Origin of the sequence: Dactylosporangium sp. CA-152071 (assembly GCF_050936335.1) — a bacterium.
GTDB classification, from domain to species: Bacteria; Actinomycetota; Actinomycetes; order Mycobacteriales; family Micromonosporaceae; genus Dactylosporangium; species Dactylosporangium maewongense.
In genome coordinates this window covers 3,804,617-3,917,167 of the sequence record NZ_JBNJMZ010000001.1, presented here as the reverse complement: position 1 = coordinate 3,917,167, position 112,551 = coordinate 3,804,617, and the positions used below count along the sequence as shown (strand labels likewise).

The window sequence follows — 112,551 nt, the reverse complement described above, 5'->3', positions numbered from 1 at the left end:
GACCCGCGCCGCGGTGCTGGTGGTCACGTCGACGACCGCGACGGCGGAGAAGTTCTCCTCCTCGCCGAAGTCGATCGGCAGCGGGCTGCCGCAGTAGCGGATCGGGCAGGGCCCGTTGACGGTCTGCGCCCGGTGCAGGTGGCCGAGCGCGACGTAGTGCGCCGAGGACGGGAAGACCGACGCGGGCACGGCGTAGCCCATGATGGTGTGCGCCTCGCGCTCGCCGCCGCCCATCGTCGCGCCGATGACCGTGAGGTGCCCGGTGATCAGGTTGACGGTGTCGCGCCCGAACCCCTTGGCGAGGGTGGCGAGCAGGCCGCCGATGTGGTGCGCGTAGCTCTGCGCGCTCTCCGCCGCGCTGAGGTCGAACATCTCCGCCGCCCGCAGCGCGTACCGCTGGGACACGAACGGCAGCGCGGCGAGCCGCCACTCCTCGCCGTCCCGCGTCCGCCCCTCCAGCAGCAGCTCCTCGGGCTTCGTGAGGGCGCCGCGGATGGTGATGCCGGCCGCGTCCGCCCACGGCCGGAGCGCGTCGAGGGCCTGGCCGTTGTCGTGGTTGCCGCCGATGACGACGACGTCCGCGCCCGTCTTGCGCAGCGCCGACAGCCCCCGCGTGACGATCTTCGTGGCGTCGGCGGGCGGGCTCGCCGAGTCGTACAGGTCCCCGGCGACGATCACCAGGTCGGGCTGCTCGGCCTCGGCCACGTCGACGAGTGCCTTGAGGGCCGCGATGTGGTCGTTGGCCCGCGACTGTCCTTTGAGGACCTTGCCGACGTGCCAGTCCGAGGTGTGCAGGATCCGCACCGGTGCAGTCCTTTCGCAGTGGCTAGAAGGGGATCTCGTCGTCGGTGATGCCGCCGCCGACCCGCGCGACGACCGCGAACGAGTCGTTGGCCTGGGCGATCGAGCGCAGCGTCGCGCTCGGCGCGGCGCCCGCCTCCGCGGGCCGGGTCGCCCACGACGGGAACGGGAACTCGATGCACAGCGGCACCGGGATCTCCGGCTGCGACACGAACATGGTGCCGGGCTTGGCGAGCAGGGCCCGCTGGCGCTGGGCCGGGGGCAGGAACCCGTACTCCGGCCGGGACGCCTCCGCGGGGTCGAGCCGGCCCACGACCCGGATCGCGGAGTTGGCCACGATGCGCCGCTCGACCTCGCTCGCCGTCTGCTGCGCGCCGATCAGCACGACGCCCAGGGACCGCCCGCGCTCGGCGATGTCGAGCAGCACCTCCTTGATCGGGCTGGTGCCCTCCCGCGGCGCGTACTTGTTGAGCTCGTCGAGCACCACGAACAGCAGCGGCTTCGCCGTGCCCGCCTTCTCCTTGCGCTCGAACTCGCTGCGCAGCGTCACGCCGACCACGAAGCGCTGCGCCCGGTCCGGCAGGTTGTGCAGGTCGACCACGGTCACCTGGGCGCTCTCGGCGGTGTTGACCGCGTGCGGCCGGCGGGTGGCGAGGTCGCCGCGGATCAGCCGGGACAGGTCCTTCTTGCTGCCGATCAACCGGCGGGCGAACGCGTTGACCGTGCCGAGCCCGACCGCGCTGCCCGCCCACTGCCCGCGGGTCGCGTCGTCGTTGAGCTGCTCCACCAGGTAGTCGACGAGGTCGGCGTACGAGTTGAGGCGGGTGCCGTCGACGGCGACGCCGCCCTCCGCGGGCTGCGCGATGCGCGCCAGGTGGGCTGTGACCGAGTGGACCACCATCGTGTACTGCTGGCGCTCGTCGTCCGCGTCGGCGAACACGTACGGCAGCAGGCGGTCGGTGCAGAACTCCTGCAGCGTCCAGTAGAAGCTGTCGACCCCGGTCAGCCGGCTGCTGACGTCCGGCGTGCCGGAGGAGTCGCCGGCCCTTGGCGGCGCGTAGACCCGCACGTCGGGGAACGGGCCGGCGACCAGCCCGAGCCGCGCGTAGTTGGCCTCCGTCGCCGCGTCGAGGCGGCTGTTGGGGTGGTCGAGAAACAGCAGGTCCTCGCCCTTGACGTTGAAGATGAGCGCGCGGGTGTTGGCGGTCTCGCCGGCGCCGCCCAGGACGCCGGACCGGAACACCGAGTAGAGCAGGAACGTGGCGAAGCTCGTCTTCGTCGCCACCCCGGAGATGCCGGAGATCGACACGTGGGCGCCGCGGCTGCCGTCGAGGAAGTCCGCGTTGATGAACATCGCGGCGCCGTCCCGGCCGAAGCCCATCGGGATCGTGCGGTCCATCCGGTCGAAGTAGAGGGCGCCGGCCCGCGCGTCGCCCTGCGCCCGGTGGACGACGGCGCCGGGGGTCGGCGGGACGTACACCTCGGGATCGACGCGGGTCGTGGTGATCTCGGCCGCCTCCTGCACCGTCGCCGGCAGCGTGCCGTCGGCGACGAGGAACACGTCGGAGTCGAACACGACGCCCTCGTGCCGGGCCCTGACCGCGGTCACCACGCCGGCGATCTTCACCGGTGGCTGGCCGGGGAGCTCACGCTCGGTGACGACGACGTCGTCGAGCTGGAGGTAGGCGTCGTCGTTCACGGCGACCCAGAACGTGAGCGGGGTCGCGTCGGCGGTGCCGAGGACCCGGCCGACGACCGGCCCGTCCTTCGTATCGTCCGTAACGTCCATCCGGTCGACCCCCAGTACATGTGTTCGCCTGTGCATCGTGCCCCAAGACCACCGGCGGATCGAAGCCACCACGCCCACCTGTGGACGCGTTCACGTTCGTTCACACGGCCAAACCACCGCAAAACAGTCGCAAGGCGATCGCGCGTCCACAAGTTGGGGACACTTGTCCACAGGCCTGTGGACAGCGGTGTGGATTCGGTTCAGCGCCCGTACCGCAGCAGCAGCTGACCATCGGCCAGCAAGGCGTGACGCAGCGTGAGGTGCTCGGGGGTCGGTGCCAGGGGTCCGGCGGTGATCCTGCCCGCTCCGGGGCCGGCGAGCAACGGCGACACCGTCAGGCACAGCTCGTCGACGAGGCCCGCCGCGGTGAGCGACCCGAACAGTCGCGGCCCGCCCTCGCTGAGGATCTGGGCGTGGCCGTCCGCGCGGAGGCGTCCGATCGCCGTGGCCAGGTCCACGTGGTGGTCACCCGCCCGGATGACGTCCGCCACCGGCTCGAGGTGCGCGGTGTCCGTCCCGTGCCGAGTGACGACGACCGGCCGGACCGGCGCGTCGGCGAGGGCGGGCTGTGCGGGGTCGAGGTCCGCCCGGCCGGAGACGATGACCAGGGTCGGGTACTCGCTCAGCCCGTGCTCCAGGCGCCACCGCCGCCGCTGCTCGTCCAGGCGCAGCGCGCGGTAGCCCTCGTCGCGGACCGTGCCGGCGCCGACGAGCAGCGCGTCGCAGCGCATCCGCAGGATCCCGAAGACCCGCTTGTCCTCCGGCCCCGACAGGCCCGCCGATCTGCCGTCGAGCGTCCCCGCGCCGTCGAGGCTCGCCACGAAGTTCACCCGCACGGAGGGCTCCGGCGGCGGCGCGTACAGGTCGACGAGCGTTGCCTGGTCGACGTCTCCCGGATGCGGGTACAGCTGCTGCACCAGCCAACCTTAGGGCCCCGGCGCACCCGTCACTGGAGGGGTGGGCGCCGGCTCGCGGTGCTGGCAGTCGCACCGGTTGCCGCCGGGGCAGTCGGCGTGCCGTTTCTCCCGACACGCAGGACAGATCACCACTTCAGGGTGCGCCGCCATACCGCCTCGGTCAACAATGACTGCACCATGGCGCGCGCGATCATCCAACTCCGCATCACGCTCGACGGCGTCGAGCCCACCGTGTGGCGACGGGTCCTCATCCCGGGCGGCTTCACCCTCGACCGTGTCCACCGTGTCGTGCAGTTCGCGATGGGCTGGGGCGACCGTCACCTGCACGTCTTCGACATCGACGGCGTTCAGTACGGGGTGCCCGACCCCGACGGCCTGCTCGACGTCCGGGACGAGCTCGACACCCGCCTGGACGCGGTCGCCCAGAAGGACGCCCGCCTGCGGTACACCTACGACTTCGGCGACTGGTGGGAGCACGACCTGACGGTCGAGGACGTGTTCCCCGCCGATCCGGACACGGCCTACCCGGTGTGCACCGCCGGCGAGCGCGGCTGCCCGCCCGACGACGTGGGCGGGCCCGAGGGCTACCGCGACCTGGTCGCCGTCCTGGCCGACCCGGACCACCCGGACCACGCCCCGATGCGCGAGTGGCTCGGCCGCTCCTTCGACCCGACGTCCTTCGATCCCGCCCGGGTGAGCACGCTCCTGCGCCGCATGACGTAAGCCCGACGACCGTCGATCGATTACATCGATCCATGACGCTTTCATGGAACTGTCGTGCGACGACAGCTGTCGATGGCGCGCGTCCGCGTGTCCGGATTGACTTCCGTCGCTGAGGTCGCCGCGCTGGAAGCGACCATGTCGCGGTAAAGGCGGACAAAACCGCTCGTCGAAATCTTGCGGTAACGAAATGGGAACGCTCCCACTGCCCCATTGACACCTGGCGGACGAGACGCCAGTCTCATGGGAGCGCTCCCGTGGCTGTGGCCGGTGACACACCCCGCGGCCACGGGGCCACTCAAATGCTCGACCCGCCATACCCCGCGACACCCGAACGACGGACTTCACACCCGGGTCCGCCGTCGATGCATCACACCCCCACCACACACCCATCACGACCTGAGAGAGGGGTCAGGATGAGCGTCACCTCACGCCGTCTGCGTTCGATCGCCGCGGCCACGCTCGCCGTGGGTCTTACCCTCGGTATGACCACCGCGTGCAGTGCGAAGAAGGACGACGAGCCCAGCGCCGACGGCACGGGCCCGGTCACCATCTCGCTGTCCTACTTCGGCACGCCCGGCTTCAACCAGGCGGTCAAGGACTTCGAGGCCGCCAACCCGAACATCAAGGTCGACGTGAAGAACGAAGGCCAGACCAAGGACTTCGCTCCGAAGCTCGCCCAGTGGATCTCCGCCGGCAGCGGCGCGAGTGACGTGGTCATGCTCGAAGAGGGCATGCTGCTGCAGTACCTGAAGGACAACAAGGGCTTCGCCAACCTGCTGGACCTGGGTGCGGCGTCGCTGGAGAAGGACTACCTGGCCTTCAAGTGGAAGAACGCCTTCACCGCGGACGGCAAGAAGCTCGTCGGCCTCGGCACCGACGTCGGCCCCCTGGCGATGTGCTACCGCACCGACCTCTTCCAGAAGGCCGGCCTGCCGGTTGACCGCGACGCGGTCAGCAAGCTGTGGCCGACCTGGCAGGAGTACGTCAAGCAGGGCGAGATCTTCAAGTCGAAGAACACCGGCGCCGCCTGGACCGACTCGGCGACGAGCATCATGCAGCCGTACATCATGCAGAACGCGGACAGCTGGTTCTACGACAAGAGCGACAAGTACATCGGCGACACCAACAAGGCCGTCAAGGACGCCTACGACCTGGGCATGGACATGGCCGCCAAGGGCCTGACCGCGAAGCTCGCCCGCTGGCAGGCGGACTGGGACGCCGCGTTCAAGAACGCCGCGTTCGCGACCGTGCCGTGCCCGCCGTGGTACACGGGTGTCATCAAGGAGCGCGCCGGCGACGCCGGCAAGAACAAGTGGGACATCGCGACCATCCCCGGTAAGGGTGGCAACTGGGGCGGCTCCTACCTCGCGGTGCCCGAGCAGAGCAAGCACAAGAAGCAGGCCTTCGAGCTGATCAAGTTCATCACCGGCAAGCAGGGTGGCCTGGACGCGTTCGCCGAGGCGGGCCCGCTGCCCTCGTCGATCGCCGCGCTGGACGACCCGAAGATCACCGAGGCGAAGAACGACTACTTCAACAACGCCCCGGTCGGCAAGATCTACGCCGGTGCGGCCAAGGACCTCAAGCCGATCTACCTCGGCCCGAAGCACCAGGCGCTGTGGGAGAACGGGTTCGAGCCGGCCATGCAGGCCGCCGAGCAGGGCAAGCTGAGCGCCCAGGCGGGCTGGGACAAGGCCATCAAGGACAGCAAGGCACTCGCCGAAGGCTGACCGATGCGTTGACGGCGGAGGCGGCGTCGAACCTGACGCCGCCTCCGTCCTCCACATAGCCCGTTGATCGGAAGGGATCCACCCCCCATGGCTACCAACGTCGGCGAGGTCACCGGGCCTCGCCACGGGCGCGCCCCCGCCGGGCCACCGAAACCAGCGTCGCGGCGCTCCGTGCGGGTCGGGCGGCTCGACCTGCGACTGTCGCCGTACCTGTTCGTCGCGCCGTTCTTCGTCCTGTTCGCGGTGTTCGGCGCGTACCCGCTGGTCTACACCGCCATCCTGTCGACCCGGAAGAACACCCTGACGGGTGGCGACGCGGGCTTCGTCGGGCTCGAGAACTACCGCAAGGTCCTCTGGGACGAGCACTTCTGGATCGTCATCTTCAACACGTTCGGCCTGTTCATCGTCGCGACCGTGCCGCAGCTCATCTTCGCGCTGCTCATCGCGAGCTGGCTCAACAAGAAGATGCGGGCCCGCACCGCGATCCGCATGGGTGTCCTCATCCCCAACATCACCTCGGTCGCCGCCGTCGGCATCGTCTTCGGCCTGATCTTCGCCGACCGGTACGGCCTGGCGAACTGGCTGCTGCAGAGCCTGCACCTGGACCCCGTCGAGTGGCGCAACCACCGCTGGTCGTCGTGGACCGCGATCGCGTTCATGGTCGACTGGCGCTGGACCGGCTACAACGCCCTCATCTACCTGGCGGCGATGCAGGCGATCCCGAAGGAGCTGTACGAGTCGGCGTCGCTGGACGGCGCGTCCGCGGCCCGCCGGTTCTGGCGGATCACCGTGCCGCTCATCCAGCCGACGATCCTCTTCACCGTGATCATCTCGACGATCGGCGGCATGCAGCTGTTCACCGAGCCGCTGCTGTTCAACTACGGCCGCATCCAGGGTGGCTCGCTCAACGAGTTCCAGACCGTCGCGATGTACATCTACGAGACCACGTTCACGAACAACTACAACGTGGGCCGCGGCGCCGCGATCTCCTGGCTGCTGTTCGTGATCATCCTGATCTTCGCGCTGATCAACTTCGCTCTGGTGCGCCGATCCGTCAAGGGGCAGACCTCATGAGCACGACTATGACGCGGCCAAGGAGCATGCCGGGCACGCCGCCGCCGGGGAAGAAGGGCAGGGTCCGCAGTGCGTCGTCCGCGCTGTGGGACGCCAGCCCGCTGACGTACCTCGCGCTGATCATCACGATCGTGCTGTCGGTCTTCCCGATCCTGTGGTCCTTCATCGTGGCCTCGCGGGACAACAGCGCGGTCACCGACATCCCGCCGCCGCTCACGCCCGGCCCGAACTTCTTCGACAACGCCTCGCGGGTGCTGGCCAACACCGACGCCAACTTCGTCTACGGCCTGATCAACTCGGCCATCGTGTCGTCGTGTGTAACCTTGTCAGTGGTGTTCTTCTCCACGCTCGCAGGCTTCGCCTTCGCGAAGCTGAAGTTCCGCGGGAAGAACGCCCTGCTGCTGATCATCATCCTCACGATGATGATCCCGACCCAGGTCAACATCATTCCGCTGTACCTGCTCATGGTGAAGTTCGACTGGACGAACACCCTCCAGGCGGTCATCGTGCCGTTCCTGGTCAAGGGCTTCGGCGTGTTCATGATCCGGCAGTACGCGGAGTCCGCGATCAGCGACGAGCTCATCGAGGCCGCCCGCGTCGACGGCGCCTCCACCTGGCGGACGTACTGGTCGGTCGTGCTGCCCGCGCTGCGTCCGGCGGCGGCGGTGCTGGGCCTGCTCACGTTCATGGAGACCTGGAACGACTTCCTCTGGCCCTACGTCGTGCTCAATGGCGACACCCCGACCGTGCAAGTTTCACTGAACATTCTCGCCACCGGTTATTACAAGACCGACTACGTGCAAGTCTTTACCGGGACAGCTCTTGCGATCGTGCCGCTGCTCCTGGTGTTCATCGCATTCGGCCGTCAGATCATCGGCGGCATCATGGAAGGTTCGGTCAAGGCGTGACCAGCATCGACCCGCTGACGTTCCCACCCGGTTTCGTGTGGGGTGCGGCGACCGCGTCGTACCAGATCGAGGGGGCCGCCCGGGAGGACGGCCGCACCCCCTCGATCTGGGACACGTTCAGCCACACCCCGGGCAAGACACTGGGCGGGGACACCGGCGACGTGGCCTGCGATCATTACCACCGCTTCCGCGAGGACGTGGGACTGATGAAGGACCTGGGCATCAACGCCTACCGGTTCTCCGTCGCGTGGCCGCGCGTCCAGCCGGGCGGGTCGGGGCCGGCCAACGCCAAGGGCCTGGACTTCTACCGGCGGCTCGTCGACGAGCTGCTGTCGCACGACATCACCCCCTGGGTGACGCTGTACCACTGGGACCTGCCCCAGGAGCTGGAAGACGCGGGCGGCTGGCCCGCCCGCGACACCGCGGCCCGGTTCGCCGACTACGCCACGCTCGTGCACGGCGCGCTCGGCGACCGGGTCCGCCACTGGACGACGTTCAACGAGCCGTGGTGCTCGGCGTTCCTCGGCTACGCGTCGGGCGTCCACGCGCCGGGCCGCCAGCACGCGCCCGACGCCCTGGCCGCCATGCACCACCTGCTCCTCGGCCACGGCCAGGCGATCGAGTCGATCCGCGCCGCGGATCCCACCGCGCAGCTCGGCATCACGCTCAACCTGTACGCGATCTCCGCGGCCGACGAGACGAAGCCCGGGGACCTCGACGCGGCCCGGCGCATCGACGGGCTCGCCAACCGGATCTTCCTCGACCCGGTGCTGCTCGGCTCGTACCCGGCGGACGTGATGGCCGACCTGCGGGGGATCAGCGACTTCGGCTTCGTCCGCGACGGCGACCACAAGCAGATCGCGCAGCCGCTGGACCTGCTGGGCATCAACTACTACAGCCGCCACGTGGTGGCCGGCGAGGACCCCGACGTCCCCGCCGAGCCCTACTGGCGGGCGCCGACGTCGTGGCCCGGCAGCGAGACCGTCCGGTTCCTCAAGCGGCCCGGCGTACCCGTCACCGACATGAACTGGGAGGTCGACGCCCCGGGCCTCACCGAGACGCTGACCCGCGTCGCCCGCGACTACCCGGCGGTCCCGCTGTACATCACGGAGAACGGCGCCGCGTACATCGACACCGTCACCGACGAGGGCACGGTGGAGGACACCGACCGGGTCGCCTACTTCGACGCGCACTTCCGGGCCTGCCACGACGCGATCGCCGCCGGCGCACCATTGAGCGGTTACTTCGCCTGGTCGCTGCTGGACAACTTCGAATGGGCGTGGGGCTACACCAAGCGGTTCGGCATGATCCGGGTCGACTACGACACGCAGCAGCGCACGGTCAAGGCCAGCGGCCACCGGTTCCGCGAGGTCATCAAGCACAACGGCCTCGGCGAGTAACGTGCGCCGCCCGACGCTGGACGAGGTGGCCGCGCGCGCCGGCGTCGGGCGCGGCACGGTCTCCCGGGTGATCAACGGCTCGCCGCAGGTCAGCCCGGAGGCTCGCGCCGCCGTCGCCCGTGCCGTCGAAGAGCTCGGGTACGTGCCCAACCGGGCCGCCCGCGCCCTCGTCACCCGCCGCACCGACTCGGTCGCCCTCGTGGTGTCCGAGTCGGAGGAGCGGGTCTTCGGCGAGCCGTTCTTCGCCGGCATCGTCCGTGGCGTCAGCAACGTGCTGGCCGACACGTCCCTGCAGCTGTGGCTCGCGATGGCGCAGTCGCCGTCGCAGCGGCTCATGGTCGAGCGGCACCTGTCCGACCAGCACGTGGACGGGGTGCTGCTGCTCTCCCTGCACGACGACGACCCGCTCCCGGCGCTGCTCGGCAAGCGGGGGCTGCCGACCGTCCTCGGTGGGCGGCCGGCGCACATGCTCGAGATCGAGCAGGCGGGCGGGGGCGACAACGAGGTCGCCTACGTGGACAACGACAACGAGGGCGGCGCTCGCACCGCCGTCGAGCACCTGATCGGCCTCGGTCGCCACTGCATCGCGGTGATCGCCGGCCCGCAGGACATGGCGGTGGGCATCGCCCGCCTTCGCGGTTACCGGGAGGCGCTGCGCCTGGCGTCCCTCCCGCACGATCAGCGACTCATCGCGTACGGCGACTTCAGCGAGGCGAGCGGGGCCGACGCGATGCACCGCCTCATCCATCTCAACCCCGGACTCGACGCCGTCTTCGCCGCCTCCGACCTGATGGCCGCCGGCGCCATCCGCGCCCTGCGTGAGCTGGGCCGGCGGGTGCCCTCCGACGTGGCCGTGGTCGGGTTCGAGGACTCCGCCGTGGCCCGGCAGACCCAGCCGCCGCTCACCACCGTGCACCAGTCGGTGGAGGGCATGGGGCGCGAGATGGCCAGGCTCCTGCTGGCCCGCATCGCCGGCGGGCCGGCCCACTCGACTGTGCTCGACACGCACCTCGTGGTCCGCGAGTCCGCCTGAAGCAGCGCAGTCTCAATCCCCCCAGCAGGAGGCACACCGTGCGCTTCGGCCACTTCGACGACGAACGCCGCGAGTACGTCATCGACCGACCAGACACCCCGCTGCCCTGGATCAACTACCTCGGCACCGAGGCGTACTTCGGCATCATCTCCAACACCGCCGGCGGCTACTCGTTCTACCGCGACGCCCGGCTGCGCCGGCTGACCCGCTACCGGTACAACAACGCGCCGATGGACCTCGGCGGCCGCTACATCTACCTGCGCGACGAAGCCGAGTTCTGGTCGCCCACCTGGCAGCCGACGCAGACCGAGCTCGACGACTACGAGTGCCGGCACGGGCTGTCCTACACGCGTGTCGCCTCCCGGTACCGCGGGATCAAGGCCGAGACGCTCTACTTCGTGCCGCTCGGCGAGACCCTCGAGGTGTGGCGGCTCAAGGTCACGAACGAGCGGGACACGGCCGTGTCGCTGTCGGCGTTCTCGTCGATCGAGTTCTGCCTGTGGGACGCGCAGGACGACGCCACCAACTACCAGCGCAACTTCAACACCGGCCAGGTCGAGGTCGTCGACGGCGTCATCTACCACAAGACGGAGTACCGGGAGCGCCGCGACCACTTCGCCTACTTCGCGTGCAGCGAGCCGCTCGCCGGCTTCGACACGTCCCGGGAGGCGTTCCTCGGCCCCTACCGCTCCTGGGACCGGCCCCTCGCCGTCGAGCGCGGCGAGTCCGGCGACTCGATCGCCCACGGCTGGCAGCCGCACGGGTCGCACCACGTGAAGCTCACCCTCGAGCCGGGGGAGACCCGCGAGATCGGCTTCGTCCTCGGGTACTGGGAGAACCCCCGCGACGCGAAGTTCGACCCGCCGGGCTCGCAGACGATCAACAAGGCCGGCGCGCAGGCGAAGGTCGCCACCTGGCTGGCCCAGGAGACCGTCGACGCCGGCCTCGCCGCGCTCGCCGCGCGCTGGGAGGAGCTGCTCGGCGGGCTGCGCGTGCAGACCCCCGACGCCGACACCGACCGCATGGTGAACATCTGGAACGCGTACCAGAACATGGTCACGTTCAACATGAGCCGGTCGACGTCGCTGTACGAGTCGGGGATCGGCCGCGGGATGGGCTTCCGCGACTCGAACCAGGACCTGCTCGGCTTCGTCCACATGATCCCGGAGCGGGCCCGCGAGCGGATCCTCGACATCGCCGCCACGCAGCTGCCGACCGGTGGCGCATACCATCAGTACCAGCCGCTGACGAAGCGCGGGAACAACGACATCGGGTCCGGCTTCAACGACGACCCGCTGTGGCTCATCCTCGGCGTCTCCGCGTACATCAAGGAGAGCGGCGACTGGAGCATCCTCGACGAGCCCGTGCCGTTCGACAACGCGCCCGGCAGCGAGCAGTCGCTGTACGAGCACCTCAAGCTGTCGCTCCGGTACACCACCGAACGCCTCGGGCCGCACGGCCTCCCGCTGATCGGCCGGGCCGACTGGAACGACTGCCTCAACCTCAACTGCTTCTCCGACACGCCCGGCGAGCCCTTCCAGACCACGGAGAACGCCACCGGCGGCGTGGCGGAGTCGGTGTTCATCGCCGGCCAGTTCGTCCTCGCCGCCCGCTCGCTCGCCGAGCTGGCTGTTCACAAGGACGACGATCCGGCGGCCTACCTGACCGCCGCGGAGAAGATGACCGGCTCGATCGCCGAGCACGGCTGGGACGGCGCGTGGTTCCGCCGCGCGTACGACTTCCACGGCAACGTCATCGGCTCCGCGTCCAACGACGAGGGCCAGATCTTCATCGAGCCGCAGGGCATGTGCATCATGGGCGGCGTCGGCCTGGACGACGGCACCGCCGTGCGCGCCCTGGCCAGCGTCCGCGAGCGGCTCGCCACCCCGCACGGCATCGTGCTGCAGCAGCCGGCGTTCTCGTCGTACCGCATCGAGCTCGGCGAGATCTCCTCCTACCCGCCGGGGTACAAGGAGAACGCCGGGATCTTCTGCCACACGAACCCGTGGCTCATGATCGCCGAGGCGATGGTCGGCAACGGCGACGGCGCGTTCGACTACTACAAGCGGATCAACCCGTCGGCCCGCGAGGAGATCGGCGACCTGCACCGCTGCGAGCCGTACGTCTACGCGCAGATGATCGCCGGCCGCGACGCGCCCACCCACGGCGAGGCGAAGAACTCCTGGCTGACCGGGACCGCCGCGTGGAACTACGCGGCCGTGACGCAGTGGATCCTGGGCATCCGGCCGGAGCTGTCCGGCCTGCGGATCGCGCCGGTCATCCCCTCGTCCTGGTCCGGTTTCTCGGCGGTACGGCGCTTCCGCGGCGCGACGTACACCATCACGGTCCACAAGGAGCCCGGCGTCCCGGCGACCTCGTGCTCGCTCGTCGTCGACGGCGTGCCCGTCGACGGCGGCGTCCTGCCGGTCGCCCCGGCCGGCAGCTCGGTGCAGGTCGAGGCGCTTTTGTCGTAGATCGTTTGGTTTTGCTTTGGCTTTGCCGCCGCGGTGTCGCGATTCCGGGGCACCGCGGCTGCAAGATCGCGAACGTGTGCGCACAATGGGGCGTGTCTTCCACCAACAGCCGCCCCCGTTCCGCGGGCCGCCCCACCCTCGACGAGGTCGCCTCGCGCGCCGGCGTGGGGCGGGGCACGGTCTCGCGGGTCGTCAACGGCTCGCCGCAGGTGAGCCCGGAAGCGCGGGCGGCCGTGCAGAAGGCGATCGACGAGCTCGGCTACGTCCCCAACCGCGCTGCCCGAGCCCTCGTCACGCAGCGCACCGACTCCGTCGCGCTCGTCGTGTCGGAGTCGGAGGAGCGGGTCTTCGGCGAGCCGTTCTTCGCCGGCATCGTCCGCGGCGTCAGCTCCGCCCTCGCCGACACCCAGCTGCAACTGTGGCTCGCTATGGCCCAGTCCCCGGCGGAGCGCCAGCGCGTCGAGCACCACCTCACCAACCAGCACGTCGACGGCGTCATGCTGCTCTCCCTGCACGACGCCGACCCGCTGCCGCAGCTGCTGGAGCAGCGCGGCCTCCCCGTCGTCCTCGGCGGCCGCCCCGCCCGCATGCTGTCGTCCTCCGGCGGCGCCTCTTCCGACGTGGCCTTTGTGGATGCCGACAACGAGGGCGGCGCGCGCCTGGCCGTCGGCCACCTCCTGGACCGCGGCCGCCGCCGGATCGCCGCGATCGCCGGCCCGCAGGACATGGCCGCCGGCGTGTCCCGCCTCGCCGGCTACCGCGAGGCCCTCGACCGCGCCGGCCTGCCCGCCGACGAGTCCCTCATCGCCTACGGCGACTTCAGCGAGGCCTCGGGCGAGGTGGCCGTCCGTGAGCTGCTCGCCCGCGACCCCTCGGTCGACGCCGTCTTCGCCGCCTCCGACCTGATGGCCGTCGGCGCGCTGCGGGCCCTGCGCGAGCTCGGCAAGCGCGTCCCGTCGGACGTCTCCCTGGTCGGCTTCGACGACGTCGCCATCGCCCGCCAGACCGACCCGCCCCTGACCACCGTCCACCAGCCCGTCGAGGCCATGGGCCGCGAGATGGTCCGGCTGCTGCTCGCCCGCATCGCCGGCGCCGCCCCCACCGCCGTCATGGTCGAAACCCACCTGGTCGAACGCGCCAGCACGCTGTAATTCCCCCACCGCTGCCGCGGCGGGGCCCGGCGGGGATTCTCACCCGCGGCCCCAATGCGCCGCTCCGCGCCGCACTGCTTCTCGTGATCCGGAAGACTTTATGTCGCCAGAGCAGCACAAAGTCTTCCGGATCACGGAAACCGCGCCGCCCGCGATCACCCCGGACGGCTGCCGTCAGCCGTGATCCCGAGCGGTTGTGGTCTTCGCGCATCACGTGATCCGGAAGAGTTCTTGTCGTCATAGCAGCACAAAGTCTTCCGGATCATGAGGATGCGCGCCGGTGGGCCGGGCAGTGGGGTGGTGTCGCCCGGGTGCCGGTCTTTCTTGGCCGCCGCTTGATCGAATGACGGATCTGGCTGTGATGGCGGCCAGAACTGCAATTCGATCAACCGTGGGAGCGGCGTGAAGGTCGGTGGCCGGCAGTGCGCCGCGCAGCGGCGCATTGGGGTGCGGGTGAGAATCCCCGCCGGGACCCGCCGCGCAGCGGTGGGGCGGAAGCACAGCGCAGTTTGCGGGAGGTGGGGATCGGGAAAGCGGTCAATGGAGGAGAGGTGGCTGAGATGACCGCACAGTGGAAGAAGGGTAAGCGGCGCGCGGAGAGCGTGGCTGAGGACGCCTGGGACTATCTGGTGTCCGCGGTCGAGTCGGCGCGTTCGGTCGGCGGGTCGGTGAAGGACCGGGCGTATGACCTCGCGGATGAGGCGTCGAGCCGGTACGGCACGGCGTCGGACCGGGTCGGGTCCGCGGCGGACGAGGCGTGGCACCGGGCGAGCCTGGCGTTCGACGCGTTGTCGGGGCGGAAGCAGCGCAAGCCGTGGGGCTGGATCGCGATCGCCGTGCTCGGTGGGATCGCGGTCGGCTGGGCGGCCGCCGCTTCGGCACCGAAGGCGATCCAGGCGGCGCAGGAGCGCTTCGAGGACGTGGAGGACCTGCCGTCCGCCACGTACGAGGCACCGGCCCCGTACCGCGTCGCGGAATGAGCGAACGGGCCGCCCCCGGAGGCAGGGGGCGGCCCGTTTTCAAGCCCGTCTCCAGGCCCTCTTCAGGCCCTCTTCAGGCCCGTCTTCAGGAGCTCAGCTGTACTTGCGCAGCTCACGCTTGGCGAGGGACGCGCGGTGCACCTCGTCGGGGCCGTCGGCCAGGCGCAGCGTCCGGGCCTGTGACCAGAGGGCGGCGAGCGGGGTGTCCTGGCTGACGCCGGCCGCGCCGTGGGCCTGGATGGCCTTGTCGACGACCCATTCGGTCATCTGCGGCACCGCGATCTTGATCGCCTGGATCTCGGTGTGGGCGCCCTTGTTGCCGACGGTGTCCATCAGCCAGGCGGTCTTCAGGACCAGGAGCCGGGCCTGTTCGATGCGGACGCGGGACTCGGCGATCCAGTCGCGCACCACGCCCTGCTCGGCCAGGGGGCGGCCGAACGCGATCCGCTCGCTGACCCGCTCGCACATCAGCTGCAGGGCGCGCTCCGCCATGCCGATGAGCCGCATGCAGTGGTGGATGCGGCCCGGGCCGAGACGGGCCTGCGCGATCGCGAACCCCGAGCCCTCCTCGGCGATGAGGTGGTCGGCGGGGACCCGTACATCGGCGAACTCCACCTCCGCGTGACCGCCGTGGGCGGCGTCGGTGTAGCCGAACACATGCATGCCGCGCTTGACGGTGACGCCCGGGGTGTCCCGCGGGACGAGGATCATGCTCTGCTGCCGGTGCCGCTCGGCGGAGGGGTCCGACTTGCCCATCACGATGAAGACGGCGCAGTTGGGGTTCATGGCGCCGGAGGACCACCATTTGCGGCCGTTGATGACGTACGAGTCGCCGTCGCGCTCGATCCGGGTGGCGATGTTGGTCGCGTCGGACGAGGCGACGTCGGGTTCGGTCATGCAGAACGCGGACCGGATCTGGCCTTCCAGCAGGGGTTTGAGCCAGCGGTCCTGCTGCCCCGGCGAGCCGAACCCGGCGAGGACCTCCATGTTGCCGGTGTCGGGCGCGGCGCAGTTGAGCGCCTCGGGCGCCAGGTGCGGGCTGCGGCCGGTGATCTCGGCGAGCGGCGCGTACTGCAGGTTGGTGAGGCCGGCGCCGAAGCGGTCGTCGGGCAGGAACAGGTTCCACAGGCCGCGGTCGCGGGCCGACGCCTTCAGCTCCTCGATGACCGCGGGGCGCGCCCACGGGTCGCCTGAACCCGCGCTGAGCGCGGCCAGCTCCGCCTCGAAGCGGGGCTCGGCCGGATACACCTCCTCCTGCATGAAGTCGGTGAGCTTCTCGTGCAGCTCGGCGGTGCGCGTGTCGAAGCGGAAGTCCATCAGCTCTCTCCGTTGATCGCTGCGAGACCCTGCGCGAGCAGGGGCGGGACCAGCGCGCCGATCTGGTCGAAGCCGGCGCCGACCGTCTGGCCGCTGGTGTAGCGGAAGTGGATGCCCTCGAGGATGACGGCCAGCTTGTAGCAGGCCATCGCGACGTACCAGTGCAGGTCGTCCAGCGCCGCGCCGCTGGAGACGGCGTAGCGCTGGAGCAGCTCGTCGCCGGACGGGAACCCGGCGTCGGCCCCCAGCCCGTCGGCGATCGGGTTGAAGCCGAGCTTCAGGCGGTCCAGCACCGTCCAGTACGCCAGCAGCAGCCCCAGGTCGGTGAGCGGGTCGCCGATGGTGGCCATCTCCCAGTCGAGGACGGCCGCGACCTTCAGGCGGGCGGGGTCGACGATGAGGTTGTCGAGCCGGTAGTCGCCGTGCACGATCGCGGTGGTGGCGGAGACGGGGATCGTGGCGGCGAGCCGGTCCCGCAGCTGTGCGGCGTCGGGCAGGTCGCGGCTCGTAGACTGGGCCAGCTGCTTCGACCAGCGGCGGACCTGCCGCTCCAGGAAGCCCTCGGGCCGGCCGAAGTCGCCCAGGCCGATCCCGGCGGGGTCGACGCGGTGCAGGTCGGCGAGGGTGTCCATCATCGCGAACGCGACCTCGCGCCGCGCCTCCTCGCCGAGCGCGTCGGTCTGCCTGCGACTGCGCAGCACCACCCCGGGCACCCGGGACATCAGGTAGAACGGCGCGCCGAGGACGCTGTCGTCCTCGCACAGCAGCAGCGCCTCCGGGACCGGCACGGTCGTCGGGCCGAGCGCGGAGATGATCCGGTGCTCCCTGGCCATGTCGTGCGCGGTGGCGAGGACGTGCCCGAGGGGCGGGCGGCGCAGCACGAAGACCTCGTTGACGATGTAGGTCAGGTTGGACCGGCCGCCGGCGATGAGCTCGGCCTGGATGGGTTCGGTGACGAGCCCAGGAGCCTTGTCCTGGAGGTACGCCGCGAGGCGGGCGAGGTCGAGACCGGGCGGGGTGCTCATCCGGCCAGTCCAGGGGTGAGACGCGTTCTCTGTCAAGAGTCGAGCCAGGTATTTCACCGCCAAATGTCCGTTTCCCTGGGGCTTTGGGAGGACCCGGAGACGTTCCGGCATCGATACGGCGGCGAAACGGCGCGGAAACCCGGGATCGGCAAGCTGTTCTCAGCACCAAAGAACGGCAGTACCGGAGAAACAAACAGGTGACGTACACCAACGGCGGCGTACACGTCAGCCAAGGACGAACAGGGAGGTCGACGTCGATGCTGTTGCGGCTGAGAGTGGCGCTACCTGACCGTCCCGGCTCACTCGGGCAGGTCGCCCGGACGCTGGGTGTGGTCGGCGCCGACATCGTTTCGGTCGTTGTGCTGGAACGGGTCGGTGGCCGCGCGGTGGACGACCTCACCGTGGTGTGGCCGGCTTCGGCCCCCGTCGATCGTGTCCTCACCGGTCTTGCGGCGATCCCAGGCGTTCGCGTGGACGGTGTGTGGCGCGGCACGGAGCTGTCGGAGCCGAGCAGTGGCCGCGAGGTCGCGCTCATCGGACAGGTGGCGGCGAACCCGCAGCACGGCCTGGCAACGGTCGTGGACGCGGCGCCGGCACTGTTCGGAGCGGACTGGGCGGTCGCGATCCTCATCGGATCGGACTGGGCGGGCGGCGGCGCGCGAGCCCAGGCATGGTCCGGCTCCTCGGTGATCTGCGCCAGCTGGCGCACTCCGGATGTCCCCCCACAGGTGGACATCGCACCACTCCGGCCTCGCGCGATCAGCGCTGCTGACGGCATCCATCTTGCTGTCGCGCCTTTTCAGCGTGGAGGTCTGGTCCTTGTCGTCGCCCGCGGCGGGGCGGACGGCGACGCTGGAGCACCACCGTTCCACGGTTCCGAGGTGGAGCGGCTGGCGCAGCTGGTCGGTGCAACCGCATCTGTGCTCGGGGATCGGCTGGCGGGGCCTGGCTTGGCGGAGCTGGGTAAGGCGGGAGGCTCCGTTGCAGGAGCCCCCGCGCCCGCCGGCGCAACCATCCCCAGGGTGGCGTGAGATGACCCTCTGGCGCATCCGCGCGACGGTCGACGACCGTCCCGGTTTCCTGTCCGTGCTGACCGCGAGCCTCGCGCTGCGCAAGGTCAACATCCTGTCGGTCCAGGTGCACACCACCGAGTCCGGCGCCGTCGACGACTTCCTCGTGGAGGCGCCCGACGAGCTGACCGTCGCCGACCTCACCGAGGCCGTGCGGCGCGGCCGGGGCCGCGACGCGTGGGTCGCCCAGGCCGACGTGCGGGGCCTCATCGACGAGCCGACCCGGGTCCTCGCCCTGGCGGGGAAGGTCCTGGACGGCTCGGCGACCCTGGAGGAGGCGATCGCGGCGCTGCTCGGCGACTGCGACATCTCCTGGCGGGCGGACACGTCCACGGGCGCCGAGGGCTACACGTCGACCGGCATGCAGCTGCAGGACCCAGCCGGCGGCACCCTGTACGTCCGGCGCCCCGCGCCGGCCTTCACCCCTGCCGAGTACGCCCGGGCGCACGCGCTCGTCGCCCTGGCCCGCGTCGCGGGGAAGCGCAACACGGCAGCCTGAGACGTTCCTCAGCAGCGCTCGTCCTTGGCGGAGGACGGGCGCTGCTTTTTTGTGCCCTGACATGTAGTCTGCCGATATGTTGGTCGGGTACATGTCGGGGGGCAACCTATGAATGCGCTGGATGCCGCGCGGTGGCAGTTCGCCGTGACGGCCTCGCTGCACTTCCTCTTCGTCGCGCTCACGCTCGGTCTGGTGTTCTTCGTGGCGTCGGTGCAGACCCGCTACGTGCGGACCGGCGAGGAGGTGTACGGGCGGATGGCCCGCTTCTGGGGTGTGCTGTACGCGATCAACTACGCGGTCGGCATCGCCACGGGACTCGTCATGGAGTTCGAGATCGGGCTGAACTGGAGCGGCCTCAACCGGCTCACCGGCGACGTGTTCGGCGCGCCCCTGGCGATGGAGACCCTGATCGCGTTCGTGCTCGAGTCGACGCTGCTCGGCATGTGGCTCTTCGGCTGGGGCAAGCTGAACAAGAAGCTGCACCTGGCCCTGATCTGGGGCGTCGCCGCGACCGCGCTGCTGTCCGCGTTCTGGGTCATGGTCGCCAACTCGTTCCTGCAGCACCCCGTCGGCTACGCGCTGGACGCGGCCGGCACCGTCCGGCTCACCGACTTCGGCGCGCTGCTCACCAACAGCGCCCTGTGGTTCGCGCTCGGCCACACGGTCTCGGCCGCCATGCTGACCGGCGGCATCTTCGTCGCCGGCGTCAGCGCCTGGCACCTGCGCCGCCGCGACACCGAGGACGGCTTCTTTCGCAGGTCGTTGCGCAACGGCCTGCGCTCCGCGCTGGTCGGCGTGTTCTTCACCATCGGCTTCGGCTACGTCCAGTTCGGCCCGCTCACCGACAACCAGCCGACGAAGCTCGCCGGCGGCGACGAGGCCGCCGCCCAGCAGGCGGCGATGGTCGCGAAGCACGGCCCCGGCGACTACATCCCCAGCAGCATCGTCGGCGCGTCCCTCGGCGTCATGATCATGGTGGCCAACCTGCTGTTCCTGATCCTGCTCGCGGCGCAGCTGCTCACCATCCGCGACACGATCATCAAGCGCCGCTGGGCCCGGCCGATGCTGTGGGTGCTCACCGCCCTCATCCCGGTGCCGTTCCTGACCGCGATCGCCGGCTGGATCGTGCGCGAGGAGGGCCGCCAGCCGTGGGCCGTCTACGGGCTGCTCAAGACCGCCGACGCCGTCTCGCCGATGAGCGACCGGGCGCTGACGCTGTCGACGATCGGCTTCACGGTGCTCGTCGCCGGGCTCGCCCTCACCGACTGGTGGCTGCTCGCCCGCAGGGCCAGACGCGGCCCCGGCGACGAGTTCCTGCCCGAGACCCTGCCCGCACGCGAGGAGGTGCTGGTGTGAGCACGTTCTGGTTCGCAGTTCTGGGGCTGCTGTTCGCGACGTACTTCGCACTCGGCGGGCTCGACCAGGGCGTCGCGCTGCTGCTGCCGCTGTACAGGAGCGACGACGCCAAACGGGGCGCGCTCAACGCCATCGGGCCGATGTTCCTCGGCAACGAGGTGTGGATCGTCGGTGCCGTCGGCGTCCTCGTCGCCGCGTTCCCCCGGCTGGAGGGGGAGCTGTTCGGCGCCGCGTACCCGGTGATCGTCGCCGTGGTGCTCGGCCTCATCGCCCTGAACGCCGGCGTGCAGCTGCGCGGCCGGGCGGTGCGCCGCGGCGGGTTCGACGCGCTCATCACCGGCGGCGGCCTGGTCCTCGCCGCCGGCTGGGGCCTGCTGCTCGGTGTCGTGTTGCACGGTGTACCGGTGGACGCCGGCGGCCACGTGCACGGCTTCGCGCCCCTCGCGAGCCCGGCCGTGTGGCTCACCGCGCTCGCCAACGTCGCTCTCGTCGTGGCCAACGGCGCGGCGTACCTCAACTGGCGCGGCGTCGGCGCACCGTCGAGGACCGGGCCTGCCGCCGCGGCCCTCGTGGCGCTCGCGGCCGGCGCCTGGTATCTGCAGGGCCCGCCGGACATCCGCAACCCGCTGCTCGCCACCGTCCTGGCCGCGGTCGTCGTGGCCGCGCTGGTCTTCGCCGGCGTCGCGAAACGTCCGGGGCGGGCGTTCGTGGCCACGCTTGTGGCGTGCGCCCTACCCGTGATCGCGGTGGCCCTGGCCAGGTACCCGGGCGTGCTAGCGTCCACGATGGACCCGGGTGCGACGGTGACCGTCGAGAGCGCGGCCGCCGGTGGGGACACCCTCCGGCTGCTCGCCATCGGCGCGGCGCCGCTGCTGCCCGTGCTGGTCGCCGTGCAGATCTCCTGCTGGTGGCTGTTCAGGCGGCGGGAGAGTCAGCCCACCCCTCTCTACTGGTAGGGCGCGCGGACGTTCATGGACAGAAGACTGCTGCGGCTCGGGCCGGTCAGGCACTATGCGACGGTGCTGGCCGGCTCGGCCGTCCTGGCCGCGATCCTGATCGTCGGCCAGGCGGTCAGCCTCGCCACGTTGCTGACGGGCTTCACCACGAACGCCGCCCTGACCTGCCTCGCGTTCGTCGTGCTGCGCGGCGCGCACGGCGCCGTCGCGGGCGCGGTCGCCGGGCGCGCGACCGCCCGCGTCAAGGCGCACCTGCGGGCGGAGCTGCTCGGCGCCGCCACCGCCCGCGGCCCCGGCTGGCTGGGCGGGCAGCGCGCCGGCGAGCTCGCCACCCTCGCCGGTCGCGGCGTCGACGGGCTCGACGGGTACCTCTCGTCCTACCTGCCGCAGGTGTTCCTCGCCGTCACGGTCCCGCTCGCCACGCTCGGCTGGCTCGCGTTCACCGACCTCACCTCCGCGATCGTGGTCGGCGTGACGCTGCCGCTCATCCCGGTCTTCGGCGTGCTCGTCGGCAAGCAGACCGGCGCCCGCACCAAGCACCAGTGGCACCTGCTGCAGCGCCTCGGCGGCCACTTCCTCGACACCGTCATCGGCCTGCCGACGCTGCGCACGTTCGGCGCCGAACGGTCACAGGTCCGCCGGGTCCGGGCCATGGCCGACGCCTACCGGGTCGCGACGATGCGGACGCTGCGCCTGGCGTTCCTGTCCGCGCTCGTGCTGGAGCTCGTCGCGACCGTCTCGGTGGCGCTCGTCGCGGTGCCCGTCGGCCTGCGGCTCCTCGACGGGAAGCTGACCCTGGCCGCGGCGCTGGTCGTGCTGCTGCTCGCCCCGGAGGCGTACCTGCCGCTGCGGGCGCTGGGCACCAAGTTCCACGCCAGCCAGGAAGGGCTCGCAGCCTCCGCCGAGATCTTCAAGGTCCTCGACGCCGCGTCGGTTCCGCCGGTACGGGCGGCGCCCCGCCTCCCGGACGCGCGCTTCGCGGGTCTCGTGTTCGACCGCGTGGAGGTGCGCTACGGCGACGTCGTGGCCCTGCGCGACCTCACCCTCGAGGTGATGCACGGCGACAGGGTCGCCCTCGTCGGCCCGAGCGGCGGCGGCAAGTCCACGCTCCTGTCCTTGGTGCTCGGCTTCGTCACGCCGGCGTCGGGCCGGGTGCTCGTCGACGGCGCCGACCTCGCGGACCTCGACCTCACCGCGTGGCGGGCCCGGCTCGCATGGATGCCGCAGCGCCCGCACCTCTTCGCCGGCACCGTCACCGACAACATCCGCCTCGGCGCTCCTCCCGGCGCGTCAGGGGCTTCTCCTGATTCGTCAGGCGCGCTTTCCGGTCTGCCGGGCGCTGCTTCCGGTCCGCCGGGTGCTGCTCCGGATTCGTCGGGCGCTGCTTCCGGTTTATCAGGCGCTCCGCGCCCGCTGAACCGGAAATATCAGCATTCGCCGGTGCTGGCCCAGGATGTCGTCGACGCCGCCGTCGCCGCGGACGCCGACGCGTTCATCCGGGCACTGCCTCAGGGGTACGACACCGACCTCGGCCGGCACGGGCTCTCCAGCGGCCAGCGGCAGCGGCTCGCCATGGCCCGGGCGTTCCTGCGGCGCGACACGGCGGACCTGCTGCTGCTCGACGAGCCGACCGCCCGCCTCGACGCGGCGAGCGAGGCGGCGGTGATCGACGCCGCCGCCCGGCTGGCGGCGGACCGCACCGCCCTGCTCGTCGCGCACCGGCCGGCGCTGCTGTCGATCGCCACCCGCGTCGTCGAGATCAAGGACGGCGTCGCGTCCGCGGTGGTGGCCGCGTGAGGCTCATTCCCGCGTCCGCGCTCGTCCGGCTGGTCCTCGCCGGGCTCCTCGGCGTGCTGACGGAGGTCGCCGGGATCGGCCTCGTCGGCACCGCCACCTGGATGATCGTCCGGGCGGCAGAGCAGCCACCCCTGGCGGCGCTGTCGGTGGCGATCGCGGCGGTGCGTGGCTTCGCTCTGGTCAAGGGCGGTCTGCGGTACGCCGAGCGGCTCGCCGGCCACGACGCCGTCCTCCGGGTGCTGGCCGATCTGCGGGCCCGCGCGTTCGCCGCGCTCACCGCGTCCCGCGGGCGGGTGTCGTCCGGCGACGTGCTGAGCCGGGTCGTCTCCGACGTCGACGGGGTGCAGGACGCCGTCCTCCGCGGGGCGCTGCCGGCCGGGGTCGCCGCCGTCGTCGGCCTCGGCGGGGTCGCGGGGCTCGCCGTCGCCGACCCTGCCGCGGGGCTGGCGCTGCTGGCCGGGCTCGTCGTCGCCGGGGTCGTGCTGCCGTGGGCCGGGCACCGCCTCACCGCCGCCCGGAGCGGGGCGATCGCCGCGGCCCGGGGCGAGCTGACGGCCGCGACCGTCGACGTGATGCACGGGGTGGCGGAGCTGTCCGCGTTCGGGGCGCTGCCCGCGGCGCTCGCCGACGCCGAGGCGCGGGGCCGCCGGCTCGCCGCGCTGGAGGCCCGGTCCGCGACCGTGGCCGCGGTCGTCGGCGGGATCGCCGCGGTCGTCCCGGCCGCGGTGGCGGTCTGGGTCGGCGTGGTCGCCGGCGGTTCGTCGGCGGCGGTGCTCGCGCTGGTCGCGCTCGCCGTCGGGGAGGTCGTGGTGCCGCTCGCCGCGGCCGCCGTCCGGCAGACCGAGCTGCGCGGCGGCCTGCACCGGGTCCGTGCCCTGCTCGCCACCACCGTCGACGACCTGCCTTCGGACGAGCACGACGGGCCGCTGGCCGGCACCGTGGACCTGGCGCTGCGTGGCGTGACCGTCCGGTACGGCGACGACCTGCCGCCCGCCCTCACCGACGTCGACCTCGCGCTGCCGGCGGGGAGCCGGGTCGCGGTCGTCGGGGCCAGCGGGTCCGGCAAGTCGACGCTCCTCGCCGCGATCGCCGGCCGGGTGCCCCTCGCGTCCGGCACCGTCGACGGCATGCCCGGCGGGGCAGCGGCGTGGCGGGTGGCCGGGGGCGTGTTCGCCGACGCGCACGTCTTCCACGCGACGGTCCGCGACAACCTGCTCCTCGGCCGCGACGGGTTCGACGACGCGGCGCTCCGGCAGGCGCTCGTGGACGCCGGGCTGCCCGAGTACGCCGACCGGCTCGACGACCTCGTCGGCGAGGACGGCGGGAAGCTCTCCGGCGGCCAGCGGCAGCGGCTGCTCCTGGCGCGGGCGCTGGTGGCGGCGCCGCCCGTGCTGCTGCTGGACGAGCCGACCGAAGGCCTCGACGCCGGCGCGGCCGACGCCGTCCTCGACAGCGCGCTGCGGGCGGCGGGGGAGCGGACCGTGGTCGTCGTGACGCACCGCGCGGCGGAGCTCGGCCGGTTCGACCGCGTCGTGCGCGTGGAGGAAGGCCGGACGACCAGCGGCTGACGCCGCCGGGACCGTGCGCGTCAGCAGAATGCCTGACGAGCGGCGGGTGGGACGTGCGGGTCAGGAGAAGGCCGGACGAACGGCGGTTGACGCCGGACAACCACCATGTGGGAACCTTGAGCGGTGGACGGGGTGACCCATGGAGCCGGCCCGATCGACGTCTATGTCGACGGCCTCGCCGCCGCGCTGCGTGGGCCGCGCCGGCACCGGCAGGAGATGATCACCGAGGCGCGGGACAGCCTGTTCGACGCCGCCGAGGCCTACGCGGACGAGGGCCACGAGCCGCTCGACGCGCAGCGCCTGGCCGTCGCCGACTTCGGCACCCACCCGCAGGTCGTGCCCGGCTACCAGACCGAGCTCGCCGCGCTGCAGGGCCGCCGCACCGCGACGTGGATCGCGCTCGTGCTGCCGGTCATGACGCTGCTCGAGCCGCTCATGTGGTGGGACACGAAGTGGAGCACCGACGAGCGCGCCAGCCACGTCTACTGGGTGCTCGTCGACCACTTCCAGTACACGTCGTTCCTCGCCGCGGCGGCCGCCGGGCTCGCGATCGTCGGGTTCGGGTGGGGCAGCCGGTTCCTGCGCGACGGCATGCGGTATGCCCGCCTCGTCGGCCAGGCGACGGTCGTGTTTCTCGGCATGCACGCGCTGCTGGGCCTGACCGTCTTCGCGTTGAGCCTCCACCAGTGGCCGGCCGCCGCGACCTGGCCGCCGGTGCTCGTCGGCATGGCCGTCAACACCGCCGCGTTCGGCTATGCGGGTTGCCTGGCGATCCGGTGCGTGTCGGCCACCAGTACATCGGCGGCAAGGGCCTGAGGGTCAGGCCGTCGCGGGCGGTGGGAGCAGGACCGCGCCGATCGTGGCCGTGAACTCCTGCCACGCCGACCGCTCCTCCGCCAGGACCTTCCGGCCGGCGCTGGTCAGCCTGTAGGTGCGGCGCTCGCGACCGCCGACCGTGGACCAGGCGCTCTCCACATATCCCGCGCGCTCCAGCCGGCGCAGCGCGGGATAGACCGTGCCCGTCGGCAGTGCCAGCGAGCCGCCGCTGCGCTCCTGGAGGGCCTCGATGATCGCATAGCCGTGGCGGGGCTCGCCGTCCAGCACCGCGAGCAGGAGTGCGTCGAGATGCCCGCGCAGCGCGTCCGCCTTCATGTGTAGCGAGTCTACGGGTTTGGCGCCCCCGACGCCATTTCCCGGCGCCCCCGGGCCTGGCCGTTCCCGGCGCCCGGGACCGGCCACCTGGCTTGGCCGGACGTGGTTTACCGGGGGCGCGTCTGGGAAGACCGCGGTTGGGTGATCGGGTGACCGGTGGACGGACCGGAGGTCGAGGAGCGGTATGAGGCGGCGGGTCGAAGCCACGCAAGACGTCGAGGCGCTGTGGCCGAACGGGCTGGGCGCCACGCTCGCCATCGCGTCGGGCCGCGCGCTCGCGTACCGTGGCGGCGTCGCCCGCCCGGTCGTCGCCGCTCCACAGTGGACAATGGATCGGTCGGGCCGGATCGGCGCCCCGCCGGGCAGCCGGTCCGACGGCGCCGGCCGGCACGCCCGCCGCGAGCTCGACGCCGAGGACGTCGCCGCGTGGTTCGTCGGCCAGCTCCCCGAAGGCTCCTACAACGGCCTCGTCGTCGGCTCCCCGCACGGGGCCGCCGTCCACCTCGCGATGGCCCTCGGCGTGCCGTGGCTGCCGGTCGCGTTCGAGGTGCCGACCCCCGAGGTCGCCGCCGGCGAACGACCCGCGCAGGACGGTGAGCGCCTCGCCCGGGACATCCTCACGGACAACCCCGATGTCGGCATCCGGCAGGTGTACGACCCGGTGTGGCGCGGCTGGTCCGGTGCCGCGACCGCCTACGCGGTGGTGCGCTGGCGCCGGCTGCCGCTGGCGTACCGCCGGCTCATCGCCGAACGCCTGAACCCCGACGCCCCGATCGTCGTGGTCCGGGACGTCAGCCGCTGGCAGACGTCCGCCGGTGACGACGGCTACTCCTTCCAGCTCGGCAGCCGCGCCAGCGGCCTCGGCCCCGGCGACTACCGCGACGACCGGTCACTGCGCGGCCGGTCCCCGCGCGCCGACAGCGACGGCGAACGTGCCGTCGACCGCGGCCTGGTCGAGGACCTTCGCCGGTACGGCTCAGCGCACGGCCACCCCATCCGCCAGGTCCTCTACCGCCACCCCGACGTGCTCAGCGGCGCCGTCGCCGACCTCTACCGGGGCTGGCTGCGCGCCGGCACCCGCACCGCCGCCCGCCTCGTCGTGGAATGCGGCCGGCTCCTGGACCCCTGGCACGTCCTGCGCGCCGGCCTCGTCCCGTACTGGTGCGAGCACCCCCTGCGCTCGGCGGTCCGCTCCCTGTCGTGGTGGCTGGCCGGCAGTGAACCCTTCACCTCCGTCGACGTCTTCGCCGAACCCCCGGGCATGCCGCTGCCGACCGTCGCGCGGCTGGAGGAGTGGCAGGCCGTCGCGGCCTTCGCCACCCGCCACGGCCTCGTCGACCGCCGCTGCGCCCGCGCCTACCCTTCGGGCGTCGTGCCGGGCCACCACGCCACCCAGGTCCTGCGGATGCACCCCTACGACCTGCCCTACCTGCCGTTCCTGACCGTCCCGGCGGCCCTGTCCGCCATGACCCACAGCGCCCAGACCGACGGCCTCCTGGTCCTCTGACCGCGATGCGTCAGGGGGAGTCCTCGGACTTCTCCTTGTTCTTCTGGACCTTGCTGATGACGTCGTGGAGGGGCTTGGTGCCGCTGCCGACGACGATGCCGGTGACGATGGCGTCGATCCAGACGGGGATGCCGTCCCAGGACTCGCCGGCGATGGAGTGCAGCAGATACAGGCCGCCGGCCGAGGACGCGACGGTGGCCACGGCGGTGGCGATGCCCCAGGAGACGAGGCCGCGGCTGGCCCGGCCCTTCTCCACCATGGACTTCGCGTGGGCGACCTGGATCAGGTCGTCGAGGGTCGCGTCGTGGTACTTGTTGGCGAGGTTTGCCACGGCGGCCTCCAGCTCGCCGCGGGCGTGCTTGCCGGGCAGGAACCTGGCGAACGGCTCCAGGATCCGCTCGACGGCGGTGGCGAACGCGAACAGCACCGCGAAGAACGTCGTCGCGTCGGGCAGGTGGATCGCCTGGGCGTTGATCTTGTAGTGCCAGAGCGCCCAGGAGCCGAAGCCGCCGGCGGCGACCAGGAGGAACGCCGACACCAGGGAGAGCACCGACGCGGGCTGCGGCGGGACCGCGGCGGCCTCGCCGCCCGGCGTGGGCTCGGGCGGGCCGGCCGCGGCGATCGCGATCCCCACCTCGTCGCCCTGCACGGCGGCCCCGGCGCCCTGCACGGCGGCCCCGGCGCTCGCGGACTGGGTGGAGGCGCCCGGTGAGAACGGGGCGGACTGGGCGGGCACGTGGGCCCGGCCGACGGCGGGAGCCTCGGCGGCGGGCGTCACCGAGGCGGCCGCGACGACGCGGCTGGAGTGGGGACCGAGCACGTTCGTGCGACGGACGAGAGCCATGGCCGAGACGCTAGCGCCGCATCGATCAGCATGCGATATCCGATTGCCGATATCGACCCGGCGCTCACTCCGGCGTCGCGCTGCGTAACGTCAGCGGCCCCGGGTTGACAGCCGGCGAGGCAGCAGGCGAGGCAGCCGGGGCGGCGGCCGGGGCGGCGGCAGGCGAGACGGCGGCAGGCGTGGCGGCCGGTGCGGGGGCAGGCGATGGAGGCCGGCGTTCGACCCACCGCGCCACCAGCGGCCCGGCGACCAGGGCGGCCACGTCGAACACGGCGTGCACGACGATCGGCGCGAAGAGCCCCCCAGTGAGGTCGTACAGCAGCGTGAACAGCGACCCGAGCACCGTCGCGCCCAGGGCGCCGCGCCAGCCCTGGTACAGGTGGGCGGCGCCGAACAGCAGCAGCGACAGCCCCGCGGCCACCCACGCGTCCAACCCGAGGATCCCGACGCCGGCGGCGATGAACAGCCCCCGGTACACCACCTCCTCGCCGATGCCCACGGACACGGAGAGCAGGCCCGCCAGCCAGCGCTCGGCCGCCGTGACCGGCTGCAGGAACCGGATCCGGGCCAGGGCCTCCTCGCCGCCGCGCTGGCCGAGCGTGCGGGCGCCGTCGCGGCGGGCCCGCGCGAAGCGGGCGTGGTTGACGACCACGACCAGCGCGAACCACGCCGAGAAGCCGGCCGCGAGCGCGACGTCGCCGGCCCCGATCGGGCGCAGACCCAGGGCGGCGAGGCTGACGCCGTCCGTCGCCGCGACGGCGGACGCGGCCAGCGTCAGAGCGATCGAGGTGATGATGCCGCCGCGGTACAGGCGGATCCTGCCGCCCGGGGTGGCGACGAGGCGTTCGCGGGCGGCGCGGGCCTTCGCCGTCGCCGCGCGGATGCCGCCGGCGGTGGTCACGAGCGCGACGAGCAGCACCAGGACGGTGGCGGCCGGATCGAACCCGGGGGTGACCCATTCGAACATGCCGTTCATGATGCGGCCGCCCGCCGGGCGAGCAACATCGGCACGAGCAGCAGCGACACCAGATCGACCGTGATGTGCAGGGCGATCGGCACGAGCAGGTTGCCGGTCAGCGCGTAGAGGACGGTGAACACGACCGCCGCCCCGGTGGTGGCGACCACGCCCCGCAGGCCCTGGTAGCGGTGGCCGAGCCCGAACAGCAGCGCCGAGAGGACGGCCGCCGCCCACGCGGGGAGGCCGAGGACGCCGACGCCGGCGGCGATGAACAGGCCACGGAACACGATCTCCTCGCCGGTCCCGGCCGCGACGGCCCCGGCGGCCGCCCAGCGTCGCTCCAGCGGCGTCGTGGGCCGCAGGAACGCCAGCGGATCGTCGTCCGGGTCGATGGGGCCGGCGCGGACGGTCAGCACCGCGGCGGTGCCGGCGGCCGCGGCGGACAGGGCCAGCGCGATCGCGGCGTCGCCGAGGGTCACGGGCCGCAGGCCGAGGTCGGTGAGGGTCAGGCCGGGGCCGACGAGGACCGCCTCGAGGGCGATGAGGGCGGTCAGGGTGTTCGTCGCCGCCGACCGGCGGAACGCCGTGACGAGGCCGCCGGCGGCGATCCGCGCCCGCATCCGGTCCGGTGACGCCCGCAGGACCGTGACGGTCAGGACGGCGATCACCAGCACCGTGAGGATCACCTCGGTGGCGCGGAACGTCGGGTCGATCCAGTCGAGCACGGCAGCCATCATGAGACAGCGAAGGGGCCGCTGTCAGCCCACCGTTTCGGTGGGCGGGGACAGCGGCCCCTTCAAGGCGTCACGCGGAGGGCGACACGGTCACCGAAGGACTGGCGCTCGGGTCCGCGGCCGGCGCGGCCGGCGGCGGGAGGGCGCTGCCCTTGACGTACTCGTCCCAGGTCTTGTCCCAGTCGGTCCAGCCGTTGCCCCAGGCGAGCTTGCGCGGGGTGTTCTTGACGATGTGGATGTCGCCGATCTTCGTCAGGTCGAACAGGAACTTCGCGTTCTTCTGCGAGACGTTCGTGCAGCCGTGCGAGACGTTGCGCTTGCCCTGGTCGCCCTCGGACCACGGGGCCGCGTGGATGTACTCGCCGCCGCTGGTCATGCGCTGCGTCAGGTACACGGTCTCGCGGTAGGGGTCGGACGGGTCGGTCGACACGAACAGCTCGGACTGCTGTTTGTCCATGATCACCATGGCGCCGCTGGAGCTCGGCGTCTTGGCCTTGCCGAGGCTCACCGGGATGGTCTTGATGACCTCGCCGTTCTTCTCCACCGTCATCTGGTGGGTCTTGTCGTCGGTGACCATGACGATCTTGTCACCGATGGTGAAGTTGGTCGTGACGTCCTTGGTGCCCCAGCCGGTCTTGGTCAGCTGCAGGCCACCCGTCGCCAGGCGGACGCTGACCTTCGTGCCGGTCTGCCAGTACTCCTTCGGGCGGAAGTGCACCTCGCCGCCGTTGAACCAGTACCAGGTGCCGACCTGCGGAGGCGTGCTGGTGACGAGCAGCCGCTTCTCGACGCTCGCCCGCAGCTCCTGAGGGACGCTGGAGCCGAAGCGGACGACGATCGGGATGGCCACCCCGTAGACCTTGTTGTCGGACAGGGCGGTCGACACGTTGACCGTCTTGCCGGGCTTCGCCATGGTCGTGAACGTGACCTTCTTCCCGGCGGTGTCGCCGGCCGAGGTCACGGTCGCCGTGTACTGCGTGCCGTATTTGAGCTGCTTCGCCGGGATCCAGGTCGTGCCGTCGGAGCGCAGGCCGCCGTCGACCGCCGCACCGGAGGCGTCCGTCAGGGTGACCGACGCATTCGCGCCGGGCGCCGCCTGCAGGGCGAGCTCGGTGGCGGTGGAGACGCCGGTCGCGCCGTCGGCGGGCGCGGTGAGGGTCGCGGTTGGCTGCGCGGCGGACGCGGAAGCCGAGGGGCCGCCGGCACTGTTGCTGTTGTCGCTCCATTTGGGCTTTTCGTCAGCGCTGCAAGCAGAGAGAGCGATCAGGCCGGCAAGGGCGGTGATCGTGGCCAGTGCGCGTGCGGAGACTCCCATGTCCACACCTCCTTCGTTGGGCTAGCGTTGTTGAGGTCGAGCATGCGCCGGTGAACTACGCCGGTGTATCCCAGGTTTGTGCCAGCCGGTTCAACTCGTCGCCGAACTGGTGGCGGGCGATCTTGCCGTGCATCATCGTAGGAAGTAACGGACGGCCCGAGCCATCCGCTCCTTGGACGTGTTCCAGACTGCCGGAGGTTGCGTCCCGATTCGGTAACGGACCATCCGCAGCGCCCCTACCTGCGGCTCGTGGGATTTGTCACGATCTCACGTTGTAGGCCGTCCGGCGGTACAGGCGGTACGTTGGTCGGCATCGTGCGTGGCGGCCGGTCGGGACAACACATGAGGATCGCGCCGCAATCTTCGCGTACACTGGCAAGACTGCTCCGTAAGGTGTTTTTAGGGCCGACGTTGTCCCGACTCGCAATCGATGACGTCAGGAGGCCCGATGGGTTACCCGGGACCGCAGCCGCAGGGTCTGTACGACCCTGCTTTTGAGCACGACGCCTGCGGGGTCGCGTTCGTGGCCGATATCCACGGCCGCCGGTCCCATGACGTCGTGCACAAGGGGCTGTCCGCGCTGCTGCGCATGGACCACCGAGGTGCCCGCGGGGCCGAGCAGAACACCGGCGACGGTGCCGGCATCATGATCCAGATCCCGGACGCGTTCCTCCGGGACGTCACCGCCGGGACCGGGATCGACCTGCCGCCCGCCGGCTCCTACGCGACCGGCCTGGCGTTCCTGCCCGTCGACGACGAGGCCGCCCAGCGCGCGATGCGCGTCCTGGAGAAGTACGCCCTCGTCGAGGGTGCCCACGTGCTCGGCTGGCGCGACGTCCCGACCGACGCCTCCGACCTCGGCGCGACCGCGCTCGCCGCGATGCCGCGCATCAAGCAGGTCTTCATCAGCGCGGAGAGGCTCGGCGCGCCCGGCGCCGTGCTGTCCGACCTGGACCTGGACCGGGTCGTCTACTGCGTGCGCAAGCAGACCGAGCGGGAGACCCGCGAGCGCGGCATCCAGCTCTACCTGCCGTCGCTGTCCTCGCGCACCATCACCTACAAGGGCATGCTCACCCCCGACCAGGTCGTGTCATTCTTCCCCGACCTGTCCGACGAGCGCGTCACCTCGGCGATCGCGCTGGTCCACTCCCGCTTCTCGACCAACACGTTCCCCTCGTGGGAGCTGTCGCACCCGTACCGGCTGATCGCCCACAACGGGGAGATCAACACCATCCGGGGCAACCGGAACTGGATGGCGGCCCGCGAGGCCCTCCTGTCGACCGAGAACCTGCCCGGCAACATCCGCCGGCTCTTCCCGATCTGCACGCCCGAGGCGTCCGACTCCGCCAACTTCGACGAGGTGCTCGAGCTGCTGCACCTGGCGGGCCGGAGCCTGCCGCACGCGGTGCTCATGATGATCCCCGAGGCGTGGGAGAACGACCCTCGGATGGACCCGCTCCGCAAGGCGTTCTACCGCTTCCACGCCTGCCTGATGGAGCCGTGGGACGGCCCGGCGAGCGTCGCCTTCACCGACGGCACGGTCGTCGGCGCGGTCCTGGACCGCAACGGGCTGCGCCCCGGCCGCTGGTGGCAGACCGCCGACGGCCTCATCGTGCTCGCCAGCGAGGCGGGCGTGCTCGACCTCGACCCGGCGACGATCGTGGCCAAGGGCCGCTCGGCGCCCGGCAAGATGCTGCTCGTCGACACCGCCGCCGGCCGCATCAAGACCGACGACGAGATCAAGTCCGAGCTGGCGCAGGCCGAGCCCTACGAGGACTGGCTGCACGCCGGGCTCATGGACCTCGACACGCTGCCCGAGCGGGAGCACGTCGTCTACACGCACGACTCCGTGCAGCGCCGCCAGCAGACCTTCGGCTACACCGAGGAGGAGCTGAAGATCCTCATCGGGCCGATGGCGCGGGCCGGCGCCGAGCCGCTGGGCTCGATGGGCACCGACACGCCCGTCGCCGTGCTCTCGACGCGGCCGCGGCTGATGTACGACTACTTCACGCAGCTCTTCGCCCAGGTCACGAACCCGCCGCTGGACGCGATCCGCGAGGAGATCGTCACCAGCGTCGCCGCGACCATCGGCCCCGAGGGCAACCTGCTCAGGCCCGGCCCGGCGTCCTGCCGGCAGATCGCCCTGCCGTACCCGGTCATCGACAACGACGACCTCGCGAAGCTGCTGCACATCGACGACGACGGTGACCTGCCCGGCTTCAAGGCCGTCCGGGTGTCCGGCCTGTACCCGATCCGCGACGGCGCGACCGGTCTCAAGCGGCGCCTCGTGGAGATCATGCGCGGCGTGTCCGAGGCGATCGAGGACGGCGTGCGGGTCCTGGTCCTGTCCGACCGCGACTCGACCGTCGACCTGGCGCCGATCCCGTCGCTGCTGCTCACCGCCGCCGTCCACCAGCACCTGGTGCGCGAGCAGACCCGCACCCAGGTGTCGCTGGTCGTCGAGTCCGGCGACTGCCGCGAGGTGCACCACGTCGCGCTGCTGTCCGGGTTCGGCGCCTCGGCGGTCAACCCGTACCTCGCCTTCGAGAGCGCCGAGGACCTCATCGCCACCGGCGCGCTGCCCGGCGTCGACCCCGAGAAGGCGATCTACAACTACGTCAAGGCGCTCGGCAAGGGCGTCCTGAAGATCATGTCGAAGATGGGCATCTCGACCGTCAGCTCGTACTGCGGCGCCCAGGTCTTCGAGGCCGTCGGTCTCGACCCGCGCCTCGTCGAGCGGTACTTCACCGGCACCCCGAGCAAGATCGGCGGCATCGGCCTCGCCGAGATCCACGCCGAGATCGCCGCGCGGCACGCCCGCGCCTACCCGGCCAACGACGCCGAGCGGGCGCACCGCCGGCTCGAGGTCGGCGGCGAGTACCAGTGGCGCCGCGAGGGTGAGCTGCACCTGTTCAACCCGGAGACGGTGTTCCTTCTCCAGCACGCGACCCGGTCCAAGCAGTTCGACGTCTTCCAGCGGTACACCGCGAAGGTCGACGAGCTCGCGGGCCAGGCCGGATCCCTGCGCGGCCTCTTCGAGCTGCGCACCGGGGTCCGCCCCGCCGTGCCGATCGAGGAGGTCGAGCCGGCCACCGAGATCGTCAAGCGCTTCGCGACCGGCGCCATGTCCTACGGCTCCATCTCCATGGAGGCGCACGAGACCCTCGCCATCGCGATGAACAACATCGGTGGCAAGTCCAACACCGGCGAGGGCGGCGAGGACGCCGAGCGGCTGCACGACCCGCGCCGCCGCTCCGCCATCAAGCAGATCGCCAGCGGACGCTTCGGCGTGACCACCGAGTACCTGGTCAACGCCGACGACCTGCAGATCAAGATGGCCCAGGGCGCCAAGCCCGGCGAGGGCGGCCAGCTGCCCGGCAACAAGGTGTGGCCCTGGATCGCCAAGACCCGCCACGCCACCCCCGGCGTCGGGCTGATCTCCCCGCCGCCGCACCACGACATCTACTCCATCGAGGACCTCGCCCAGCTGGTCTTCGACCTGAAGAACGTCAACCCGGCGGCCCGCGTCCACGTGAAGCTGGTCTCCGAGGTCGGCGTCGGCACCGTCGCCGCCGGCGTGGCGAAGACCAAGGCCGACGTCATCCTCATCTCCGGCCACGACGGCGGCACCGGCGCCTCGCCGCTCAACTCGCTCAAGCACGCCGGCACGCCGTGGGAGCTCGGCCTCGCCGAGACCCAGCAGACGCTGCTGCTGTCGGGGCTGCGTGACCGGGTCAGCGTCCAGGTCGACGGCCAGCTCAAGACCGGCCGCGACGTCGTCATCGCGGCGCTGCTCGGCGCCGAGGAGTTCGGCTTCGCGACCTCGCCGCTCATCGTGTCGGGCTGCATCATGATGCGCGTCTGCCACCTCGACACGTGCCCGGTCGGCATCGCCACCCAGAACCCGGCGCTGCGCAAGAAGTTCAACGGCTCGCCCGAGTTCGTCGAGAACTTCTTCTGGTTCATGGCCGAGGAGGTCCGCGGCTACCTGGCCGAGCTGGGCTTCCGCACGCTCGACGAGATGATCGGCCACACCGAGCTGCTCGACGTCCGCTCGGCCGTCGACCACTGGAAGGCCGGCGGGCTCGACCTGACCCCGCTGCTGCACGTTCCTCCGCTCGCCGACGACGCCGCCCGGCGCCAGACCACCAAGCAGGACCACCGCCTGGAGCGGGCGCTGGACAACCAGCTCATCGCCGCGGTCACGCCCGCCCTCGACGAGGGCACGCCGATCAAGCTGGAGATCGCCGTCCGCAACGAGCACCGCTCCGTCGGCGCGATGCTCGGCGGCGAGATCGTCCGCCGGGTCGGCGGCGCGGGCCTGCCCGACGGCACCGTGGACGTCACGCTGCGCGGCACCGCCGGGCAGTCCTTCGGTGCCTGGGTCCCGCACGGCGTCACCCTCCGGCTCCTCGGCGACGCCAACGACTACGTCGGCAAGGGCCTGTCCGGCGGCAAGCTCGTCGTGACCCCCGACCCGACCGCCACGTTCGTCGCCGAGGACCAGATCATCGGCGGCAACACGGCCCTGTACGGCGCCACCGGCGGCACCCTGTTCATGCGCGGCAAGGCGGGGGAGCGGTTCGCCGTGCGCAACTCCGGCGCGACCGCCGTCGTCGAGGGCGTCGGCGACCACGGCTGCGAGTACATGACCGGCGGCACCGTGGTCGTGCTCGGCCCCACCGGGCGGAACTTCGCCGCCGGTATGTCGGGTGGCGTCGCGTACATCTGGAACCTCGACCAGACGCTGGTCAACGCCGAACTGGTGGACCTGGAGCCGGTCACCGACACAGCCCTGCTGCGGTCGCTGGTCGAGTCGCACCTCGCCGAGACCGGTTCTGCGGTGGCCGGGCGCATCCTGGACAATTGGGACACTTCCGTGGCAGCCTTTACGGCGGTTGTGCCGCGCGACTACAAGCGCGTCATGGAGGCCAGGCGGTCCGCCGAGGCGGCCGGCCGCGACGTCGACGAGGCGGTCATGGAGGTGGCGCGTGCCTGACCCGAACGGTTTCCTGCGGTACGAGCGGCGCCTGCCCGCCCGCCGCCCCGTCCCGGTCCGGCTGCGCGACTGGCGCGAGGTGTACCCGCCCGCGTCCGACGAGCTGATCGCCGAGCAGGCGACCCGCTGCATGGACTGCGGCATCCCGTTCTGTCACGACGGCTGCCCGCTCGGCAACCGCATCCCCGACTGGAACGACCTCGTCCGCACCGGCAACTGGGACTTCGCCATCGAGGCCCTGCACGCGACCAACAACTTCCCGGAGTTCACCGGGCGGCTGTGCCCCGCGCCGTGCGAGGCCGCGTGCGTCCTGTCGATCGCCGGCGGCCAGCCCGTCACGATCAAGCAGGTCGAGGTCGAGATCATCAACCGCGCGGTCGCCGCCGGCCGGGTCACCCCCCGTCCGGCGCCCGAGCGGTCCGGCAAGAGCGTCGGCGTCGTCGGCTCGGGCCCCGCGGGGCTCGCCGCCGCGCAGCAGCTGGCCCGCGCCGGTCACGACGTCGTGGTGTACGAGCGGGACGACGCCCTCGGCGGGCTCCTGCGCTACGGCATCCCCGACTTCAAGCTGGAGAAGGGGCACATCGACATGCGGCTGGACCAGCTGCGCGCCGAGGGTGTCCGCTTCGAGACCGGCGTCAACGTGGGCGTCACCGTCTCCGTCGACGACCTGCGGGCCCGCCACGACGCGCTCCTGCTCGCCTGCGGCGCCCTGGCCGCCCGCGACGTCGAGATCGAGGGCCGCGGGCTTTCCGGGGTACACCTCGCGATGGAGCACCTCGTCGAGGCCAACCGGGTCGTCGCCGGGCGCGTGCCGTCCGCGTCGATCTCCGCCTTCGACAAGAACGTGATCATCATCGGCGGCGGCGACACGGCGGCCGACTGCCTCGGCGTCGCGCACCGGCAGGGCGCGAAGTCCGTGCTGCAGCTCGACCAGTACCCGGTGCCGCCGTCGACCCGCGACGAGGCGCGCGACCCGTGGCCGACGTGGCCCTGGATCCTGCGCAACTACCCCGCGCACGAGGAGGGCGGCGCGCGCGCCTTCGCGGTCGCCGTCACCGCCTTCGAGGGCAACGACGACGGCGAGCTCACCGGCGTGCGCATCGCCGAGGTGCAGGTGTCCAGAGTGGACGGCCGGCGGGTCGTCACCGAGATCGCCGGCACCGAGCGGCTCTACCCCGCGGAGCTGGTCCTGCTCGCGATCGGCTTCGAGGGCACCGAACCCGGCCCGCTGCTGACCAACCTCGGCCTGACCCGCAACCGCCGCGGCGGCATCGACACCGACGCCGACTGGCAGTCGGCCACGCCGGGCGTCTTCGTCGCCGGCGACATGCACCGGGGCGCGTCACTCATCGTCTGGGCCATCGCCGAGGGCCGCTCCGCGGCGGCGTCGATCCACGCCTACCTCGGCGGCGACGGCACCCTGCCGGCGCCGGTCGAGCCGAGCGCGGGCGCCCTGACCGCCTGACGGGTTGCTAATCGGGAGCGGTCCTGTTCGCGGGGCCGCTCCCGGGTACCCCTCGGCCATGAAACGCCCGCTCATCCTCTCGCTGCTCGTCGTGGGCCTCGCGGTGCTCCCCTCCGAGGCCGCCTTCGCCGACACCACACCGTTCTGGGCGCCGACCGTTCCGTCCGCGCCGCCGTTCCCCGCTCCGCGTCCCTCGTCCACGCCGGGTTATCCGGGTTATACGGCGCCCACTTACTCCTCCCCGCCACCCGTGCGGGCCGCGGCGCCCGACTCCACGTTCGCCAACGACGTCCGCATCGCGGTGAAGGTCGTTGAACGCTACTGGAGCTCCCGGATCGTCGGCTTCAAGCCCGTCTCCCGCATCGTGCCCTACCGCATCGACGGCGAGGTCATGTGCGGCTCCCAGCCGATCCCGACGCAGAACGCCGCCTACTGCCCCATCGGCGACTTCATCGCGTACGACGTGAACTGGTCGGAGGAGGTCTACAAGGACCTCGGCGACGCCTTCGTCTTCTACCTCCTCGGCCACGAATACGGCCACGCCATCCAGCAACGCCTCGGCATCGAGTACGCCTTCACCATCTACCAGGAGCTCCAGGCCGACTGCTTCGCCGGCGCCTACATCGGCGACTCCATCAAGGTCGGCGACTTCACCCTCGAGGACGGCGACCTGGACGAGCTGCGCAACGGCCTCCTCTTCGTCGCCGACCCCGACGACGAACCCTGGTTCCAGGAAGGTGCCCACGGCTCCGCCGCCCAACGCACCGGCGCCTTCTTCGACGGCTACGAGCAGAGCCTCGAAGCCTGCGACATGCCCTCCTCCTACCACGGCTGACCCTGCGGTACCGTCACGACTGTCAATTGCACATCGTGGCGGGGAGGACGCGATGAGTGATCACCATCCGGTGCCGGTCTGATGGCCGAGACCTACCACCGATGGCGCCTGCCCCAACTGTGGGAGATGGTCGCCGCCGACAACGCCACGGACGCCCACCTGCACCTGGCCACCTTGCGCCGCCAGCAGACCGCCCTGGAGACGCAGCGCGACCACCTGCGCTCCCTACGAGACCACCTCGCCAACTCCTGGCCCCCATCCAAGAGCGAAGCCGCCACGGCGTTCATCGATGCGTTGAACGACATGATCGACGCCATGACGGGTGCGGCTCGTGGAGCGGGCGAGGTCCGCGCAGGCCTCACCCACATCGTCAACGTGATCCAGGAGTCACGTTCGACCCTGGCGTCGCTGGTCACGGAGTACGACAAGGTCTCCAAGGTCGCCGATCCCAGAATTACGCAGCATGCGAAGAGTGCATTGGATCAACGGGCGCGAGACGCGCTCATCGCGGCTGACGCCACGGTGGTGCACGCCCTGGGGATGCTCGATGTGCCCCTGCCGACCTACACCCGATTCAGTGCTCAAGAGGCGATTCCGGCAGCCGCACCCGGTGCGACGCAACCTGGCGGCGCTGGAAACGGAGCAATGAACCTCACGTCAGGCGGACGCGACGCACTCGTGTCGCTGCCGGCACCGCGATTCGAACCGCCGATGCCGGTGCCTGACGGCGATGTCGGCCTTGCCGGCAGTCAAACCGGCAACACTCCAGGACTTGCGGTGTCCGGAAGCACGTCGGTACCTGCCTGGTCGGCCGGCGGCGAACCGCTGACCTATCCCGTCATCGGCTCACGCGGCGGGCTCGGGGTGCCCGGCCCTGTCGCGGAGGGCGGATCTGCGGTTCGCCCGCTGGGCACGCCGATGATCGGTGGGTCGCCGCCTGCTGGATCGGGGCGTGCGGGTGCTGCACCTGCTGCGGGCATGCGACGTCCGGCGGCCATGACCAGCGGACATGGGGATCAGTCGTCCGATCAGTACGCCGCGCGTCGCCGAACACCGCAGGCAAACGGTGAAGGCACCTGGACGGTCCTGGAAGGGGTGCCACCCGTGCTCGAGGCCAAGCCGCCGGCCACGCACGACCCCGGTCCGGGCGTGCTCGGGATCGACCGTTGAAGCTCACTGCCCGTGTTGTCGCTTTGGTGTTGTCGATCGCGGTCATGCTGGCGTCGCCGGTCGGTGCCGCCGCAGACGAGATTCGCGACCGCCAGTGGCACCTGGCCGCCCTAGACATCCCAGCCGCGCAACGCCTGAGTCAGGGTGAAGGCGTGCTGGTGGCGGTCGCGGACACCGGTGTCGACGCGCGGCGCGGTGAGCTTGCCGCCGCGGTGGTCGCCGGCAAGGAGTTCGGCGAGCAGGCCGGCGGCGACGGCAGGACCGACACCGACGGCCACGGCACGGCCATGGCTGGGCTGATCGCCGGTCGTGGACTCGCCTCCAACGCCGGGGTGCTCGGCGTGGCCCCGAAGGCGAAGATCCTGCCTGTCCGCACCATTCGCAGCGAGTTCGGCGGCTCGCCCGTAAACCTCGGTGCGGGCATCGACTGGGCCGTCTCGCAGAAGGTCAAGGTCATCTGCATCGCCGCCGGCACCAGCGAATACCCGGAGGTCAGGCGAGCGGTGGAGGCTGCCATCGCCGCCGACGTGGTCGTCGTCGCCGCCGCCGGCAACACGACGAACACGCGGCAGGTCGCGTTTCCGGCGAACGTCCCAGGTGTCGTGGCGGTCGCCGGGACTGACAAGAGCGGCAATCACGCCGCCATCTCCACCACCGGGCCGGAAGTGCTGCTCGCCGCGCCGGCGGTAGCCATCGTCTCGACAGGCGCCTTCGACGGATATGTAAGCGGTGAGGGCACGAGCAACTCGACGGCGATCGTGGCTGGGGTGGTGGCGCTGGTGCGGTCGAAGTTTCCGCAGTTGCCGGCTGCGGAGGTGGTACGACGGTTGACGGCCACCGCTGTCGACCGGGGTAAGCCGGGACGGGACGATGAGTTCGGGTACGGCATCGTCAATCCGGTCGGGGCGTTGACGGCTTCTGTCCCGGCGGCCTCGTCCTCCGCCTCGGCATCGCCTTCGCCTGGGTCGTCTCGGCGGCCGGGTAGGTCGCCTGTCGTGTGGGTGGTCGTTGGCGCGGGGCTGGTGCTCGGGTGTGCCGGTCTCGTGGCTTCGCGTCGGCGGCGGCGGTAGGTGTTGTCACGCTTTGCGGTTGGTGCGAAACGGGGCGTCTCGAGGGTCTGAACGTGCGGTACCGTCACGTCTGTCTATTGCACATCGTGGCGGGGAGGACGCGGTGAGTGATCATGCGGCGGGGTTCAGCGTCGACCTGGAGGCCGTCCGGTCGTTCGGAGCCGGCTTGCGGGCCGACCTGAGCGGCCATCTGTCGCCGGAGCACGACCAGATCCTGCGCACGTTCGTCGACACCCCGACGTTCGGGACCCGCACGGCCAGCCCAGACGTGCAGGCGGCGGCGACGCTGTACCACCGGAAGCTCATCGAACTCCTGGACCTGATGGACGCCTTCATCCACAACGGCGCGGTGTTCGTGCAGGCCGCCGAGGAGGTCGCGGCAGCGTACTCCCACGCGGACACACTGAGCGGCGACCAGTTCAAGACCGCGCTGGCCGTCGCCTCAGCCAAGGTCGACGACGCGCTGTGGGCCGCCCAGCACGACCCGAGGACTGGCAGGTCGCTCTGATGGCCGAGTCGTACCAGCGCTGGCGCCTGCCCCAACTCTGGGAGATGCTGACCGCCGACGACCCCGAACATGCCCACCTGCACCTGGCCACCTTGCGCCGCCAGCAGACCGCTCTGGAGACGCAGCGCGACCGCCTGCGGATCCTGCGGGACCAGCTCGCCGAAGGGTGGCCACCTGAGAAGAGCGAAGCGGCGAGCGCGTTCATCCAGCGACTCAACGACACGCTCGACGCGTTGACCGCAACAGCACGAGGCGCCGCCGATGTGCGGGTTGCGGTAGCGCTGACTGTCAATGCGATCGAGGGTGCGCGGCATCAGTTGGCGCCGTTGGTCGAGCGGTATGCGAAGGCCGAGGCGGTCGCCGACCCGCGGGTTTCCCAGCAGGCGAAGAAGGTGCTGGATCAGGAGGCGCGCCAGATCCTCATCTCGGCAGATGGCACGGTGCGTGACGCGAACACGGCGTTGCAGGTGGCGCTTCCCACGTATGCGCGGATCGGCATGCTGGCAGACGTCCCACCCGTGAACGGTGGCAGCGATGTAACTGGCGGAGGTAGTGGCGGAGGCGGCGTGAAGCGAGCCTCGGAGCGCTCGGGTGAACTGCGTCCGCCGCCATTCGACCCACCCGCTCCGGTTACCGCCGACATAGCCGGCGACGACGTTGTCCTCGCTGAGGAGCCGCGCGGAGTGCAGGCGACCGGCTTGCGGCCAAGTGAGACGGGAATTGGTTCTTCAGGCGGTGTGCCACCTCGTGGTTCGCTCGAGATGAATCCGACCGTTGGTCGAGTCCTCGGTGTCGGTCCGGTGAGTGGAATGCCTGTGTCCGTGAACGATGGGATCACCCGAGGCGTCGGCGGGGGAATGGCGCGGGGAGTTCCGGCTGGGGTGATCGGCGGCGCGCCGCCGACGTCAGCGCGTGGCGGCGTCATGCGCACGGCTGGGGCGCCGGCGCGGTCCGTGCCTGCTGGAGTTCGTCCGTCCGGAGCGGGCGGATACCAGGACCGGTCGTTCGAGGAGTACGTCGCGCGGCGGCGGGTGCAGGACACGGGGTATGACGAGCAGTGGGCGGTGAATCAAGGAGTGACGCCGCTCCTTGAGGCGCTGCCGCCAGTCCGGACGCATGACCCAGGCCCAGGCGTGATCGGACTTGATCGTTGAGCCGGGTGCTCCGCTCGATCGCTGTCATCGCGGTGACGATGGCGACGCTTGTTTGGCCAGTACCCGCTTCCGCAGATGCCATTCGCGACCGGCAGTGGTACTTGGCCTCACTCGGCGTCCTTGATGCCCATCGGTGGAGCCTCGGCGAAGGAGTGCTCGTCGCAGTGACGGACACCGGCGTCGACGATCGTCGTGGCGAGTTGGCCGGTGCCGTGATCGAAGGCAGAGAGTTCGGGGAAGGTGCGTCAGGCAACGGGAAGGCTGACACCGACGGGCACGGCACGGCGATGGCCGGCCTGATTGCGGGGCGTGGCCTTGCGAATGACGGAGGTGTCCTCGGCATTGCTCCGAAGGCGATCATCCTGCCGGTGCAGACGATTCACAGCGAATTCGGGGGCTCTCCGACGAACCTCGCAGCGGGCATCGAATGGGCGGTCTCGCAAGGCGCGAAGGTCATCTGCGTGGCTGCCGTCACCGGCGAGTATCCCGAGGTGCGTGTGGCGGTCGAGCGTGCGATCAACGCCGACGTCGTGGTGGTGGCGGGGGTTGGTAATGCGCCGAAGAGCAAACAGGTGGGTTTCCCTGCGAAGCTGCCCGGGGTGGTGGCGGTGGCGGGAACGGACAAGGACGGCAACCATGCGGCGATCTCGGCTACCGGGCCGGAGGTAATGCTGGCGGCTCCGGCGGTGGACATCGTTTCGATCGGGGCGTTCGGGAAGTACGTGGCAGGGGATGGGACGAGTAACTCGACGGCGATTGTGGCTGGGGTGGTGGCGTTGGTGCGGGCGAAGTTTCCAGGGTTGTCTGCGGCCGAGGTGGTCAACAGGTTGACGGCGACCGCGACGGATCGGGGGAAGCCGGGGCGGGATGAGGAGTTTGGGTTCGGGATTGTCGATCCGGTGGCGGCGTTGACGGCTTCGGTGCCGAGTGTGGTGCCGTCGGTGTCTTCGTCTGGGGTGGGGGTGCCGGAGGGGCGTGCGGGGTGGTCGGGGGTCGTGTGGGTGGTTGTCGGTGGTGGGGTGCTGCTGGTGTTTGCGGGGCTGCTGGTCAGGCGGCGGCGGTAGCGGGTGTCGTGCTGTGCGGGTGGTGCGAATCGACGGCGTTGTGAGGTTCTGAGTGTGCGGTACCGTCACCGTTGTCTATTGCGCATCGTGGCGGGGAGGACGCGGTGAGTGATCATGTGCCGGTTGGGTGGTGTGTGGTGGGGCCGGTCTGATGGGTGAGACGTACAAGCGGTGGCGGTTGCCGCAGTTGTGGGAGATGGTCGCGGCGGACGACGAGGCCGATGCTCACGTGCACCTGGCGACGCTGCGTCGTCAGCAGACCGCTCTGGAGACGCAGCGCGACCGCCTGCGGATCCTGCGGGACCAGCTCGCCGAAGGGTGGCCACCCGAGAAGAGCGAAGCGGCGATGACGTTCATTCAGCGCGTCAACAACATGATCGATGCAATGTCGTTGGTTGCGGGTGGGGCGGCGGAGGTTCGCGTCAACTTGAACCTGATCGTCGAGGCGATCGGGAAGGCACGCGGTGAGCTGGAGCCGCTTGTTGAGGAGTACCGGCTGACGGCCAAGGTGCCGGATCAGCGGATCGGGCAGCAGGCTCGCGGACTGCTCGATGAGCACGCTCGTCGCATTCTCATGAACACGGACGCGGCTGTTGCGGAGCCTGCGGCTGGGCTCGATGTGGTGCTTCCCGATTACCAGCGGATCAGGTTGGCGACCGAGGTCGTCGATGTGCCGGTCGTTTCCGGCCAGCCGAAGTCGAGCGGTCAGGCGGGCGGGGGAGGAGGCCGGTTGATCGCCGCCGGGTTTCCGGCTCCGCGGTTCGATCCGCCTAGGTCGTCGGTCGGCTCGGAGCAGGACGACACCGTTGGGTTGGCCGGAGAAAGGGCTGGGTTGGCCGGAGGCGGTAGCCAGCCGGTGCCGAGCGGTGCGGTTGGCGGGGGCGGGTCGGGCAGCCGGGTGGGAGGTGCTGCCGTGCTCGGTCCTGGCCGCGTGCTGGGCGCGAACCCGGTCACCGGACTCGCCGCGCCCCGTGGCAACAGCGGAGGGTCCGCCGCGGCCGGTGGGTCGACCGGAGCTCGCGGGCCGGTTGCGCCGCCGATCGGCCGGGCCGGGAGCCACCGAGACCCCGAGACGGTCAGCCGTCGACGTGGCGATCAGGGCGGCGAGGCGTGGTCGGTGCCTCATGGCGTGAGTCCGGTCATTCAGCCGCCCGCGACCTGGCCTCACGATCCGGGACCGGGAGTCATCGGGATCGACCGTTGAGCGGGATCCGGTCGGTGGTCGTTGGTTGCCTCGCCATCGTGGTCGTCGGAATGTCGGCGCCGGCTCCCGCGGTGGCTGACAGCATCCGTGACCGACAGTGGCACCTGGCCGTGTTGCGAATTGCGCAGGCGCAGCAGCTCAGCACGGGCGCAGGGGTCCTGGTGGCGGTCCCGGACACAGGTGTTGACGACCGTCATGGGGAGCTGGCGGGTGCCGTGGTGCCGGGCAAGGTGTTCGGTGAGCAGGCGAAGGGCGACGGCAAGGCGGACACGGACGGGCACGGAACAGCGATGGCCGGTCTCATCGCCGGGCGTGGGCTGCCCAACGGTGCCGGCGTGCTCGGTATCGCACCGAAGGCGATGATCCTGCCGGTGCAGACGGTCTACGGAGGTTTTGGTGGGTCTCCCGTCAACCTCGCGGATGGCATCGCCTGGGCGACTTCGCAGGGTGCGAAGGTCATCTGCGTCGCGGCCGTGACGAGCGAATACCCCCAGCTGCGGGACGCGATCGCCGCCGCAGTCAACGCCGACGTCGTCGTGGTGGCGGGGGTCGGGAACACGCCGAAGAGCAAGCAGGTCGGGTTTCCGGCGAAGCTGCCCGGGGTGGTGGCGGTTGCGGGGACGGACAAGGACGGCAACCATGCCGCGATCTCCGCTGTCGGGCCCGAGGTGGTGCTGGCGGCTCCGGCAGTGGACATCGTTTCCACCGGGGCGTTCGGGAAGTACGAGACGGGGGATGGGACGAGTAACTCGACGGCGATTGTGGCTGGGGTGGTGGCGTTGGTGCGGGCGAAGTTTCCGGGGTTGTCTGCGGCCGAGGTGGTCAACAGGTTGACGGCGACCGCGACGGATCGGGGGAAGCCGGGGCGGGATGAGGAGTTCGGGTTCGGGATTGTTGATCCGGTGGCGGCGTTGACGGCTTCGGTGCCGGCGGGTGGGGCTCAGGTCACGGGGGTGCCAGAGGCGGGTCGGGAACGAGGGCCGACGGGTGGGGGTGGAGGTGTCGGGTGGGTCGTGGTGGCGGTGGTGGCGGTTGGCGGGGTGGTTGGCTGGTGGGTGCGACGCAGGACACGTTAGGCGGCCAGGGGGCCCGGGTACTTAGCGCCGAATGCGAGACACGCTCATCGACACGCTCAAGCCGCTGGGGATTGCGCTCGGGGCGGCGCTGGTTGCGTTGGTGGTGGTGCAGGGGGTGCATCTGGTCCTGCTGTGGGTGGGGCGGCGGTCGGGGTTGCTGACCGAGCTGGCGAACAGGGCGCACCGGCCGACGCAGTGGGTGGTGGTGCTGTCGGCGATCTACTTCTCGGTTCGGTGGACGGCGGACGGGGCGGACTGGCGGCCCACGTTCCTGCACGTGGAGCAGCTGCTCATCATCGGAACGGCGGCATGGCTGGTCGCCGGGTTGCTGGTGGTGGCGGAGGATGCGGCGCTGGCGCGGTTCAGGACGGACGTGCCGGACAACCGGCAGGCGCGGCGGGTGCACACGCAGGTGGTGATGATCCGGCGGGTGACGGTGGCGACGATCGCCGTGATCGCCGGTGCGGTGATGCTGATGACGTTCCCGCAGGCGCGGATCCTCGGGACCAGCGTGCTGGCGAGTGCCGGGTTCATCGGCATCATCGCGGGTCTGGCGGCGCAGAGCGTGCTGCGGAACCTGTTCGCGGGGCTGCTGTTGGCGTTCAGCGACGCGGTGCGGCTCGGGGACGTCGTGATCGTCGAGTCGGAGTGGGGGCGGATCCAGGAGATCACGCTCTCGTACGTCGTGGTCCACGTGTGGGACGACCGGCGGCTGATCCTGCCGACGTCGTACTTCACGGAGAAGCCGTTCCAAAACTGGACGCGGACGGAGGCGGCGCTGCTCGGGGACGTCATGCTCGACGTCGACTGGTGGCTGCCGGTGCCGGAGGCGCGGGAGGAGCTCCGCCGGGCGCTGGAGTCGACCGACCTGTGGGACGGGCGGGTGTCGGTGCTGCAGGTGGTGGAGGCCACCGGCACCGCGATGCGGCTGCGGGCGCTGGTGAGCGCGACTGACGCGCCGAAGCTGTGGGACCTGCGGTGCTTCATCCGGGAGCACATGGTGACGTGGATCCGGGACGCGCACCCGTCGTCGCTGCCGCGGACGCGGGCGGAGGTGACGTCGGCGCTGCCGCTGCACGCGACGCTGACGGGGCAGACGCACACCGCCGACGGCGACGCGCGGGTCTTCAGTCACAGTGTCGACGGCCGGGCCCGCGCGGAGGCGTTCACCGGCGGGGAGCGCGAACACTAACAGCGCTGGGCGACGCGCGAGCGCAGCAGGATCAGCCGGGCGGCCACCAGTACCGACGCCACCACTGCTGTCACGACCAGCGACGGTCCCACGAAGGTGGCGGCCAGGATCAGCGCCGCGGCGGTGGGCTCCAGCCAGGTGCGTGGGCGGATGTGCAGGAACCACAGCGCCATCAGCAGTGTGGCCACCGGGATGGTGACGGGCGCGCCGGAGAGGTCGGGCCGGTCGACGATGACCGCGATGCCCGCCCCGATCGCCGCCGCCGACGCGAACACCACGTAGTGCCCGTATCCCCAAACGAACGCGTGCCGGTTGTCGACGAGGATCCGGTGGGCGGGCTGATCGAAGTACAGCCACCAGAACGCGAACACGATGACCAGCCCGCTCGCGGCCACCCACCACAGCCGGTCCTGCACGAAGCCCGCCTGGACCGCCACGGTCGTGGACAGCACGATCTCGCCGAGCACGATGATGAACAGCAGCCCGTAGCGCTCGGCGATGTGGTGCGGGTGCCACGGGGTGGGGTGGTAGCGCTCCGCCCACATGGGCACGGCCAGCTCCGCGGCGACCATGACGGCGAAGAGCACCAGGTGCAGGGTGCCGTGAGTGAGCAGGATCAGCGACCAGCCGACCATGCAGGCCGTCACGCCGAACGCCATCCGGCGGGCCGTGCGCTGGGTCTCGTCCCGGGCGGACGCCCTGAGCCACTGCGTGACCAGGGCGGCGCGCATGATGACGTACCCGACGGTGACGGTGCCGAAGTGCCCGTGGAACGCGTCGGTGACGCCGGCGGCCAGGACGAGCACCCCGGCGATCTGCACGAGGGTCGTCAGCCGGTACGCGACGTCGTCGGTGTCGTACGCGGACGCGAACCAGGTGAAGTTCATCCAGGCCCACCAGATGGAGAAGAACACCGTCAGATAGGCGACGATCCCGTGCGCCACGTCACCCTCGGTGATCGAGTGGTGCAGCAGCTGCCCCGCCAGCGCGATGGCGACGACGAAGCAGAGGTCGAACAGCAGCTCGAGCGGCGTCGCGACGCGGTGCGGCTCGTGGGTGTCGCGGGTGCCCATCGGCCGGTGCCACTGGGAGCTGGATGACATCGTCCGATTATCTCCGGGAACGGCAGGTGGACAGTGTCTCAACTGATGGCGCCACCGTGGGTCGGACGAATCGTCACCGGGTGGAGGGGCTAGCCTCAACGTGTGACTCGACGCGCAAAAATCGTCTGTACGCTCGGACCTGCCACATCGTCGCCCGAGCGGATTCGCGGCCTCGTCGACGCCGGGATGGACGTCGCGCGGCTCAACTTCAGCCACGGCAGCCATGAGGACCACGCCGCGGTGTTCAACCTCGTCCGTGAGGCCGCCGCTGCCGCCGGCCGTTCCGTGGGCATTCTCGCCGACCTCCAGGGTCCCAAGATCCGGCTCGGTCGCTTCGCCAACGGACCGCACGAGTGGCGCACCGGAGACACGGCCGTCATCACCAGCGACGACATCGTCGGCACCGCCGACCGGGTCTCGTGCACCTACACCAAGCTGCCGCAGGAAGTGAAGGCCGGCGACCGGCTGCTGATCGACGACGGCAAGGTCGCCGTCGAGGTCACCAGCGTCGAAGGCAACGACATCGCCGTCCTCGTCACCGAGGGCGGCATGGTCTCCAACAACAAGGGCGTCTCGCTGCCCAACGTCGCGGTGAGCGTCCCCGCCCTGTCCGACAAGGACGCCGAGGACCTCCGGTTCGCGCTCCAGCTCGGCGCCGACTGGATCGCACTGTCGTTCGTGCGCTCGCCCGACGACATCAAGCTCGTCCACGAGATCATGGACGAGGAGCGGGTGCACCGCCCGGTCATCGCCAAGGTCGAGAAGCCGGAGGCGGTCGCCGCCCTCGAGCAGATCGTCTCGGCCTTCGACGGCGTCATGGTCGCCCGCGGCGACCTCGGCGTCGAGATGCCGCTCGACCAGGTGCCGCTCGTGCAGAAGCGGGCCGTCCAGCTGTGCCGCGAGTCGGCGAAGCCGGTCATCGTCGCCACGCAGATGCTCGACTCCATGATCGAGAACGCCCGCCCGACCCGCGCCGAGGCGTCCGACGTCGCCAACGCCGTGCTCGACGGCGCCGACGCCGTCATGCTCTCCGGCGAGACCAGCGTCGGGCGCTACCCGATCCTGACCGTCTCCACGATGGCCCGGATCATCGCGACCACCGAGGGCGGCTCGCTGTCGGTGCCGCGGCTGCAGCACGACCCCCGCACCCGCGGCGGCGCGCTCACCTCGGCCGCGTCCAACATCGCCCGCAACATCGGCGCGAAGGCGCTCGTCGCCTTCTCGCAGACCGGTGACACGGTCCGCCGCCTCGCCCGGCTGCACTGCGAGCTGCCGCTGCTCGCGTTCACGCCCGAGCCGACGGTGCGCAACCAGCTGGCCCTGTCGTGGGGCGTGCAGACGTTCGACGTGCCGTTCGTCCAGCACACCGACGAGATGTTCCAGCAGGTCGACATGGCCATGGTCGGCCTGCCCTGGCTCAGCGCCGGTGACGACGTCGTCATCGTCGCGGGCTCCCCGCCCGGCACCCCCGGCTCGACCAACACGCTGCGGGTCCACACGCTGGGAGCACTGTCACACGAACAGAGCGAGTAGGAACCTCTAGATTGCAGGAGTGGACGAGCATGCGACTGGACAGGCGGCGGTAGACGCCCTCGTCCGACTCCTTGACCTGGAAGCGCTGGGGGACGACCGGTTCCTGGGCATGAGCCCGCCGGTCGGCCCCCAGCGTGTGTTCGGCGGGCAGGTCGCCGGCCAGGCGCTCGTCGCCGCCGGCCGCACCGTCGACCCGGAGCGCCAGGTGCACTCGCTGCACGGGTACTTCGTCCGCCCCGGCGACCCGGCGGAGCCCATCACATACGCGGTGGAGAACATCCGCGACGGCCGCTCCTTCTCCGTGCGCCGCTCCGTCGCCCAGCAGCACGGCAAGGTCATCTTCTTCATGTCGGCGTCGTTCCACGTCCCCGAGGACGGCCTGGACCACCAGGAGGCCGCGCCCGCCGACGTGCCCCCGCCGGAAGAGGTGCCGACCATGGCGGAGCGCCTCGCCAAGTACCCGGAGCGCGCCGGCATCTGGTCGATGATCCAGCGTCCGATCGACGTGCGCTATGTCGGCGAGCCCGGCTGGGTCCGCCCCGGCGACCGCCCCGCCTCCCCGACGCAGCGTGTCTGGATGCGGCTGGACGGCAAGCTCCCTGACGACCCGCTGCTGCACGCGTGCGCGCTCACGTTCGCCTCCGATCTCACCCTGCTGGACTCGGTGCTCGCCGTGCACGGCGCCGTCTGGGGCCCCGGCGGCTACGGCGGCGCCAGCCTCGACCACGCCCTGTGGTTCCACCGCGGCTTCCGCGCCGACGAGTGGTTCCTCTACGACTCGATCAGCCCGTCGGCCTCCGACGCCCGCGGCCTCGCCAACGGCCGCATGTTCACCCGCGACGGCCGCCACATAGCGACCGCCGTGCAGGAAGGCCTGTTGCGGCGCGTGGGAGGATGAGTCATGCGCCTTTCAGCCCGGGTCGACTATGCCCTCCGCGCGGTGGCGGAGCTGGCGTCCTCGGCCGGTGACGGCAAGCTGGTGACCGCCGACCGTCTCGCGTCGGCCCAGCAGATCCCGCCCAAGTTCCTCGAGAGCATCCTCCTGCAGCTGCGACGCGGCGGCATCGTCGTCGCCCAGCGCGGCCCCGAGGGCGGCTACCGGCTGGCCCGCCCCGCCGGCGAGATCAGCCTCGCCGAGATCATCCGCGTGATCGACGGCCCCCTCGCCAACGTCCGCGGGCAGCGCCCCGAGGACCTCGGCTACCACGGTGCCGCCTCCGCCCTGCAGGACGTGTGGATCGCCCTGCGCGCCAACGAGCGACTCATCCTCGAAACGGTCACCATCGAGGACGTCGTCACCGGCGAGCTCCCCGAGCGCGTCCGCGACCTCGTGGCAGACCCGAGAGCCTGGGTCTGATCGCTTTTCCATGATCCGGAAGACTTTGTGTCGTCATAGCAGCACAAAGTCTTCCGGATCATGAGGAGGAGGCCACAAACGGTAGACGCTATTTCCGATCGGTGCGGTAGGAGATAGGATCGGCGGCATGATCGTTGTGCTTTCGGGGAATCCGCGGCCGCACTCTCGTACGTTGCACCTGGCGGAGGAGGTCGGAGCGGCGCTGGCGGAGCGGCTCGGGCAGCCGGTGCCGCACACCATCGACGTGGCCGCCCTGGGCACGCGGCTGCTGCAGACCGGGGACGGCGCGGTCGCCGACGCACTCAGCCGGCTCCGGCGGGCGAGCGTGCTGGTGGTGGCGACGCCGACGTACAAGGGCACGTACACGGGCGTCCTGAAGGTCCTGCTCGACCAGCTGCCCGCCGAAGGTCTCAAGGACGTCGCCGCGGTGACCGTCGTGACCGCCGGCGTCCGCCCGCAGGCCGACGCGACCGAGCGGCACCTGCGCGAGCTGCTCGGCGAGCTCGCCGCGGTCCCGGTGACCCCCGGCCTGGCCGTCGTCGAGTCGGAGCTGGCCAACGCGGGCGCCGCCGCCGCCGAGTACGTCACCCGGATCGCCGACGAGTTCACCGCCGACACGACCGCCTGAGCGCCGGAAGACGACGCGGCCGGGAGGCGCGGGTCAGCGGCTGATGAGGTTGCCCGCCATGGCGAGCGGGGAGTCGTCGGCGGTGTCGGCCTGGTCGCTGAGGACGTTCAGCGAGCGGGCGATGCTCACCAGCGCGTAGGTCTGCGTGACCTGCAACGTCCGGTCCATCTTCAGGTCGTCGGCCATGTCCAGCTCGTCGCGGATGGCGTGCAGGAAGCCCTCGGCCGCCTGCAGGTAGGGGTCGTGCGCCTTAGACATGACCTGAGCGTAGGGCGGGAACCCGCCGCTCACCCGCTGTTCAGGAGTTTCAGCGCGGCTGCCAGGCCTGCGGCGGGGTGGTGAGCCGCCTGATGTGGGCGGGCATCCGGCCGCGGACGACGTCGGCGAGGCTGACCTCGTCGAGGACGTTGCGGACGGCGGCGCGGACCGCGACCCACAGCTGCTGCAGGTGCTCGGCGGTGCCCGAGTACATGGCCTCCTCGGGCCGCACGCCACGGACCTCGGCCAGGGGGCCGTCGACGGCGCGGAGCACGTCACCGACCATGATCTCCGATGGCTGGCGGGTCAGCACGTACCCGCCGTCGACGCCGCGCTGGCCGCGGACGAGGCCGGCCCGGCGCAGGTCCCCGAGGACGGCCTCGAGAAACTTTCGTGGCATCTCCTGCTCGTCGGCGAGGCCGGCGGCCGAGACGACCGCGGGGTAGGCGGCCGCCAGGCCGAGCGAGGCGCGCACCGCGTAGTCGCCGCGTGCCGAGATGTGCATGACTGAGACTGCCTTCCCGCAGAGAGTGTCGCCGTGCCCGCGACGGGCCGTCGGAGCCTGCCGCGGGGCCAGCTTTTGTGGAGCTAGCCGGTGGGGAATGTCCGATACCAATGTAGGGTGCGCGCCTCCGGGTGATCGCCGGGGTAGCGTTGTCGGATTATGCGACCAGACGAACGTGTGGGTGAGCGCTCACCCGAGCCCCGCCGCGGTGCCGATCACAACGTGATGCGCGAGGTCAACCGTTCGCTGGTGCTGGCACTGGTCAAGGAGGGCGGGCCGGTCTCCCGCGCGAGCATCGCCAGGTCGACGACCCTCGCGAAGCCGACGGTGTCGGCGATCGTCGACGAGCTCATCGCCGACGGGCTGGTCCGCGAGATCGGGCCGGGGTCGACCGCGGTGAGCGGCGGGCGCCCGCCGATCCTGCTGGAGTTCAACGCCCGCTCCCAGCTGGTGGTCGGCGCCCACATCGGCGCCCGGCGCACCACGGTCGCGATCGGCGACGCCGCGGGGGAGGAGATCGCCCGGCGGGAGTTTCCTACTCCGACTGCGCTCGCGGCCGGTACCGACGCCGCAACCGCGACAGGAGGCGGGGTGGCGCCCGCGGAGGCGCTGCGGATGGTGGCGGCCGAGGCGCGCGCCGCGATCGAGAGCACGGCGCTGCCGTCGGCCCGGCTGGCGGCGGTCGGCGCGGTGCTGCCCGGGCTCACCGACTTCCACACCGGCGTCTGCCTGCTCGCGCCCAACCTCGGCTGGCGTGACGTGCCGGTCCGCGACATCCTCGCCGCCGAGCTCGGCGCCCCCGTCTACGTGCACAACGCGGGCCAGGCCGCCGCCGTCGCCGAGAACCTGGAGGGTGCCGGCGGCCGCGTCGGCGATCTGGCGCTGCTGTACGCCGGGACCGGCCTCTCCGCCGGCGTCCTGTCCGACGGCCGGGTGTTTCACGGCGTCGGCGGCACGGCCGGCGAGATCGGCCACAACGCCGTCCCCGGCAACGAGGAGCCCTGCAACTGCGGCAACGTCGGCTGCCTGGAGACGGTCGCGTCCGGCCCGGCGATCGTCCGGGCCGTGCGGCGGGCGCTGAGGGACGGCGCGACGTCGAGCCTGGCGGACCTGGAGACGTTCGACGCGCGCGACGTGACCGCGGCGGCCCGCGCGGGCGACGCCCTGGCCGCGTCGGTGATCGCCGAGGTCGGCGCGCACCTGGGCCTGGCCGCGTCATGGCTGATCAACGCGTACAACCCGGCGGTCGTCGTCGTCGGCGGCGGTCTCGCCCCGATCGGCGACCTGCTGCTGGACCCCCTGCGGGCCGCCGTGGCCCGGCACGCCCTGGCACCGGCGCTGCGCGGCGTCGAGATCCGCGCCTCGGTGCTGGGCCCGGACGCCGAGGTGCGGGGCGCGGTGCTGCTCGCGTTGCAGCACTCGGAGACGTACTACAGAGTCGTCTTTCGGGCCTGAAACGCGGTAAAACCCGAAAAAAGGGATAGTGGGAGACGTCTGAAACAGGTTAGTTCTGTTATTGAACTAACCCCGTCCGGCGGCGTAGGGTGCAAGGCGTCCGCCAACGAACACCCCCGCTAAGAGGTAGCGAATGAACGATTACCAGCCCACCCGTGACGACAAGTTCTCGTTCGGGCTGTGGACCGTCGGCTGGCAGGCGCAGGACGTCTTCGGCGGGCCGACCCGGGCGCCGCTCGACTCGGTCGAGGCCGTGCACCGCCTGTCCGACCTCGGCGCCGCGGCCGTCACGTTCCACGACGACGACCTGTTCCCGTTCGGCAGCGACGACGCGACCCGCGACCACCTGATCAACCGGTTCAAGGACGCGCTCAAGGCGACCGGCATCCGGGTCGAGATGGTCACCACGAACCTCTTCAGCCACCCGATCTTCAAGGACGGCGGGTTCACGTCCAACGACCGCGCGGTCCGCCGGTTCGCGATCAAGAAGGTGCTGCGCAACATCGATCTCGCGGCCGAGCTCGGCGCCGAGACCTACGTGCTGTGGGGCGGCCGCGAGGGCGCCGAGTCCGGTGGGGCCAAGGACGTGTCGGCGGCGCTCGACCGGTACCGCGAAGGGCTCAACCTCCTCTGCGCGTATGTGCGCGACCAGGGCTACGACATCCGCTTCGCTCTCGAGCCGAAGCCCAACGAGCCCCGCGGTGACATCCTGCTGCCGACGATCGGTCACGCCCTCGCGCTGATCTCCACGCTCGACGAGCCGGACCGGGTGGGCCTCAACCCCGAGGTCGGGCACGAGGAGATGGCCGGGCTCAACTTCGCCCACGGCATCGCCCAGGCGCTCTGGCACGGCAAGCTCTTCCACATCGACCTCAACGGCCAGCACGGTCCCCGCTTCGACCAGGACCTGCGCTTCGGCGCCGGCAACCTGCGCGGCGCGTTCTGGACCGTCGACGTGCTGGAGACCGGCGGCTACACCGGCTACCGCCACTTCGACTACAAGCCGCCGCGCACCGAGGACTACGACGGCGTGTGGGAGACCGCGCGGGCCTGCATGCGCAACTACCTGATCCTCAAGGAGCGGGTCGGGTCGTTCCGGGCGGACCCGGAGGTCGCGGCGGCGCTCGAGGCGGCGCGGGTCAACGAGCTCTACGAGCCGACCCTCGGCGAGGGCGAGACGATCGAGTCGCTGCGGGCCGAGGAGTTCGACGTCGACAAGCTCGCCGCCCGTGGCGGCGCGTTCGAGTACCTTGACCAGCTGGCGATGGAGCACCTGCTGGGCGTCAGGTCATGACGGCATGACCCGACGTCTCGTGGCGGGCGTCGACACGTCCACGCAGTCGACGAAGGTGCTCGTCTGCGACGCCGACACCGGTGAGGTCGTGCGGGAAGGTCGCGCCGGGCACCCCGACGCGACCGAGGTCGACCCGGCCCACTGGTGGCGGGCGTTCGGCGAGGCGACCGGCGACGGACTCCTCGACGACGTCAAGGCGATCGGCGTCGGCGGGCAGCAGCACGGCATGGTGCTGCTCGACGAGGCCGGCGACGTCGTCCGCGACGCCTTGCTGTGGAACGACACCAGGTCTGCGGCGGCCGCCACCGACCTGATCGCCGAGCTGCCGGGCGGGGCCGCCGACTGGGCCGCCGCGACGGGGCTCGTGCCGGTCGCCAGCTTCACCGTCACGAAGCTGCGGTGGGTCGCCGAGCACGAGCCGGACAACGCCGCCCGCGCGGCGAGCGTCCTGCTGCCGCACGACTGGATCACCGACCTGCTGCGCGCCGACCGCGGTGCGGGTAGCCCGACGACCGACCGCGGTGACGCGTCCGGGACGGGGTACTGGTCGCCGGCGGACGGCTCGTACCAGATGCGGCTCCTGCAACTCGCGTTCGGCAGGGAACTGGCCGTGCCGCGGGTCGCCGGGCCGGCCGAGGTGGTGGGTGAGACGGTCGCCGGTGCTCTTCTTGCGCCGGGCACCGGCGACAACATGGCCGCGGCGCTCGGGCTCGGACTGCGCCCGGGCGACGTGGTCGTGTCGCTGGGCACCTCGGGCACCGTCTTCGGGGTGTCGGAGCGGCCGGTCACCGACGTCAGCGGGACGGTCGCCGGGTTCGCCGACGCGACCGGCCGGCACCTGCCGCTCGTCGCGACCCTCAACGCGGCCCGGGTCCTGTCGACCGCCGCCGCGCTGCTCGGGGTCGACCTGTCCACATTGGACCGGCTGGCCCTCTCGGCGGCGCCGGGGGCGGGCGGGCTGACGCTGCTGCCCTACCTCGACGGCGAACGCACCCCGAACCTGCCCGACGCCCGTGGCCTGCTCAACGGCATCACCCGCGGCAACGCGACCCCGGCGAACCTGGCCCGGGCCGCGGTCGAGGGGATGCTCTGCGGGCTCGCCGACGGCATCGACGCGGTGCGCGCCCTGGGCGTGCCGGTGGAGCGGGTCCTGCTCATCGGAGGCGCGGCGGCGTCGGCGGCGGTACGGGAGGTCGCTCCCGCGCTGTTCGGGGTGCCGGTCGGCGTGCCGGATCCGGGGGAGTACGTCGCGCTGGGAGCCGCCCGGCAGGCGGCGTGGGTGCTGGACGGGGGCGCGGAGCCGCCCGCCTGGCGTGTTCCGGGAGCGGCCTCGGCCGATGCACCGGCGCCGCAGTCGGCGGAGACCCGGAAGGTGTACGCCGACGTCCGGGACCGGGCTCAGGCGCTGCTGCGGTAAGCGGTACTGCCCGCGGGTGTTTGGTGAGGCACCCGATGGGGAGGCGGGCCGGGACGGTTTGTTGGGGCGTCCCGGCCCGAGCCGCGCGTCTGGCCGGCCCTGTGTCTTCCTGCCCGACCCGCCGGACCGGTGGTGCCGCGTGTCTGGGGTTCCGGTGCCGGACCGTCCGCCCGAACGGCCCGGCACCGGACTCCCGCGCACCGGCACCGCTCCCTCGTGCGGTGCCGGCGCTGGATCACGCTTGCAGGACAGACTCTGGGCCGCTCGTGTTGCGCGGGACGGTTCGAGGACGGGAGTGCGTGCGTTGCCGGCCTCTTCGTGTCCTCCGGACGGTGGACACGAAGAAGGGCCTCCCCGCCCGGGGGAGACCCTTCTCACGCATGCTTCTTCGATCGCGGCAGTCGCCGGTTCGGTCGCTGGTTCAATCGGGCCAGTCGCCGGTGAGGCGCCGTACGCCCGCCGCGCCCCCGCGGTCGATCGCGGCCTTCACGACGGCGAAGATCGCGCCCTGCAGCGCGGCCGCGGCGAGCACCTCGCCCCAGCCGTAGTCCCGCGAGGTCGCCTGCGGTGCCTCGTCCTCACCGGAGAGCCGCTTCCAGATCTGCTTGAACACGATCCCCGCCGCGACGCCGCCGGCCACGCTGAACGCGATGCTGAACGGCTTGTACAGGACCTTGTTCACTCGTTCCCCTTCCGGTAACCGACCAGCGCGGCCAGGATGAGCAGCCCGGACGCCACCACCCACGGCGCGGGGCGATCCCGGACCGACTGGACCATCCGCTGCAGCGTGAGCTCCAGCGTCAGGCGAGGGTTGGTCCGCAGCTCGCGACTGGCGTACGCGGCGTTGACCGCGACCTGCTCCACACCCTCCCGCATCCGCAGCTTCGCCGCGTTCACGGAGGTGGAGACGGCGTCCTGCGCGCGGGACTTCACGTCGGCCTTGGCCGCGAGGGCCTCGACGGTCTCACCCAGCCCCGCCCGGGTCCGGGCGATCTCCTGCCGGAGCGCCTCGGGATCGGTGGGGGCGTGCCCGTTGTGACTGTTCTTCGAGTGCGTCGCGGTCATCGGTGCCCCCCGTTCTTCACGGAGTGCGTGATCGTGTCGATGTCTGCCTTGACGCTGGCGACCGCGTCCTGCGGCACCGGCGACCCTGCCTTGCTCACCTGCGACTTGCCGAGCAGCGCGAGGACCCCGGCGACGGCCAGCAGGACCACACCGACCAGCAGAGCCGACAGCCACGCCGGAATGACCGCGGCGAGAGCGATGATGACGGCGGCGAGGACGGCACCCACGCCGTAGAGCGCGACGAGGCCGGCTCCACCGAACATGCCGACACCCATCCCGGCCCGCTTGCCCTTCTGCGCCAGCTCGACCTGGGCCAGCTTCAGCTCGTCCCGCACCAGGGTGGAGATCTGTTCGGCGGCAAGCTTGACCAGGTCCGCCGTCGAGCGGTGGTCCGTTGCCGAGGTGGCAGTCCCCGCGATGGTCGGGGGTTGCACGCGCGGCGCGGTGGCCGGCCGGTCGTTCACGGTGTACGTCATGGCTTCTCCTCTCGCCCGCATGTACGTGTTTCCCCGCGAACGCCCGGGTTAACCCACGTCACGCCACCTCCCGGACCGGACGGGGAGCCCCTGTCCGAGGTCGCCACGCCGCCCCTCCGGACGATGAGCAGGCCGCTCAGGCAGGGCGTGGGCGGGCGCCTCGGACCGGGTGAGGCAGCCCGCTCGGTGCGGGTGAGGCATGCGCCTCCAGCCGGGTGTAGGCCGGCGTCTCGGACCGGATGTGGGCGTGGTCCGGCGCCTCCGGCTAAGTGCGGGGCCTTGCCCGCCGCCGATGTCCTGGGCCAGCCGGCATCTCGGGCCGGGCGTGGGCCGGCAGGAAGAACGACAGGTCCGCGGCGAGTGCCGGCAGCCCGAGCTCCAGCCACAGCACCCGCCGCAGTCCCCAGATGTCCCCGTGAATGTCGGGGTTACCCACGTCACGCCACCTCCGTGCCCGCCTCCCGGACCGGGTGGGGAGCCCCGGCCCGAGGCCGTCGCGCCCGCCGCCTCCAGACTCGGGCCGGGTGAGGGCAGGCCGTTCGGGCCGGGCGTGGCTGGCGCCTCCGGCGACGTGCGGGGGACCTGCCCGCCGCCGATGGCCTGGGCCAGCCGGCGCCTCCGGTCGGGCGTGGGCCGGCGCCTCCGGCTAAGTGTGGGGAACCCTCGGGCTGCGTGTGGTCCGGCGTCTCGGGCCGGGCGCGGGCGGGCAGGAGGAACGACAGGCCCGCGGCGAGTGCCAGCAGCCTGAGCTCCAGCCACGGCACCTGCCGCAGCTCCGACTCTCCCGTGAATGCCCTGGGTTAACCCACGTCACGCCACCGCCCCGCCCGCCTCTGGACGGGCGGGGAGACCCTGTCCGAGGTCACCGCGCTGCCCCCTCCGGACGAGGGCCGGTCGTCGGCAGGCGCCTCGGACTGGGCGTGGGCAGGCCGCCTCGGACCGGGTGAGGGCCGGCGCCTCCGGCTCAGTGTGGGGACCTGCCCGCCGCCGATGGCCTGGGTCAGCTGGCGTCTCCGGCTAGGTGTGGGCTGGCGCATCCGGCCGGGCTTGGGTGAGCGCCTCGGGCTCGATGTGGTCAGGGGTCTCGGGCCGGGCGCGGGCGGGCAGGAGGAACGACAGGCCCGCGGCGAGCGCCAGCAGGCCGAGCTCCAGCCACAGCACCTGCCGCAGCCCCGAGTCGAAGTCGCCGCCCGCCCAGGCGAAGAACGCCGTGCCGAGCGCGGCCACGCCGATCGCGCCGCCGACCTGCTGGGCGGCGGTCAGGGTGCCGGACGCCGAACCGACCTCGTGCTCGTCGACGGCGGCCAGGACGATGTCGAAGTACGGCGCCATCGAGCAGCCCATGCCGACGCCCAGCACCAGCAGCGAAGGCAGCAGCGCCACGGACGACACCGGACCGTCGGTGACCGTCAGGGTGACCAGCAGCGCGACCACCCCCGCGGCCAGCACGGCGGTGCCGCCGACCAGGAGCCGCCGGCCGCCGAGCTTGGCGCTGAGCACGTGCCCCGCCACCGCGCCGACGGCCGTGCCGAACGCCCACGGCGATTGGGTGAGACCCGCGCGCAGCGGCGAGAAGCCGAGGCCCAGCTGCAGATAGATGCTGAGGATGAGGGTGAGGCCCATCAGGCCGGCGAAGAAGATCAGGCCGACGAGCAGGCCGGCCGTGAACCGTTGCTTGGCCAGCAGGCTGGGCTCGATGAGCGGGCTGCGTCCCTCGCGGTGCAGGCGCTGCTGGTACCGCTGAAACACCCAGAACATGGGAACGGCCAGCGCCATCATCGCCCAGGCCCACCAGGGCCAGCCGAGCTCGCGCCCCTGCACCAGCGGGAAGACGAGCAGCAGTAAGGACGCGCTGAGCAGGACCGTGCCGGTCAGGTCGAGCCGGAGCTTCGCCTCGTCGCCGGGGGTGGGCCGCGGCAGCACCAGCCAGGCGCCGATCAGCGCCGCGACGCCGACGGGCAGGTTGATGAGGAAGATCATCCGCCAGCCGGTGCCGAACAGGTCGGCGTCGACGAGGACGCCGGCGAGGATCGGGCCGCAGACTGCGGACAGGCCCATCACGGGGCCGAACGCGCCGAACGCCGCGCCGATCTGCTCCGGCGGGAACGCCGCCTTGATCAGCCCCAGGCCCTGCGGGATGAGGACGGCGCCGGCGAGGCCCTGCAGGATCCTGCACACCACGAGCGACGCCGGGCCGGGCGCGATGGCGCACAGCAGCGACATCAGGGTGAATCCGGCGGCACCAGCGAGGAACATGCGGCGGCGGCCGAAGATGTCGCCGAGTCTGCCGCCGGTGACCAGGCCGACGGCGAACGCGAGGGTGTAGCCGGCGGCGAGCCACTGCAGGAAGGCGGTGCCGCCCTCGGGGCCCACCAGATCGGCGCGTATGGACGGGCCGGCGATGGCGATGATCGTGGCGTCGAGAAGGTCCATGACCTCGGCGGCGAGGACCACGGCGAGGACCGCCCAGCGCCAGCGGTACGTTTTCGAACGCTGTTCGTTGTTCACGAACACCGTTCTACTCGCGAACACTGTTCGTGTCAAGTACGATTGGCGGGTGCCATCCGTCCCCGATTCCAGTGCCGTGCCCTCGTCCAGCGCCGTGGTGGAGACCAGCGCTCTGCACGGATCGGCGGTGCCGGCGCCGCCCTGGCGGACCCGGCGGAAGGCGCCTGCGGCGCGGCAGCCGCTGAGCGCGGAGGCGGTGATCGAGACCGCGCTGCGGCTCGTCGACCGGGACGGGCTCGACGCGCTGAGCATGCGGCGGGTGGCGCAGGATCTCGGGACCGGACCGGCCTCGCTGTATGCGTATTTCGCCAACAAGGATGAGCTGCTGGAGCAGCTGCTCGACCGGGTCGTCGGCGAGATCCCGCTGCCGGTGCTCGACGCGTCCGGCGATTGGGCGGCGGTCGTGAAGCGCAGCTGCTGGGACAGCCGGGCGGTGTTCCTCGCCCACCGCGACCTCGTCAAGGTCGCCCGGGCCAACATCCCCGTGGGGCCCAACTCGTTGCGCTACACCGAGGCGATGCTCGCCGTCCTCCGCGGCGCCGGCATCCCCGACAAGGTCGCCGCGTGGGGCATGGACCAGATGTCGCTGGTGATCGTCGCCGACGCCGTCGAGACCTCGATCCACGTCAGCCACGGCCGGCAGTCGGAGGCGGACGCCGCGCCGTACCTCGCGCAGATCCGGGACTACTACGCGTCACTGCCGGTGGATCGCTTCCCCAACCTGGTCGCGATGGCGCCGACGATGACCGAGGGGAGCGGCGACGAGCGGTTCGCGTTCGCGATCGACCTCATGGTGGACGGCCTCGCGCGGCACGCCACCGGGCGTGTGGTTGAGTCGTCTCGGGTCTCGGGTTTCGTGGGCGGGGGCGGGAAATGACGGCGATCGTGGGGCTGGTGCACTCGGGCACCGTGTACATCGGCGGCGACAGCGCGGGCGCTTCGGGGTGGAGCCTCACCGTCCGCGCCGACAGCAAGGTGTTCCACAACAACGGCTACCTCTTCGGGTTCACCACCTCGTTCCGGATGGGGCAGCTCATCCGGTATGCGCTGAAGCCGCCGAAACCGGTCGGCGACATCGAGCGGTTCATGGCGACGCGCTTCATCGACTCCGTCCGCGAGGCGCTGAAGGCCGGCGGATGGGCCCGCCGGGACAGCGAGCGCGAGGAGGGCGGCACCTTCCTCGTCGGCGTGAAGGGGCGGCTGTTCACCGTCCACGACGACTACCAGGTCGCCGAGGCCGCCGACGGGTATGCGGCGGTGGGCGTCGGCGACGAGATCGCCCTCGGGGCGCTCTTCGCGACCGCCGGCTCCCGGATGGCGCCGCAGCGGCGGGTCGAGGTGGCGCTGCGGGCGGCGGAGCGCTTCAGCGCCGGGGTGCGGGGGCCCTTCGTCTGCCTCTCCCAGCCGCCGGGCGCGCTGCCGACCTGAGCGTGTGCTGCGGACCGCCATGCCGTTCTGCTTGCGGTTTTTCCGCATGTACGGCGGTTCGTGGCCGGGCGGGCCGGTTGTCAGTCCGGCTCACGGCGCCGTTCGAGGTGCGATCGGGCCGGGGTCTTGCCGGTTCCGTTACGGTGTGCGCCATGACGTTCTCGATCGTCGGCCGGTCCGCTGACGGGCAGTCCCTCGGTGTCGCCGTGGCCAGCAAGTTCCTCGCCGTCGGCGCGGCCGTCCCCGCCGCCCGGGCCGACGTCGGGGCGCTGGCCACACAGTCGTTCGCGAACCTGGCGTACCGCGTGCAGGGCCTGGCGCTGCTCGGCACCGGCACGACGGCCGCCGACACCGTCGCCGGGCTCACCGCCGCCGACCCGGGCCGCGCGTCCCGGCAGCTCGGGGTGGTCGGCCGGTCCGGGGACGGGGCCACGTTCACCGGCGACGAGTGCTTCCCGTGGGCCGGTGGCGTGGCCGGCGACGGGTACGCGATCCAGGGCAACATCCTCACCGGCGCCGACGTCGTCCGCGACATGGAGGCCGCCTGGCTCGCCGACCCGGCCGCCCCGCTCGCCCGGCGGCTGCACGCGGCGCTCGCCGCGGGGGACCGGGCCGGCGGCGACAGTCGCGGCCGGCAGAGCGCGGCATTGTTCGTCGTCCGGCGCGGTGCCGGGTACGGCGGCCTCAGCGACGTCGAGGTCGACCTGCGCGTCGACGACGACCCCGACCCGGTCACGCGGCTGGGCACCCTGATCGGCCTGTGGGAGCTGTACTTCCAGAAGCCGGACCCGGCGACGCTGCTGCCGCTGACGGGCGAGCTGGCCGCCGAGGTGGCGGAGCGGCTGGCGGCGCTGGGCTTCGCCGACCTGGCCGGCTGGGCCGGCGTGGAGAACCTGGAGGAGCGCCTCGTCGACGACGCCATCGACCCGCTCGTCCTGGCCCACCTGCGTGCCGGTTCCCCGTCGTCCTCACCTTCACAGGATCGTCCGTAGGGGTCTTTTGTCAGGAGGCGGCGCGGCGGAGGCTCTCGACGACCGTCGCGACCGAGGGCCGCGCCGCGGAGCTGCGCCGGACGGCGGCGGTGATCCGGCGCCGCATCGGGTCGCGGACCGGCCGCGCGGCCACCCGGTACCGCGGATCGACGGCGAGCTCAGGCAGCAGCGTCACCGACAGGCCCGCCTCGACGTGCGCCAGCAGCGGACCGTAGGAGGCGAAGCAGCCCACGATCTCGGGCTCGAACCCCGCCCGCCGGCAGGCCGTCGTCACGAGGTCGAACGTCCACGTGCCCGGCAGCTCGACGCTCCACGGGTGCCGCGCGAAGTCGGCCAGGTCCACCGTCCCGCGGCTCGGCCCCGCCGTGACCAGCATGATCTCGTCGGTGGCGAGGACGGTGTGGACGACGTCCGGCACGATCGCGGCGTCGCCGGAGCCGAGGTCGGCCGTGACCACGACGTCGCACTCGCCGCGCTGCAGGGCCGCCACGCTCTCGGCCGGGTCCAGCTCCCACACCGTGACCCGTAGCCGGGGATGGTCCCGTCCGAGGTCCCGCACCGCGCCGAGGACGAACGTGTTGAGCGCACTCGTGAACGCGCCCAGCCGGACCCGTCCGGCCAGCCCACCCTCCACGGCGTCGAACGCGGCCAGCTCCTCGTGCGCAGCGCCCATCTGGTCGAGGATCACCCGCGCGTGCCGGGCCAGCGCCGCCCCCGCCGGCGTGAGCCGCAACCGGCGCCCCGCGCGCTCGAACAGCTCGGCGCCGGCCTCCCGCTCGAGCACGGCCAGCTGCTCGGACACGTTCGACGGGCTCAACCGCGCCGCCTCGGCCACCGCCCGCACCGTGCCCAGGCTCTCCAGCAGCGTGAGCAGCCGCAACCGCCACGGATCCAGCACGCCGGCCTCCTGTTGTCCGGTGGTCCCGAACAGTATGTGCGGAATGATGCGCTGGAGCCTGACAATGCGCGCGCCTACCGTCGACCCATGAGCGACGACGACTTCTGGCAGGACGTGCGGCGGCATGTCATCCGGTACGGCGGAACGTTCACGCCGGAAATCATCGACCGAGCCGAAGGCAGCTACGTCTACACCGAGAGCGGTCGCCCGATCCTCGACTTCACCTCGGGCCAGATGAGCGCCATCCTGGGCCACTCCCACCCGGACATCGTCGCCACCGTGCGCCGCCAGGTCGGCACGCTCGACCACCTCTTCAGCGGCATGCTGTCCCGCCCGGTCGTCGAACTCAGCCGCCGCCTCGCCGCCTCCGTCGAAAAAGCCGCCGCCTCAGCGCTGCTGGACGGCTCGCCCGCTGGCGTCTCGGCGTTGTCGGACGGTTTGACTGCCGGGGGCACGGTGCTGCTGGACGGGTCGTCGGCCGGGGCGTCGGGGCTGCCGGGCGCGTCGGTCAGCGGCGGACCCCTGGACAAGGTGCTCCTCCTGACCACCGGCGCCGAGGCCAACGAGGCCGCCGTCCGCATGGCGAAGCTCGTCACCGGCGGCCACGAGATCGTCTCCTTCGCCAAGTCCTGGCACGGCATGACGCAGGCCGCCGCCGCCGCGACCTACAGCGCCGGCCGCAAGGGCTACGGACCGAACGCCCCCGGCAACATCGCCATCCCGACACCGAACGCGTACCGGCCGGACTTCACCACGCCGGACGGCTCCCACGACTGGCGCCGGCAGCTGGACGTCGCCTTCGACCTCGTCGACGCCCAGTCCGTCGGCAGCCTCGCCGCCTGCCTCGTCGAGCCGATCCTCAGCTCCGGCGGCGTCATCGAACCACCGCTCGGCTACTTCGCCGCGCTGCACCGCAAGTGCCGCGAGCGGGGGATGCTGCTGATCCTCGACGAGGCGCAGACCGGCCTGTGCCGCACCGGCACCTGGTACGCCTTCCAACGCGACGGCGTCGTCCCCGACATCCTCACCCTGTCCAAGACGCTCGGCGCGGGGCTGCCCCTCGCGGCGGTGCTCACCAGCGCCGAGATCGAGGAACGCGCCCACGACCGCGGCTACCTCTTCTACACCACCCACGTCTCCGACCCGCTCGTCGCCGCCGTCGGCAACACCGTCCTCGACGTCCTCGAACGCGACCAGTTCGACCTCCGCGCCGCGACCCTCGGCACCCGCCTGCGCAACGGGCTCCTGGACATCCAGCGCCGCCACCCGGTCGTCGCCGACGTCCGCGGGCGGGGACTCCTGCAGGGCATCGAGCTGAAGGACGAGGGCGCCGGCGCGGACCGCATCGGCGCCGCCGTGACCCGGCGCTGCCTGGAGCTCGGCCTGCACGTCAACGTGGTGCAGCTGCCCGGGATGGGCGGAACCTTCCGGATCGCGCCGCCACTGACCAGCACCGACGAGGAGATCGACCAGGGCCTGGAGATACTGGACCAGGCGATCGGCGACACCGCGCAGCATTAGGCACCATCCAGGCCGGAGCGGACGGCGTACAGGGCGGCCTGAGTGCGGTCCTGCACGCCGAGCTTCGTGAGGATGGCGCTCACGTGGGTCTTCACCGTCTTCTCCGCCAGCCCGAGGACGCGAGCGATCTCCCGGTTGGACCGGCCACGGGCCATCTCGGCGAGCACCTCCCGCTCCCGGGCGGTCAGGTGCGCCAGCTCCGGCGCCGGTCCGCTGTCCGCCAGCAGCCGCGCGACCTCTGGATGCAGCAGCACGTGCCCGGCGTGGACGGCCCGGATCGCCGAGGCGAGCGCCGGCGGGTCGATGTCCTTGTACACGTATCCCGCCGCCCCGGCCCGGATCGCCGGCAGCACCGCCGACGGGTCGGTGAAGCTGGTGATGACGAGCACCTTCACCCCACGCAGCCCAGGCAGCGCCTCGACCCCGTCACCACCGGGCATCTTCAGGTCCAGCAGCACCACGTCAGGCGACGTCTCAGCCGCCGCGGCAACGCACGACGCGCTGTCCTGCGCCTCACCGACCACCACGATGTCGTCCTGCAGATCGAGGAACGTCCGCAACCCCTGCCGCACCACCGGATGGTCGTCGACCACAAGCACCCTGATCGGATCAGCAGCCACCGGGCACCTCCATGGTGACCGTCGTGCCGGCCCCCGGCTCGGACGACACCGTCAACCTGCCGCCCACGCTGCGGGCCCGCTCCCGCATCGACGCGAGCCCGAGCCGGCGCTGAGCGCCGGCGCCCGCGGTGGAGCCGCCGCCGTTGCCAGACCTGGCCACGCCAGCCCCCTTGCCGGCATCAGCACCAGCGCCGACTGCTCTGCCTGTGCTGACTGCTCTGCCCGCGTCGACCGCTCTGCCTGTGCTGACTGCTCCGCCCGCGTCGACCGCTCTGCCTGCGCTGACTGCTCTGCCCGCGTCGACCGCTCTGCCTGCGCTGACTGATCCACCCGCGCTGACTGCTCTGTCTGTGTCGGCTGCTCTGCTCGCGTCGGCTGCTCTGCCTGTCTCGGTGGCACTGCCTGCGCCGGCTGCTCTGCCTGTCTCGGTGGCACTGCCTGCGTCGGCTGCTCTGCTTGCGCCGGGCGATCTGCCTGTGCCGGAGCCGCTGTCGAAGCCCGCGCCGTCGTCCGTGATGCGCAGGACGAAGCCGCGGCCGGAGCGGCGCAGGTGGATGTCCACGTGGCGGGGGTCGCCGTGGCGCAGTGCGTTGTGCAGGGCTTCCTGGGCAACCCGGTACGCCGCCTCCTGACGCTCCCCGGACAACTTCGGCAGCTGGTCGCCGGTGAACCGGATCCTCGCGGTGTGGACCCGGTCGAGCAGCTCTGCCTGCCGCTGGAGCGCCGCCGCGAGCCCGTCGCCGTCGAGGTCGGCGGGGCGCAGACCGACCACGATGGCCTTGAGCTCGGCGGTCGCGTCCGCGGCGAGCCGGCGCACGGTTTCCAGCTCGGCGAGAGCCCGCTGCGGGTCGCGGGCCACCAGCGCGGCCGCCGCGTCGGTGGTGAGCCGGAGGCTGAACAGCTTCTGCGTCACCGCGTCGTGCAGCTCCCGTGCGATCCGTTGCCGCTCCTCCACGATGGACAGCTCACGGCTGCGCTCATACAGCCGCGCGTTGACGATCGCGATGGCCGCGTGCGCGGCGAGCAGGCGCAGCAGCTCCTCGTCGCGGGCGTCGAAACCACCGAACCGTGGAAGGCAACGCTTGTTGGCCAGGAAGATCTCGCCGAGGATCTCGTCGCCGTCGACGATCGGCATGCCGAGGAAGTCGGACATCACCGGGTGCGCGGCCGGCCAGCCCTCGAACTGGGGATGCGTGCGGATGTCCGCCGAGCGGACCGGGTTCGGGTCGTGGAGCATCGCGCCGAGCAGCCCGTGGTGGCGGGGGATCGGCCCGATCGCCCGCCACTGGTCGTCGGACAGCCCGTCGGCGAGAAACTCGCGGAACGAGCCTTGGCCGTCGGGGATGCCGAGCGCCGCATACTCGGCGTCCAGGAGCCGCCGGGCGGCGGAGACGATCGTCTGGAGCACCTCGCGGACCGACAGGTGCGCGGTGACGGCGAGAACCGCAGCGCTCACCTCGCGGAGCTCATCGCGGTCGTAGGTGCTCATGGCTTCGACAGTACCGACGTCGGCGCGCTCTCCGCCTCGGCTCATGGACCTAGGTCGAAAGACCGGGACCAGAGCCCGTCCGATGCCCGATGTCGCCGGCCGCGGCGCTGCATAGCGTCGGTGACATGCCAACTGCCATCATCACCGGCGCCTCCCGGGGGCTCGGACAAGCGCTCAGCACCGCCCTGATCAAGGCCGGCTGGACCGTCGTCGCCGACGGCCGCACCCTGGCGGACACACCGTCGGATGCGCTGCCCGCCGAGGTGATCCGGGTGCCCGGCGACGTCACCGACCCCGCGCACCGGGCCGCACTCGTCGAGGCGGCGCTCGCCACCGGCCGGGTCGACCTGCTCGTCAACAACGCAGGCATTCTCGGCCCCAGCCCGCAGCCGCCTTTGGCCGACTATCCACTCGAGACGCTGCGCGAAGTCTTCGAGGTCAACGTCGTCGCGCCCCTCGCCCTGACCCAGCTCGCGCTGCCCGCGCTGCGCAAGGCCGACGGCGCGGTCGTCACCATCACGTCCGACGCCGCGGTCGAGGCGTATGCGGGGTGGGGCGGTTATGGAGCGGCCAAGGCCGCCGCCGAGCAGGCAAGCAACGTGCTCGCCACCGAGGAGCCCAACCTGCGCGTCTGGTGGGTCGACCCGGGAGACCTGCGCACCCAGATGCATGCCGAGGCGTTCCCCGGCGAGGACATCAGCGACCGTCCGCTGCCAGAGACGGTGGCCCCGGCGTTCGTCGACCTCGTCACCACGCGCCCCGAGTCGGGGAGGGTCCGGCTGTGACGGCCGCCGAGCTCGCCGCACCCGGCATGGACTTCGAGCTGCCGCCCGAGCTCGAAGCGCACGAGCCACCCGAGGCGCGCGGCACTCCTCGAGACGGTGTGCGGCTGCTGCACGGCCAGGGGAGCACGGTGTCGCACCACCGCTTCACCGACCTGCCCGGCCTGCTGCGTGCCGGCGACCTGCTGGTCGTCAACACGTCCGGCACGCTGCCCGCGTCGGTGCCGGTCGCGGGTGCGCCGCTGCGGGTCCACTTCTCGACCGAGCTCGCCGACGGGCGGTGGCTGGTCGAGGTCCGCGGCGCCGACGACCTCGGCCGGCGCCCGGGGCAGCCCGGCCCGCTGCGACTGCCCGGCGGCGGCACCGTCACGCTGGAGGAGCCTTACTCGCGGGGCAGGCTGTGGTTCGCCTCCGTCAAGACCCGCACCTCCGTCATCGACTTCCTGCATCGGCACGGGCAGCCGATCCGCTACCCCTACGTGCGGCGCCAATGGCCGATCGAGGCGTATCAGACGGTGTTCGCGACCCAGCCGGGCAGCGCCGAGATGCCGAGCGCGGCGCGGCCGTTCACCGACCGGGTGGTGACCAGGCTCGTCTCGGCAGGCGTGCAGATCGCGCCACTGGTCTTACACACGGGGGTGGCGTCGCCTGAGGCGCACGAGCGGCCGTATCCGGAGTGGTTCCGCGTGCCGCCAGGCACGGCGCGGCTCGTCAACGAGACACGGGCCGCGGGCGGCAGGGTCGTCGCCGTCGGCACCACGGCCGTCCGCGCCCTGGAGACGGTCGCCGGCGAGGACGGCCGGGTCGCCGCTGGCGAGGGCTGGACCGACCTCATCGTCACGCCCGCCCGCGGTGTTCGTGCGGTCGACGGTCTGCTCACCGGCCTGCACGAGCCGAAGGCATCGCACCTGGACCTGCTCGCCGCAGTCGTCGACCGCGACCTGCTCGCCCGCTGCTACGCCGAAGCGGTCCGCGCCGGCTACCTCTGGCACGAGTTCGGCGACGTCAACCTCCTGCTGCGATGAAGGAGACACGACGTCCTGCTGCGATGAAAAGAGACACGACGTCGCTGCGGCGCGGACGTACGGCGGGTCCCGGTGGCGGCAATGCGGCGCCGACCTGGAGCCCGGCGTCGGCTCGGCGCGGTGTGGCTGGAGCAGCGGGGGTGGGTCGGAGGGCGCGAGTGGGTCAGAGCGGTGGTCGGAGCGGCGGGGTGGGTCGGACTGCGTGGGCGGGTCGGACTGCGTGGGCGGGTCGGAGCGGCGCGGGGTGGGTCGGAGCGGTGGGGTAAGTCGGGCAGCGTGGGGCGGGTTGGAGAGGCGCGGGTGGGTCGGGGCAGGTCGGGGCAGCGCGGGTGGGTCGGAAACGGCGCGGTGGGTGGGTATGTCGTGGCGCTGGGTGGCGTGGACCTGGTGCTGTGGGACCGGGGTGCGGGTTAGGGTCGCTGGATGACGGTGCGGTGGTCGGGCGCGACGGTCGGTGAGGTTGCGGCTGCGGTGGAGGAGTTCGCTCGCAGGATCGCGGTGTTCGACGCGCCGTCCGACGGCGGCCACGGTGGTCATGGCAGCGGCCGGGGCTATGACGGGCACCGTGGGGACGGTGGCTACGGCAGGCACAGCGAGGACGGTGGCTACGGCGAGGACAGTGGTCACAGCGGGCACGTGGATCGTGGCAGCGACCGTGGCCTTGAGGGGCACCGTGGGGACGGTGGCAATGGCGGGGATGGTGGCTACGGCGGGGACGGTGGCAATGGCGGGCACAGGGAGGACGGCGGTTTCGGCAGGCACCGCGGGGAGGGTGGCTACGGCGGGGAGGATGGCTACGGCGGGAAGAGTGGGCATGGTGAGGGGGCCGGTAATGGCGGGGGTGGCGGTGGTGTGTCGGGGCGTGGAGCGGGTGGTGTTGAGGTGAAGGTCGGCGATGCCGTTGTGCGGCTGTCGCCGGGGGTGGCGCGGGCGTTTGTGGAGGCGTTGGTTTCGTATCAGGACCCGCGGGATCGGGGGGCCTGTGATCACTGTGGTGGGGCGCGACTGGACGACAACTTCGTCTGTGCGGACTGTGGGCAGCCGAGTGGGTTGTTCGGACAGTTGCTGCGGGAGCGGGCTGCCAGGTTTGAGGGGCCTGTCGGGGAAGTGGGGTCGGCGTTGTGAGACGTGTGGGTGGCGGGCGAGCGACGGCTCTGGTCAGTGAACGCTGCGGGCAGCCGAGTGACGCTGCGGGTGGCCGAGTGAGGGTTGGTCAGGGGGAGCGGGAGGGGCCGGAGCGTGGGGACGGGTCCGTAAAGCAGCGGGCGGGTTGGCGTTCAGGTGCGGTGGGGGTGGGGGCGACAGGGCAGCGGGTGGGTTGGTGTCGGGTGCGGTCGGGGCGGGGTGTCAGGTTTGGCGGGGCGGGCGGTGGGGCGGGGGCGCGTCGGAGGAGGTCGGGCCGGCGGTGACGGACCGGTGCAGGGTGGCGAACTCGGTGGCGAGCTTGTCGAGGGTGAAGTGGGCGTTCAGGCCGCTCGAAGTGCGGAGAGTTGCACCCAGTGTGGGCAGTTACCATCCTTCGATGGACATGATCGCCCGTAATCCTGCAGACGGTGTGTACCCGGCGACCGGCGATTATGTGCACGCCATCGAGGTGCGGGGGGCGGAGCGGCTGCTGTTCGTGGCGGGCACGATGGGGCTGGACGCCGCGGGAGTGCCCGGCGCCACGCTTGCTGAGCAGCTCGACCTCGTCTGGGGCAACATCCGCGCGATTCTGGCGTCGGCTCAGATGACCGTCGACAACATCGTGCGGCTGACCAGCTACCTCCGTGATGCGGCGTACGCGGAGGCCAACGCGGCTGCTCGGGTCGCGGCGCTCGGTGGCCGGGTTGTTCCGACGACGGCGATCGTCGCGCAGACCCTCGACACCAACTGGCTGGTGGAGATCGAAGTCGTCGCCGCCGCGTGATCAGCCCGAGGTCACCACGTCGTGGAGGCGGGCGAACTCGGTGGTGAGCTTGTCGAGGGTGAAGTGGGCGTTCAGGCCGCTGGGGTTGGGCAGGATCCACAGGCGGGCGCCGGCGAAGTGCTGGGCCTGGGGGCCGACCTGGACCCGTGCGGCGCCGAAGGCGGTGCGGAAGGCGGTGACGCCGAGGACGGCGAGCCACCTCGGGGCGAAGCGTTCGACCTTGTCGCGGAGGATCGCGCCGCCGGTGGTGAGCTCCTCGCGGGTCAGTTCGTCGGCGCGGGCGGTGGCGCGGGCGGCCAGGTTGGTGATGCCCAGGCCGTAGCCGGGGAGCAGGCGCTGCTCGTCGGGGCGTAGCTGGCGAGGGGTGAAGCCGCCGAGGTGCAGGGCGGGCCAGAAGCGGTTGCCGGGGCGGGCGAAGTGGTGGCCGGTGGCGGCGGACCAGAGGCCTGGGTTGATGCCGCAGAGCAGGACGTCGAGGCCGGGTGCGATGACGTCCGGGAGGACCTTGTCCGCCGCGGCGGTCAGGTCTGCACGGCTCGGCCGGTCGGGTCGGTTCAATGTCGACGCCATGCGGACAAGGATGCCAGCGGGGCGTTCGGGGCGGGCAGAGTGGCGGGGTGGAGAACTCTTCGAAAGCTGTCGACCTCGATGCGGTGCTGGCGCTGTGGGATCAGCCTGTCGGGAGTCGTACCGATGCCGCCGACGACTTCAGGAAGTGGTATGCCGATCCGGTGCCGGTGAACGGCAGCCCGACGAGCGCTGAGGCGCTTGCGGAACGGGCGCGGGTGTTGCAGGTGGCGTTCGCGGATCGGCGGACCGAGCTGGTGCATCGGGTGGAGACCGCCGGGCGGCTGGTGATCGGGTTCTTCATGCATGTGCGGCATGTGGGGCCGTACGACACGCCGCTCGGGCGGGTGGAGGCGACCGGGCGGCAGTTGAAGATCCGGGTGACCGACATCCTGACCGTGGAGGACGGGAAGATCACTGAGATCTGGGTCATGTCGGACGAGGTGGACGTGATGCGGCAGCTCGGTGTCATCTGACGCTAGCGTGTGCGGCATGAGTGAGCGGCGGTTGATCTCCAGCGGGTCGACGTTCGAGCGGGAGATCGGGTACTCCCGGGCGGTCGTGGACGGTGACTGGGTGCACGTGTCGGGGACGACGGGGTTCGACTACTCGTCGATGACGATCTCCGACGACGTTGTGGCGCAGGCGCGGCAGTGCTGGGTGAACATCGACGCGGCGCTGCGGGAGGCCGGGGCGGGTGTCGGGGACGTGGTGCGGGTGCGGTACCTGCTGCCGGACGCCGCCGACTTCGAGCCCTGCTGGCCGGTGCTGCGCGAGTGGCTCGGCGACGTGCGCCCAGCGGCGACGATGCAGGTGTGCGGGCTGTCCGACCCCCGGATGCGGATCGAGATCGAGGTGACCGCCCGCCGCCGGAAGGGCGGCAACCTCGGCTGGCCCAGCTGAAAGCGCCCAGCTGAAAGCGCCCAGCACGCGAAGACGACCGGCGAGAGGGCCAAGAGAGCTAGTCCGAGATGGTGATGCTCAGCGCCGCGGCCAGGGCGCGTGACAGCGTGACCAGGTCGCCGGTGCTGATCGTGGCGCCCGCGAAGCTGGTCACGCCGCCCACGCCGGACAGGACGCAGTCGGTCAGCCGGGTGCCGTCCATGCTCGCGCCGGAGAACTGGGCGCCGGTCAGGTCGCAGCGGGCGAAGGCCGCACCGGTCAGGTCGGCGCCGGTGAAGTCGGCGCCGGTCAGGTTGCAGTCCTCGAAGAGGACGGTGGCGAACCGGGTGGCGCGGAACACCGACAGGTCGATCCGGCAGTCGCTGAGCGTGACGTCGCGCAGCACGCCGTCGAGCCAGTGCAGGCCGGTCAGCCGCGAGTCCCTGACCGCCACCCGCAGCAGGGTCGACTGGTCGCCGTGCACGTTGGCGAAGTCGCTGCTCTCGACCAGGCAGTCGGTCAACGACACCTTGACCAGGGAGGACTCGCTCAGGTCGGCGTGGTTGAAGCGGCACTGGTCGAACTCGGCGCCCTTGGCCGAGCGGGCGGTCAGGTCCAGGTCGTAGAAGCCGATCCCGCGGTAGGAGGCCTCGTCGTGGAGGTCGTCCTCGTCGACGGTCGCCAGCTCCAGCGCCTTCGGCGGCCGGGGCGCGGCGGGCGCCGTGAACGCAAAACGAGAGGGCATACGTGTGACGGTAGTGGCAGAAGTGACGATCCGCCGAGAATCGCGGAACCCGCGGAGCGGAAAATCACGCGGCAATCGCGGCGACGCGCGCCTATCCTTGCGAACGTTATGTCTGACGTGCCCCAGCCCACCGGCGTGACCGAGCCCAGCAACGAGGGCGGCGGCGAAACAAGCGACAAGACCGGCGTCCAGAGCAGCGCCAGGAGCGGCGACAGAAGCAGCGCTAGCAGCGGTGACAGAAGCAGCGCCAGGAGCGGCGACAAGAGCGGCGGCAGGCAGAACCGGAGACGGTCCGGAAGTCGTACAAACGCGGAAATAGCACCTGAGAACACCGCGGGTCAGGAGCTGCTGCGCGAGCTCCGCACGCGGCTGTCCGGGCTGATGCCGCAGGACCAGCACCGGCTCCGGCGCCGCATCGAGGGGGCGAAGAAGTCCCCGCACGCCCAGGCGATCGCCGAGGCCATCCGCGCTGACGTGGAGCGCGCCGAGCAGCGGGTCGAGGTCCGCCGGGCCGGGGTTCCGAAGATCACGTATCCGGAGCAGCTGCCGGTCAGCCAGCGCAAGGACGACATCCTCGCCGCGATCCGCGACCACCAGGTCGTGATCGTCGCCGGCGAGACCGGCTCGGGCAAGACGACCCAGCTGCCGAAGATCTGTCTCGAGCTCGGCCGGGGCGTGTCGGGGCAGATCGGGCACACGCAGCCGCGGCGGATCGCGGCGCGGACGGTCGCGGAGCGCGTCGCGGAGGAGCTGGGCAGCGAGCTCGGCGCCACGGTCGGGTTCAAGGTCAGGTTCTCCGACCAGTCCGGCGACCAGACGATGGTCAAGGTGATGACCGACGGCATCCTGCTCGCCGAGATGCAGCAGGATCGGCTTCTGCGCCAGTACGACACGCTGATCATCGACGAGGCGCACGAGCGCAGCCTCAACATCGACTTCATCCTCGGCTACCTCAGGCAGCTGCTGCCGAAGCGCCCGGACCTGAAGGTGATCATCACCTCGGCGACGATCGACCCGGAGCGGTTCTCCCGGCACTTCGGCGACGCCCCGATCATCGAGGTGTCCGGCCGCACGTATCCCGTCGAGGTCCGGTACCGCCCGATCGAGGCCCCCGACGAGGGCGAGGACGAGCGCGACCAGATCGACGCGATCTGCGACGCAGTCGAGGAGCTGCAGGCCGAGGGCCCCGGCGACGTGCTGGTGTTCCTCAGCGGCGAGCGCGAGATCCGCGACACCGCCGACGCCCTCGCCAAGCTCGACCTGCGCAACACCGAGATCCTGCCGCTGTTCGCCCGGCTGTCGTTCGCCGAGCAGCACCGGGTGTTCCAGTCGCACGCCGGCCGCCGGGTGGTCCTCGCCACCAACGTCGCCGAGACGTCGCTGACGGTCCCCGGCATCAAGTACGTGATCGACCCCGGCACGGCCCGCATCTCCCGCTACAGCCACCGGCTGAAGGTGCAGCGGCTGCCGATCGAGCCGGTGTCGCAGGCGTCGGCGAACCAGCGCAAGGGCCGCTGCGGCCGCACCTCCGACGGCATCTGCATCCGGCTGTACAGCGAGGAGGACTTCGAGGGAAGGCCGGAATTCACCGACCCGGAGATCCTGCGGACCAACCTCGCGTCCGTCATCCTGCAGATGATCTCGCTCGGCCTGGGCGACCTGGCCGCGTTCCCGTTCATCGACCCGCCGGACCGCCGTAACGTCACCGCCGGCGTGCAGCTGCTGGAGGAACTCGGCGCGCTGGAGAGCGGCCAGCGGCTCACCCCGCTCGGCCGCCGGCTGTCGCAGCTGCCGGTCGACCCGCGCCTGGCCCGGATGGTCCTCGAGGCCGAGCGCAACGGCTGCGTCCGCGAGGTCATGGTCATCACCGCCGCGCTGTCGATCCAGGACCCGCGGGAGCGGCCCGTGGAGAAGCAGGCGCAGGCGCAGCAGCAGCACGCGAGGTTCGCCGACAAGGACTCCGACTTCATCGGCTACGTCAACCTGTGGAACTACCTGCAGGAGAAGCAGAAGGAGCTGTCCAGCAACCAGTTCCGCAAACTGTGCAAGGCGGAGTTCCTCAACTACCTGCGGGTCCGGGAGTGGCAGGACATCTTCAGCCAGCTGCGGTCCGTGCTGCGCAGCATGGATGTGGTGCCGAACGAGGAGCCGGCCGCCCCGTACAACATCCACGTGTCGCTGCTCGCCGGGCTGCTGTCGCACATCGGGCTGAAGGACGCGGAGAAGAACGAGTACCTCGGCGCACGGGGCGCGAAGTTCGCGGTGTTCCCCGGCTCGGCGCTCTTCCGCAAGACGCCCCGCTGGGTGATGGCGGCGGAGCTGGTCGAGACGACCCGGCTGTGGGCGCGGGTCGCGGCCCGGATCGAGCCGGAGTGGATCGAACCGCTCGCCCAGCACCTGGTCAAACGCAACTACAGCGAGCCGCACTGGGAGAAGAAGCCCGCGGCGGTGATGGCGATGGAGAAGGTGACGCTGTACGGCGTCCCGATCGTCAGCTCCCGGAAGGTGAACTACGGCCGGATCGACCCGGCGCTGTCGCGCGAGCTGTTCATCCGGCACGCGCTCGTCGAGGGCGACTGGGAGACCCACCACGCGTTCTTCGCCGAGAACCGGCGGCTGCTCGAAGAGGTCGAGGAGCTCGAGCACCGGGCCCGCCGCCGCGACATCCTCGTCGACGACGAGACCCTGTTCGAGTTCTACGACCAGCGGATCGGCCCGGACGTCGTCTCCGGCCGGCACTTCGACAGCTGGTGGAAGCAGACCCGCCGGGACCAGCCGGAGCTGCTCACGTTCGACCCGGCGATGCTCGTCAACGACACCGCCGGCGGCGTCGCGAAGGACCAGTACCCCGACGCGTGGGAGCAGGACGGCCAGCGGTTCGCGCTGACGTACCAGTTCGAGCCCGGCGCCGACGCCGACGGCGTCACCGTCCACATCGGACTGCCGCTGCTCGGCCGGGTCCGGGACGCGGACTTCAGCTGGCAGGTGCCCGGCCTGCGCGAGGACCTCGTGACGGCGCTCATCAAGTCGCTGCCGAAGGTGCTGCGGCGCAACTTCGTCCCGGCGCCCGACACGGCCCGCGACGCGCTTCTTGAGTTGCCGGTCCGCGACGGGCACCTGCTGGACGCCCTGGAGCGCGAGCTGCGCCGGATGACCGGCGTGACCGTGCCGCGCGACGCCTGGGACCTGACGAAGGTGCCGGAGCATCTGAAGATGACGTTCCGGGTCGTCGACGACGGCGGCGCCGTGCTCGCCGAGAGCAAGAGCCTCCCGCAGCTGCGGGACCGGCTGGCGCCGAAGGTGCAGGAGACTGTGGCCGAGGCCGCGACGGACGTCACCCGTAGCGGCAGTACCAGCTGGGACTTCGGCACGCTGCCGCGCAGCCTGTCGCGGACCGTCGCCGGGCACACCCTCACCGTCTACCCGGCGATCGTCGACGAGGGCACGTCGGTGGCGGTCAAGGCGTTCGACCTGCCGGCCCGGCAGCGGCACGAGATGTGGGCCGGCACCCGCCGCCTGCTGCTGCTCACGCTGCCGCCGGCGGCGAAGTTCGTGCAGGGCCGCCTGTCCAACGAGGCGAAGCTCGCGCTGAGCCGCAACCCGCACCGCAACGCCGTCGACCTGCTCGACGACTGCGCCTCGTGCGCCGTCGACCAGCTCATGACCGACGCCGGCGGGCCGGTGTGGGACGGCGAGGCGTTCGCGAAGCTGCGCGACAAGGTCCGCGCCGACCTGGTCGACCTGACCCTCGACGTCGTCGGCAACGTGCAGCGGATCCTCGCCGCGTCCTATGACGTCGAGCAGCGCCTCGCCCGCACCAAGAACCCGCTGCTGCTTCCCGCGCTCACCGACATGCGCGGGCAGCTGGGGCGGCTGGTGTACCGCGGTTTCGTCACCGACACCGGATGGCAGCGGCTGCCGGACCTCGAACGGTACCTGCGCGGCATCGAACGGCGCCTGGAGAAGGTGCCGACCGACACCGCCCGCGACCGCGACCGGATGCTGACCGTGCAGGAGGTCCAGCGGGAGTACGACCAGCTGGTCTCCAGCATGACCATGAGTCCCGAGCTGCGGGAGATCCGCTGGATGATCGAGGAGCTGCGGGTGGGCCTGTTCGCGCAGGCACTCGGCACCGCCTACCCGGTCTCCGACGTGCGCATCTACCGGGCTATGGACGCGCTGCCGGCCTGATCGCGGCCGGCCCCGGTGGTGGTGTCGGCCCCGCTCACCTTCGCGAACATAACCGAAATTTCGGATATGTTCGCGCAGCGGACATATCCGAGCTGTCCAGCCCCTGCCCACCCCGCGCCGCGCTGTCCAGCTTCATGCCGTGCTGTCCGGACCCGCGGGGAGGGGCTATCGGGTGACTGGTGTGCGGTCGTGTGACGGTCGGACGGCTGGGGCGAGGACGGCGACGCCGGCGGCCAGCACCGCCAGGGTCAGCAGCGCCCGGCCCATGCCGACCACGTCGGCGAGCGCGCCGATGAGCGGCGGGCCGATCAGGATCGAGCCGTAGCCGATGGTGGTGACGAGCGCGATCGACTCGGCCGGCCGGTCGGTCTCGCCGGCGGCGCTCACGGCGGCCGGGAACACCAGACACACCCCGGCGCCCCACAGCAGCGCGCCGGCGTAGGTCAGCGGCACCCACGGCGACAGGACGGTGATGAGCACGCCGGCGATGCCGAGGAGGCCGCCCGCCCGGACCGCGCCGGCCCTTCCGAGTCTCGCCGCGGCAGGTGTACCGGCGAACCGCACGACCGTCATCGCGGTGGCGAAGACCGAGTAGCCGAGCGCGGCCGACGCCTCCGACAGCCCGCGCCCCGCGTGCAGGTACAGCGCCAGCCAGTCGCCGGCGGCGCCCTCGATGACGGTCGCGCACAGCGTGAGCGCCCCGATGAGCAGCAGCGCCTGGTTCCTGACCGGCGGGCCGGCCGGCCGCGCAACGGACTCCTCGGCCGAGGGCGACGGCGACGGCGACGGCGACGGCGACGGCGCGGAGGAGACGCGCTCGTCCACGTACCGCAACAGCCCCGCGAACGTCACGGCGGTCGCGCAGCAGGCGGCCACGGTGAAGTGCAGCGCGATCCCGGTGCCGCCGCGGGCCGCGAGGGAACCCGCCGCCGCGCCGAGGATCGAGCCGAGGCTCCAGCACGCGTGGTACCGCGGCATCCACTCGCGCCCGGCCAGCTGGTCGACGGCGCTGCCCTGCACGTTCATGGCGACGTCCCACGAGCCGTACACCATGCCGAGCGCGAACAGGGCCACCGACAGCCACACCAGGTCGGGCGCCAGCCCCGCGCAGCTGAGGACCACCGCCGCCGCCACCGACATGCACGCGACCCAGGTGCGGCTGCCCAGCCGCCGGCAGACGTGCCCGGTCAGCGGCATCGACAGCAGCGAGCCGATGCCGAGCGCGAGCAGCGCCCGCCCGAGCTCGCCGGCGGTGACGTCGAGCTTGGCGACGACCGCCGGGATCCGCGACACCCACGTGCCGAGCAGCGTGCCGCTCGCCGTGAAGACGAGGGCCGTGCCGAGCGCGGCCGATCGCATCGATGAGGTCCGCTCGCTGCGCATCGCACCATCCTGCCCGATCCGGGCGGGAGCGGCACGGGTCAGAGGTCGTTGGGCCGGCGCATGAGGATGGTCTGGTCGTTGTTCCCCGGCGGCGGCGGAACCGGCGGACCCGGCGGCGGGCCCAACGGCGGACCGGGAGGACCCGGCGGGAACGGAGGACCGGGAGGACCGGGCGGCGGAGCCGCGGGCGAGCCGTAGACGTTCGACCCGCCCTGATACGGGGGGATCACCGAGGTCGGGTTGTCGCCGCCGGCGTTCGGCAGCTGGTACACGCCGGTGTCCGGCTCGAGGCGGTCCTTGCGGCGGAAGTAGAAGAGGCTGCCGACCAGGCCGAGGGCCGCGACGATGGCCACCACGCCGATCCAGAAGCCGAACGACAGGCCGCCCTCGCTCTTGACCGGGGCGGTCTTCGGCTCCTCGCGCGGGATCGCGCCGTTGCCGGCCTCCGGCGGGGCGATCTCCTCGGTGGAGGTGGCGGCCGGGTCGGCGGAGGCGCTGCGCGAGGGCTTCACGGACTTCGACGGGGTCGGACTGGCGCTGCCGACCACCCGGATCTTGAAGGTGTCGGTGTTGTTGCCCGGCTTCGGGTCGCTGACCTCCTGGTTGGGCGCGAGCCTGGCGACGACCCTGCCCTCGCCCTCCCCGCCGGTGCGCAGGACGAGCTGGACCGAGCCGTTGGCGGACGCGCCGCCCCGGATCGTCGTCGTGCAGGTGGCCGACCTGCCCGAGACCTGGCAGGAGCCGGCGGACTCGATCTGCACGTTCTCCGGCACGGTGACCACGACCACCACCGCGGCGTTGACCTTGCCGTGGTTGGTGACCTGGAAGCCGATGCGGGACTTGTCGCCGGCCTTGCCCTGGACGCCGTTGCCGGCCTTGGCCTCGATGTCGGCCTCGGCGGGTGCCGCGTGTGCGGGCTGGGCGACGGCGAGCGTGCCGAGCGCGCCGCCGGCGAAGGCAGCGGCCAGCGCCACCGCCGCGATCCGGCGATGCGCGGCGCCGTGCCGCACCGAGCGTCCCGCGACGCGTGTCGTCGTGCTCATGTCACCCCCAAGCCGGCCCTCGGCGGACAGTAGCAGGATCCGTCAACGCAGCCGCGAGCGCCGCCCACCGCAAGGTCAGGATGCCGTGACGCCGAACACACCCGGCCCGCCGCCGCGCAGCTCAGCCCCGTGCGTCACGCCGGGGGCGGTGCGCTGACGCTCGCCAGGGCCATCAGCAGCGCGATCGCCACGAATCCGAGGTACGCGAAGCGCCGCCGCCGGACCGTCTCGTAGGCGTGCCACCACGCGATCGCCGCCTCGCACGCCGGCCCGGCGACGAACACGGTGCTCCTGCGCCGCGGCACAAGCATCGGGGCGAGGCGGACGGCGTTGCTCACGTACACGCGGCGCGACGGCGGGGGCTCGTCCGGATGCCAGGCGGTCACCTGGATCTGGTGGTCGTCGTCGCCGGCCCCGTCATCGCCGAGGAACCAGCGCTCGGACCGGCGGGCGAAGACCCGGCCGAGGAAGTCGTCGGCGGCGCCCTCGTGCCCGAGCCGGGTGCGCTGCAGCTCCAGCCAGCTCCACCGGGCCGCGACGTCGGTGAGGACGTCGCCGTACAGATGATCCGCGTCCGCCTCGGCGCCGACGACGCGCACGGCGTCACGCCGCAGCGGCTCCAGGTGCCGCGACACGAACGCGACGTACTCGACCGGCGGCTCCGACGTCATCCGCATCACACCATCGTCGCCGCCCACACCACGGAGCGCCACCCTCCCGTCCCACACCGCGGAGCGCCACCCTGCCGTCCTACACCGCGGAGCGCCGCCCTGCCGGGCCACGCCGGGGGAGCGCCGCCCTGCCGGGCCACGCCGGGGGAGCGCCGCCCTGCCGGGCCACGCCGGGGGAGCGCCGCCCTGCCCGTCCGCGCCCGCGGAGCGCCGCCCCTGCGGGCCCACACCGCGGAGCGCCACCCTCACCACCAGCGACGTTCCTGAGGCGCCGAGCGCCGCCCGCCGTTCGCGCAAGGTCAACTGTTGCGTGCGGATGCGATGATCGGCCCCGTGGGCTCCGCGTTACCCGTCGGCCGGGAGGTCCTCATCCCCCGGCAGCTGTCGGTCGCCATCGACGAGGGTGGCATCCGCACGGCTTCCGGCATGCTGCCCGCACTGCTGTACACGACGGAGGGGCTGGAGCGGCACGGCCAGCGGGAGATGGTGTTCGCCGTGGTCCGCACCGGGGCGCCCGCCCCCGGCTATCCGCTGTCGATGGCGCGCACCGTCCACCGGCTCGCCGCCGAGGGCAGGCTCGTCGAGGCCGGCGACGTCAGCGTCTTCAACCAGCCCGGCATCGACATCGACGGCCGGGTCACCGGGTTCGTGTACGCCGCCGCCCCCGAGGACATCCCGTCGACCGTGACCTTCGAGCGCCCGCCGCTGGTCGCGCTGCCGCTGCTGGCCGGCGAGACCGCGGTCATGCAGCGCTTCGGCCACGCACGGGTCCTGTCGCTGCTCGGCGCGCAGGAGCGGTACTACCCGCACCCCTGGTGGTTCCGCCCAGGCCGCGCCCCGGTCGTCGACGACGCCGAGTTCCGGGCCGCGACGATGCTGTCGAAGGCGCCCGCCTACAACCTGCCGTTCCTGCGGGTCGTGCACATCGGCGACCGGCTCGAGCTGACGATCACCGCGGGCGACCCGACCTCATACATCGGCGGCGCCGACGAGGAGCTGGAGGCGTTCGAGGAGGCGCTGCGCGAGGCCGACGACGTGTGCGCGTTCCTGCCCGGCCTCGCCGACGCCCCGCAGACCTACGTGTGGACCCCCGGCCAGCGCGGCCCGGCCGCGATCGTGGCGCCGGGCGGCGAGCGCTCGACCCGCATCGGCTGCAACTTCCTGCTCCTGGTCCGCGGCACCGCCGAGCCGACCGCCCGCCAGGTCGAGGACGGCTTCGCGGTGCTGCTGACCGGCGCGATGTACGCCCGGCTGCGGCAGGCGGTCGAGGCGGGCCGCTCGATCGAGATCGGCCTGCCCGCCGGCGCGGTCAGCACCCTCGCGCTGCGGCTGGCGCCCCGCCCCGGCCCCGCGACGCGTCAGGTGGCGGAGGTGCGGCCCGGCCCCGGCGGCCACTGGCCCTCCGGCGACGGAGGCAACGGAGGCGGCGACCGCAAGGCCGGTGAGCGGTACCGCACCGGCGAGCTCACCATCTACCACCCGCCGCGCGCCGAGGAGGCGGCTCCGGCCACCGCCGACGGCCGGACGCTGCGGCACGTCGACCGGGGCAGGATCGTGCTGCTCACGTCGGAGGAGCAGCTGCGGCAGGCGACGACGGCGGCGGAGCTCGGCGACTTCATCGACCGCGCGAGGGGCATCGTCGACCGGGCGTTCACCGGGGTCCGGCACGGCACCGAGGAGCTCATGGTCGAGTTCCGCCTGGGCCCGTCGCGGCCGGTCGGCGTGCGGATCATGGCCCGGCCGGAGGCGCCGCCGCGCGAGCTGCAGGTGGTCCTGGAGCGCCAGCTGCTGGCGCTGCGCCCGCCGACGATCCGGTTCACCGAGGTCGCCTTCCAGCTGCACCTGCGCCTGTACCGCTGAGCCTGCCGCAGTCTGCGCCGCTGAGCCTGCCGCAGCCTGTACGGCTAAGCCCGCCGCAGCCGGTGCAGCACGTGCGGGGCCAGCGGGTGGTCCGGCGCCAGGCTCGGGTGCAGGAAGTCGTCCGCCGGGTCGCGGGTCATCCCGATCCGCCGCATCACCGCCTGCGAGGGCTCGTTGGTCCGCGTGGTGATGGAGACGATCTCGTCCATGCCGGCGCCGCCGGCCGGGTCGGCGACGGGGCGGAACGCGAAGTCCCGCGCCGCCACCGCCGCCTCCGTCGCGTAGCCGCGCCCCCACGCGTGCCGGGCCAGCCGCCACCCGATCTCCAGGGCCGGCGTGAAGTGCGCCGGAAACCGCTGCCACGCCAGCCCGACGAACCCGACGAAGCCACCGGCCTCGGCCGCGTCGACGGCCCACAGCCCGTAGCCGTGCTCGTCGAACGCGGCCTCGATCCGGTCGGCGAACTCGTCGCTCTCGGCCCGGGTCAGCGGCCGCGGGAAGAACCGCATGACCTCAGGGTCGGCGTTGAGCGCCGCGAACGGCACCCGGTCCTCGTCGTGCCAGCGGCGCAGCACCAGCCGTGCGGTTGTCATCACCCTGCTACTGAGTACGCGATTCCCGGGCCACCTTCAACCCCCACAGGACCAGCGGCACCTGCAGCGGCAGCCGGCCGTAGGCGATCGCGCGGCGGGCCGGCGGCGCCTTGCGCCAGTCGACCGCCATCTTCACGTTGGCCGGGAACACCGCCGCGAAGAAGCCGGCGGCGGCGAGCCCGGCCGCCCGGCGGGTGCGCGGGTGGGCGAGCCCCGCCGCGAGCGCGAGCTCCGCGACCCCGCTCACGTACGTGTAGGTCCGCGGTGACCCGGGCAGCGACCGCGGCACGATCCGGTCGTACGGCTCCGGATTCAGCAGGTGCGTGACCCCGGCCGCGGCAAGAAGCCCGGCGAGCGCGTACGCGGACCGTCGCGCCCGCCGGCCGTGCCCCAGTGCCGCGACCAGAGGCCGGCTCACGTGAGCCGGACGATCATCTTGCCCAGGTTCTCGCCGCGGAGCATGCCGAGGAACCCGTCGACGGCGTGGTCGATCCCGTCGACGAACGTCTCCGCGACCTTCACCTTGCCCTCGCGCAGCCAGCCGGACATCTCGTCGACGAACTCCTGCCGCCGCCCCCAGTGGTCCAGCACCAGGAACCCCTGCATGGTGATCCGCTTGCTGATCAGCAGCGTCAGGTTGCGGATGCCGGTCGCGTCGGGGTTGTTGTACTGCGAGATCGCGCCGCAGATCGCGACCCGGCCGTGCAGGTTCATCCGGAAGAGCGCCGCCTCCAGCTGCTCGCCGCCGACGTTGTCGAAGAAGACGTCGATGCCGTCGGGCGTCAGCTGCTTCAGCTGGGTGCGGATCGAGCCGTCCTTGTAGTTGAACGCGGCGTCGAAGCCGAGGTCGTCGACGAGGTAGCGCACCTTCTCCGCCGACCCCGCGGACCCGATCACCAGCCGCGCCCCCCGCAGCCGCGCGATCTGCCCGACCAGCGTGCCGACGGCTCCCGCGGCGCCGGAGACGAAGACCGTCTCGTCGGGCCGCATCCTCGCGACGTCGAGGAGTCCGGCGTACGCCGTGAGCCCCGGCATGCCGAGCACGCCCAGGTACGCCGAGGCGGGCGCGATCGCGGTGTCCACGACCCGCGTGTGCTTCGCGTCGAGCAGCGCGTGCTCGCGCCAGCCGAGCCCGTGCAGCACGCTGTCACCGACGGCGACGTCTGGGCTCTCCGAGGCGATGACGGTGCCGACCGCGCCGCCGTCGAGGGCCGCGTCGACCTGGAACGGTGCCACGTAGGACGGCACGTCGTTCATCCGCCCGCGCATCGCGGGGTCGACCGACATGACGTCGTTGCGCACGAGCACCTGGCCGGGACCGGGCGCGGGCAGCTCCTCGGTGACGAGGCGGAAGTCCTCGGGCGTCGGGAAGCCGGTCGGCCGGGCGGCGAGCTGCCACACCTTGCTGCTGGTCGTCATGCGAGCTCCAGCTTGACGTCGATGTTGCCGCGGGTCGCGTTGGAATACGGGCAGACCTGGTGCGCCGCCTCGACCAGCTGCCACGCGGCGTCCCGCTCGACGCCGGGCAGGGTGACGGTCAGGGTGACGTCGAGCCCGAAGCCGCCGTTGCCGTTGGGTCCGATGCCGACCCGGGCGTTGACCTCGCTGCCGTCGACGGACGCCTTGGCGCGGCGGGCGACGACCCGCAGCGCGCTGTGGAAGCAGGCCGCATAGCCGGCCGCGAACAGCTGCTCGGGGTTGGTCGCGCCGCCGGCGCCACCCATCTCCTTCGGCACCGCGACGTCCACGTCGATGATGCCGTCGGTGCTGGTGACGTGGCCGTCGCGGCCGTCGCCGGTGGCGGTGACCTCAGCGGTGTACAGGACTGCCATCAGGAGGGCCTCCTTGCAGGTCGATGAGCGCGCCGGTGAGGCGCACCAGGGTTTCGCGGAGCTCGTCGAGCTCGTCGATGCCGAGCCCGCCCTCGCAGACGAGCCTGCCCGGGACGTCCCGGGCCCGCTCGCGCAGCGCGGCGCCGGCCGCGGTGAGCTGGATGGTGACGGACCGCTCGTCGTCGGCGCGGCGCGCCCGCGTGACGAGGCCGGCCGCCTCCAGGCGCTTGAGCAGCGGCGACAGGGTGCTGGAGTCGAGCCGCAGGGCGGCGCCGATCTCCTTGACGGTCCGCTGGTCCTGCTCCCAGAGCACGAGTAGGACCAGGTACTGCGGGTACGTGATGCCCAGCTCGTCGAGCAGTGGCCGGTATCGCGCGGTGACGGCCCGCGAGGCCGTGTACAGCGCGAAGCAGACCTGCTGGTCGAGTGCCAGAACATCCCTCACGTCCAGAACGGTAGCACGCGATTAAGTCGTGCACGACTTAAGTGACCCATTGACACTTTTGTTTGTCCGGGGCAAAGTTCTGACAGAAGCAACGGAAGGTGCGTTCGGCGCGCTCCTCCCTCCCCGCGATCGCGACGGTCCCGCACAGGCCCGCGATCCATCCGGAAGGAGCACGTCCTGTGCGTATACCTGTTCGGAAACTGATCGCGGCCGCCGCCGTCGCGGCCCTCCTCGCCGCGGGTGGTGCGGCCACCCCCGCGTCCGCCGCCCCGGCGTACAAGGTCCTCGTCTTCTCCAAGACGGCAGGCTTCCGCCACAGCTCGATCCCCAACGGCATCGCCGCCGTCCAGGCCCTCGGCAGCGCGAACAACTTCGCCGTCGACGCGACCGAGGACGCCGCCGCGTTCACGACCGCGAACCTGGCCCAGTACAAGGCGGTCGTGTGGCTGTCGACCACCGGTGACGTGCTCGACGCCACCCAGCAGGCCGCGTTCGAGTCCTACATCCGCGCCGGCGGCGGCTACGTCGGCGTGCACGCCGCGGCCGACACCGAGTACGCCTGGCCCTGGTACGGCAACCTCGTCGGCGCCTGGTTCGCCTCGCACCCGGCGCAGCAGCAGGCGACGATCAGGGTCGAGGACCGCTCGCACGCGGCCACCGCGCCCCTGCCGCAGACCTGGACCCGCACCGACGAGTGGTACAACTACCAGACCAACCCCCGCAGCACCGCCAAGGTCCTCATGAGCCTCGACGAGGGCAGCTACAGCGGCGGGTCGATGGCCGGCGACCACCCCATCTCGTGGTGCAAGCAGTTCGACGGCGGCCGCAGCTGGTACACCGGACTCGGCCACACCGAGGCGTCCTACACCGAGGCGAACTTCACCGCCCACCTCCTCGGCGGCATCAAGTGGGCCGCGGGGCAGGTCCAGGCGGACTGCCGCCCCGAGACCGGCTACCAGGCGCTGTTCGACGGCAGCCAGGCGAGCCTCAACCAGTGGCGGCAGGCCGGCCCCGGCGGGTTCACGCTCGCCGACGGCACGCTCACCTCGTTCGGCGGCATGGGGCTGCTCTGGTACCCGGTGAGCCAGTTCTCCAACTACTCGCTGAAGGTCGACTGGCAGATGCCCGGCGACGACAACGGCGGCGTCTTCATCGGCTTCCCCGACCCCAACGGTGACCCGTGGGGCCCGGTCAACGCCGGCCACGAGATCCAGATCGACGCGACCGACGCCGACCCGTCCCGCACCACCGGCAGCGTGTACAGCTTCAAGGCCCCCGACGCCGCCCTGCGCGCCGCCGCCCTCAACCCGCCCGGGCAGTGGAACACCTACGAGGTCGGCGTGCACGGCCAGCGGGTCGAGATCTGGCTCAACGGCGTGAAGATCAACGACTACACGAGCACCCGGGCGATCCAGTCCGGCTACATCGGCGTGCAGAACGACGGCGCCGGCGCCGACATCTTCTACCGCAACATCCGCATCAAGACCGACGGCAGCCAGCCGGCCACCGACATCGCCCGCGGCAAGACCGCGACCGCGTCGTCGGTCGAGCCCAACAGCACGCTCGTCGCGGCGAACGCGGTCGACGGCAGCAGCACGACCCGCTGGGGCAGCGTCCACGCCGACCCGCAGTGGCTGCAGGTCGACCTCGGCGCCTCGTACAACCTCAACCGGGTCCGGATCAACTGGGAGGCCGCCTACGCGAAGGCGTACCAGATCCAGACCTCTCCGGACGGGTCCACCTGGACCAACGTCTACGCCACGACCACCGGCGACGGCGGCGTGGACGACGTCACCCTCACCGGCACGGGCCGCTACGTCCGCGTGAACCAGACCCAGCGCGGCACGCAGTGGGGCTACTCGATCTGGGATCTCAGCGTGTACGGCACGCCGGCCGGCACCGGTCCGCAGTCGCTGTGCCGCAACTGCCCGGTGACGGTGTCGTCCGTCGAGTCCGGCAGCCCGCACGCCGGCGCCAACGCCGTCGACGGCAACACCGCGACCCGCTGGGGCAGCGCCTACAGCGACCCGCAGTGGATCCGCCTCGACCTCGGCGCCACCCGCACGATCACGCGGGTGCGGCTCAACTGGGAGACGGCGTACGGCAAGGCGTACCAGATCCAGACCTCGCCGGACGGCAACACCTGGACGAACATCTACACCACGACGACCGGCGACGGCGGCATCGACGACGTGACCGTCAACGGCTCCGGCCGCTACCTGCGGGTCAACGGCACCCAGCGCGGCACGCAGTGGGGCTACTCGCTGTGGGAGCTGGAGGCCTTCGGCTCCTGACCCGCCATACTTCGAAGATGCGCGATCCGGTGCGGTGGTCCGCGGTGGTCTCCTCGGCCACCGCACCGGTCCTGCTCATCGGCGGCTGGAGCGTCGCCGCGGCGCTCCAGCCTTCCTTCGACCCGCTCCGCGACACGATCAGCGCCCTGGCCGGCCTCGGCGCCACCGACCGGTGTGTGATGACGGTCGCGCTGCTCGGGGTCGGGATCTGCCACGTCGTCACCGCCCACGGCCTGCGCCCCGTCGCCACGCAGGCCCGGGTCATGCTCGCCGCGGGCGGGGTCGCCACGGTCCTGGTGACCGCGTTCCCGCTGCCCCGGGCCGGCTCGTCGGGCGCGCACCAGGCGGCGGCGACCATCGCGTTCGCCTGCCTGGCCATCTGGCCGGCCCTGAGCCGCGTCCCGCTCGCGCGGGTGGCCACCGGGGTGCTGGTCACGCTCGTCGTGCTGTTCTCGATCGCCCTCGCCGCCGGTGTACTGGTAGGGCTCGCCGAACGGTTGGCCGCCGGCGCCCAGGCGCTCTGGCCGCTCGCGGCCGTGCTCCTCCTCCTCCGCCGCCGGCGTGTGACGGTCAGCGGGCCTGCGTGATCAGGTCGGCGGCCTTCTCCGCGATCATGTAGACCGGTGCCATGGTGTGGCCCCGGTTGATGACGGGCATCACCGAGGCGTCGACCACCCGCAGGCCGGTCAGCCCGCGCACCCGCAGCGACGGGTCGACGACCGCGTCGTCGCCGGTGCCCATCCGGCAGGTGCCGACCGGGTGGTACAGGGTCTCGGAGTGCCGGCGGATCGAGCCGGCGACACCGTCGTCGTCCAGGACGCCCGCGTACGGCTCCATCGGCTCGCCGACGTACGGCTTGAGCGCCGCGGACCTCGCGAGGCGTTCGGCGACCCGTACACCCCACACCATCCGCCGCAGGTCGGCCTCCTCGCTGAGGTAGCCGGGCTCGATCACCGGCGGCTCGGCGGCCGTCGGCCCGCTGATCCCGACGGTGCCGCGGCTGCGCGGCTGCAGGAGCACCACCCCGATCGTCAGCCCGTGCGCCGGCGGCGGCACCATCCCGTGCTCGACGAACGGCACCGGCGCGAAGATCAGCTCGATCTCCGGCGGGATACCGGGGTCGGGCGCGACGAACGCGACCGCCTCCGCGACGTTCGACGACAGCATCCCGGTGCGGCCGAGCAGGTATCTGGCGACGCTGCCGAGCGACTCGGCGGCGAACATCGTGATCGGCTCGGGACAGTGCACGACTACTCCCGCCGACAGGTGGTCCTGCAGGTTGGCGCCGACGCCGGGCAGCTCGTGCACCGGCTCGACCCCGGCGGCCCGCAGCGCGTCTGGATCGCCGATGCCCGACAGCTGCAGGATCTGCGGCGTGTTCACCGCGCCCGCGCAGAGCAGCACCTCCTTCTTGGCCGTCACCTCGCGGACGGCCCCGGCCGCGTCCTTGTACGCGACGCCGACGACCCGGCGCTGCTGCTGCTGCTGCTGCTGTTGCTGCCTGGCCGCCGCCCCGCTCAGCCGCAGCCGGTCGACCGTCGCACCGGTGCGCACGGTCAGGTTGGGCCGCTTCAGGACGGGCCGCAGGTACGCGTCGGCGGCGCTGAACCGGGCGCCGCGGTGCTGGGTGACGGGCGTGGGGGAGCAGCCACTGTTGTCGGGCCCGTTGAGGTCGGCCGTCGCGGGGATCCCCTCGGCGACGCACGCCTCCAGGAACGCGGCGGTGATCCGGCTCGGGCTGCGCAGCTCCCGGATCCACAGTGGACCGTCCGCGCCGAGCGAGCCTCGCTCCCCGACGCGCCGCTCCACCTTCTGGAAGTACGGCAGCACCTCGGCGTAGGACCAGCCGTCGACCCCCCACCCGTCGTAGTCGGCGGCACAGCCACGGATCCACATCTGCGCGTTGATCGACGTCGACCCACCGAGCGTCCGCCCACGCGGCCAGAACAGCTCCCGCCCGTCAAGCCCCTGCTGCCGGACGGTCCTGTAGCTCCAGTCGTACGGCGTGCCGAACAGCTTGCTGAACGCCGCCGGAATCCGTATCTCACGCGCCTTGTCGGGCCCACCGGCCTCCAGCAACAGCACGCTCGTGCCAGGGTCCGCGGAGAGCCGGTTGGCCAGCACACACCCGGCCGGCCCCGCACCCACGATCACGAAGTCGAACGCGGTCTCACTCTCAGCAGGCATGGCGGGCCTCCTTGGCCATCGACCATACGCCCCCTTCCCGCCCCGGGGGAGTACCCGGCCGACGCCCTAACCCCTCCGCCGCGTTCCCACCCACAGCGTCGATCGCATGCCGTTGAAGCATCGCCCGGGGCGGAAGAAACGATCGGGGAACCTGACATGGGGTGGCAGGAATGGGGGTCAGGATGGGGGCATGACTGGATTTGCCACGCTCATCATGGTGAACATCGATTGTGACGAGCCGCCGGTGCTGGCGGAGTTCTACAGCGAGATGCTCGGGTGGGAGGTGACGCACACGCAGGCGGAGTACGCGATGGTCAGCGACGGGAAGACGTCGATCGGGTTCGGGCAGATCGGGAGCTACGAGAAGCCGACGTGGCCCGAGGGGCCGGTGCCGAAGCAGTTCCACCTGGACTTCTACGTCGACGATCTCGCGGATGCCGAGGAGCGGGCGGTGAAGCTCGGGGCCACCAGGGCCGGGTTCCAGCCGGCGCCGGAGCGGTACCTGGTGCTCATCGACCCCGCGGGGCACCCGTTCTGCGCCTGCCTGCGGTCGTAGCGCGCGACGGTCAGCGGGTCAGGTTCGAGGACGAGACCGACGGGGGGCGGGCGCCGAGGAAGTAGATGCCGGGGAAACCCTGCGTCTCGAAGCCGGCGCTCGGGTTCTTGCGCAGCGTGGAGCTCTCGATGGACATGGTGCCGGAGCGGTCGTTGCTGACGAAGAAGACGGCGCCGCCGCCCTCGTTGGCCTTGTTCTGCTCGACGAGGGTGCCGGCGAGGCGGACGGTGAACTGGTTGCCGTCGCAGTAGATGGCGCCGCCGCTGCCGCCGCCGGGGGTGCCGGGGCGGGCGGGGTTGGCGCCCTTGCCGACGGCGGAGTTGTAGGACAGGACGCTGTTGAGCACCACCCAGGACACGCCGATGCTGCTCAGGGCGCCGCCGTTCGCGCAGACGCCGCCCTGGCCGGCGGCGCCGCCGAAGGTGCTGCTCACGATGTAGACGGGCTGGTTGTGGTACTGGCTGAGCACCCGGATCGCGGCGCCGCCGAGGTCCGGGCCGGTCTGGTCGCAGCGGTTGCGGATGAAGCGGGCGTTGACGACCTTGAACCGGCCGCCGCGGACGAAGATCGCGCCGCCTCCGCCGCCCTCCGTGGTGTCGCCGGTGGAGTTGCCGTCGGCGAAGGTCAGGTTCTGCACGGTCAGCGACGGGTGGTCCTGGTCCTGGCAGTGCGAGGTGGTCCAGCCCTGGTTCTTGTCGCACGTGTTCATGTAGAGGATGCGCCGCTTGCCCTCACCGCTGAGGGTGACCTTGCCGCCGCCGTCGAGCACGATCTTCGCGCCCTGCACGTTCTTGATCTTCGCGGTGGCCTTCATCGTGATCGTGACGGGCTGCGGGCCGCAGTTGAACGTGATGACCCCGCCGGCGCCGACCGCCGACACGACCGCCTCGGACGTGCAGCTCGCGGGGGTGCCGTTGCCGATGACGCGGGTGGGTTTCGACGTGTCGGCGGCGTGGGCCTCCGCCGGGACCGTGGCCCGGCCGTTCGGGTTGCCGTTCGCCTGCGGGGGTGGCGGCGCGGCGGAGGTGCTGCTGGGTGCGCTTGACGTCGCCGGTACCGACGACGCCGCCGCGACCGGGGAAGAAGGCGAGGGCGAAGCGGGAGCGGCGACATTGCGGGGCGACCCGCCGCACCCGGCGAGGGCGAGAACGACCGTCGTCAGTGCCGCTGCCAGGGCGCGTCGTCGCATCCGGCGATCCTACTCAGCCGAGACCGCGCTCCCAGTCCACGGCGGCGGCCTCCAGGGCCTGCGGGTCGAGGTCGAGCGTGATCGGGTAGTCGTACGTGCGCATCCGCTCCTCGCCGAGCCAGGGCGGCGCCGCGGCCAGGGAGAACCCGACCGTGACCCGCGGCTGGAGGTGGTCGTGCTCCTCGAGCGTGAAGGTCAGGCCCGGCGACGCGAACGCCAGCCGGTCCGGCAGCTCCAGCCGCCCCTTCGCGGCCCGCAGGAGCCACTGGCCGAGCGCCGCCGCCTCCGCCTCGGTCAGGCAGGCGTCGCGGAAGGTCCACGCCCGCCCGTCGCCGGCGTCGACGACCCCCTCGACGACGAGCAGCTCGCCGGTGCGGTCCGTCACGCTGAGCGAGACGGCGACACCGCCGGGTCCCTCCAGCAGCATGCGATCAGCATCGCAAAGCGGGGCGCGCCGGCGCACCGGACGTTCGGGCGGACCGCAGGCCCGCTACGGTGGCGAGATGACGACGCGACCACGACTGGCGGAGCTGCTGGACATGGCGCCGCACCCGGAGGGCGGCTGGTTCCGGGAGACCTGGCGCTCGCCGGTGGCGTTCTCGCCGGAGGGGTACGACGGGCCGCGCAACGCGGCGACCGCGATCTACTTCCTGCTGCACCCGGGCGAGGAGTCGGCGTGGCACGTGGTCCGCTCCGACGAGCTGTGGTTCTGGCACTCGGGCGGCCCCCTCGCGCTGCGCCTCGGCGGCTCCGGCGAAGCGCCCGGCGAGGGCCCGACCACGCTCCTGGGCGGTGACGTCGCGGCGGGGCAGCGCCCGCAGGTGCTGATCCCCGCCGGCGTCTGGCAGGCCGCCGCCCCGACCGGCACCGAGCCGGTCCTGGTCAGCTGCGTCGTCGCCCCGGGCTTCGACTTCGCCGACTTCCGCCTGCACGACAAGGCCTGACGGTCCACATCGGACTGTGATGGTGTCCGATGTGGACCGTCCCGGCGTCAGGCGACCCGGCGGGCGAAGCTGAACGCGTAGACCGGCGAGAGTTTCACGCCGCCGCGTTCGGTGGAGGCGTGCACCATCCGGCCGCCGCCGACGTAGATGCCGACGTGCCCGGAGGCCGGGAACACCAGGTCGCCGGGGCGCAGCTCGCCGCGCCCGACCGGCCGGCCGACCCTGGCGAGCCCTCCGGTCTGGTGCGGCAGCGAGATGCCGATCCGCTGGAACGCGGCGGCGACGAGGCCCGAGCAGTCGAACCGGTCGGGGCCGGCCGACCCGAACCCGTAGCCCTTGCCGACCTGGGCGAGCGCGAACCCGACCACCCCGCCGCCGGCCGCCGGCGCCCAGCTGGGGGGCGCCCACGTGGAGGCGGCAGTGGCCCTCGGGGGGCGACGGGTCACCGGCGGGCGCTGCCGGCCCGGTCCGGTGCGCGGCGCGGTCGAAGCCCGGGTCCGCGGTGCCGGCCGGCTCCGGCTGGCCGGCCGCTGCCGGGTGACCGCCCCCGCGACGGTCACCGCCTCGGCCTGCGCCGTCGCGGAAGACCCTGCGGCGGCGTCAGCGGCGGCCTGCTGGGCGAGCCGCGCCCGCTGGGCGTCCCGGCTCGCGGCACGCACCTCGCGGAGCTCGGCGCGGGCGTCGGTCGTGCCGCCCTCGTAGTACCAGACGGACCTGACACCGACCGGTGGCATCGTCGTGCTGATCCGTGCGGCCGGCGACGTGTCGGCTGGGGCGCCGTGGGCCGGCGCGCTCCCGGCCACCCCGCACAGCACCACGCAGAGCGCGGTGCCGAGGTTGATGCGCAATGTGCGTGCCGTCCTGCGGGGACGGCGTAACGGATGTGTGGACAGTGCGACTCCCCGCTCGGCCCGGGGCTCTCCTGCGCTCTCCGGCTGCCCTGCCGTCACGGAGTCGTCACGGTCGGGCGGTGCCTCCCAGCGGTCGGAACCGCAGGGACGCGTGTGCCGGAAACCCGGGCAATGATGGTTGCCAGTGCCACATTCCCACAGATCACGAAGAAGTCTGGCATTTTGCGCAAATCGCCATTGGCGCGCGCTTTTCCGCTCGTACCGACGGGAAATAGCGCGAATCGATCAGGCTTCCGGCTCGGAGACGTCGGCGACCGCCGCCCCCAACGCCTCGATCGCGGCACCGGCGTCGACGGCCAGCGCCACGCCGTGCCGACCGGCGCCGAGCGTGATCTCCCGCCCGAGGATCCGCTCGTCGGCGACCACCGGCCAGGCCGTCGACGAGCCGAACGGCGTGATCGTCCCGCGCTCGTAACCGGTCGCGTCGCGGGCGGTCGCGGCGTCCGGCATCGACAGCCGGTTGACGCCGAGGAGGGCGCGCAACTTCGGCCACGAGATGACCCGGTCGCCGGGCACCAGCACGAACCGGTAGTCCCCGTCGCCGACCCGCACCACGATCGTCTTGACGACGTCCGGCACCTCGACCCCGCGCGCCGCGGCGGCCTCGGCGAGGCTGCGCACCGGACCGTGCTCGACGATCCGGAACGCGATCCCACTCGCCTCTGCCGCCGTGACGGCTGGATTCTCGGCCATGCTCGCCACGGTACCGCCGGAGCTACGCCACCAGCGGCCGCACCCGCTCCGCCACGAACCGCATGAACCCCTCCGGATCCGGGTCGTCGGGCGTGGGCTGGAGGACCACGGTGTCGGCGCCGGCGTCCGCCCACCGCGCGACGGCGTCCGCGACGGCGTGCGCGTCCCCGGCGACGGTCACGTCCTGCCCGTCGTGGTAGCCCCAGCGCACCCGCTCCGCAGCCATCCGCGCCTCGGCGTCGTCGCCGGTCGCGGCGTGCAGGTAGACGACGACGGGGTGCGGATCCGTGCGGCCCGCCGCCTGCCGCCCCTCGTCGATGCGCTGCCGCGCCGCCCGGACCGCTTCGACGCCGGTGCCGCCGGTGAGGATCGTGCCGTCGGCGAGCTCCCCGGCGAGCCGCAGCGTGCGCTGCCCGGTGGCGCCCACGTAGACGGGCGCGCCGGAAGGCGGCCAGTCGAGCGCGACGCCGTCGAGGTGGACGTACCGGCCGTCGACGGTGATCCGCTCGCCGGCGAGCAGACCGCGCAGCGCCGTCACGTACTCGCGCAGCAGCGTGATCGGCGACTCGGCCCGGGCGCCGACCTGCGCCATCCAGTCCTGCACGCCGTGCCCGACGCCGATGATGGCCCGGCCCGGGAACAGCCGGTACAGCGTCGCCAGCTCCATCGCGGTCACCGCCACGTTACGGAACGGCACGGGCAGCAGCCCCACCGCGATCCGCACCCGCTCGGACCAGGCGAGCGCCGCCGCGGCGGTCGCGACCCCGCTCTCCAGGAAACAGTCCTCCCACAACCACAGCTCTTCCAGGCCGCTCTCGTCGGCGGCACGGACCACGGACCGCAGCCGCTCCGGCGGAAGCTGCGGCACGAACACGGCACCCAGCGTCGTCATGCGGACAATGCTGCCAGGATCGCCCGCACCCTGGCGGCCCGTCCGGCGGCGGTGCGCAGCTTCACCAGGTTGAGGATCAGCCCGTACCGCTCGGTCGCCGGCAACGCGTCGAACCGCTCCTTCGCCCGCTCGTCGCCGCCCAGCGCCTCGGCCAGGTCGGGCGGCACGGTGGCGTTGCGCTGCGACGGGTACGCCGCGGCCCACCGCCCGTCGGCCCGCGCCCTCTCGACCTCGGCCAGCCCGGCGGGCCGCATCCTGCCGGCCGCCGTCAGCGCCTCGACCTTCGCCACGTTGACCTGCGACCAGGTGCTGCGGGGGCGGCGCGGCACGTACCGCTGCAGGAAATGCCGATCGTCGAAGCTCTTGCGCTGCCCGTCGATCCACCCGAAGCACAGCGCGACGTCCAGGGCCTCCTGCACGGAGATGCTGGTGATCCCGCTGCCCTTCTTGCCGACGAGGATCCAGATCTCGCCCTCTTGGCCGTGGTGCGACTCGAGCCACCGCTCGAACGCCGTCGTGTCGGCGAACAGGACCGGTTCCATCAGGCCATCTCCAGGTAGTGCCGGTTGTGCATGATCGCGACGATGTTGCCGAACGGGTCGGTGACCGCGGCGGTGACGAAGCCCGGCCCGCGCTCGGTGACCGGCTGCAGCGGCGCCGCCCCCAGCGCGAGCAGCCGTTGCAGGGTCCCGTCGAGGTCGTCGACGTGCCAGTACATGAACGCGCCCGCGGGCGTGCCGGTGTCGTGCGGCGCGTACCGGCTGTCGACGATGCCGAACTCGGCCTGCCGGTCGCCGACGCGGAACTCGGCGTAGCCGGGCCGCTCGAAGTACGGCTCGACGCCGAACAGCTCCGCGTACCACCGCTTGGCCGCGTCATGGTCCTCGGCGAACACGTTCAGCGTCGCGAAACCCCGGAATGTCGTCATGTGAAGCACGCTATCGGGCATTGCGGAAAGGTACGTTCCGCAATGTCTGACAGACTTGGCCGATGCTGGAGACCTCGGCGCGGCTGCTGCGGCTGCTGTCGCTGCTGCAGAGCCGGCGGGACTGGTCGGGCGCGGCCCTCGCCGAGCGGCTCGCCGTCACCACCCGCACCGTGCGCAACGACATCGAGCGGCTGCGCAGCCTCGGGTACCACATCGACTCCAGCACCGGGATCACCGGCGGCTACCGGCTCGGGGCGGGTGCCGCGACGCCGCCGCTGCTGCTCGACGACGAGGAGGCCGTCGCGGTCGCGGTCGGGCTGCGCGCGGCGGCCGCCGGGTCCGTCACCGGGCTGGAGGACCCGGCGCTGCGGGCGCTGATCAAGCTCGAGCAGACGCTGCCGCCGCGGCTGCGCCGCCGGGTCGACGCGCTGCGGTCCGCGACGGTCTCCGCGGCCGGCGGCGGGCCGACGGTCGACGCGTCGCTGCTCACCGCGCTCGCCGCGGCGACCCGGGATCACGAGCGGATCAGCTTCGACTACAAGGACCGGCGCCGCCGCGCGGAGCCGCACCGGCTCGTCTACACCGGCCGGCGCTGGTACCTGCTCGCGTGGGACCTCGACCGCGCGGACTGGCGCACGTTCCGGGCGGACCTCGTGGCGCTGCACCCGCCGACGGGCGTCCGGTTCGAGCCCCGCGACCCGCCCGGCGGCGACGCCGTCGCCCACGTGATGCGAGGGGTGTCGTCGGCGGCGTGGCGGGTGCCGGCCCGGGTGCGGGTGCACGCGCCGATCGCGGCGGTGACGGCGCGCCTGGCGTCGACGGCCGGGGTGCTGACCCCGACCGGCGAGGCCACCTGCGAGCTGGAGACCGGCGCCGACAAGCTCATGGACCTGGCCGGGTTCCTGGGCACGATCGGCTTCCCCTTCACCGTGCTCGACCCGCCGGAGCTGCGCGACCTGCTCCGCGACCTTGCCGCCCGCTATCAGGCGGCTTTATAGCCGCCGTTCAGCTTCATGGCCGCCGTTCATTGGACGGCCGTCGTGGACCGTTCGATCAGGCGGGTCGGGAGGATCACGCGCCGGGCGGGGCCGTCGTCGCCCTCCAGGCGGGCGAGCAGCAGGCGGGCTGCGTGCCGGCCCATCTCCTCCGGGTCGTGCGCGACCACCGTCACCCCGAGCACGTCACCGAGGTCCAGCTCGTCGAACCCGATCAGCGCCTTGTCCCGGTTGCCGCTCGCCCGCAACGCCCGCAGCGCACCCGTCGTGATCCGGTTGTTGGTGGTGAACACGGCCGTCGGCGCCGGGTCGCGGGCGAGCAGCGAGTGCACGGCGCGCTCGGCCTTGTCGACGTCGTGCGCGTCCTCCAGGAGGTAGTCGCGCCAGCCGGTGATCCCGGCGGCCTCCATCGCCTCCGCGAACCCCTCGACCCGGTCCTGGTGCGTGGTGAGCCGCGACAGGTCCCCGACGATGCCGATCCGCCGGTGCCCGCGCTCCAGGAGGTGCTCGGCGGCGCTCTTCGCCCCGCCCCGGTTGTCGAGCAGCACCGCGTCCGCGGTCAGGTCCACCGGTGGCCGGTCCACGAACACGAACGGGCTCCCGTGCCGCCGCTCAGCCGCCAGATGCCCGTGCTCCGCCATCGTCGAGACGACGACGAGCCCCCTGACCCTGCGCTCCAGCAGCGAGTCCGTCAGCCGCCGCTCCCACTCCGGATTCTCGTCGGTGCTGGCGGTGATCAGCTGCAGCCCGTGCATGCGCAGCTCCCGCTCCAGCCCGCTGGCGAGCCGCGAGTAGAACGGGTTGGCCAGGTCCCCGCTCAGCAGCCCCACCAGCGTCGAGGTGTTGCCGCCGCGCCGCAGCTCCCGGGCGGTGCGGTTCAGCCGGTACCCCAGCTCGTCCGCCGCGTTCTGCACCCGCGCCTTGGTCTCGACCGCGACATACCCCTCGCCGCTCAACGCCCGCGACGCCGTCTTGACCGACACACCCGACAACGCCGCCACCTGTGCGAGGCTCGGCCGGCTACTCATCGCTGGATTATGGCAGCCTTCCGCCGCCCGCTCGCACACTGTTGCCGTCGCCGCCTACCGTGACGCTCATGGCGCACGAGCTGTGGGCGAAGGGCGACGCCTACGAGGCGTACGTGGGCCGCTGGAGCCGCCCAGTCGCCGCCCGCTTCCTGACCTGGCTGGCCGTCCCACCCGGCCGCCGCTGGCTCGACGCCGGCTGCGGCACCGGCGCCCTCACCGGCACCATCCTCACCACCGCCACCCCCGCACAACTCACCGGCCTCGACCCGTCGACCGCCTTCCTCACAACAGCCTCGTCCCGCCTCACACCCCCGCCCGCCACCAGGACGACAAGTCCAGACCCGGCCGCGCCGCGGTCCGGTTCGGTCGCCGGCGCGGACCTGGACCTTGTCGGTTCGAGCACCGCCTCGGGGGCGGGTCCGGACGTCGATCTGGGCACGGGCACGGTTTCGGGCGCTGCCTTGAATTCTGCTGGCTCAGGGCCCGGTGGGGGTTCGAACGCTGCCCTGGGCCTTGCCGGCGCGGGGGCGCGACCGGGCGTTGCCTCAAGCACCGGCGCGGGTCCGGAGGCGGCCTTTGGTCCTCCCGGCGCGGGGTCGGGTTCGGGGGCTGTCTCGGGCGTCGGCGCGGGCGTCGCCCGTGCGCGGTTCGTCGCGGGGGACGCTCAAGCGCTGCCGCTGGCGGACGCGGCCGTCGACGTCGTCGTCAGCGGCCTCGCCCTCAACTTCGTGCCGTCGCCCGCGGCGGCCGTCGCCGAGTTCGCCAGGGTGATAGCGCCTGGCGGGACCGTCGCGGCGTACGTCTGGGACTACGCCGACGGCATGGCCATGATGCGCTACTTCTGGGAAGCCGCCGCGACCCTCGACCCGGCCGCCGCCGAGCTCGACGAGGGCCGCCGCATGTCCATCTGCTCCCCAACCGCCCTCAGCACCCTGTGGTCCGCCGCCGGCCTGACCGCCGTCACGACCCGCCCGATCGACACCACCGCGGTCTTCGCCGACTTCGACGACTACTGGACCCCGTTCCTCGGCGGCACCGGCCCGGCACCCAGCTACGTCGCCTCCCTCCCCAGCGACCACCGCGACGCCCTGCGCGACCTGCTCCGCGTCCGCCTCCCACACACCGCCGACGGTTCGATCCCCCTCCTGGCCCGAGCCCTGGCCATCCGCGGCACCACCACCTGAAACCCCCGCCCACGGCAGCTTCACCGGCCCCGGCGCGCGGACAGCCACCGCGTCACCCCCACGCTCTACGGCACCACCGTCTGACAGAAGCCTTCATCAACACGGCAGACGAACCCGTCAATGCCGACGCCTTCGCCCGGCGCTGATGGCGGCGACCGTCGGACCAGCGGACGGTCGCTCTGCGCAGGTCGTGGCACGGCGGCTCCCGTACCGACGCCGCCGACGCCAGACCGAGGGCTGGTCAGGACGTGTGTAAGCGCCATTCGGTGAGGAGGGTGGTCTCCTGGTCGGCGGTGAGGCGCTCGGACGGGGGTGGGAGCGGGTCGAGCAGGGCCGACTCGTAGGTTTCGCGGATCGTCTGGCGCAGCGGGCGGGGGGACAGGCCCGCCGCGAACGCCGCCGACGGGTCCGCGGCGTCCAGGGCCGCCTCGGCGTCGAACGGGTGCCACAGCGGCAGTCGCTCTTCGTCGATGCCACGCGTGCGGAGGAAGTCGGCGTCGACCCAGGTCAGCGTCGTTCCAGGTGGCCCGACCTCGGCGAGCATCGCCTCCAGCAGCCGCTCGAACGAGAACGGCGGGGCGGGACTCACCGCATGGAACACGCCGCCGCCGGGGCGGTCCAGCAGGCGGATCGTCCAGTCGGCCATGTCGCGGGCGTCGATGACCTGGATCGCCGCGTCCCGCGGGCCGGGCGCGAGGACCTCGCCGCCGCGGGCGACCCGCTCGACCCACCACGTGAACCGCGACAGGTGGTCATGCGGGCCCACCACGTACGTCGGCCGGATGATCACCGTCGAAGTCCCGAACCGCTCCTCGGCGACGCGCTCGCACGAGGCCTTCAGCGGCCCGTAGGTCTCGTTGGTGATCTCCTCAACGGTCGGGTCGTCGAGCTTGAGCAGCGGTGAGTCCTCGGCGAACCCGGGCCCCGCGGGCACGTCGTAGACCGACACGCTGGAGATGTACACGTAGCGCCCGCCGCGCTCCCCGATCGCGTCGGCGAGCCCGTGCACCTGCCGCGGCAGATAGGCACTGACGTCGATCGTCGCGTCCCAGCCCTCGTGCCCCGTGAAGAGCTCGTCGGGCAGCGCGTTGCGGTCGGCGTGCAGATGGGTGGCCGCCGGGAACAGGTCGGCGCCGGTCTGCCCTCGGTGCAGGAGCGTGACGTCATGACCCGCCGCGAGCGCGGCCTCGGTGATGTGCCGCCCCACGAACCTGGTGCCCCCGACGATCAGGATCCGCATGCCCACCAGCTTAGTGGCGCATCCCGACCCCGTCCGCCACCGTCACCATGAGGTCGCAATCCCTGCACATTCCGTCAACACCAGCGGATCTTCCAGCTTTGGTTGCGAGCCGCCGCCGGCCTGGAGGTGCCGGCGCCACCATGACGAACTCAGCCGGCGAACTCGTCGCCCAGCTCTTGGATCTTTTCGGCACCGACGGCGCGCCGGAGCCATGTGTCCAGTTGCGCGTCATCAGCGCAGCCGGCGATGAGCGCACGGTGCTCGTCGCTGACCGCCAGGCCTCGAGCGGCAAGCACCGTCAGCAGGGCCTCGGCCCTTCCTTCGGCCCTTCCTTCGGCCCTTCCTTCGTCTTTGCCCGAGTTGAAGAAACCTTTGGCAAAGTCACTTCTGTACTGATGGCCCGTGGTGGTCATGAAATCCTCCAGGAGGCGCTGGGCTGCCGCCGGTAGCCCAGAAAGTACCAGCTCATAGTACAGCCTGGCGTGGTCAAGATCGATTGTGTCGAAGGCGTGCAGCATGGCGCCGAAGATGGGTTGAGGGTCTGGCCGGGTGCCGTGAGCGAGAGCCGACAGGATCGTCAGCTCGGGGTGGCGCCGGGCGGAATCGGCGTCGGTGACGATGGGCACCTGGGCGGGTCCGAGTGAAACCGGCGTCACCACGGAGCCCGGTGGTCCCATCACGATCGGCGCCGCGGACCAGTCGGCGACAGATTGAACAGGACACAGCACCAGCAATGCGACCGGACAGTGCAGCCGCGCATACAGCGTCGCGACATACGCCGGCCAACTGTGCAGTTTTCGGTCGTCCTTGCGGAGCTGAACCTCGATCACGACGGCGAGCACCGTCTTGTGCCTGTCGTTGAGGGTCACCACCGCGTCCGCCCGGTATTCGGTCGGGATCACGTCGGTGAGATCACTCGGGGAGAGTCGTGCCTCGGTGAATTCGGGCACCGGGACGTGCAGCTGGCCGTCGAGGATTTCGGCGGCCAGCACAGGTCTGACCCGGAACATCTCGATGAGGGTCTCGTGAAGATGCGTCGGCATGCCGCGGGACTCTATCGAAGAATCTTACTTTCCGCTAATCCGCTGATCACGCTGCGTATGGACCTGAGGACCTGGGTCATGCAGGGCGGGGCATTGACGGGGACCAGCGGATGGGTTGGGTGCCGGTCGCGGTGAGGGCCGCGTTGATCCGGCTGAACGGGCGGCTGCCCAGGAAGCCGGTCGGGTTCATCGGGCTGGGGTGGCCTGCCCGCAGGACGACGTGGCGGTCGTTCGTCACCAGGTGGGCCTTGGCCTTGGCCGCCGCGCCCCAGAGGACGAAGACGACGCGGTCGGTCTTGGCGTTCAGGGCCTGGATCGTGGCGTCGGTGACGTTCTCCCAGCCGCGGCCCTTGTGGGAGTTGGACGTGCCGGCGCGGACGGTCAGGACGGCGTTGAGGAGCATGACGCCCTGGCGGCACCAGGGGGTGAGGTCGCCGGAAGGGGGTGGGGTGACGCCCAGGTCGTCGCGCATCTCGCGGTACACGTTCTCCAGCGACGGCGGGACCCGGACGCCCTGCGGCACGCTGAAGCTCAGGCCGTGCGCCTGGCCCGGCTTGATGTACGGGTCCTGGCCGAGGATGAGCACCCGGGTCGACGCGAGCGGGCTCAGCCGGTACGCGGCGTAGATGTCCTGCTTGCGGGGGTACACCGGGCCCGTCTTGTACTCCTCGACGACGAACGACGACAGTGCCGCGACGGCGGTGGGGTCGACGTACGGCGTGACCGCCTCGCGCCAGTCGTCGGGCATGAAGTCCAGCAGGTACACAGGCTTCGCCGATGCGTTCATGGCCGGCAATCTATCGCCAGGCCGCGTCAGGAGGCGGTCGGGGCGGACCAGTTGCGGCGGAGGGAGACCATGCGCAGGACGAAGACGAGGACCGCGGCGAGGGCGATGCTCACCGGGCGCTGCGCGTGCAGGGCGTCCAGGGCGGCGACCGAGACGCAGCCGAGCAGGCCGGCGACGGCGTAGATCTCACGGCGCAGGACGGTGGGGATCTCGCCGGTGAGCAGGTCGCGGATGAGGCCGCCGCCGATGCCGGTGATCATGCCGATGATGCAGGCGCCGAGGGGTGGGATGCCGGCGTCGAGGGCCTTGAGGGTGCCGGTGACGGTGAAGAGGCCCAGGCCGGCGGCGTCGAGGACGAGGACGGTCCAGTGCAGGCGGCTGACGGCCGGGTGGAGCCAGAACGTGGCCGCGGAGGTGACGGCGGCGACGGCCGCGTAGCGCCAGTCGACGAAGGCGAACGGCTGCACGTTGACGAACACGTCGCGCATGATGCCGCCGCCGAGGGCCGCCACGAAGCCGACGAACACGACGCCGAACAGGTCCAGCCGTTTCGCCACGCCGGCGGTCGCGCCCGAGGCGGCGAACACGGCGATGCCGACGAGGTCGACGACGAGCAGCGGACTGAGCTCCGACACGGTTGTGCTCCAGCGGTACAGGCAAACAAGAACGGGCGCGGGTGCCGGTCAGCACCGCGCCCGTCCTGTATACGGCACAGCGGGTTCAGATGTTGTTGATGATCGCCATGCTGGTCTCGTGCTGCATGGCCATCATGTCGGAGACGGCCGCGGCGTCGTAGTAGCCGCCGGTGCTCGAACCGGTGTCGGTGGCGGTGTCGTCGGTGTCGTCCGCGCTGCCGGAGACGGTGCCCGCGGCGGTGTTCATGCCGCCGCTGACGTCGCCGTCGAGGTTGCCGCCCGAGCCGTCGTAGTCGGCGTTGTCGTACTGGGCGATGTCGCCGTCCAGGTTGCCGCCCTCGCCGTCGTAGTCGGCGGTGTCGGCCACGTCACCGGCGGTCAGGTCGGTGTACTCGTCGGTCAGGGCGTTGTAGGACTTCTCGTAGACGCCGTTGCCGTCCTCGTCGAGGGCGGCGAAGTCGGCCTGCCCGTCGCCGTCGAGGTCGCCGACGATGACGTTGGCGCCGTCCTCGGTCGTGTAGATGACGGCCTGGTCCTCGACGCCGTCGCCGTCGAGGTCGGCGCTGAACGGGGTGTAGTCGTCGCTCATATCTGGTGGCTCCTTCAAATGCTGTTCGGGTGGATCAGCTCAAACGATCAGTTCAAACGATCAGTGCAACGAGAGGAACCGTACGAGCAGGCCGGGGCCCTTGACTCCCCTATTGCTGCCAACCGGACAGCAGTGAGGATCACCTGGGACGGGTTTGCGTCACAGGGGGCACGGGGTATCCAACCGTCGATTCGAAGTAGACGAGTACGTCGGATAGATGGAGGCACTCCCGTGGGCAGAGGATCCGGAATCGGCGGGGTCATCCTCGTCATCTGGCTGATCATCGGTGTCATCGCGGCCGGTCAGCGCGGCTACTTCGACAGCGAGGACACGAACTGCGCGAAGACCGGCACGATCCTCGTGACGATCGTCGCCGGCCCGCTGAACTACCTCGGCGTCAACCCCAAGATCAACTGCGACCTGCCCGAACCCTCGAAGTAGGCAAGCCCCGATCGGAGCCGGCGAACGCCGGCTCCGATCGCCGCACAACGAAACCTACAGATCGTGGGTCTGGGACCGCTCGATCTCGGTGAACGCGGCCTGCAGGTACCGCGGAAACGACCGCCGCTGGAGCAGGTCGGCGAGCAGCAGCGGGGCGTGCCGTGCCAGGGCCTGCGGTGACGGGCGGCCCTCGCCGTCGTTGTCGTCCTGGACGCCGAGCGCGCCGACGAGCAGCACCACCATCACCTGCGGGTCGACCTCCTGCCACTCGGCCGCGGACCGCACCGCCCGCTCCAGCCCGGCGCGCACGTCGTCGCCGTCGAGCCCGTCGGGGTGCAGGTCCTCCAGCAGCGCGCGGACGACGACGCCGAGGACGAGCCCGGACTGCTCCGGATCGAGGCCGGCGAGCTGCTCGACCGCCGCGTCGAACGCCTCCTTGTCACGCGCCTGGGCGGCCTCGACGGCGGCGGTGGCGGCGGTCGCGATGGCCCGGGCCGGCGGCGGCAGGTGTCGCCAGCCTGACGGGGTGCGGGTGGTGTCCACACCGTCCGACCCTAGTGCCTGCACGATCGGCCGCCGGTCGTGGAGGTGGCAGTGGCGCAGGACACAGGCGCGGCTGTCACGAACGGCCGGGCGGAGCCGTCATCTCACCATGAAGCAACGAATGTCGCTCAGCGAGATCAACCCCGACGCGTACCAGGCAGTCCTCGGACTCGAGAAGTACATCAGGGCACACGTCGACCCGGCACTGCTCCACCTGCTCAAGCTCCGTGCGTCGATCCTGAACGGCTGCTCCTTCTGCGTGGACATGCACACCACGGAGGCGCTCGCCGAGGGCGAGGACAGCCGGAAGCTGTTCGCCGTCTCGGCGTGGCGGGAGGGCCCGTTCTTCGACGAGAAGGAGCGGGCCGCGCTCGACCTCACCGACCACGTCACCCGGCTGGGTGAGCACGGCGTCCCGGACGAGGTGTGGGACACGGCCGTGGAGCACTACGGCACCCAGGGGGTTGCCGACCTCCTCATGGTCATTGCGACGATCAACGTGTGGAACCGACTCGCCGTGTCGACCAGGACCCAGCCGCCGACGACGTGAGCGAGGAGTTCCTCGCGCACCGGCGGATGCTGCTCGGGATGGCCTACCGGCTGCTCGGGACGCTGTACGACGCCGAGGACGTCCTCCAGGAGGCGTACCTGCGCTGGACGCGCGCGGACAGGTCCGAGGTCGCCGAGCCGCGCCGCTACCTGACCAGGGTGGTGGCGCGGCTCGCCGTCGACGCGCTCCGGGCCCGGCAGGCGCGCCGGGAGGACTACGTCGGCACCTGGTTGCCGGAGCCGCTCAGGACCGGGGACCACCAGCAGAGCCTGATCGACACCGAGGACCTGTCGATGGCGATGCTGCACCTGATGGAGCGCCTGACCCCGCCGCAGCGGGCCGTCTACGTGCTGCGCAACGCGTTCGAGCTGCCGTACGCCGAGATCGCCGGCATCCTCGACCGCACCGAGGACGACTGCCGCCAGCTGCACCGCCGGGCCGCCGCCGCGCTCGCCGGGCGGGCCAGGTTCAGCACCGACCCGGCCGAGCACGCGAGGCTCCTCGAAGGGTTCGTGGCCGCCGCCCGTACCGGCGACGTCGAACGCCTCGAAGCGCTCCTCCACGAAGACGTCGTGGCGTGGAACGACGGCGGCGGCAAGGTCCGCACCGGACCCAACCCGATCCGCGGCCGGGCCAAGGTGGTGCGCTTCTTCACCGCCGTGATGCGCAGGCACGACCCGAGCACCACGAGGACCGGGGTCAACGGCGGCGCCGCGCTGCTGGTCGAGGCCAACTACCGGTACACCATGTGCCTCTGCGTCGTCGACGGCAAGATCCACGACCTGTTCCGGGTCGCCAATCCCGCGAAGCTCTCAACCTTCGACGCCCAGGGCTCGTACTAAGGGGTATGCGCGACTTCGACGACTTCGCCACGGCGGCGACCCAGCCGCTGCTCCGGCTCGGCTGGCTGCTGACCGGCGACGCCGAACAGGCGCAGGACCTCGCCCAGCAGACGCTGATCCGCACGTACGGCGCCTGGCACCGGGTCAGGCACGACGACGCGCTCAGCTACGCGCGGCGGGTCATGGTCAACCTGCACACGGACTGGCTGCGCCGCCGGCCGTGGCGGGAGCAGGCGCGCGCCGAGGTGCCCGACACCGGCGCGCACGACGGCGGGCACGGCGCCGTCGAGGACCGGGCCGCGCTCGTCGCGGCGCTGCAGTCGCTGACCCGGCGGGAGCGGGCCGCGATCGTGCTCCGCTACTACGTCGACCTGTCGGAGCAGCAGACGGCGCAGACCCTCGGCGTCAGCGTCGGCACGGTCAAGTCGGTCTGCTCGCGCGCCCTCGCCAAGCTGCGCACCAGCCCGGCGCTGCGCGGGGAACACCCCTTCGTCCGAACGGCTCAGGGAGAGCACGCATGAACACAGAGTTGGAGCTCGGCGAGCGGCTCACCGACGCCGCCGCGGCCGCACCGGACCAGCTGGGGGTCAGCGTCGATGAGCTGCGCCGCCGGGGCGCGCGGCGGCAGCGGACCCGGATCGCGGTCACGTCGGCGACGGTCATCCTCGTCGTCGCCGCGGGCGCTCTCGTCGGCATTTCCGGCGTCGGTACAGGCGGCGCCGGCGACGACGGCATGACCACGGTCGGCGCCCCGCCCACGGCTTCCCCGTCCGCCGAGCCGGTCCAGGGCGACGAGGCAGGCGACCCGGCGATCCAGCCGACGGCGACGATCGACACCGGCGATGCCTTCGACGGCGGCACGCTGACGTTCTGGTTCGCGGTGCGCCAGAACCGGTTCCTCCAGGTGGTCGGGCGGCGCACGACGGACGGGAAGCTCAGCCTGTACGGCGTCACCAACGACCCCGACGTGACCGGCGCCGGCCCGGGCGACCCCGGGTTCCACGCCGGTTGGGAGTTCGGCAACGGACAGGACCGGTTCCTCACCGGCTACGTCGTCGGCGACGCCGCCAAGGTCACCCTCACGGTCGACGGGACACCCCGCGAGGCGAGGACCGCCGCCTGGACCGGCAACCCCACCGTCCACGTCTGGTGGGTCCGGGCGCCCGAGGTCCCGGGTGCGCCCTACCAGCAGGCCCAGGTCCACGACCTGACCGCCCTCGACGCGAACGGCAAGGCCCTGGCCACGCACAAGGAAGGCGGCGTCGGAGTCGGCTGACGCTAACGCGCTCCCGAGATGACGTGCAGCTCGCAGGGGCCGACGAACCCATCCTCGGTCTCGTACTCCCGCAGCGCCGCCTCGATGTCGGCCCAGACCCGCTCGCGTTCATCCTCCTCGACCCCCGACAGCATCTGATGCAGCGCCCCGAACGACTCGCGTTCGAACCGCAGACAGTCACCGGCCGAGGGCAGCAGCAGCGGCGCGTCCATGGTCTCGACCTGCACGTCACGGAACCCGGCGTCGGCCAGTGCGTCCCGCGCTGACGCCGGGTCGGCCAGACTGAACGGCCCAGGCTGACCGGGTAACGGCGCGGGAAGCCCGGCCCGGCTGCGGATCAACGCCGCCGGCACCGAGAAGAACCGGTTGCGTTCAGCGGTCGAATAGACGACGGCGGCGAACCGGCCACCCTCACGCAGACTGGACCGGATCCCGCGCAGCGCCCTGCCCCGGTCAGGGAAGTAGATGACCCCCAAACGCGAGATCGCCGCGTCGAACTCCCCGGACCACCGGCCGCCGATCTCCTCCCCGTCAACCTCGAGCGTGGAGACCTGACGCAACCCGCTCTCGTCCGCCGCCCGCTGCGCGTACGCCAGGATCGCCGGCGACACGTCGGTGACCACCACACTGCCGTCCGGCCCGGTCCGCCGCGCCGCGACCAGCGACTGCCCACCGGCACCACCCGCCACATCCAGCACCCGCGACCCGCGACCGACGCCGGCAGCGTCGAGCATCACCTCCGTCGCCGCGCCGAGCCACTCCTCCAGGGTCGGCCCCCACCGATGCCAGGCTTCCGCGGCGTCCTGCCACTGCTGCCTCGTCGTCGCCTTGTACGCAACCGCGTCGAACGTCATGGATCCTCCTCAGGTCGGCAGCGCTGAGCTGCTGTGACGTCAGTGTGGTCCCGGGCCCCGCCCACCACATCCGTGTCCACCACGGATCCGGTCCCGGTGGTGCGGCACCGTGCTGGTCAAGGGCGGACGGGCACGCGACACTGTGACGGGTGACGACCTCGAGGGCGCCGGGATCGGCCGTGACCGAGCGGGAACGCGACGTCCTCGGCCTGGTCGCCGGGCACCTGACGAACCTCGAGATCGCTGAGCGGCTCTCGTTGTCGGTGCGCACCGTCGAGTCCCATGTCTCCTCCCTCATCCGCAAGCTCGGGGTGTCCGACCGACGCGGCCTGGCCCGGCGGGCTGATGAGCTCGACCTGCTGCGTCCGAAGCGCCGCCACGCATGGCCCAGCCCGGCCGACCCGTTCGTGGGTCGTGACCGCGAGACTGCCGCGTTGCACATCCGCCTGAAGGAGCACCGTCTGGTGACGGTCACCGGGCCTGGCGGGGTCGGCAAGACCAGGTTGACGACCCATGCGGTGCGACAGGTCGCGCGGGATCGTCCCGACGGCGCCTGGTTCGTCGATCTGAGCCAGGTGACGACCCCGCAGGCAGCAGTGCCTGCCATCGCCACGGCCGTGGGGGTGGCCGAGCAGCCCGGGCAGTTCCTCGACGACACGCTGTCGGAGGCGTTGAGCCGGGCCGACGGCGTCCTGGTGCTCGACAACTGCGAGCATCTCCTGCCCGAGCTGGAGACCAGCGTGGCGCGGCTCGTCGGCGGCTGCCCCCGGCTCACCATCGTCGCGACCAGTCGCGCGCCGCTTCGCGCACCGTACGAGTGGGTCTACGAGCTGCCTGGCCTTTCGGCGGACGACGCGGTCCGGCTCTTCCGCAGCCGCGCCGAGGCCGCGGGCGGCGTCGTGCCCGACGACCCCCGGGTGGCCGAGCTGTGCCACCGGCTCGGAGGGATGGCTCTGGCGATCGAGCTGGCGGCGGCCCGGTATCCGCTGCTCGGCCTGGACGGTCTGGCGGCGGCGCTCGGCGACCCGCTGCGGCTGCTGGGCTCATCGGAGGGGGCACGCCAGCGTTCGCTGCGAGCCACCATCGGCTGGAGTATCGACCTGCTCGACGACCAGGCCCGCGCGATGTTCGCCGCCCTTTGCGTCTTCGCCGCGCCGTTCACGGTCGCCGCCGCGCACGCGGTCGCCGGCCCGGAGCACACGGCCGCCGCCGCGGCGCACGTGCTCGCGACGCTGGCCGACCAGCACCTGCTGTACGTCGAGATCGGCGACCCGACGACGTACCACTTCCAGGAAGTTGTGCGCCAGTTCGCCGCGGAACTGCTGGCCGACGCCGCCGGTGAGGTGCAACGGCGCCACGCACGGTGGACGGCCGCCGAGCTGACGTCGCTGGCATCCTCCGAGCACGACGACACCTGGTGCGCCAGGTTCGACCTGCTCGCGGTCGAGGTGCGCGCGGCGCTCGCCCGTCCGGTCGACGGCAGGGAGCTGGGCGAGTGCTTCGCCGAGGAGCTCGTGCAGCGCGGCCGGCTGGAGGAGGCGCAGCACCGCTTCGAAACCCTCGCGGCCACCGAGGCCACCGACGCCCACGACCGGATCCACCTGCTCCGCCAGGGTGCCGCCGCGGCGGCGGCCCGGCTGGTGGGAGACGACGCGCTCCGGCTCCTCGACGAGGCCGCTGAAGCCGCCACGGTGGCAGCGGATCCGGGTGCGGCCGCGGACGCGCTCGGTTGGTCCGTGATCTACGCGGCGTTCCACCCGGGGATCATGGCCGACCCGCCCGAGCGGATCGACATCGAGCGTCGTCTCGCCGAGGCGCGGCGCCTGGCGCCGACGGGGTCGGCCGCCGAGGCGACCGTCGCCGCGGCGAGCGCCACGTGCCTGCCCCACGACCATCCCGGGTCGGCGGCAGCGGGCCGCCTCGCCGCCGACCAGGCGATCGCGGCCGGGCTGCCCGTCGTCGCCTCCGCCGCCCTCGACCGCGTCTGCGCCAGCCGGCTGCACCGTGGCGACTACGCCGGCGCGCTCGCCGCGGTGCGGGCCCGCGGCGTCCTCATGGATCCGCAGGCGTTGAGCGCCGCCACCGCCTACGCTTTCAACGACTACCTGCTGATGGGCTGCGAGGTCTCACTGGCTGCCGGCGATCTCTGCGGCGCGAAGGACTACGCCGAGCGCCTGGCCGTGCTCCCGTGCTACCGCGAGTACGTCCACCCCGCACTGGCTCGCCGACTCCAGGTCGACGCGCTCACCGGCGACCTGACCGGAGCGGCCGAACGAGGCGAGCGCTTCCTGGTCTCCTGGGAGCGGGCAGGCAGCCATCGTGCCTCGACCCTCGCCGTCGGTGCCTACGCGCTCGCCCTGATCCACGGGCTCCTGGGCGACGACCACCGGCGTGAGGTCTGGCAGAACGTCACCGAACACCTCCTCGACCGTCCGGTGACGTCAGCGGACGGCCCAGCCATCGGATGGGCGCCGACCTTCGACGCCTGGCTGCTGCTGCATCGCGACCAACCACGCGAGGCACTGGCGCACCTGTCCGCCGACCTGCACGACGCGACCTGGAGCTCGAGCCCCACCTTCCTCGCGTGGCGACCGTGGTACGCCGCAGCATGGGCGGAAGCGGCAGCACTCACCGCGACCCCGAACCTGGAGCGGCACCTGGCGTCGGCCACCGTCGCCACCCGCGGCAACCCCGTGGCCGCGGCACTCGTCCGCCGCGCCGGCGCCCTCGCGCGAGGCGACAACGAGGAGGTGGCCGCGCTCGCGGCGACCTTCGAGGACCTCGGCGCCCTCTACCAGCGAGACCGCAGCCGCCAACTCAGCCAGCGCCGTCAGAGGTCGAGGAAGTAGCGCATCACCTTGCGGATCTCGGTGAGATCACGTCAAACAGAGTTTCAGTGCTCAGGGCAAGTCACGGATGTTTGCGGTACAGATGCGGAACTCAGACGGTGCAGATGCGGAAGAAATGTTGCTCAGATGCGGAAAGGTGGGCAGTATTCGCGCTGGTTCAGCAACTATCTGGACCTGGTGATCGAGCGTGACGTGATCGAGCTGAGCCAGGTGCGGCAGCGGGAGATGCTTCCTCGCCTGCTGCATCAGCTCGCGGCGAGATCGGGACAGGTGCTCAACATCGCGGCGACGGCACAGGCGGTCGGCATGGAGAAGAGCAGTGCCGAGAACTACCTCCGGCTCCTGGAAGCGGTGTTCCTGATCCACCGGCTCCCGGCCTGGGCACGACGCTGGGCTCACGGGTCGCCCGTCAGCCGAAGGTGCACCTCGTCGACTCCGGTGTCATGGCGTGGCTGCTCGGGCTGACGCCCGAGAAGATCGCCAAGTCCGATCCGGCGGTGCTGACCGAGTATGGACGCCTGATCGAGACGTTCGTCGTCGGCGAGATTCTGAAGCAGGTCAGCTGGTGGGACGCGCCGGTTTCGGTCGGGCACTTCCGGACGCCGGCCGCCGACGAAGTGGATCTCGTGCTCGAGCGGGACGACGGAGACGTCATCGCGTTCGAGATCAAGTCCGGAACGCGGGTCCATGGCGAGGACCTGCGTGGAATGCGAGCGCTTCGTGCGCGGCTCGGCACCCGCCTGACTGCGGGGCTCGCGGCGCCTGGCAGCCAACATGGTCAGACGGTCGTCCTCGACGTTATTTCGGCGCGAGACGCCACAGAGCGTCCAGTGGTACTGCTCGGATCTTGTCGCCGAACGGCAGCGTCTGTTGACCGGTGTACAGGACGTAACCGGCGACGAACCGTTCGCCGAGTGCGTTAGCGAGGCTCCGCAGGCCCGTCAGATCCTCGGTTCGAACGGTCGCGCCGGCCTTGACCTCGATACCGATCACCCGACCGTCCGGGGTCTCGATCACCGCGTCCACCTCGACGCCGTCCTTGGTCCGGTAGTGGTGGAGCGTTCCCCGCTCCGTGGACCAGGTGAGCTGGCGAGCCAACTCCATGAGGACGAAGTTCTCCATCATCGGGCCGGCGGCGCCGCCGGGTTCGCCGAGCCGCGCCGCGTCCTGCCCGATCAGATGGCACGCCACGCCCGTGTCGACGAACGCCAGCTTCGGTGTGCCGACCGCGCGCTGGGTCAGGTTGGACGACCAGGCAGGGACGCTCTTGACCAGAAATACCGAGCCGAGGAGTTCGAGATAGCGGACCAGGGTGGTGCGCGGGATGCCCGACTGACTGGCCAGGGTGCCCGGCACCAGCAGCTGACCGGCGCGCCCGGCCAGCAGGCTCAGCAGCTTCAGCAGTTCCCCTCGGCGTTCGATGTTCGCGATTTCGAGCACATCACGCTCGATCAGTGTCGTGAGGTACGAGTCGAAGAAGGCGGCTCGACGTCGTGGTGTCCGGCGGACCGCCTCGGGGAAGCCACCGACCACGACCCGCTCCAGGTAGTCCTTCCGCCGCCACTCCGATGTGTGATCGATGCGCGTGCCGTGCCGGAAAGCGGCGTCGACGAACTGGTCGGGGTCGCCGCTCATCTCGCCCTGGGAGAACGGCCACAGCTCGATGATCTCCATCCGGCCGGGCAGCGCATCGGGAAGCGTCCGGAGCGCGAGGATGCGCGACGAACCGGTGAGGAGGAACCGTCCAGGTGTCGGATCGAGATCGACGACAACTTTGATGGGTCGCAACAACTCCGGGGTGAGCTGGATCTCGT

Annotated in this window: 106 protein-coding genes and 2 pseudogenes (2 of these 108 only partly in view); 60 read left to right on the top strand and 48 right to left on the bottom strand. The window is 71.7% G+C overall.

Annotated elements, in window-relative coordinates:
• The 3 genes from ACQEVZ_RS17430 to ACQEVZ_RS17420 form a co-directional block, all read right to left on the bottom strand.
• A protein-coding gene (locus ACQEVZ_RS17430; protein ID WP_433367611.1) for a metallophosphoesterase family protein crosses the window boundary here: on the bottom strand, window positions 1–804 show its 5' portion. Its footprint begins 348 nt before the window's first position; 804 of the gene's 1,152 nt are visible here — the first part of the coding sequence; the start codon lies at window positions 802–804; its stop codon lies off the left edge, out of view.
• Between the two features lie 22 nt (window positions 805–826).
• Window positions 827–2,590, bottom strand: a complete 1,764-nt coding sequence (locus ACQEVZ_RS17425) for an ATP-binding protein (protein ID WP_354888379.1) — start codon at window positions 2,588–2,590, stop codon at window positions 827–829.
• A 200-nt stretch (window positions 2,591–2,790) separates the two neighbouring features.
• Entirely contained in the window at window positions 2,791–3,498 is a 708-nt protein-coding gene (locus tag ACQEVZ_RS17420) for a pyrimidine reductase family protein (RefSeq protein ID WP_433376818.1), read from the bottom strand.
• Between the two features lie 186 nt (window positions 3,499–3,684).
• Between ACQEVZ_RS17420 and ACQEVZ_RS17415 the strand changes: the two genes are divergently transcribed.
• The 9 genes from ACQEVZ_RS17415 (at window position 3,685) to ACQEVZ_RS17375 (ending at window position 14,977) form a co-directional block, all read left to right on the top strand.
• Window positions 3,685–4,230 (top strand): plasmid pRiA4b ORF-3 family protein, encoded by a 546-nt coding sequence (locus tag ACQEVZ_RS17415; protein ID WP_344503128.1) that lies wholly within the window; start codon window positions 3,685–3,687, stop codon window positions 4,228–4,230.
• 413 nt (window positions 4,231–4,643) lie between these two features.
• On the top strand, window positions 4,644–5,957 hold the full coding sequence (locus ACQEVZ_RS17410) for an ABC transporter substrate-binding protein (protein WP_433367606.1): 1,314 nt from the start codon (window positions 4,644–4,646) through the stop codon (window positions 5,955–5,957).
• An 87-nt stretch (window positions 5,958–6,044) separates the two neighbouring features.
• Window positions 6,045–7,031, top strand: a complete 987-nt coding sequence (locus ACQEVZ_RS17405) for a carbohydrate ABC transporter permease (protein ID WP_363405696.1) — start codon at window positions 6,045–6,047, stop codon at window positions 7,029–7,031.
• A gap of 26 nt (window positions 7,032–7,057) precedes the next feature.
• Window positions 7,058–7,939 carry a carbohydrate ABC transporter permease gene (locus tag ACQEVZ_RS17400; protein ID WP_433376815.1) on the top strand — a complete coding sequence of 294 codons (882 nt, stop codon included), beginning with the start codon at window positions 7,058–7,060 and terminating at the stop codon, window positions 7,937–7,939.
• Window positions 7,936–9,339 (top strand): GH1 family beta-glucosidase, encoded by a 1,404-nt coding sequence (locus ACQEVZ_RS17395; protein WP_433367602.1) that lies wholly within the window; start codon window positions 7,936–7,938, stop codon window positions 9,337–9,339. Before ACQEVZ_RS17400 ends, ACQEVZ_RS17395 begins: the two co-directional genes overlap by 4 nt.
• Window position 9,340: 1 nt before the next feature.
• Window positions 9,341–10,372 carry a LacI family DNA-binding transcriptional regulator gene (locus tag ACQEVZ_RS17390; RefSeq protein WP_433367599.1) on the top strand — a complete coding sequence of 344 codons (1,032 nt, stop codon included), beginning with the start codon at window positions 9,341–9,343 and terminating at the stop codon, window positions 10,370–10,372.
• A gap of 38 nt (window positions 10,373–10,410) precedes the next feature.
• Entirely contained in the window at window positions 10,411–12,846 is a 2,436-nt protein-coding gene (locus ACQEVZ_RS17385; RefSeq protein ID WP_433367596.1) for a GH36-type glycosyl hydrolase domain-containing protein, read from the top strand.
• A gap of 92 nt (window positions 12,847–12,938) precedes the next feature.
• Complete coding sequence (locus ACQEVZ_RS17380) at window positions 12,939–13,997, top strand: LacI family DNA-binding transcriptional regulator (RefSeq protein ID WP_344503122.1); 1,059 nt, start codon at window positions 12,939–12,941, stop codon at window positions 13,995–13,997.
• Window positions 13,998–14,557: 560 nt separating this feature from the next.
• Window positions 14,558–14,977 carry a hypothetical protein gene (locus tag ACQEVZ_RS17375; protein ID WP_344503121.1) on the top strand — a complete coding sequence of 140 codons (420 nt, stop codon included), beginning with the start codon at window positions 14,558–14,560 and terminating at the stop codon, window positions 14,975–14,977.
• 93 nt (window positions 14,978–15,070) lie between these two features.
• Here the strand turns inward: ACQEVZ_RS17375 and ACQEVZ_RS17370 are convergent, their stop codons facing one another.
• Entirely contained in the window at window positions 15,071–16,294 is a 1,224-nt protein-coding gene (locus ACQEVZ_RS17370) for an acyl-CoA dehydrogenase family protein (protein WP_433367592.1), read from the bottom strand.
• Window positions 16,294–17,319: a phosphotransferase family protein gene (locus ACQEVZ_RS17365; RefSeq protein ID WP_344503119.1), complete on the bottom strand. Its 1,026-nt coding sequence runs from the start codon at window positions 17,317–17,319 to the stop codon at window positions 16,294–16,296. Before ACQEVZ_RS17365 ends, ACQEVZ_RS17370 begins: the two co-directional genes overlap by 1 nt.
• Before the next feature lie 257 nt (window positions 17,320–17,576).
• Here ACQEVZ_RS17365 and ACQEVZ_RS17360 point away from each other — a divergent pair, with 257 nt between their 5' ends.
• From ACQEVZ_RS17360 to ACQEVZ_RS17330, 7 genes are all read left to right on the top strand, one after another.
• Window positions 17,577–18,350: an amino acid-binding protein gene (locus tag ACQEVZ_RS17360; RefSeq protein ID WP_433367588.1), complete on the top strand. Its 774-nt coding sequence runs from the start codon at window positions 17,577–17,579 to the stop codon at window positions 18,348–18,350.
• A 1-nt stretch (window position 18,351) separates the two neighbouring features.
• Window positions 18,352–18,888, top strand: a complete 537-nt coding sequence (locus ACQEVZ_RS17355) for an ACT domain-containing protein (RefSeq protein ID WP_344503117.1) — start codon at window positions 18,352–18,354, stop codon at window positions 18,886–18,888.
• A 108-nt stretch (window positions 18,889–18,996) separates the two neighbouring features.
• Window positions 18,997–20,244, top strand: a complete 1,248-nt coding sequence (locus ACQEVZ_RS17350; protein ID WP_433367584.1) for a cytochrome ubiquinol oxidase subunit I — start codon at window positions 18,997–18,999, stop codon at window positions 20,242–20,244.
• A complete protein-coding gene (locus ACQEVZ_RS17345; protein ID WP_344503115.1) occupies window positions 20,241–21,200 on the top strand; it encodes a cytochrome d ubiquinol oxidase subunit II in 960 nt (319 codons plus the stop codon). Before ACQEVZ_RS17350 ends, ACQEVZ_RS17345 begins: the two co-directional genes overlap by 4 nt.
• Before the next feature lie 15 nt (window positions 21,201–21,215).
• Window positions 21,216–22,997 (top strand): thiol reductant ABC exporter subunit CydD, encoded by a 1,782-nt coding sequence (cydD, locus tag ACQEVZ_RS17340; RefSeq protein ID WP_433367580.1) that lies wholly within the window; start codon window positions 21,216–21,218, stop codon window positions 22,995–22,997.
• Window positions 22,994–24,565, top strand: coding sequence for a thiol reductant ABC exporter subunit CydC (gene cydC / locus ACQEVZ_RS17335; protein ID WP_433367577.1), 1,572 nt, complete (start codon window positions 22,994–22,996; stop codon window positions 24,563–24,565). The genes cydD and cydC overlap by 4 nt, the downstream gene beginning before the upstream one ends.
• A gap of 132 nt (window positions 24,566–24,697) precedes the next feature.
• Window positions 24,698–25,381, top strand: coding sequence for a permease prefix domain 1-containing protein (locus ACQEVZ_RS17330; RefSeq protein ID WP_433367574.1), 684 nt, complete (start codon window positions 24,698–24,700; stop codon window positions 25,379–25,381).
• Window positions 25,382–25,384: 3 nt separating this feature from the next.
• Here the strand turns inward: ACQEVZ_RS17330 and ACQEVZ_RS17325 are convergent, their stop codons facing one another.
• Complete coding sequence (locus ACQEVZ_RS17325) at window positions 25,385–25,717, bottom strand: PadR family transcriptional regulator (protein ID WP_344503111.1); 333 nt, start codon at window positions 25,715–25,717, stop codon at window positions 25,385–25,387.
• Between the two features lie 184 nt (window positions 25,718–25,901).
• Between ACQEVZ_RS17325 and ACQEVZ_RS17320 the strand changes: the two genes are divergently transcribed.
• Complete coding sequence (locus ACQEVZ_RS17320; protein ID WP_433367571.1) at window positions 25,902–27,224, top strand: hypothetical protein; 1,323 nt, start codon at window positions 25,902–25,904, stop codon at window positions 27,222–27,224.
• 10 nt (window positions 27,225–27,234) lie between these two features.
• Here ACQEVZ_RS17320 and ACQEVZ_RS17315 read toward each other — a convergent pair whose 3' ends face one another.
• The 4 genes from ACQEVZ_RS17315 to ACQEVZ_RS17300 form a co-directional block, all read right to left on the bottom strand.
• Entirely contained in the window at window positions 27,235–28,068 is an 834-nt protein-coding gene (locus ACQEVZ_RS17315; protein WP_433367568.1) for a hypothetical protein, read from the bottom strand.
• Window positions 28,069–28,132: 64 nt separating this feature from the next.
• Complete coding sequence (locus ACQEVZ_RS17310; RefSeq protein ID WP_433367565.1) at window positions 28,133–29,035, bottom strand: CPBP family intramembrane glutamic endopeptidase; 903 nt, start codon at window positions 29,033–29,035, stop codon at window positions 28,133–28,135.
• 5 nt (window positions 29,036–29,040) lie between these two features.
• Complete coding sequence (locus tag ACQEVZ_RS17305; RefSeq protein WP_433367562.1) at window positions 29,041–29,751, bottom strand: lysostaphin resistance A-like protein; 711 nt, start codon at window positions 29,749–29,751, stop codon at window positions 29,041–29,043.
• 79 nt (window positions 29,752–29,830) lie between these two features.
• Window positions 29,831–31,075 (bottom strand): L,D-transpeptidase, encoded by a 1,245-nt coding sequence (locus ACQEVZ_RS17300; RefSeq protein WP_360558258.1) that lies wholly within the window; start codon window positions 31,073–31,075, stop codon window positions 29,831–29,833.
• Window positions 31,076–31,505: 430 nt separating this feature from the next.
• Here ACQEVZ_RS17300 and gltB point away from each other — a divergent pair, with 430 nt between their 5' ends.
• The 11 genes from gltB to ACQEVZ_RS17245 all read left to right on the top strand — a co-directional run bounded on the left by gltB (window position 31,506) and on the right by ACQEVZ_RS17245 (window position 46,812).
• Window positions 31,506–36,074, top strand: a complete 4,569-nt coding sequence (gltB, locus tag ACQEVZ_RS17295; RefSeq protein WP_344503105.1) for a glutamate synthase large subunit — start codon at window positions 31,506–31,508, stop codon at window positions 36,072–36,074.
• Entirely contained in the window at window positions 36,067–37,539 is a 1,473-nt protein-coding gene (locus ACQEVZ_RS17290; RefSeq protein ID WP_344503104.1) for a glutamate synthase subunit beta, read from the top strand. Before gltB ends, ACQEVZ_RS17290 begins: the two co-directional genes overlap by 8 nt.
• 58 nt (window positions 37,540–37,597) lie before the next feature.
• Entirely contained in the window at window positions 37,598–38,374 is a 777-nt protein-coding gene (locus ACQEVZ_RS17285; RefSeq protein ID WP_433367557.1) for a neutral zinc metallopeptidase, read from the top strand.
• A gap of 81 nt (window positions 38,375–38,455) precedes the next feature.
• The gene (locus tag ACQEVZ_RS17280) at window positions 38,456–39,544 is read left to right on the top strand and encodes a hypothetical protein (protein WP_433367554.1); all 1,089 of its coding nucleotides are present in this window, start codon (window positions 38,456–38,458) and stop codon (window positions 39,542–39,544) included.
• Window positions 39,541–40,614, top strand: a complete 1,074-nt coding sequence (locus tag ACQEVZ_RS17275; protein ID WP_433367551.1) for a S8 family serine peptidase — start codon at window positions 39,541–39,543, stop codon at window positions 40,612–40,614. The genes ACQEVZ_RS17280 and ACQEVZ_RS17275 overlap by 4 nt, the downstream gene beginning before the upstream one ends.
• A gap of 103 nt (window positions 40,615–40,717) precedes the next feature.
• Complete coding sequence (locus tag ACQEVZ_RS17270; RefSeq protein ID WP_344503101.1) at window positions 40,718–41,122, top strand: hypothetical protein; 405 nt, start codon at window positions 40,718–40,720, stop codon at window positions 41,120–41,122.
• The gene (locus ACQEVZ_RS17265) at window positions 41,122–42,276 is read left to right on the top strand and encodes a hypothetical protein (protein WP_433367548.1); all 1,155 of its coding nucleotides are present in this window, start codon (window positions 41,122–41,124) and stop codon (window positions 42,274–42,276) included. The genes ACQEVZ_RS17270 and ACQEVZ_RS17265 overlap by 1 nt, the downstream gene beginning before the upstream one ends.
• A gap of 5 nt (window positions 42,277–42,281) precedes the next feature.
• The gene (locus tag ACQEVZ_RS17260; RefSeq protein WP_433367545.1) at window positions 42,282–43,340 is read left to right on the top strand and encodes a S8 family serine peptidase; all 1,059 of its coding nucleotides are present in this window, start codon (window positions 42,282–42,284) and stop codon (window positions 43,338–43,340) included.
• A 151-nt stretch (window positions 43,341–43,491) separates the two neighbouring features.
• The gene (locus ACQEVZ_RS17255) at window positions 43,492–44,544 is read left to right on the top strand and encodes a hypothetical protein (RefSeq protein ID WP_433367542.1); all 1,053 of its coding nucleotides are present in this window, start codon (window positions 43,492–43,494) and stop codon (window positions 44,542–44,544) included.
• Window positions 44,541–45,620: a S8 family serine peptidase gene (locus tag ACQEVZ_RS17250; RefSeq protein WP_433367539.1), complete on the top strand. Its 1,080-nt coding sequence runs from the start codon at window positions 44,541–44,543 to the stop codon at window positions 45,618–45,620. Before ACQEVZ_RS17255 ends, ACQEVZ_RS17250 begins: the two co-directional genes overlap by 4 nt.
• 31 nt (window positions 45,621–45,651) lie before the next feature.
• The gene (locus ACQEVZ_RS17245) at window positions 45,652–46,812 is read left to right on the top strand and encodes a mechanosensitive ion channel family protein (protein ID WP_433367536.1); all 1,161 of its coding nucleotides are present in this window, start codon (window positions 45,652–45,654) and stop codon (window positions 46,810–46,812) included.
• Here the strand turns inward: ACQEVZ_RS17245 and ACQEVZ_RS17240 are convergent.
• A complete protein-coding gene (locus tag ACQEVZ_RS17240) occupies window positions 46,809–47,915 on the bottom strand; it encodes a low temperature requirement protein A (protein WP_433367533.1) in 1,107 nt (368 codons plus the stop codon). The genes ACQEVZ_RS17245 and ACQEVZ_RS17240 overlap by 4 nt on opposite strands.
• Before the next feature lie 102 nt (window positions 47,916–48,017).
• On the opposite strand from ACQEVZ_RS17240, the gene pyk reads away from it, so the two are divergent.
• From pyk to ACQEVZ_RS17220, 4 genes are all read left to right on the top strand, one after another.
• Complete coding sequence (gene pyk / locus ACQEVZ_RS17235) at window positions 48,018–49,448, top strand: pyruvate kinase (RefSeq protein WP_363405641.1); 1,431 nt, start codon at window positions 48,018–48,020, stop codon at window positions 49,446–49,448.
• Between the two features lie 19 nt (window positions 49,449–49,467).
• The gene (locus ACQEVZ_RS17230) at window positions 49,468–50,346 is read left to right on the top strand and encodes an acyl-CoA thioesterase (protein ID WP_363405639.1); all 879 of its coding nucleotides are present in this window, start codon (window positions 49,468–49,470) and stop codon (window positions 50,344–50,346) included.
• Between the two features lie 3 nt (window positions 50,347–50,349).
• Window positions 50,350–50,805 carry an RrF2 family transcriptional regulator gene (locus ACQEVZ_RS17225; RefSeq protein ID WP_344503091.1) on the top strand — a complete coding sequence of 152 codons (456 nt, stop codon included), beginning with the start codon at window positions 50,350–50,352 and terminating at the stop codon, window positions 50,803–50,805.
• A gap of 127 nt (window positions 50,806–50,932) precedes the next feature.
• A complete protein-coding gene (locus tag ACQEVZ_RS17220; protein WP_433367528.1) occupies window positions 50,933–51,433 on the top strand; it encodes an NADPH-dependent FMN reductase in 501 nt (166 codons plus the stop codon).
• A 33-nt stretch (window positions 51,434–51,466) separates the two neighbouring features.
• Here the strand turns inward: ACQEVZ_RS17220 and ACQEVZ_RS17215 are convergent, their stop codons facing one another.
• Window positions 51,467–51,691 (bottom strand): hypothetical protein, encoded by a 225-nt coding sequence (locus ACQEVZ_RS17215; protein WP_344503089.1) that lies wholly within the window; start codon window positions 51,689–51,691, stop codon window positions 51,467–51,469.
• A gap of 49 nt (window positions 51,692–51,740) precedes the next feature.
• Window positions 51,741–52,196 carry an RrF2 family transcriptional regulator gene (locus ACQEVZ_RS17210; RefSeq protein ID WP_344503088.1) on the bottom strand — a complete coding sequence of 152 codons (456 nt, stop codon included), beginning with the start codon at window positions 52,194–52,196 and terminating at the stop codon, window positions 51,741–51,743.
• Between the two features lie 225 nt (window positions 52,197–52,421).
• On the opposite strand from ACQEVZ_RS17210, the gene ACQEVZ_RS17205 reads away from it, so the two are divergent.
• The 3 genes from ACQEVZ_RS17205 to xylB all read left to right on the top strand — a co-directional run bounded on the left by ACQEVZ_RS17205 (window position 52,422) and on the right by xylB (window position 56,362).
• Entirely contained in the window at window positions 52,422–53,651 is a 1,230-nt protein-coding gene (locus ACQEVZ_RS17205) for an ROK family protein (protein ID WP_433367524.1), read from the top strand.
• Between the two features lie 133 nt (window positions 53,652–53,784).
• A complete protein-coding gene (gene xylA / locus ACQEVZ_RS17200; protein WP_344503086.1) occupies window positions 53,785–54,945 on the top strand; it encodes a xylose isomerase in 1,161 nt (386 codons plus the stop codon).
• A 4-nt stretch (window positions 54,946–54,949) separates the two neighbouring features.
• On the top strand, window positions 54,950–56,362 hold the full coding sequence (xylB, locus tag ACQEVZ_RS17195; RefSeq protein ID WP_344503085.1) for a xylulokinase: 1,413 nt from the start codon (window positions 54,950–54,952) through the stop codon (window positions 56,360–56,362).
• Between the two features lie 421 nt (window positions 56,363–56,783).
• Here the strand turns inward: xylB and ACQEVZ_RS17190 are convergent, their stop codons facing one another.
• From ACQEVZ_RS17190 to ACQEVZ_RS17170, 5 genes are all read right to left on the bottom strand, one after another.
• A complete protein-coding gene (locus tag ACQEVZ_RS17190) occupies window positions 56,784–57,044 on the bottom strand; it encodes a DUF4235 domain-containing protein (RefSeq protein WP_344503084.1) in 261 nt (86 codons plus the stop codon).
• Complete coding sequence (locus ACQEVZ_RS17185; protein WP_433367518.1) at window positions 57,041–57,427, bottom strand: DUF3618 domain-containing protein; 387 nt, start codon at window positions 57,425–57,427, stop codon at window positions 57,041–57,043. Before ACQEVZ_RS17185 ends, ACQEVZ_RS17190 begins: the two co-directional genes overlap by 4 nt.
• Entirely contained in the window at window positions 57,424–57,903 is a 480-nt protein-coding gene (locus ACQEVZ_RS17180; RefSeq protein ID WP_433367515.1) for a phage holin family protein, read from the bottom strand. Before ACQEVZ_RS17180 ends, ACQEVZ_RS17185 begins: the two co-directional genes overlap by 4 nt.
• Window positions 57,904–58,168: 265 nt before the next feature.
• A complete protein-coding gene (locus ACQEVZ_RS17175; protein WP_433367512.1) occupies window positions 58,169–58,339 on the bottom strand; it encodes a hypothetical protein in 171 nt (56 codons plus the stop codon).
• A gap of 581 nt (window positions 58,340–58,920) precedes the next feature.
• Window positions 58,921–60,411 carry an MFS transporter gene (locus tag ACQEVZ_RS17170; RefSeq protein ID WP_344503081.1) on the bottom strand — a complete coding sequence of 497 codons (1,491 nt, stop codon included), beginning with the start codon at window positions 60,409–60,411 and terminating at the stop codon, window positions 58,921–58,923.
• 49 nt (window positions 60,412–60,460) lie between these two features.
• On the opposite strand from ACQEVZ_RS17170, the gene ACQEVZ_RS17165 reads away from it, so the two are divergent.
• The 3 genes from ACQEVZ_RS17165 to ACQEVZ_RS17155 all read left to right on the top strand — a co-directional run bounded on the left by ACQEVZ_RS17165 (window position 60,461) and on the right by ACQEVZ_RS17155 (window position 62,831).
• Entirely contained in the window at window positions 60,461–61,288 is an 828-nt protein-coding gene (locus ACQEVZ_RS17165; RefSeq protein WP_344503080.1) for a TetR/AcrR family transcriptional regulator, read from the top strand.
• On the top strand, window positions 61,285–61,839 hold the full coding sequence (locus ACQEVZ_RS17160) for a hypothetical protein (protein WP_344503078.1): 555 nt from the start codon (window positions 61,285–61,287) through the stop codon (window positions 61,837–61,839). The genes ACQEVZ_RS17165 and ACQEVZ_RS17160 overlap by 4 nt, the downstream gene beginning before the upstream one ends.
• A 152-nt stretch (window positions 61,840–61,991) precedes the next feature.
• Window positions 61,992–62,831: a DUF1028 domain-containing protein gene (locus tag ACQEVZ_RS17155; protein WP_354888305.1), complete on the top strand. Its 840-nt coding sequence runs from the start codon at window positions 61,992–61,994 to the stop codon at window positions 62,829–62,831.
• A gap of 10 nt (window positions 62,832–62,841) precedes the next feature.
• Here the strand turns inward: ACQEVZ_RS17155 and ACQEVZ_RS17150 are convergent, their stop codons facing one another.
• Window positions 62,842–63,729, bottom strand: coding sequence for a LysR family transcriptional regulator (locus ACQEVZ_RS17150; RefSeq protein WP_433367506.1), 888 nt, complete (start codon window positions 63,727–63,729; stop codon window positions 62,842–62,844).
• A gap of 87 nt (window positions 63,730–63,816) precedes the next feature.
• Between ACQEVZ_RS17150 and ACQEVZ_RS17145 the strand changes: the two genes are divergently transcribed.
• A complete protein-coding gene (locus ACQEVZ_RS17145; RefSeq protein ID WP_433367503.1) occupies window positions 63,817–65,250 on the top strand; it encodes an aspartate aminotransferase family protein in 1,434 nt (477 codons plus the stop codon).
• Here the strand turns inward: ACQEVZ_RS17145 and ACQEVZ_RS17140 are convergent.
• Together ACQEVZ_RS17140 and ACQEVZ_RS17135 are read right to left on the bottom strand one after the other, a co-directional pair.
• Window positions 65,247–65,870 (bottom strand): response regulator transcription factor, encoded by a 624-nt coding sequence (locus ACQEVZ_RS17140; protein ID WP_344503074.1) that lies wholly within the window; start codon window positions 65,868–65,870, stop codon window positions 65,247–65,249. The genes ACQEVZ_RS17145 and ACQEVZ_RS17140 overlap by 4 nt on opposite strands.
• The gene (locus tag ACQEVZ_RS17135; protein ID WP_433367500.1) at window positions 65,860–67,359 is read right to left on the bottom strand and encodes a GAF domain-containing protein; all 1,500 of its coding nucleotides are present in this window, start codon (window positions 67,357–67,359) and stop codon (window positions 65,860–65,862) included. The genes ACQEVZ_RS17140 and ACQEVZ_RS17135 overlap by 11 nt, the downstream gene beginning before the upstream one ends.
• Before the next feature lie 125 nt (window positions 67,360–67,484).
• Here ACQEVZ_RS17135 and ACQEVZ_RS17130 point away from each other — a divergent pair, with 125 nt between their 5' ends.
• The 4 genes and pseudogenes from ACQEVZ_RS17130 (at window position 67,485) to ACQEVZ_RS17115 (ending at window position 71,075) form a co-directional block, all read left to right on the top strand.
• Window positions 67,485–68,144, top strand: a complete 660-nt coding sequence (locus ACQEVZ_RS17130; RefSeq protein ID WP_344503072.1) for an SDR family NAD(P)-dependent oxidoreductase — start codon at window positions 67,485–67,487, stop codon at window positions 68,142–68,144.
• Complete coding sequence (locus ACQEVZ_RS17125; RefSeq protein WP_433367496.1) at window positions 68,141–69,166, top strand: S-adenosylmethionine:tRNA ribosyltransferase-isomerase; 1,026 nt, start codon at window positions 68,141–68,143, stop codon at window positions 69,164–69,166. Before ACQEVZ_RS17130 ends, ACQEVZ_RS17125 begins: the two co-directional genes overlap by 4 nt.
• Window positions 69,167–70,087: 921 nt before the next feature.
• Window positions 70,088–70,291: pseudogene (locus tag ACQEVZ_RS17120) on the top strand (hypothetical protein); the annotation flags it as partial.
• A 397-nt stretch (window positions 70,292–70,688) separates the two neighbouring features.
• Window positions 70,689–71,075: a RidA family protein gene (locus ACQEVZ_RS17115; RefSeq protein ID WP_433367493.1), complete on the top strand. Its 387-nt coding sequence runs from the start codon at window positions 70,689–70,691 to the stop codon at window positions 71,073–71,075.
• Here the strand turns inward: ACQEVZ_RS17115 and mug are convergent, their stop codons facing one another.
• On the bottom strand, window positions 71,076–71,645 hold the full coding sequence (mug, locus tag ACQEVZ_RS17110) for a G/U mismatch-specific DNA glycosylase (RefSeq protein WP_433367490.1): 570 nt from the start codon (window positions 71,643–71,645) through the stop codon (window positions 71,076–71,078).
• Between the two features lie 47 nt (window positions 71,646–71,692).
• Between mug and ACQEVZ_RS17105 the strand changes: the two genes are divergently transcribed.
• Window positions 71,693–72,118, top strand: a complete 426-nt coding sequence (locus ACQEVZ_RS17105; RefSeq protein WP_433367487.1) for an ester cyclase — start codon at window positions 71,693–71,695, stop codon at window positions 72,116–72,118.
• Between the two features lie 16 nt (window positions 72,119–72,134).
• A complete protein-coding gene (locus ACQEVZ_RS17100; protein ID WP_344503067.1) occupies window positions 72,135–72,545 on the top strand; it encodes a RidA family protein in 411 nt (136 codons plus the stop codon).
• A 58-nt stretch (window positions 72,546–72,603) separates the two neighbouring features.
• On the opposite strand, the gene ACQEVZ_RS17095 is transcribed toward ACQEVZ_RS17100, so the two are convergent.
• Window positions 72,604–73,269, bottom strand: a complete 666-nt coding sequence (locus tag ACQEVZ_RS17095) for a pentapeptide repeat-containing protein (protein WP_433367483.1) — start codon at window positions 73,267–73,269, stop codon at window positions 72,604–72,606.
• A 108-nt stretch (window positions 73,270–73,377) separates the two neighbouring features.
• Here ACQEVZ_RS17095 and hrpA point away from each other — a divergent pair, with 108 nt between their 5' ends.
• Window positions 73,378–77,460, top strand: coding sequence for an ATP-dependent RNA helicase HrpA (gene hrpA / locus ACQEVZ_RS17090; RefSeq protein ID WP_433367480.1), 4,083 nt, complete (start codon window positions 73,378–73,380; stop codon window positions 77,458–77,460).
• Window positions 77,461–77,625: 165 nt separating this feature from the next.
• Here hrpA and ACQEVZ_RS17085 read toward each other — a convergent pair whose 3' ends face one another.
• From ACQEVZ_RS17085 to ACQEVZ_RS17075, 3 genes are all read right to left on the bottom strand, one after another.
• A complete protein-coding gene (locus tag ACQEVZ_RS17085; RefSeq protein ID WP_433367477.1) occupies window positions 77,626–78,843 on the bottom strand; it encodes an MFS transporter in 1,218 nt (405 codons plus the stop codon).
• Between the two features lie 38 nt (window positions 78,844–78,881).
• Window positions 78,882–79,886, bottom strand: a complete 1,005-nt coding sequence (locus tag ACQEVZ_RS17080) for a hypothetical protein (protein WP_433367474.1) — start codon at window positions 79,884–79,886, stop codon at window positions 78,882–78,884.
• Between the two features lie 134 nt (window positions 79,887–80,020).
• Window positions 80,021–80,563, bottom strand: a complete 543-nt coding sequence (locus tag ACQEVZ_RS17075) for a hypothetical protein (RefSeq protein ID WP_433367471.1) — start codon at window positions 80,561–80,563, stop codon at window positions 80,021–80,023.
• 327 nt (window positions 80,564–80,890) lie between these two features.
• On the opposite strand from ACQEVZ_RS17075, the gene ACQEVZ_RS17070 reads away from it, so the two are divergent.
• Window positions 80,891–82,417: a hypothetical protein gene (locus ACQEVZ_RS17070; RefSeq protein ID WP_433367468.1), complete on the top strand. Its 1,527-nt coding sequence runs from the start codon at window positions 80,891–80,893 to the stop codon at window positions 82,415–82,417.
• A 44-nt stretch (window positions 82,418–82,461) separates the two neighbouring features.
• Here the strand turns inward: ACQEVZ_RS17070 and ACQEVZ_RS17065 are convergent, their stop codons facing one another.
• Genes ACQEVZ_RS17065 through ACQEVZ_RS17045 form a run of 5 tightly spaced genes read right to left on the bottom strand, consistent with a single transcriptional unit; the run spans window position 82,462 to window position 85,287 of the window.
• A complete protein-coding gene (locus ACQEVZ_RS17065; RefSeq protein ID WP_433367465.1) occupies window positions 82,462–83,010 on the bottom strand; it encodes a GNAT family N-acetyltransferase in 549 nt (182 codons plus the stop codon).
• A 7-nt stretch (window positions 83,011–83,017) separates the two neighbouring features.
• Window positions 83,018–83,428 (bottom strand): hypothetical protein, encoded by a 411-nt coding sequence (locus tag ACQEVZ_RS17060; RefSeq protein WP_433367462.1) that lies wholly within the window; start codon window positions 83,426–83,428, stop codon window positions 83,018–83,020.
• A complete protein-coding gene (locus ACQEVZ_RS17055) occupies window positions 83,425–84,429 on the bottom strand; it encodes an NADP-dependent oxidoreductase (protein WP_344503057.1) in 1,005 nt (334 codons plus the stop codon). Before ACQEVZ_RS17055 ends, ACQEVZ_RS17060 begins: the two co-directional genes overlap by 4 nt.
• On the bottom strand, window positions 84,426–84,842 hold the full coding sequence (locus ACQEVZ_RS17050; protein ID WP_344503056.1) for an organic hydroperoxide resistance protein: 417 nt from the start codon (window positions 84,840–84,842) through the stop codon (window positions 84,426–84,428). Before ACQEVZ_RS17050 ends, ACQEVZ_RS17055 begins: the two co-directional genes overlap by 4 nt.
• The gene (locus ACQEVZ_RS17045; RefSeq protein WP_433367457.1) at window positions 84,820–85,287 is read right to left on the bottom strand and encodes a MarR family winged helix-turn-helix transcriptional regulator; all 468 of its coding nucleotides are present in this window, start codon (window positions 85,285–85,287) and stop codon (window positions 84,820–84,822) included. The genes ACQEVZ_RS17050 and ACQEVZ_RS17045 overlap by 23 nt, the downstream gene beginning before the upstream one ends.
• Before the next feature lie 179 nt (window positions 85,288–85,466).
• Here ACQEVZ_RS17045 and ACQEVZ_RS17040 point away from each other — a divergent pair, with 179 nt between their 5' ends.
• Together ACQEVZ_RS17040 and ACQEVZ_RS17035 are read left to right on the top strand one after the other, a co-directional pair.
• Window positions 85,467–87,581, top strand: a complete 2,115-nt coding sequence (locus tag ACQEVZ_RS17040) for a ThuA domain-containing protein (protein WP_433367454.1) — start codon at window positions 85,467–85,469, stop codon at window positions 87,579–87,581.
• Between the two features lie 17 nt (window positions 87,582–87,598).
• Window positions 87,599–88,168 (top strand): DUF998 domain-containing protein, encoded by a 570-nt coding sequence (locus ACQEVZ_RS17035; protein ID WP_433367451.1) that lies wholly within the window; start codon window positions 87,599–87,601, stop codon window positions 88,166–88,168.
• On the opposite strand, the gene ACQEVZ_RS17030 is transcribed toward ACQEVZ_RS17035, so the two are convergent.
• Window positions 88,152–89,768: a GMC family oxidoreductase gene (locus ACQEVZ_RS17030; protein ID WP_433367448.1), complete on the bottom strand. Its 1,617-nt coding sequence runs from the start codon at window positions 89,766–89,768 to the stop codon at window positions 88,152–88,154. The two genes, ACQEVZ_RS17035 and ACQEVZ_RS17030, sit on opposite strands and share 17 nt — an antisense overlap.
• A 190-nt stretch (window positions 89,769–89,958) precedes the next feature.
• Here ACQEVZ_RS17030 and ACQEVZ_RS17025 point away from each other — a divergent pair, with 190 nt between their 5' ends.
• Window positions 89,959–90,324, top strand: coding sequence for a VOC family protein (locus tag ACQEVZ_RS17025; protein WP_433367445.1), 366 nt, complete (start codon window positions 89,959–89,961; stop codon window positions 90,322–90,324).
• A gap of 10 nt (window positions 90,325–90,334) precedes the next feature.
• Here the strand turns inward: ACQEVZ_RS17025 and ACQEVZ_RS17020 are convergent, their stop codons facing one another.
• The gene (locus tag ACQEVZ_RS17020) at window positions 90,335–91,513 is read right to left on the bottom strand and encodes a hypothetical protein (protein WP_433367443.1); all 1,179 of its coding nucleotides are present in this window, start codon (window positions 91,511–91,513) and stop codon (window positions 90,335–90,337) included.
• A 13-nt stretch (window positions 91,514–91,526) separates the two neighbouring features.
• Window positions 91,527–91,940: a WapI family immunity protein gene (locus ACQEVZ_RS17015; protein ID WP_433367440.1), complete on the bottom strand. Its 414-nt coding sequence runs from the start codon at window positions 91,938–91,940 to the stop codon at window positions 91,527–91,529.
• A 76-nt stretch (window positions 91,941–92,016) separates the two neighbouring features.
• Here ACQEVZ_RS17015 and ACQEVZ_RS17010 point away from each other — a divergent pair, with 76 nt between their 5' ends.
• The gene (locus ACQEVZ_RS17010; RefSeq protein ID WP_344503046.1) at window positions 92,017–92,457 is read left to right on the top strand and encodes a cupin domain-containing protein; all 441 of its coding nucleotides are present in this window, start codon (window positions 92,017–92,019) and stop codon (window positions 92,455–92,457) included.
• A gap of 47 nt (window positions 92,458–92,504) precedes the next feature.
• On the opposite strand, the gene ACQEVZ_RS17005 is transcribed toward ACQEVZ_RS17010, so the two are convergent.
• The 5 genes from ACQEVZ_RS17005 to ACQEVZ_RS16985 form a co-directional block, all read right to left on the bottom strand.
• Window positions 92,505–93,305, bottom strand: coding sequence for a C40 family peptidase (locus ACQEVZ_RS17005; RefSeq protein WP_433367436.1), 801 nt, complete (start codon window positions 93,303–93,305; stop codon window positions 92,505–92,507).
• A gap of 288 nt (window positions 93,306–93,593) precedes the next feature.
• The gene (locus ACQEVZ_RS17000; protein ID WP_433367433.1) at window positions 93,594–94,061 is read right to left on the bottom strand and encodes an aminoacyl-tRNA deacylase; all 468 of its coding nucleotides are present in this window, start codon (window positions 94,059–94,061) and stop codon (window positions 93,594–93,596) included.
• A gap of 22 nt (window positions 94,062–94,083) precedes the next feature.
• The gene (locus tag ACQEVZ_RS16995) at window positions 94,084–94,953 is read right to left on the bottom strand and encodes an LLM class flavin-dependent oxidoreductase (protein ID WP_344503042.1); all 870 of its coding nucleotides are present in this window, start codon (window positions 94,951–94,953) and stop codon (window positions 94,084–94,086) included.
• A complete protein-coding gene (locus tag ACQEVZ_RS16990) occupies window positions 94,950–95,495 on the bottom strand; it encodes a YdeI/OmpD-associated family protein (protein WP_433367429.1) in 546 nt (181 codons plus the stop codon). Before ACQEVZ_RS16990 ends, ACQEVZ_RS16995 begins: the two co-directional genes overlap by 4 nt.
• The gene (locus tag ACQEVZ_RS16985; protein WP_354888236.1) at window positions 95,495–95,881 is read right to left on the bottom strand and encodes a VOC family protein; all 387 of its coding nucleotides are present in this window, start codon (window positions 95,879–95,881) and stop codon (window positions 95,495–95,497) included. Before ACQEVZ_RS16985 ends, ACQEVZ_RS16990 begins: the two co-directional genes overlap by 1 nt.
• Window positions 95,882–95,943: 62 nt before the next feature.
• On the opposite strand from ACQEVZ_RS16985, the gene ACQEVZ_RS16980 reads away from it, so the two are divergent.
• Entirely contained in the window at window positions 95,944–96,879 is a 936-nt protein-coding gene (locus ACQEVZ_RS16980; RefSeq protein WP_344503039.1) for a helix-turn-helix transcriptional regulator, read from the top strand.
• 26 nt (window positions 96,880–96,905) lie between these two features.
• On the opposite strand, the gene ACQEVZ_RS16975 is transcribed toward ACQEVZ_RS16980, so the two are convergent.
• Window positions 96,906–97,904: a LacI family DNA-binding transcriptional regulator gene (locus tag ACQEVZ_RS16975; RefSeq protein WP_433367424.1), complete on the bottom strand. Its 999-nt coding sequence runs from the start codon at window positions 97,902–97,904 to the stop codon at window positions 96,906–96,908.
• Window positions 97,905–97,972: 68 nt separating this feature from the next.
• On the opposite strand from ACQEVZ_RS16975, the gene ACQEVZ_RS16970 reads away from it, so the two are divergent.
• Window positions 97,973–99,088, top strand: coding sequence for a methyltransferase domain-containing protein (locus ACQEVZ_RS16970; protein WP_433367421.1), 1,116 nt, complete (start codon window positions 97,973–97,975; stop codon window positions 99,086–99,088).
• 241 nt (window positions 99,089–99,329) lie between these two features.
• On the opposite strand, the gene ACQEVZ_RS16965 is transcribed toward ACQEVZ_RS16970, so the two are convergent.
• From ACQEVZ_RS16965 to ACQEVZ_RS16945, 5 genes are all read right to left on the bottom strand, one after another.
• Entirely contained in the window at window positions 99,330–100,328 is a 999-nt protein-coding gene (locus ACQEVZ_RS16965; RefSeq protein WP_433367418.1) for an NAD-dependent epimerase/dehydratase family protein, read from the bottom strand.
• Window positions 100,329–100,477: 149 nt separating this feature from the next.
• On the bottom strand, window positions 100,478–101,371 hold the full coding sequence (locus ACQEVZ_RS16960; RefSeq protein ID WP_433367415.1) for a hypothetical protein: 894 nt from the start codon (window positions 101,369–101,371) through the stop codon (window positions 100,478–100,480).
• Window positions 101,372–101,447: 76 nt separating this feature from the next.
• On the bottom strand, window positions 101,448–102,158 hold the full coding sequence (locus ACQEVZ_RS16955; RefSeq protein ID WP_433367412.1) for a uracil-DNA glycosylase: 711 nt from the start codon (window positions 102,156–102,158) through the stop codon (window positions 101,448–101,450).
• A 26-nt stretch (window positions 102,159–102,184) separates the two neighbouring features.
• Complete coding sequence (locus ACQEVZ_RS16950; RefSeq protein ID WP_344503033.1) at window positions 102,185–102,793, bottom strand: trimeric intracellular cation channel family protein; 609 nt, start codon at window positions 102,791–102,793, stop codon at window positions 102,185–102,187.
• Between the two features lie 85 nt (window positions 102,794–102,878).
• Window positions 102,879–103,382 carry a hypothetical protein gene (locus tag ACQEVZ_RS16945; protein WP_433367407.1) on the bottom strand — a complete coding sequence of 168 codons (504 nt, stop codon included), beginning with the start codon at window positions 103,380–103,382 and terminating at the stop codon, window positions 102,879–102,881.
• Between the two features lie 231 nt (window positions 103,383–103,613).
• On the opposite strand from ACQEVZ_RS16945, the gene ACQEVZ_RS16940 reads away from it, so the two are divergent.
• Window positions 103,614–103,823 (top strand): hypothetical protein, encoded by a 210-nt coding sequence (locus ACQEVZ_RS16940; protein WP_327005529.1) that lies wholly within the window; start codon window positions 103,614–103,616, stop codon window positions 103,821–103,823.
• A 54-nt stretch (window positions 103,824–103,877) separates the two neighbouring features.
• Here the strand turns inward: ACQEVZ_RS16940 and ACQEVZ_RS16935 are convergent, their stop codons facing one another.
• On the bottom strand, window positions 103,878–104,366 hold the full coding sequence (locus ACQEVZ_RS16935) for a hypothetical protein (protein WP_433367404.1): 489 nt from the start codon (window positions 104,364–104,366) through the stop codon (window positions 103,878–103,880).
• Window positions 104,367–104,475: 109 nt separating this feature from the next.
• Here ACQEVZ_RS16935 and ACQEVZ_RS16930 point away from each other — a divergent pair, with 109 nt between their 5' ends.
• Genes ACQEVZ_RS16930 through ACQEVZ_RS16915 form a run of 4 tightly spaced genes read left to right on the top strand, consistent with a single transcriptional unit; the run spans window position 104,476 to window position 107,034 of the window.
• Window positions 104,476–104,916: a carboxymuconolactone decarboxylase family protein gene (locus tag ACQEVZ_RS16930; protein WP_344503030.1), complete on the top strand. Its 441-nt coding sequence runs from the start codon at window positions 104,476–104,478 to the stop codon at window positions 104,914–104,916.
• Window positions 104,868–105,758 (top strand): RNA polymerase sigma factor SigJ, encoded by an 891-nt coding sequence (sigJ, locus tag ACQEVZ_RS16925; RefSeq protein ID WP_433367401.1) that lies wholly within the window; start codon window positions 104,868–104,870, stop codon window positions 105,756–105,758. The genes ACQEVZ_RS16930 and sigJ overlap by 49 nt, the downstream gene beginning before the upstream one ends.
• A 5-nt stretch (window positions 105,759–105,763) precedes the next feature.
• Window positions 105,764–106,279 carry a SigE family RNA polymerase sigma factor gene (locus ACQEVZ_RS16920; protein ID WP_344503028.1) on the top strand — a complete coding sequence of 172 codons (516 nt, stop codon included), beginning with the start codon at window positions 105,764–105,766 and terminating at the stop codon, window positions 106,277–106,279.
• Window positions 106,276–107,034: a hypothetical protein gene (locus tag ACQEVZ_RS16915; RefSeq protein ID WP_433367397.1), complete on the top strand. Its 759-nt coding sequence runs from the start codon at window positions 106,276–106,278 to the stop codon at window positions 107,032–107,034. Before ACQEVZ_RS16920 ends, ACQEVZ_RS16915 begins: the two co-directional genes overlap by 4 nt.
• A 2-nt stretch (window positions 107,035–107,036) precedes the next feature.
• Here ACQEVZ_RS16915 and ACQEVZ_RS16910 read toward each other — a convergent pair whose 3' ends face one another.
• Window positions 107,037–107,888 (bottom strand): class I SAM-dependent methyltransferase, encoded by an 852-nt coding sequence (locus ACQEVZ_RS16910; RefSeq protein ID WP_433367394.1) that lies wholly within the window; start codon window positions 107,886–107,888, stop codon window positions 107,037–107,039.
• 149 nt (window positions 107,889–108,037) lie between these two features.
• Here ACQEVZ_RS16910 and ACQEVZ_RS16905 point away from each other — a divergent pair, with 149 nt between their 5' ends.
• Window positions 108,038–110,737: an ATP-binding protein gene (locus ACQEVZ_RS16905; RefSeq protein ID WP_433367391.1), complete on the top strand. Its 2,700-nt coding sequence runs from the start codon at window positions 108,038–108,040 to the stop codon at window positions 110,735–110,737.
• Between the two features lie 126 nt (window positions 110,738–110,863).
• Window positions 110,864–111,354: pseudogene (locus ACQEVZ_RS16900) on the top strand (ATP-binding protein); the annotation flags it as partial.
• A 181-nt stretch (window positions 111,355–111,535) separates the two neighbouring features.
• On the opposite strand, the gene ACQEVZ_RS16895 reads toward ACQEVZ_RS16900, so the two are convergent.
• Window positions 111,536–112,551 carry the 3' portion of an ATP-binding protein gene (locus tag ACQEVZ_RS16895; RefSeq protein WP_354888186.1) on the bottom strand. The gene runs 232 nt beyond the window's last position, so 1,016 of the gene's 1,248 nt are visible here — the last part of the coding sequence; its start codon lies off the right edge, out of view — the gene reads right to left on this strand; the stop codon is at window positions 111,536–111,538.

Coding starts and splice junctions, on each gene's coding strand:
- ACQEVZ_RS17425 (WP_354888379.1), bottom strand. CDS start 2,590: ATGGACGTTACGGACGATACGAAGGACGGGCCGGTCGTCGGCCGGGTC.
- ACQEVZ_RS17415 (WP_344503128.1), top strand. CDS start 3,685: ATGGCGCGCGCGATCATCCAACTCCGCATCACGCTCGACGGCGTCGAG.
- ACQEVZ_RS17410 (WP_433367606.1), top strand. CDS start 4,644: ATGAGCGTCACCTCACGCCGTCTGCGTTCGATCGCCGCGGCCACGCTC.
- ACQEVZ_RS17405 (WP_363405696.1), top strand. CDS start 6,045: ATGGCTACCAACGTCGGCGAGGTCACCGGGCCTCGCCACGGGCGCGCC.
- ACQEVZ_RS17400 (WP_433376815.1), top strand. CDS start 7,058: ATGCCGGGCACGCCGCCGCCGGGGAAGAAGGGCAGGGTCCGCAGTGCG.
- ACQEVZ_RS17375 (WP_344503121.1), top strand. CDS start 14,558: ATGACCGCACAGTGGAAGAAGGGTAAGCGGCGCGCGGAGAGCGTGGCT.
- ACQEVZ_RS17370 (WP_433367592.1), bottom strand. CDS start 16,294: ATGGACTTCCGCTTCGACACGCGCACCGCCGAGCTGCACGAGAAGCTC.
- ACQEVZ_RS17365 (WP_344503119.1), bottom strand. CDS start 17,319: ATGAGCACCCCGCCCGGTCTCGACCTCGCCCGCCTCGCGGCGTACCTC.
- ACQEVZ_RS17360 (WP_433367588.1), top strand. CDS start 17,577: ATGCTGTTGCGGCTGAGAGTGGCGCTACCTGACCGTCCCGGCTCACTC.
- ACQEVZ_RS17355 (WP_344503117.1), top strand. CDS start 18,352: ATGACCCTCTGGCGCATCCGCGCGACGGTCGACGACCGTCCCGGTTTC.
- ACQEVZ_RS17350 (WP_433367584.1), top strand. CDS start 18,997: ATGAATGCGCTGGATGCCGCGCGGTGGCAGTTCGCCGTGACGGCCTCG.
- cydD (WP_433367580.1), top strand. CDS start 21,216: ATGGACAGAAGACTGCTGCGGCTCGGGCCGGTCAGGCACTATGCGACG.
- ACQEVZ_RS17325 (WP_344503111.1), bottom strand. CDS start 25,717: ATGAAGGCGGACGCGCTGCGCGGGCATCTCGACGCACTCCTGCTCGCG.
- ACQEVZ_RS17320 (WP_433367571.1), top strand. CDS start 25,902: ATGAGGCGGCGGGTCGAAGCCACGCAAGACGTCGAGGCGCTGTGGCCG.
- ACQEVZ_RS17315 (WP_433367568.1), bottom strand. CDS start 28,068: ATGGCTCTCGTCCGTCGCACGAACGTGCTCGGTCCCCACTCCAGCCGC.
- ACQEVZ_RS17310 (WP_433367565.1), bottom strand. CDS start 29,035: ATGTTCGAATGGGTCACCCCCGGGTTCGATCCGGCCGCCACCGTCCTG.
- ACQEVZ_RS17300 (WP_360558258.1), bottom strand. CDS start 31,075: ATGGGAGTCTCCGCACGCGCACTGGCCACGATCACCGCCCTTGCCGGC.
- gltB (WP_344503105.1), top strand. CDS start 31,506: ATGACGTCAGGAGGCCCGATGGGTTACCCGGGACCGCAGCCGCAGGGT.
- ACQEVZ_RS17285 (WP_433367557.1), top strand. CDS start 37,598: ATGAAACGCCCGCTCATCCTCTCGCTGCTCGTCGTGGGCCTCGCGGTG.
- ACQEVZ_RS17280 (WP_433367554.1), top strand. CDS start 38,456: ATGGCCGAGACCTACCACCGATGGCGCCTGCCCCAACTGTGGGAGATG.
- ACQEVZ_RS17265 (WP_433367548.1), top strand. CDS start 41,122: ATGGCCGAGTCGTACCAGCGCTGGCGCCTGCCCCAACTCTGGGAGATG.
- ACQEVZ_RS17255 (WP_433367542.1), top strand. CDS start 43,492: ATGGGTGAGACGTACAAGCGGTGGCGGTTGCCGCAGTTGTGGGAGATG.
- ACQEVZ_RS17245 (WP_433367536.1), top strand. CDS start 45,652: ATGCGAGACACGCTCATCGACACGCTCAAGCCGCTGGGGATTGCGCTC.
- ACQEVZ_RS17240 (WP_433367533.1), bottom strand. CDS start 47,915: ATGTCATCCAGCTCCCAGTGGCACCGGCCGATGGGCACCCGCGACACC.
- ACQEVZ_RS17225 (WP_344503091.1), top strand. CDS start 50,350: ATGCGCCTTTCAGCCCGGGTCGACTATGCCCTCCGCGCGGTGGCGGAG.
- ACQEVZ_RS17220 (WP_433367528.1), top strand. CDS start 50,933: ATGATCGTTGTGCTTTCGGGGAATCCGCGGCCGCACTCTCGTACGTTG.
- ACQEVZ_RS17215 (WP_344503089.1), bottom strand. CDS start 51,691: ATGTCTAAGGCGCACGACCCCTACCTGCAGGCGGCCGAGGGCTTCCTG.
- ACQEVZ_RS17210 (WP_344503088.1), bottom strand. CDS start 52,196: ATGCACATCTCGGCACGCGGCGACTACGCGGTGCGCGCCTCGCTCGGC.
- ACQEVZ_RS17205 (WP_433367524.1), top strand. CDS start 52,422: ATGCGCGAGGTCAACCGTTCGCTGGTGCTGGCACTGGTCAAGGAGGGC.
- xylA (WP_344503086.1), top strand. CDS start 53,785: ATGAACGATTACCAGCCCACCCGTGACGACAAGTTCTCGTTCGGGCTG.
- xylB (WP_344503085.1), top strand. CDS start 54,950: ATGACCCGACGTCTCGTGGCGGGCGTCGACACGTCCACGCAGTCGACG.
- ACQEVZ_RS17185 (WP_433367518.1), bottom strand. CDS start 57,427: ATGACCGCGACGCACTCGAAGAACAGTCACAACGGGCACGCCCCCACC.
- ACQEVZ_RS17180 (WP_433367515.1), bottom strand. CDS start 57,903: ATGACGTACACCGTGAACGACCGGCCGGCCACCGCGCCGCGCGTGCAA.
- ACQEVZ_RS17160 (WP_344503078.1), top strand. CDS start 61,285: ATGACGGCGATCGTGGGGCTGGTGCACTCGGGCACCGTGTACATCGGC.
- ACQEVZ_RS17155 (WP_354888305.1), top strand. CDS start 61,992: ATGACGTTCTCGATCGTCGGCCGGTCCGCTGACGGGCAGTCCCTCGGT.
- ACQEVZ_RS17145 (WP_433367503.1), top strand. CDS start 63,817: ATGAGCGACGACGACTTCTGGCAGGACGTGCGGCGGCATGTCATCCGG.
- ACQEVZ_RS17135 (WP_433367500.1), bottom strand. CDS start 67,359: ATGAGCACCTACGACCGCGATGAGCTCCGCGAGGTGAGCGCTGCGGTT.
- ACQEVZ_RS17130 (WP_344503072.1), top strand. CDS start 67,485: ATGCCAACTGCCATCATCACCGGCGCCTCCCGGGGGCTCGGACAAGCG.
- ACQEVZ_RS17115 (WP_433367493.1), top strand. CDS start 70,689: ATGGACATGATCGCCCGTAATCCTGCAGACGGTGTGTACCCGGCGACC.
- mug (WP_433367490.1), bottom strand. CDS start 71,645: ATGGCGTCGACATTGAACCGACCCGACCGGCCGAGCCGTGCAGACCTG.
- ACQEVZ_RS17100 (WP_344503067.1), top strand. CDS start 72,135: ATGAGTGAGCGGCGGTTGATCTCCAGCGGGTCGACGTTCGAGCGGGAG.
- ACQEVZ_RS17095 (WP_433367483.1), bottom strand. CDS start 73,269: ATGCCCTCTCGTTTTGCGTTCACGGCGCCCGCCGCGCCCCGGCCGCCG.
- hrpA (WP_433367480.1), top strand. CDS start 73,378: ATGTCTGACGTGCCCCAGCCCACCGGCGTGACCGAGCCCAGCAACGAG.
- ACQEVZ_RS17085 (WP_433367477.1), bottom strand. CDS start 78,843: ATGCGCAGCGAGCGGACCTCATCGATGCGATCGGCCGCGCTCGGCACG.
- ACQEVZ_RS17080 (WP_433367474.1), bottom strand. CDS start 79,886: ATGAGCACGACGACACGCGTCGCGGGACGCTCGGTGCGGCACGGCGCC.
- ACQEVZ_RS17075 (WP_433367471.1), bottom strand. CDS start 80,563: ATGCGGATGACGTCGGAGCCGCCGGTCGAGTACGTCGCGTTCGTGTCG.
- ACQEVZ_RS17065 (WP_433367465.1), bottom strand. CDS start 83,010: ATGACAACCGCACGGCTGGTGCTGCGCCGCTGGCACGACGAGGACCGG.
- ACQEVZ_RS17055 (WP_344503057.1), bottom strand. CDS start 84,429: ATGACGACCAGCAGCAAGGTGTGGCAGCTCGCCGCCCGGCCGACCGGC.
- ACQEVZ_RS17050 (WP_344503056.1), bottom strand. CDS start 84,842: ATGGCAGTCCTGTACACCGCTGAGGTCACCGCCACCGGCGACGGCCGC.
- ACQEVZ_RS17035 (WP_433367451.1), top strand. CDS start 87,599: ATGCGCGATCCGGTGCGGTGGTCCGCGGTGGTCTCCTCGGCCACCGCA.
- ACQEVZ_RS17030 (WP_433367448.1), bottom strand. CDS start 89,768: ATGCCTGCTGAGAGTGAGACCGCGTTCGACTTCGTGATCGTGGGTGCG.
- ACQEVZ_RS17025 (WP_433367445.1), top strand. CDS start 89,959: ATGACTGGATTTGCCACGCTCATCATGGTGAACATCGATTGTGACGAG.
- ACQEVZ_RS17020 (WP_433367443.1), bottom strand. CDS start 91,513: ATGCGACGACGCGCCCTGGCAGCGGCACTGACGACGGTCGTTCTCGCC.
- ACQEVZ_RS17015 (WP_433367440.1), bottom strand. CDS start 91,940: ATGCTGCTGGAGGGACCCGGCGGTGTCGCCGTCTCGCTCAGCGTGACG.
- ACQEVZ_RS17010 (WP_344503046.1), top strand. CDS start 92,017: ATGACGACGCGACCACGACTGGCGGAGCTGCTGGACATGGCGCCGCAC.
- ACQEVZ_RS17000 (WP_433367433.1), bottom strand. CDS start 94,061: ATGGCCGAGAATCCAGCCGTCACGGCGGCAGAGGCGAGTGGGATCGCG.
- ACQEVZ_RS16995 (WP_344503042.1), bottom strand. CDS start 94,953: ATGACGACGCTGGGTGCCGTGTTCGTGCCGCAGCTTCCGCCGGAGCGG.
- ACQEVZ_RS16990 (WP_433367429.1), bottom strand. CDS start 95,495: ATGGAACCGGTCCTGTTCGCCGACACGACGGCGTTCGAGCGGTGGCTC.
- ACQEVZ_RS16985 (WP_354888236.1), bottom strand. CDS start 95,881: ATGACGACATTCCGGGGTTTCGCGACGCTGAACGTGTTCGCCGAGGAC.
- ACQEVZ_RS16980 (WP_344503039.1), top strand. CDS start 95,944: ATGCTGGAGACCTCGGCGCGGCTGCTGCGGCTGCTGTCGCTGCTGCAG.
- ACQEVZ_RS16975 (WP_433367424.1), bottom strand. CDS start 97,904: ATGAGTAGCCGGCCGAGCCTCGCACAGGTGGCGGCGTTGTCGGGTGTG.
- ACQEVZ_RS16970 (WP_433367421.1), top strand. CDS start 97,973: ATGGCGCACGAGCTGTGGGCGAAGGGCGACGCCTACGAGGCGTACGTG.
- ACQEVZ_RS16965 (WP_433367418.1), bottom strand. CDS start 100,328: ATGCGGATCCTGATCGTCGGGGGCACCAGGTTCGTGGGGCGGCACATC.
- ACQEVZ_RS16960 (WP_433367415.1), bottom strand. CDS start 101,371: ATGCCGACGCATCTTCACGAGACCCTCATCGAGATGTTCCGGGTCAGA.
- ACQEVZ_RS16955 (WP_433367412.1), bottom strand. CDS start 102,158: ATGAACGCATCGGCGAAGCCTGTGTACCTGCTGGACTTCATGCCCGAC.
- ACQEVZ_RS16945 (WP_433367407.1), bottom strand. CDS start 103,382: ATGAGCGACGACTACACCCCGTTCAGCGCCGACCTCGACGGCGACGGC.
- ACQEVZ_RS16930 (WP_344503030.1), top strand. CDS start 104,476: ATGAAGCAACGAATGTCGCTCAGCGAGATCAACCCCGACGCGTACCAG.
- ACQEVZ_RS16920 (WP_344503028.1), top strand. CDS start 105,764: ATGCGCGACTTCGACGACTTCGCCACGGCGGCGACCCAGCCGCTGCTC.
- ACQEVZ_RS16915 (WP_433367397.1), top strand. CDS start 106,276: ATGAACACAGAGTTGGAGCTCGGCGAGCGGCTCACCGACGCCGCCGCG.
- ACQEVZ_RS16910 (WP_433367394.1), bottom strand. CDS start 107,888: ATGACGTTCGACGCGGTTGCGTACAAGGCGACGACGAGGCAGCAGTGG.